This window comes from Chitinophaga sp. CB10, from assembly GCA_001870995.2.
GTDB lineage: Bacteria > Bacteroidota > Bacteroidia > Chitinophagales > Chitinophagaceae > Chitinophaga.
Genome location: MLAV02000002.1, coordinates 114,825 through 230,167, shown reverse-complemented (window position 1 = coordinate 230,167; position 115,343 = coordinate 114,825). Strand labels below are relative to the sequence as shown.

Sequence of the window (115,343 nt, the reverse complement as noted above, 5' to 3'; positions counted from 1 at the left end):
GATTCGTAACAGATGGTAGGAAAAACGTTTATGTTATGCGCTGGGTCTGTCAGCATTTCACTGGCAGGCGTGCGGCCGTAGCTGCCGGTGATGCCGCCCATGTCCAGCGCGAGTTTTTTCATGAAGTTGAGGTAACGCACGTAGGGCACCAGCTCTACGCCGGGCACCAGCTCGTATTTATGGTATATCTGGATGGCGTTGGAGGTATCTATTTGCAGGGCGCTGTTGAAGGCGTCCCAGTGGGTGCCGTCTTCCATGGCGCGGCTCCCTTCCGCCGCTTCATCCGGCTGCCGGTATTGCTTCAGCGTAACGGCGCCGCTGATGATCTTAGCCTGCGGATGCTTCCGGAGGAATTCGCGGATGGCGGTGATTTCCGGCGTATAGTTCAGTTGCTCTTCCCAGCCGCCCTGCGGAAACAGCGCAGTTTCCGGCCAGATGATATAACGGGTATTGCTATCCGTTTTTTCCCCGGAGAGGCGGAGCAGTTTTTCTACCTGCTGCATGGAATTGCCGCCGGCGAACTTCTCGTCGTACGGGTCGATATTGGGCTGGACGACCACCACGTTGATTTGTTTGGACGGGTCATCCGCCACGGGATGGATGAACAGGTTGGCCAGCAGCGGCAGCAATACCACCAGCGCCGGCTTCCAAATCTCATTTTTCCCTATTTCACTGACCGATAAATCGTGTATCCGTGCCCGTTTCCATGCCGCATAAATAAGGATATTGGTCAGCAGTACCCATACGGTACCGCCGCTGGCGCCGGTGATTTCATACCACTGCACCCAGCCGGGATGCATGGCAAACGCGTTGCCCAGTACCAGCCACGGCCAGCTCAGTTCCCAGGTTTGGTGGATGTATTCAAATGTGAGCCAGTACACGATGAGGGCAAAAAAGCTGGTGGTAGCGGAGAGCCTGCGCCGGCTGTTCTTGTACATCAGCCAGGGGATCGTCATCAGGAAGGCGTTGAAGCTGTTGGCAAATACGCCGCTGACAGGTACGGGGGTATTGCCCACCCACCAGGTGCTGCCTGCGTTCCAGATAAGGAAGGCGAGGAATATCAGCCCGAAGTAAGCGCCCCGGTGCTTTACTTTTTCTGTAATGTAAAACAGGGGGGTAAGGGCGATAAATATCAGCGGGGTAAACGGCATGGTGGGCCAGGAAAGCCAGAGCAGCAATCCGCTTACGATACTTAATATGACGATACGCAGGTTCATATGCGAGTTCAGGGAATAGACGGCAACGAAGATAAGTGGGGAATGGTACAAAACAAAAGGCAGGCGGCGATTATAACAGGATATTAATTAATTGCCCCGCTGGCCTGTCCTGAAAGCAAAACACCGCAGTTCCCCCTTGCGGTACGAACTGCGGCGCCTTATTATTTAACTGCTTTACGCTTATCTGCTGTAGTTAGGTGCTTCCTTGGTGATCACCACATCATGCGGGTGGTTTTCTTTAACAGTGGCAGCGGTGATTTTCACGAACTGCGCTCCCTGTAAAGCTTTCACATCTTTGGAACCGGTGAGGCCCATACCTGCACGAAGCCCGCCAACAAACTGCTGGATTACTTCGGAGAGGTAGCCTTTATACGGTACGCGACCTACGATACCTTCCGGTACCAGTTTCTTGATATCGTCTTCATCCTGGAAGTAACGGTCTTTACTGCCTTCCTGCATGGCTTCGATGGAACCCATACCACGGTAGGATTTGAACTTACGGCCTTCGTAGATGATGGTTTCCCCGGGGGATTCTTCCACACCGGCGAAGATAGAACCGGCCATGATGCAGGATGCGCCGGCAGCGAGGGCTTTCACCATATCGCCGGTATAGCGGATACCGCCATCGGCAATAACGGGGATGCCTTGTTTTTTGAGCGCATCAGCGGCGTCCATTACAGCGCTCAGCTGAGGGAAACCGGCTCCGGTTACGATACGGGTAGTGCAGATGGAACCGGGTCCAACGCCTACTTTGACCGCATCGGCGCCAGCGGCAGCGAGCGCGAGTGCGCCTTCCGCAGTGGCTACGTTACCGGCGATCACCTGTAATTTAGGGAATGCTTTTTTCAGTTTTTTCAGGGTGTTGATCACTGCGATGGAGTGGCCATGAGAGCTGTCGAGGCAAACCACGTCCACGCCTACATTGATCAGTGCCTGCGCGCGATCCAGCACATCAGGCGTAATGCCCAGCGCGGCGCCTACCAGTAAGCGGCCGAATTCGTCCTTCACTGCGTTGGGATAGCTGGTCAGCTGGAGGATATCACGATAGGTGATGAGGCCTACCAGTTTACCCTGCTTATTTACCACAGGCAGTTTTTCAATCTTGTATTGCTGGAGGATTTTTTCCGCCTTTTTCAGGTCGGTACCTTCAGGAGCGGTGATCAGCTTTTCGCTGGTCATCACTTCCTTCACGAGGCGTTTTTTATTTTTCTCGAAACGCAGGTCCCTGTTGGTCAGAATGCCAATCAGCTTGCTGGCGTCGTCAACGATTGGAATACCACCAATGCCGTTGTCTTTCATGAGCTTCAGCGCCTGGCCGATAGTGGCGTCCGGCTGTAAGGTAACGGGGTCCATAATCAGACCGCTTTCGCTACGCTTCACACGGCGTACCATTTCCGCCTGTCTTTCAATGCTCATGTTTTTGTGGAGAATACCTATTCCACCCTCTCTCGCCAGGGCGATAGCCAGGTTGGCTTCCGTAACAGTATCCATAGCGGCAGATACCATCGGTAAATTGAGCCGTATGTTCTTTGTTAATTGCGTAGAGATATTTACATCTTTCGGATGAACTTCAGAGTAGGCCGGAACGAGGAGTACATCATCAAATGTCAGTCCGTCAGCTACAAATTTGGGTTTAGATTTTCCCGCAGGCATGATGCAACTATTTGTCAGTTAAAAAATAATTGCACGCAAATGTACACCTATTTGCGCAATAAATAAAATTTCACTGTTAAGCGGTTGTGAATTCCCCATTCCTGACGCTCATATGACAGGTTCATAGATTTGCCCCGGCAAACACCTCACCAGGCATTGCATTTCCAGGTTAAATACGGCTACGGCTATCTGACTGCCGCTTAGGCGGCTAAGTACATATATATCTTCGAGATGCAACTGCTTATTCTGCTGAAAGAGCTGCATGATGGTCCGTTCTTCCGGGGATAACTCCACGAACAGTGATGGCTGCCGGCCCGCGACGGGGCTTACGGAGGTCCGTTCCCAGCCCATGGCGTTCATAACGTCCGCAGCGCAGGTGATAAGGACGGCCTTGTTTTTCCGGATCAGCTCATGGCAGCCGGCGGAATACCATTCGCCCGCCCGGCCGGGGAAGCAGAATACATCCCGGTTATAGGCGCCGGCCATGGCTGCCGTGATGAGGGAGCCGCCTTTCATCCCGCTCTCTATCACTATTGTGGCATCTGCCAGGCCAGCTACAATCCTGTTTCGCCGGGGGAAGTGCTGCTTATCCGGCGGGGTATGGCGGGGATATTCGGTCAGCAGTCCGCCGCATTGCTCCATGCTGGCGGCTATGTGGCTGTGCGCCGCAGGATACATGCGATCCAGCCCGTGGGCCAGCACCCCGATGGTAGGGGCTTTGGCCGCCACGGCGGTGGCATGCGCCAGGACGTCCACCCCGTAGGCGAGGCCGCTGACAATGGTAACGCCATTACTGCATAATTCTTTTACCAGCTGCTCGCAGATCCGGATGCCATAGGCGGATGGCTGCCTGGTGCCTACTATACTCACCATCCGGCCGGCATTGAGAGAGGCGTTGCCCCTGAAATACAGCAGGGCAGGGGCATCCAGACAGGTGCGCAGCCGCCCCGGGTACTTTTCATCTCCATAAAAAATTACCTGGATATTATTTTCCTCAATGAACCGGAGTTCCTGCTCTACCTCCCGGAAGTCCGTAAAGTCCTTGATGGCGGCGGCTCTTGCGCTGCCTACCTGCTCTATCCGTTCCAGTTCGTGGCGGCGGGCCTGAAAAATAGCGGTAGCGGTGGGGAAGTGATCCAGCAGCTTCCTGATGGTAACGTCTCCAATCATAGGAACCTGCGTTAATGCAATCTGGTACATTAATTCGGAGGGCATAACAAACAATTTTAGTCTTTTAAATTACAATTATTCCCCTTTAGTTTTTTCTTGCACAGGTGATTTATTTTTGCAGCAACCAATTTATATTTTATGAAGATGATAAGGCTTTTGGGAGTAGTATTGCTGGCGGCGCTGGCAGCCTGTAAAACGGGGCAGCCAGCCGTTGGCCACGCGCCTGCCAATACCGCGCTGGTTCCCCAGGGAGCCGCCTGGGCGGCATTGTGGCAGCAACAGTCAGGGGAGTACAAGGCATTATGCCTGCAAGCCTACCAGCTGGCAGCGCTGCGACTGGATCAGTACCTTGCCCAAAGCCACGGGAAGCCCCTGGCAGTGGTAACGGATATTGATGAAACCGTGCTGGACAACAGCCCTTATACCGTGCACCAGGCATTGAATAAAAAAGGATACGATGAAAAAAGCTGGGCGGAATGGACGGCCAAAGCCGCCGCAGATACGGTTCCCGGAGCGCCTGCCTTCTTTAAATACGCCGCCTCCAGGGGCGTGCAGGTATTTTATATCACCAACCGGCTGGAATCGGAGCGGGCAGCTACCCTCCTCAACCTGCAGCGCTTCGGCTTCCCTTATACGGACGATCAGCATCTGTTACTGAAAACGACTACTTCCGGCAAGGAGCCCCGCCGCCAGCAGGTATTGCAGCAGTATGATATCGTGATGTTGTTTGGGGATAACCTGAGCGACTTCTCCGCTATTTTTGACAAGCAGCCAACTACAGCCAGGAACGCCGCTGCGCTGCATGCCGCCGCTGATTTCGGCTCCAGGTTTATAGTATTGCCGAACCCAATGTATGGGGACTGGGAAGGAGCATTGTATGATTTTCAGTACAAATTAAGCGAGCGGCAGAAGGATTCTGTTATGCTGTCCAAATTGAGGAACTACTAATCAGCGCGCAGCTGTATCTTTCTCCCCCCCAAAAAAAAATATTATACCAGGGTCCGTGCTATAGCACGGACCCTGGCTTTTTACCCGGACTGCATACACGCTGAAAGTTTTTATATGCTTATCTGATTGATACGGGAGAAGTTATGGCGAAATCGCCGGGAATGTTGAAAAAAAATTGCCCGGCGGGGTGTCCACCGGGGCGGTCAAATCCGTCTTTATACCGGTGATGGACGATTGTGCGTGTAAAGCGTGACGAAACTACGGCTATTACTGGGTTTTTCGGGCTTTTGGTAGGATTTAAAAAAGCATTGTCTTATCTTGTTACCTAATTAGTGTTTGTACAGGTAAAATGAACAATTGAATTGTCAACCAAGATAGTACCGGAGGAAAAAGAGTTATTACAGCAAGCTGCTGAAGGAAACAGGGAGGCATATGGAAAATTGTATGCCCGGTATTACGATTCCCTATATCATTCCCTTTCCTTTCTGGTAAAATCAGAAACTGAGGCAGAAGAGTTAATACAGGATGCTTTTGTGAAAGCCTGGATCAGCCGTGAAACGCTGATGCTGGTCAGATCTTTTGGCGACTACATTTTTACGGTGGCCAAAAATCTCCGTATTGATAAATTACGGAGCAGGAATACCCGGGCCACTGCCGAACTTACCTGGCAGGAACACCGGCCGGAATCCGAACCCTTGTCAGACGATCTCTATCTGTATAAACAATATTATGAAACCGCCTGGGCTGCCGTGCAACAGCTCCATGGAAAAAAGAAATCCATCTTCCTGCTACGTACCCAGGAAGGCCTTACCTTACAGGAGATTGCCCAACGCGAGGGCATCAGCAGATCAGCTGTGAAGAAACACCTATATACTGCGCTGGAACAAATGAAATCCGCACTGGTCAAACACGGTGAATGGGTTTCGTTAGTGATGCTGTTCATCTGCCAATTCTGTCCGTGAAAATTTTTTTTTGAAAAAGGTGTCCACTTCCTTTTTTACTTACGTCTATCTATTAACAGCATATGAACAAACAAGAAGTAATTGAACTGCTCAGGAAATACGACGCAGGGACTATCTCTGAGCAGGAGCGGCATTCCATGGAACGGTGGTGTAACGGCGCCACGCTTGGCGCATTTGAAGAAATGCTCCGGGAGGCGTTTCCTGACCGCTCATTTCCGGAAGGACAGTTACTTCAACGCAGGCGGCTGGCATTGGAAGCAGGTTTAACAGTAGTTGAGGAGAGAGATAGCGTTCCTGTGGCGCCATTTTATCGCCGCCGGTGGGCCGCAGCCGCGGCAGCCATATGCCTGGTAGCCGGCGCCGCCTGGTGGTATCATGCCTCCAGACCTGTGGCCGTGACGGACGATTTCCAGGCAGCGGCAAAAATACAGCCCGGTCATCATGGGGCTTTGCTCACGCTCGCCAACGGCGAACAGTTGCAGCTTGATAGCCTGGGCAACGGCGTGATCACCACGCAGCAGGGTACCAACCTGCTCATAGATGCCGGAAAACTGAAATATGACGTGCAGCAACAAGGCAATGAAAAGATTGCCTGGAATACTATCACTACGCCGAGGTCCAGGCAGTTTACGCTGATCCTGCCGGATGGTTCCATGCTTTGGATGAATGCCGCCAGCGCGGTGAAGTTCCCCGTGAGCTTTGCCGGCAAAGAACGCAGGATCGAAGTAAGCGGAGAGGTGTACGTAGAAGTAGCGCAGCAACCGAATCAACCATTTTATGTTTCCCTCCCTAACAATACCACTGTAGAAGTGCTGGGCACCAGCTTTAATATAAGTGCTTATAACGACGATAATAATATAGCCGCCACTCTGATAACAGGGGCCATCAACGTAGCAACAACTGGTCACAAGATACAACTGAAACCCGGGCAACAGGCCCTGGTAAATGAAAATAGCAACCAAATATCAATCAACACAAATCCGGACCTTACGAAAGTAATGGCCTGGAAAAACCGACTATTCAATTTTGAGGGCGCCAATATCAAAGATGTAATGAAACAAATATCCAGGTGGTATGATATCGAAGTGGTGTACGAGGGCACGCCCCCGGAAATCGACTTCGGTGGAAAACTGAGCATGGATATGAGTCTGGATGGAATTTTACATGCGTTGAAAGACGCGGAAGTCCATTTTAAGATGAATGATCGCCAACTGACAATAATGCAATAGCAGGCTGAACGCTGTTGCGGCACTTATGAGATTAAGTAACTGAAACTAAAAGGAAAGGACAGTAAAACAGAAAGCTAAGAACTAACATAACTGGTGAACGCTGAGCAATGATCTACCGGAGTGGTCCGGTCTGGGGATGGCTTGCCTTTGCCCAAAAACCAACCAACCAATTTGGAACAAAAAAGCCGGAAGAGAATTCGACCCTCGCTTCCGGCATAGGTTCCAATTGGAAAATCGTCGTACACAACAAAATTTTAAAATCAAAACCCAACCAAAATTATGCAAAAATCTGCAAACCGTTTTACGGTTATGTGGCCGGGATCTACGCGCTGGCTACGCCAGAACGGCGCTCTTAAACATTACTTGTTGGTTATGAAGCTAACCGCTTTCTTAATGTGCTTTACGCTGATGCATGTATATGCCAGTACCTTTTCGCAATCAGTGACAATGTCAGCCAACGGAGCTGGGTTAAAGACCATCTTCTCTGAAATTGAAAGACAGACCGGATATGTGGTATTTTACAACAAAGCCTTGCTGGCCAATACCGGCAAGGTGACCGTACATGCTAATAATACCCCGCTCAAAGCGTTCCTGGACGAAATTTTTGCGAATCAACCATTGAAATATCGTATTGACGGGTCGAACATCGTGCTGACCCGCAAGCCGGCCGGCGCTGAAAACGCTGCCACTCCCGCCTGGGCTGTGCCCATTCCGGTAATTGTCCGTGGTAAGATCACCGACGCCTCCGGCAACGCGCTGCCGGGCGCTACGGTGTATGTCAAGGACCATAAGGACCGGTTTGCCGTGGCAGACGCCAAAGGAAACTATTCCCTCAAATGCTTTGAAGGGGATGTACTCGTGTTTTCCTACATCGGTTATAAGGCCACCGAAGTGAAAGTAGCCAACAACTATAACATCAATGTATCCCTGCAGGATGACCAGAAGAATATCAAGGACGTGGTGATCACCGGTATGATGGTACGTAAAAAGGAAAGTTTCACCGGGGCTACCTCTTCCTTCACCGGGGAGCAGCTGAAGACGGTGAATAACCAGAATATCGTTTCCAGCCTTAAACTGCTGGATCCTTCCTTTGTTCAGATTGAAAACAACCTGGCGGGCTCCAACCCGAACGTGCTGCCTACCATTGAATTGCGCGGTCAAACCAGTATCACCAGCTCCGGCCTCCGGGACCAGTTTTCCAACGATCCTAACCAGCCGCTGTTTATCCTCAATGGTTTTGAAACCACGCTGCAAACCATCGTGGACCTCGATATCAACCTGATTGCTTCCGTGACAATCCTGAAAGATGCCGCCTCCACGGCCATCTACGGTTCCAGGGCTTCCAACGGGGTGATTGTGGTGGAAACCAAAAAACCGGTTCCCGGCAAGCTGCGCGTGAGCTACACGGCCGACCTCCGGGCAGAGCTGCCGGATCTCTCTTCCTATAACATGATGAACGCCAGCGAAAAACTGCAGTTTGAAAAGCTCGCCGGCGCCTACGACGAAATGTCCAGCAACCCGCAATACCAGGTGTATTTGGATACGATTTACAATGCGCACCTGCGCAATGTGCTGCGCGGCGTAAATACCTATTGGCTCAATAAACCGCTGCAAACCGGTATTACCCAGCGTCATGCGGTGAATGCTTCCGGCGGGGATAATACTTTCCAATACGAAGTAGGATTTAACTACCGTGCGAACTCCGCTACCATGATAGGTTCCAAGCATAATGACTGGGGCGTAACGCTGAACCTGTTCTATAACAGCAAAAAGGTAAGGATAGGTAACATGGCGTATGTGAGCGGCAATAACACCGCCAACTCCCCGTATGGCAGCTTCTCTACCTGGGCAAATGCCAATCCTTATTACGAAATCCCGTCGGATCACTCACAGCCTTACCTGGAGCAGATCCGCACCGGTTACAGCCCGATGAACAGGAATATTATCAACCCTTATTATAACGCGGGAGTAGGCAGCTATGATAAAGGTAACGGCTATACGATCACAGATAACTTCCAGGTGAATATCGATGTGAATAAAAACTTCCGGATACAGGGTAACGGGCAGATACAAAAAGGGATGACTGAATCATCCGTATTTGTATCTGCGTTGAATACGCAGTACCTTACCCAGTCTGATCCGGCATTGAGAGGCTCCTATAACTTTTCCCGACTGTCGCCATTCTCTTATAATGCAAACGTGAGCGCTACGTACAGCAAGCTGTTTGCAGAACGTCATTCCCTGACCGCCTATGCACGCGCCGAAGCCGCTGAAAGCAGGAACAGCGCCAATGGCTACAAAGCGATAGGCTTCCCTAATATCAGCAATGGTAACCCGGCATTTGCCTATGGTTACGAACAAAGCGGTGTTCCTAACGTTGCCAACTCTGTTACGAGAAGAAATTCCTTTATCGGTTCTGTGAACTACTCCTACGATGGCCGGTACAACGTGGACCTGAATGCCAGCTTCGACGGTTCTACGGCGTTTGGTTCCAATAAACGTTATCAGCCTTACTATTCTGTAGGCGGTAGCTGGAACCTGCACCGGGAGCGCTTTATCAAAGCACTGGGAATATTCGATAACCTGCGCTTGCGCGGAAACATCGGTTTGACCGGTAACCAGAACTTCGGTAACGTAAGTGAGTCGGTGTACAAATACTATTCTTCCATTAATGGATTTGGGCAGGGCGTGTACCTCAGCGCGTTGGGCGCTCCTGACCTGAAATGGCAAAACACCCTGCAAACCAGCTTTGGTATTGATGCGGACTTGCTGAAGAGCCGCGTGAAATTACAGATCAACGGTTACCGCAAGCTCACTGATCCGCTGGTGGTGGCTATTACCCTGCCTTCTTCCACCGGTTTGAGCGACTATCCGTTTAACGCGGGTACCTCTGTGGTGAACGGTTGGGAATTCATGGCAACCGTTTATCCTATCTTCAAGAAGGATGTGGTATGGTCCGTTGGTATTACCGGCGCATTACTCAAACAGCATTATAAAAATTTCAACAATAAGCTGGCGGGTTTAAATAAGGAATTGCAAAACAGTAACTCCCTGACCAGGTATAAGGATGGTTACAGCTCTTACGACCTCTGGGCTGTTGTTTCGCAGGGCATTGATCCGGCTACCGGCAGAGAAGTCTTTTTGCGCAAAGACGGTCAGCAGACCTTCGTGTATGACGCTACCGACCAGGTGCGGGTAGGTACCACCAACCCCAAAGCCCAGGGCGCGTTCAACTCTGCCCTGAGTTACTACGGCATACGTGCCAGCGTGTACTTCAGCTATATCTACAGCAGGGATCAATTCAATACCGTATTATACAATAAAGTGGAAAACATCACTTATGCGCAATTATCCAACAACCAGGACAGACGCGCGCTGTACGACCGGTGGAAGCAACCGGGAGATGTGGTGCCTTTCAAGTCCATCGCTGACAGCAGGTCTACGCCAATGTCTTCCCGCTTTGTTCAGAATGAAAGTACCATCTCATTGTCTTCCCTTAACATAGGTTATGAGTTCAGGGACAAGAGGTGGTTAAACGCAGCTAATCTAGCCTCTTTGAATATCAGCGCATTTACCAATGACTTGTTCTATATCTCTACCGTAAAAAGAGAAAGAGGAATTGATTATCCATTTGCAAAGTCTGTATCGCTCTCTGTCAGAGCTACTTTCAAATAAGTTGTAAAAAATTGATAGCATGAAAATTTACATATATACGCTGGCGTTGGCAACACTGGGTTTTACCGGTTGCAAAAAGTGGATGGACGTAAAACCGGAAGATAAATTCCTGGAGGAACAATTGTACTCTTCCCGGCAGGGATTTGAAACCAGTATCAATGGTTTCTACCTTGGCAACAATGATGTAAACCTGTATGGCAGTACGCTTACCATGACTACCATGGACATCCTGGCGCAGTTGTACAGCGCCTCCTTTGATTCCAAGAACCCCAACTACCCGATGCAGTCGTACAAATACAGCGACGACCTGGCTAAAGGGTTGATCGACCGGATCTGGACGAAGATGTATGTGAACATCGCAGGGGTGAATAACTTCCTTGCTGCGGTAGACAAATACGGGAGCGTAATGGATTCTTCCGCCAGGAGCATGTACCGGGGCGAGGCGCTGGGGCTCCGCGCTTTTTATTACCTGGACCTGGTGCGTATGTTTACGCCTGCCTATACGCAGGATTCCACTGTGCAGCTGTTGCCTTATTACACCAAGGTAGGAAACGATATATCGCCGTTTTACCCGACCAACCAGGTGATGCAGTTTATCCTGGACGATTTGACCAAAGCAGAGCAATTGCTCCTTGCAGCGGACCCGGCTGCCAAACAGGCAAGGGTGAGCGCCTTATCTACCGCGAGGGAGCGTACTACCCGCAACTACCGCATGAATTACTACGCCGTAAAAGCGCTGAAGGCAAGGGCTTATATGTGGATGGGCAACAAGCCTGCCGCTTTGGCCGCTGCCAAAGCCGTGATGGCGGATCAGAGCAAGTTCCCGTGGACGAATACGGACGACCTGAAATCGCCTGAATACAGCAACAAGATTTTTGCTACGGAAATGATCATGGGGACGGAATACATCCGGCTGCTGGATATATTCAATAACAACTTCATCTCCACGCTGGATGGTACCGTCCTGCTGGCGCCGGAAAGCACTGGCGCATTTATTAACCAGACTGTTTTCGAAGGTATATCCGCTGACTACAGGTACCAGTATAACTGGAAGATCGTAGCAAAGGCGTACCCGACGTTTGTAAAATACCAGGATACGAATAACAGCGGTTATGCTTCCAACAGAACGGTGCCTTTGATCCGCATGAGCGAGATGTATCTCATTGCAGCGGAGTGCGAGCCGGACCTTGCCACCGCCAAATCCTACCTGAATGAGATACGCGTAAAACGGAACTTCGGGGCCCTGTCGGATAACGCGACCAGCGTGGAGCTGACGACCGCTATCCTGAAAGAATACAGAAGGGAATTCATCGGCGAAGGGCAGCTGTTCTATTTCTATAAGCGAACCAAAGCCACTTCCATCATCGCTGGTAATACCAACAAGGCGCTTACCATGAGCAGTGCGAACTACACCTTCCCGATTCCATTATCAGAAACCACTCCAAGATAATTACAGATAAAAACTGCTACTATGAAGAAAGTAATTTTATCTATACTGATATTAACAGGCTTCCTTGCCTGCAAGAAGGAAGAAATAGCTGTGTATAGTAATGAGGCAACAGGCGCCAGTATTTATTTTCCAAGGCAGGAAGTGGATTCCACGGGGGATATATACTTCTCCTTTGGTTATATCAAATCCACCATCACCGATACGGCGGTGAGCATCCTGATACGCACCCTGGGTGCGCCAACGCCATACGACAGGCCTTATAACCTGAAGATCATGGATAGCAGCACCGCTACGCCTGATATGTACACGATCGCCAATAAAACGCTGGCTATCCCGGCGGGTAAAACGGCGGATACGCTGATCATTAAGCTGCACCGTGTACCGGCTTTGCAGAAGAAAAGCTACATGCTCAACCTGGAACTGCACGCCAACGAGCATTTCAATGAAAACTATTACGAGAATATATTAACGCCCGGCAGCACCAAACCTAAACGCTACTATACCCGCATGCGGGTGAGTATCGATGATATTGCCGGCCCGCCGGACTGGTGGCGCCAGGGCAACGCCGCCTATTCCTTTGCCAACGGTTATTTCGGCGCGTTCAGTACGCTCAAGTTCCAGTTGCTGCTTACTTATTACAATGTGGATCCGCTGGAACTGACAGCGCCTAACTGGCCGATGCAGGAAGGTAATATCTATCGCATTATTGCCTGGGCAGGCGGCTTAAAAGCTTACCTCGCCGCTATGCAGGCGCAGGGCACTCCAATTTTGGAGGCGGATGGAACCCCCATGAAAATGGGAGTGAATGCCCAATAATTATTCACCATTTTTACACGGCTTAATATGTATCGTTCTATAAAAATAGTTGCTTTCTTAGCAGTGTCGGCCATCGCAATTTTATCCGGTTGCAGAAAGGACCTGGGAAATTATTCTTACAACGAAATCAATAACGGCAGCATCAGTGGTATTGACTCTGCTTATTCCGTCCGCCAGGGCGCACAGTTGAAAATTAATCCTGTGCTGGAATTCACCATGGAGAAGGATACCTCCAAATATACCTATGAGTGGTTTAGCCTGGATGGCCTGGCCAATCCTATTATCCGCAGAACGATGGCCAGGACGCTTAACCTGGACTGGACCGTTTCCCTGCCGGCGAAGGACAATGCCTACAAAGTATATTTCAAGGTAACGGAAAAGAGTACGGGCCAAAGCTGGAACACTTATACCATGCTGAAGGTATCCACCAACATTGCAGATGGCTGGGCTATCCTCAACGAAGTGAACGGTGCTGCGCGATTGGATTATTTGAACTACCTGCCTGCCACGGATTCTTTTGAGTACTATAAAGACATCCTGGCTACCCAGCAGTCCATAGTGCTGAAAGGGAAGCCGGTTAGTGTTTCCTTCTGGTACAGGAGAAATGCGTTTACGGCGGCGTACACAAAAACGCTGGCCGTAAGTACGGATAATACGACTACGCTGTTCAACACCACGAACAACAAGTTTTCTGATTATACGGACATCTCCAAGAACGTAGCTACCTATAACCCGCCACCTTATTACAGCCTGAGCTTTCAGACAGATGGCAAGGTGGATTACATCGCTTTCATGTACGATAACCTGGGTAACCTGAGTTTCGAAAATGCGACAAGCGGGTATCCGTTTGGCAACCGTATCAACCGCACATCAGACCTTGCGCCGTTCAATATTTCCAAATGGATTGCCACGGAAACACAACAGGTGCCTAACTATGAGCTGATGTATGATACGGATCACAAACGGTTTATGGAGCACAGGGGTACCAATTCCTACAGTACCATTGCCGCCAATACCAATGCCGGACAGGGTGGCACGCCACTGTTTGATCCGGCGAATATGGGAATGGAGCTGATGTACATGACTTATACGCAAGCGATAGACGGCCGTATCTATGCAGTGTTTAAAGATAATAGCGGCGCGGTTTACCTCGCCAGGATCAAGGCGGCCTACACCACCTTTATTCCTTTATCGTTCGATAAGATTTCTGATTATGCGCCGAACATTGCCAGTGCAACCAACTTTGCGGTGGATCCATCGGAAGGCTACCTGTTCTATACCATCGGTTCAAAAGTGTACCGCTATACGCCGGACAGGAAGACGAATGTAATGGTGGCTGATTACGGCGATAAGACTATTACGGTATTCAAATTCCAGCGTGTGGTGTACGGCCTTTCCAACGCCCGTTACAAAACCTATGGCTCCAAGTTAATGGTTTGCTCTTATGATGCAGCATCGCCTGCAGGTTCCGGTAAAATGGACCTTTATAACGTGCCTAACCTGGATGGAAATGTAACGCTGTATAAATCTTATACAGGCTTTGATAAAATAGTGAGCGTGACCTATCGAGAGTAATAAACTATCCCTACAACCCATCAAAACCGGAACCGCATTTATTGGGTTCCGGTTTTTTATTTTGATTATAAACTGAGTACGGTAAATACGGTTCTCCTGTTGGCCGCTCTGCCGGCTTCCGTATCATTGCTTTCCACCGGTTGCGTTTCGCCGAAGCCTTTGCTGCTGAGCCTTTCCGCTGCTACGCCGTGTTGTACGAGGTATTTTACGACGGACTTCGCCCTGTTTTCGGAGAGCAACTGGTTGTCCTTATCGCTACCTACATTATCCGTATGTCCGGCAATGAGGATCTTCATGCCGGGGTTATCGTTCATGAGTCGCACCAGCTTGTCCAGTTCCAGTTGTGAAGCGGGCTTCAGCTCATGCTGCTTGCTGTCGAAAAAGATGTTATGCAACACTATACTGGCATTGACGGCAATAGGTTGCAGGGGGATATTCTTTTCAAAGGGTTGACCGGGGTTATGTTCTTTTAAGGAGAAATTATCCGAATAAAAGAGGTAACCTTTTTTATTCACGTGGAAGGCGTAATCCCGCCCTACCGGCAGCGGGGCCAGGAAGTTGCCGGCAGCGTCCGTAGTGAGGCGCGCCACGGGGGTGGATCCTTGCAGGTCGATCACGTCTACCGCGGCCTGCAGGCGTTCGTGGCTGGTACTGTCGTACACAAAGCCTTTTACATACAGCGTTTGCAGCGGTCTTGCTTCGGGGTATAACTCAAAGCTGTAGATATCGAGCGTGCCTTTCCCATCTGCACGGTCGGAGGCGTAATACGCGGTGGCGCCGTTGGCGTCTACGATCAGGGAACCCTCTTCATCGATGGTGTTGATGGGGTAGCCGAGGTTCACGGGTGTACTCCAGGAGCCGTCCGGTTGTTTGCGGGAATAGTAGATATCCAGGCCGCCGTAGCCGGGATGGCCGTTGGAGGCGAAGTACAGCGTTTGCCCGTCCGCGTGAATGAAGGGCGTGGTTTCTTTTCCTTTGGTGTTGATGACGGGGCCGAGGTTTTCCGGCTCGCTCCAGCGGCCGTTTGCCTGCAGGTGAGATACGAAGATGTCGGCGCCGTTGCCGGGCGTTTCCCGTGCGAAATACAACGTTTGATTGTCCGCCGTGAGGGATGGCTGGGACTCCCAGTCCCGCGTGTTTACAGGGGCGCCGAGGTTTTTAGGCGTCGTCCATCCGTTGGGCGTTTTATAAGAGATATAGAGGTCGCAGCTGCCTTTACCTTCCGGGAAATCGCAACCGGTGTACAGTAAAATATTTCCGTCCTGGGAGATGTGCTGTGCGCCTTCATTGAAGGAGGTATTCACGGGCGCGCCCATATCCACGGATTGCCCCCAGCCGTTGCCTTCTTTTTTGCTGATGTAGAAGTCCTCATTGCGGCCATTTACGCGGCGGGTGTACACGAGCGTTTGCCCGTCGATGGTGAGGCTGGGAAAGTACTCCATATCCCTGGAGTTGATATGGTCCCCGAGGTTTTGAGGTTGGAAGGGCACTTGCCTGGCGCTGTTGGCCACTGCGAATTCGTAATTCGCTTTCAGCTTTTCGGCGTTCCGGCTGCTTACTTTGCTGCCGGCCATATACTGGTTCACGAGTTGCAGCGCCCCCCGGAAGTCGCCCATGCCGGCGAGCGCCCGGGAATAGGGGAGCATGATCATACGCATGCTGCTGCTGTCGAGCTGTTTAAATTTTGCAAACGCTTCAGTGGCGGCTTTATAATCTTTTGTTTCGATGTAGCACATGCCCAGTTGGCCGTAAGCGTCCAGGAAGTTGGGGGAGATGCTGATGGCTTCTTTGAGCAGGGGGATGGCTGCGGCGGTATTGTACACTGCAATAGCAGCCTGGGCTTTGTCGAAACTGGCTTTCGCCTTTTTGGGTGCATTGTCGGCCGTTACAACCTGAGCCTGCAGCCTGTGGCTGAAGAGCAGCAGTGCGGCGCAGCAGATGAGCAAGGTTTGTTTCATAGTAGTAATACAACGTGTAAGATAGGAGTTTATTTTTAGTTGCGAGGGGGGAGCGGCATGTACGCGGCGGCGGACAGGCAGCGGGGGAGCGTTGGGTTTAAAGGCGGCCTGGTGGCGTAAGGGAGCCTGCCGGCGCCGGCAGGGGGCTATGACAGGAATATAAAAATAACGGGGAGATGCTGCAGCCGCTGGCTTAGACATCTCCCCTATATAAAAATATGCTGGTAAACAGTGAGCGCGGGGCCACTAGGGTACATTAATGTATTTATGCACCTGGAGGGACAGCTGCCACTGCGGATTATCCTTGATATAATCGATAATGAGCGGCGTCATTTCCGCGCTTTTCCCCCATTCCGGCTGCAGGTATAGTCTGCAGTTTTTATCTACCATGGCGGCATGTTTTTCCGCCCAGGCGAAATCGGTTTTGTTGAAGATGACCACTTTCAGTTCATTGGCAGCCTTGCAGACTTCCGGCAGGGGCGCTTTGAACTTTTTGGGGGAAAGGGTGATCCAGTCCCAGCTGCCGCTGAGTGGGGAGGAGCCGGACGTTTCCATATGCGTCCGAAAGCCTTTTTTGTGGAGGGCTTTCGTGAGGCCGTCCAGTTGGTGCATGAGCGGTTCGCCGCCGGTGATCACGGCAATACGGCCGGGATGGGCGGCAGCTTCCTGCACGATATTATCGATGGTGAGCTGGGGATGTTTGGAGGCATCCCAGCTTTCTTTTACATCGCACCAGTGGCAGCCTACATCGCAGCCGCCGAGGCGGATGAAATAAGCTGCTTTACCCTGGTAGAGCCCTTCTCCCTGGATGGTGTAGAATTGCTCCATCACCGGTAAAGTGCTGGCGCTATTTGAAATAAGTACTGACATGTGCTAACCCTGCAAAGGTCCGATTTTTTACGGAACCTGTTAATTCTGACTACCTTTCTGTCCGATGCATGCCTGGTAGGTATTTTTCAGGAGCGCCGCGATGGTCATAGGACCAACGCCACCTGGTACCGGCGTGATGTAGCTGGCTTTAGGCGCTACTTCATCGAATTTCACATCGCCTACGAGGCGGAAGCCGCTTTTCTTGCTGGCGTCTTCTATGCGGTTGATACCTACGTCCACGATCACGGCGCCTTCTTTGACCATATCCGCTGTAACGAAGTTGGGTTTACCGATGGCGGCCACGATGATATCGGCCTGGCGGCAGATGTCAGCGAGGTTGTGGGTATGGGAGTGGGTAAGGGTTACGGTGCAGTTGCCCGGGTTGGTATTGCGGCTGAGCAGGATGCTGACAGGCGTGCCAACGATATGGCTGCGGCCGATCACCACGGCATGTTTTCCTTTTGTAGGCACATTGTAATGTTCCAGCATGAGCATGATACCATAAGGTGTGGCAGGGATGAAGGTGGGCAAACCGCTCACCATTTTACCCACGTTCATGGGATGGAAGCCGTCCACATCTTTGCTGGGATCGATGGTGTTGATAACCAGTTCTTCGCTGATGTGCTTAGGTAAAGGCAATTGCACCAGGATACCGTCGATATCCGGATTTTCGTTGAGCAGGATGATCTGGTCCAGCAGGTGCTTTTCAGAAATTTGCTCGTCGAAACGCAGGAGGGTAGAGTTAAAACCGCAGGCTGCACATGACTTTACTTTGGAAGCGACATAAGTTTCGCTGGCGGGATTGTTACCAACCAATATGGCAGCGAGGTGAGGAACCTTCTTGCCGGCTGCCTTTAATTCAGCCACGGAAGCGGCTAATTGGGCTTTGATAGCCTCGGATACATGTTTACCGTCTAAAATTTGCATGCGCAAAGTTAGTACGTTTCCTGCAATTTCCTGCAATTTCTTGCAAAGGAGGGGGGAGGGCGGCGGATTTTTGCTTGTGGCGGATTTTTGCTCGCAGAGAGCGCGGAGGAGCAGAGGGGGCAAAGGGGCCTTCGGCCGGGGGAGGGGGGCTTGCGGTGGATTTTTGCTTGCGGCGGATTTTTGCTCGCAAAGAGCGCGGAGGAGCAGAGGGGGCAAAGGGGCCTTCGGCCGGGGGAGGGGGGCTCGTGGCGGATTTTTGCTTGCGGCGGATTTTTGCTCGCAGAGAGCGCGGAGGAGCAGAGGGGGCAAAGGGGCCTTCGGCCGGGGGAGGGGGGCTTGCGGTGGATTTTTGCTTGTGGCGGATTTTTGCTCGCAGAGAGCGCAGAGGAGCAGAGGGGCAAAGGGGCCTTCGGCTGGGAGGAGATTTTCTCGCAAAGAGCCTCTTTGCGAGCAAAAATCCTCTGCGAGAAAAAAAAGCAAAAAAAAGACACGCCCCAGGCGTGTCCTTTATCTTAAATATCTCAGGTTCTGCAAAACAGGTTACAAGAGAAACCTGTTTTGCGGGAGACAATAAATTAGCCTCTTACGAACCGATTGGATTGTTGTGGAAATTATAAGGCAAACAAAGACGGTTATCAGTTAGCAAAAGTTCAGTGAAACTGAAAAATATGATAAATATTAAACTTTCGCTAAATTATTGATCACAATATATTTAAATTTTCGGAGCTGCGCCAAGAATTTCTTGATCAGCGGCATCCGCATATTTTTCGAAGTTGCGGATGAACTGGCTTGCCAGGTTCGCCGCTTTCTCATCATACGCGTTTTTATCGGCCCAGGTGTTGCGCGGGTCGAGGATGTCCGCCGGCACGCCAGGGCAGGTTTCCGGGATGGCGAGGCCGAACACCGGGGTGTTACGGTATTTCGCGTTATCCAGTTTACCGTCAATGGCGGCAGCAATCATCGCGCGGGTGTAGGCCAGCTTAATACGGCTGCCGGTGCCATAAGGGCCGCCGGTCCATCCGGTATTGATCAACCATACATTCACGTGATTTTTACGCATCTTTTCCCCCAGCATGCGGGCGTATTCCGCCGGGTGCAACGGCAGGAACGGCGCGCCAAAGCAGGCGGAGAAGGTGGATTTAGGCTCTGTTACCCCTGCTTCCGTACCGGCAACCTTCGCGGTGTAGCCGGAAATGAACTGGTACATCGCCTGGCCCGGCGTGAGGCGGCTGATGGGAGGCAATACGCCATACGCATCGGCGGTGAGGAAGAAGATGTTCTTCGGTACCGCGCCTACAGAGGGCTCCAGCGCATTGGGAATATATGACAGCGGGTAGGAAACACGGGTGTTTTCCGTGATGGATTTATCCGCATAGTTCACGGTATTGGTGCCGGGGAAGAAGGTAATGTTCTCCAGCAGGGCGCCCGGGCGTACCGCCCGGAAGATTTCCGGTTCTTTTTCCGCGCTCAGGTCAATACATTTTGCATAACAGCCGCCTTCAAAGTTGAAAACGCCGGTATCCGTCCAGCCGTGTTCATCGTCGCCAATGAGCTTACGGTTAGGATCTGCGCTCAGCGTGGTTTTGCCGGTGCCGCTCAGGCCAAAGAAGATAGCGGTATCGCCATCAGCGCCCTGGTTGGCGGAGCAGTGCATGCTCAGCACCTGCTTGTCGTGCGGCAGTATGTAATTGAGCACGGTGAAAATACCTTTCTTGATTTCGCCGGTATAGGCGGTACCACCAATCAGGATGACCTTCCTGGTGAAACTAACCACGGCAAAGTTGGACTGGCGGGTGCCGTCCACAGCGGGGTCGGCGAGGAAGCCAGGGGCCTGGATTACCGTCCATTCGCACTGCATTTCCTCCAGCTCTTCCTCCGTAGGGCGAAGGAACATGTTGTAGGCAAAAAGGCTGGACCACGGCAGTTCGGTAATCACTTTTACGCCCATGCGATAGTTATTATCGGCACAGGCAAAGCAATCACGTACCCATACTTCCTTCCCGGAAAAGTAAGCAGTTACTTTCCTGTAGAGGCGATCAAAATTTTCGGTGGTAAATGGCAGGTTAAAGTCGTTCCAGTTTACAGTGTCCGTTGTGATGTCGTCCTTTACGATGAATTTGTCTTTCGGAGAGCGGCCGGTGAATTCGCCGGTGTTTACTGCGAGTGCGCCCGTATCGGATAAAACGCCCTGGTTTCTTTCTACAGTTTGTTTAACCAACTTCTCAGGTGAAAGCTGGTAGTGTACGTTCGAAGCGTTCTCTATGCCCAGTTCCCGTAAGTCAGCTAAATGATTACTTACGCTACTCATTTGCATAAAAGCAAGATTGTTTTGGTGTAAAAGCAAAGCTAGGTAATTTTTGAAATCATCAAATTTTATAAGTGTTGTACCGCTAAAATTTAGAAATCAGCAGGCTATCTTGAGTTTTTGTTGCGATATCTCTAAAATGTCCAGAAAACATTGGAGGTTGTCAAAGGTATATTGTGTGAAAAAAACATTAAGTAGGGAGAAGATTAATTCATACCATTTTACGGGGTTTTAGCCCCTGGTTATGACCCGTTTATATATATGCCAGTGCCGGCGCCCCACTGAACGGAGCAGCCTTCAATATCTCCCCAAAAAATACCTCTTATACATTTCAATAATTTCAAACTGGTAAATTTTCCATAGGTTTGAAGCCTCATTTGAAAATTAGAGATATGAAGAATTTGCCTTTGGATCCGCAGCTGTTCATAAAGAACCGCCAGCGGTTTGTGGCCAAAATGAAGCCTCACTCAATTGCTATTGTCAATTCCAACGATGAACTTCCAACCAATGGCGACGCTCTGTACAAATTTAAACAGAACTCCGACCTGTACTGGCTTACAGGCATAGACCAGGAAGATACCATGGTAATTCTCTACCCTGATAATCCTGATCCCAAATACCGCGAAGTATTGGTGCTGGTGCGCCCTAACGAGTTGAAAGAAAAGTGGGACGGCAAACGCCTGAGAAAAGAAGAAGCCACCGCCATCTCCGGCATGACCACCATCGTGTGGCTCGACGCGCTGGACGCACTCCTGCAACAATGGGTGCATGAAGCGGAAAACGTGTACCTGAATTCCAACGAAAATAACCGTAAATCCAACTACGTTCCCGTACGCGACTACCGCTATGCGGCCGAAATGAAAGAACGTTACCCGCTGCACAACTTCCTCCGCGCCGCCGTTATCTTCAAGGAACTGCGCGCCGTGAAATCCCCGGAAGAAATTAAAGTTATGCAGGTAGCGATGGATATTACGGAAAAAGCATTCCGCCGCGTCTGCAAATTCATCAAACCCGGCGTGTATGAACACGAAATCCAGGCGGAAATCGTACACGAATTCCTCCGCAACCGCTCTGCCGGCGAAGCATATGGCTCCATCATCGCCTCCGGCGACCGCGCCCGTACCCTCCACTACGTTTTCAACAACGCAGAGTGTAAGGACGGAGAGCTGATCCTGATGGACTTCGGCGCGGAATACGGTGGTTACAATGCAGACCTCACCCGCACCGTGCCGGTTAACGGTAAGTTTACCCCGCGCCAGCGCCAGGTGTACGACGCCTGCCTGCACCTGCACCGCTACGCCGCCTCCATTCTCCGCCCCGGCATCACCCTGGCTAAATACCACGAAATGATGGGCGAAGAAGCAACGAAAGAATTCATCAAACTGGGCCTCCTCACGGAAGCCGATGTGAAAAACCAGGACCCTGAAGTGCCTGCCTACCGCAAGTACCTCTACCATGGCATCTCCCACCACCTCGGCGTGGACGTGCACGACCTGGCGCCTTCCTTCCTGCAGCCTATCCCTGAAGGTGCGGTACTCACCATCGAGCCCGGCATCTATATCGAAGAAGAAAAAATGGGTATCCGTATAGAAAACAACTATTGGATCACCGCCAACGGCAACGTGGACCTGATGAAAAACATCCCGATCACTGCCGACGAAATCGAAGCTTTAATGAAATAATAAAACACAGCCCCTCACCCGGTGGGGGGCTTTTTTCGCTAACTACAATTGCAGCATGCGACAAATTCCCAATATTATTACCCTATGTAACCTTTTTTGCGGAGCCCTGGCTATTATCTGCGTGTTACATGCGCCCGAATTCAGGGCCGACTTTAACGGTACCGACTATACGGTGATTACGCCGGAACCCGTTTACTGGGCGTCCGCACTGGTGGTACTGGCTGCGGTATTCGATTTCTTTGACGGCATGGTGGCCCGCCTCCTGAAGGTGCAGTCGCCCATGGGTAAGGAGCTGGACTCCCTCGCCGATGTAGTCACCTTTGGCGTAGTACCCGGTATGATGCTGTACCGCCTGCTGCGCAGCGCTTACTTCCAGGAGCCGGATGTATTTGACGTATCCATGGCCAACCTGGCGCCGGCCCTGCTGGTACCCTGCTTCGCGGCTTACCGCCTGGCTAAATTCAACCTGGACACCCGGCAATCCGAAAACTTCATCGGCGTGCCCACGCCGGCTGTCGGCTTGCTGGTGGCCTCTTTCCCGCTCATCGTATTGTATAACCCCTATAACCTGGGCCATTGGTTCCAGAATATCTGGGTGCTGTATATCATTATCATTGCGCTCTGCTACCTCATGGTGGCGGAAATACCGATGCTAAGCCTTAAAGTGAAGGAGAAATCACTTAAAGCCAACTGGACCCGCATATTGCTGGTATTGCTGGCCGTGGTGAGCATCCCGGTGCTGAAATTTGCGGCAGTGCCGTTTATTTTCGTGTGCTACGTGGCGCTGTCTGTTATTTTCCCGCCCATGAAGGCGAAGGAAGGATAAAGGAATCCTGTTTACGGACGGCCCGATTATTACTGATTTTTGACGTAGGTTTGTGACAATTCCGCCGGCAGCCACCAGCAAAAAGCTGCCGGCCATCCGCCACGCTGCCGCCAGCGCCGGTTCAAACAGCCTGCGGGCCTTTGCTGTATTACAACCTGCAAATCGGTCCGCCAAAAATTATAAGTATTAATGAAGTTAGTAATAGTACCATCCCCTATCGGCAACCTCGCTGATATCACCTACAGAGCAGTAAAAGTACTGGAAGAAGCCGACCTGATCCTGGCGGAAGATACCCGTACCTCAAGCGTGCTGCTCCGCCACTATAATATCAACAAACCCGTCACGCCATACCACCAGCATAACGAACATAAAGTAGCCCAGCACCTGGTGGAGCAACTGCAGCAAGGCAAATCCATGGCTTTGCTCACAGATGCCGGCACCCCCGGCGTTTCCGATCCAGGCTTCCTGCTGGTAAGGGAATGCATCCGCAACGGCGTTCCGGTGGAATGCCTGCCCGGCGCTACGGCATTTGTGCCCGCGCTCGTCAACAGCGGCATCCCCATGAACCGGTTTATCTTCGAAGGCTTCCTGCCGCTGAAAAAAGGCCGGCATACCCTGTTTACCCAACTGGCTACGGAAGAACGCGCGATAGTGTTCTATGAATCCCCGATGCGACTAGTACGCACCCTGGAGGACCTCATCCAGTACTTCGGGCCGGACCGCCAATGCTGCGTCAGCCGGGAGCTCACGAAGATGTTTGAAGAAAATAAACGGGGCGCCCTGCGCGAAGTAGCCGATTACTTCAAGGAAAAAGGAGTGAAAGGGGAAATTGTAGTGGTCGTCCAGGGAGCGGAATAATTTTTTATCCTGCTGACATAACGCTGTCAATCCCTGTTCGTTATTTTGAGATATAAACTACACCCAATGCTTATATCCGATATCGCACGTTTACGCTTACACGCTCAGCAGATCACCCATCACAGCTGCAAAACGCCGCAGGCCCTGGTATCGTACATGGGCCCTATGCAGGCGCAGGATTACAATGGCGGCAAATACGCCATCGGCGTACGTTTACCCAATGCTACCCTGCCCGTTGTGGAAAAGGCTGTCAACCAGGCTAAAATCATCCGTACCTGGGTATTCCGGGGCACCCTGCACCTGGTAACGCCGGAGGATATACGCTGGATGACCGCGCTCGTGAAGGACCGCCTGCAACAGCGGCTCAGGAGCGTGGAAAAAACGCTGGCCATAAAGGAATCGGATTATCCTAAAATCTACCAGCTGCTGCTCCGGGAAATGAAAGGCGGGCGGCAATTGCTCAAAAGCGAAATCGAAGACCTCATCACCCGCCATAAATTCCACAGCGATTACATGCGCTACCTCCTGCTGCGGGCATCGCTGGAAGGCGTCATCTGCCATGGCCCGCTCAGGGGCAAGCAATTTACGTTTACCCTCCTGGACGAATGGAGCCCCGGCGAAAATAACGTGACTACCGAAGAAGCATTGGGCATGCTGGCCGCGCGCTATTTTACCAGCCACGGACCCGCCACGGTAGCGGACTTTATGACCTATGCCGGCATTACCCTGCGGGAAGCAAACACCGGCCTTGAAATCGCCCGGCCTGCCCTGGAAAGTTTCACGATCGATAAGTCCGTATGGTGGTGCGGCAAAGGTTTGCTGAAATCCGCCAAACCCGTGCCCAGGGCCATACTCCTGCCCCCGTTCGACGAAATTCTCGTGGCCTACAAGGATCGCTCCGCCATGACGCCGGACCAGCACAAGGGGAAAGCAATGACCTCCAACGGTATTTTCCACCCTATCCTCCTGCTGGACGGTCAGCTCTGCGGCCTATGGAAACGAACCATCGTGAAAGGCGGCGTGGATATTGAATTACAGCCTTTCCGCCCCCTCAAAAAAACAGACAGGCAGGTATTCGAAGCCGCCTGCGAACATTATGCGAATTTCATGCAGCTACCCCTGCGCAACGTGAGCTGCGCCTGACCGTTCATAGAACTTATCTGCATCTTATCTTATATTGTTTATTTTCGCAGCCTGAACAAAATCTAACAGCATGAAGCACCCGGTTATCGGAGGCTGCCTGGCCCTGGCCCTCGCCACAGGCAGTTGGTTACAGCTGCAAGCGCAATCTGACCGCTGGCAGCAACGAGTGAAATACACGATGGATATTAAGGTTGACGCGCCTGCAAATAAGTTCACCGGAACGCAACACCTGGAATACTTCAACAACTCTCCCGATACGCTGAAAAAAGTTTTCTACCACCTGTACTGGAACGCATTTCAGCCTAATAGTATGATGGATGTACGCAGCCGCGAGCTGGGTAAAGTAGTGCTGGGTAAGAGTAAAGCCGGTGCTGATGTGCTGGACTGGGACGGCCGCGTGCGCGACCGCATCGCCCAACTGAAGCCGGATGAAATCGGCTATCAGAAAATTATTTCCCTGAAACGCGATGGTAAACCACAGGCGTTCAAAGTGGTGGAAACCATCCTGGAAGTGCCGCTGGATAAGCCTATCCTGCCAAATTCAAAAGCGGAATTTGACATGGAGTTTGAAGCCCAGGTACCCGTGCAGATCCGCCGCAGCGGCCGTAACAACGCGGAAGGGGTGGACTTCTCCATGGCGCAGTGGTATCCTAAAATGGCGGAATACGATTATGAAGGCTGGCATCCTACCCCCTACATCGCGCGTGAGTTCTACGGCGTCTGGGGGGATTATGACGTTACCATCCACATGGATCGCAACTACACCATTGCCGCTACCGGTTACCTGCAAAACCCGAATGTAATGGGCCATGGCTACGAAGCGCCCGGCGTGAAAGTAAAACGCCCTGCGGGCGATATCCAGACCTGGCATTTCATTGCCCCCAACGTACATGATTTTGTGTGGGCTGCCGATACGGAATACAAGCATATCACCCAGGAAGTGGACGGCTTCACCGCGCACTTCTTCTATATCGAAAACGAGAAAACAAAAGATACCTGGCCTGCGCTGGCAAAAGCTATTCCTAAAGCCTACGCCTATATTAAAAAACATTTCGGCGCTTACCCTTATAAACAATACTCCTTTATCCAGGGGGGCGACGGTGGCATGGAATACCCGATGGCTACCCTCATCCTCGGCAACGGCACCGCTGCCGGCTTATACGGCGTGGCCATGCACGAATGGATGCACAGCTGGTACCAGGGTATGCTGGCTACCAACGAAAGCCTGTACCCCTGGATGGACGAAGGTTTCACCACCTTTGCGGAAGAATATACCATCCACAATACGGTGGACAGCCTGAAAGGCAAATGGCCGATGGAAGATACCTATAACGGCTACTTCCGCCTGGCAAAAAGCGCTTTCGAAGAACCGGCTACCACCCATTCCGATCACTACAGCTCCAACTACGGCTACAGCAACAATGCTTACCGCAAAGGCGCGGTGTTCCTGGAACAGCTGGGTTATGTGATCGGCGCTAAGGTGCGCGACAGTGGCCTGATCCGCTATTATAACGAATGGCGTTTCAAACATCCGAATGCCAACGATTTCGTACGCGTGATGGAAAAGGAAAGCGGTATTCAGCTGGATTGGTACAAACAGTATTTTATCAACACCACCAAGCATATCGACTATGGCATTGATTCCGTGGCGGCCAACGGGAATAAAACCACTATCCGCCTGCGCCGCATCGGCGAGTTCCCGATGCCAATCGACCTGCTGGTGACGGATAAAAGCGGTAACAAAACCATGTATTACATTCCGCTCTCCATCATGTTCGGGGAAAAACCCAATGAAGATCCGGCGGTGAAACGCGTGGTAAAACCAGGCTGGTTCTGGACGCATCCTACTTACGAAGTGGAGGTGGACCTGCCTTTCAACCAGCTGAAGTCCATCGAAATTGATCCGAGTCAGCGCCTGGCGGACCTGGACAGGAGTAATAACAAAGCGGTAGCCAACTAAGCTGCTGTAACAGTATATAAAAAGGCCGTTTCCTGTCAGGGAACGGCCTTTAATAATTTTAGGGCCCGCCGTAGCGGCGCCGTTATTGGGTTAGAAGATCAGTTGCTGTAACTGATTTTCCCAGGCATGGGCATGCTGTTCCTGGTATTTTAATTTTTCCAGGTGATGTTCGTTATGGTGGGCCATCAGGTACAGCGTTTCGCGTACAGTGAGTTTGCCCAGCATAGGGTGGGGCAGGCGGTATTTATCCAGGTCGCTTTCCGTCCAGCTGCGGAGTTTCTCCTTCAGGCGGTACTTCTGGCCGATGAAGCTATGGATGAGCGCTTGCCGCTGTCCGCTGTAAATAACGGCAGGCTGGTAAGGTACAGTCGTCGTAGCGCCCGCTGCGAGCTGCTCCTGGTACTGCTGCACCAGTTCGTCGTAAGAGCGGGAAGGGCGCTGACTTACACCGAAACAACGAAGGGTGAATTTAGGATATCCCAATGCGCTGCATACCGGCCTTACCGATTTGATAAGGTGATCCAGTTGCTGGCCGGCGGACCATTTGCCATAAGGAGATGCAGTAAACCGATGATCCGGCAGCGTGTTCACATAGTCGACAAAATTGTCGAAGCTTTTGTCAAGTTTTGCTTGTATCTCTTGCTGGTTCAGGTACATAGGAAATTCGATTTAAAGGGTTCAAAAATTACACTTTACCTGGGCGCCTTTAGTGAATATACTAGTGAATATACCTGGGCCTGTTGCATTCTTCCTGAAGTTACGCCAGTTTTTGCAAGCGGCCAATATATTGTTTAAATAAATATAACTTTTTGACCATAATGGTTGAGTTAGGATGTACTTATGTGGTTAAATTGTGTATATGTAATTTTATTTAATATGATTGTTGGCCGGGTTTCCGCTCTTTCCCTGAATCTTGATATATTTGCCACTCAATTTTAAACAAATAACCCAAGTCCATTGGAACCATACGAGGAAATTCTGCAAACCATCTATACTTTCGTACCCGCCGGTATTGACCCGAAAACAGATTATGACGCTTACCTGAATTCGCCGCAAATAAAGCGTTTGGCGGAAAAATGGGCCCAGGAATACGATGATACCACGCGCTGGGATGATTTTTATGACCTCATTGCCGCATTGTTCGGCCCCTCCATGGTGGCGGAAGTAACGAGTCCGACGGGGATGGACCGTTGCCGGCAGGTGGTGGTGAATATCAGCCATAACCCTTACCGGGTGGACAGGCTCGTGATCAACTGGAGCATCATCGGGCCTTTTTATGAGATTTACCGCTCAAAAGCCGAGCTGGCAATGGATGGCGGAAAATCGCGCCTGATCAACCAACGGAGCAGTTATGATACCAATCCTTACTGGGGCCCTCACCTGGCGGATGAAATCCAGGAACTGTACGGCTACAATCAGCTGTCGCCCTTTGCCAGCTCCATGATCATCCCTGATATCGCGCTGCCCTACACGGGCTTTGGGGAAGTCACGCTTGCAAAGGCCCTGTTCACGGATATTGTAATGTAGTTTTTTTATTTTTTGGGGGAGAGATTTAAGGCATCTGCTCCTTATGCTCCGCGTCGGGGGCATCAGGCGTCCAGCGGTTCCAGCCACGGCAACGGTCCCGCATTTTTTCACGTAGCTCCTGTTGTTCCGCTGGGGTCATGTTTTGCCATTTATCGCGGATACGCTCCTTCCACTCCGCCCGCCGGCGGAACCTGCCCCCGCCATTGTTATGCCAGCCAAACAATAGTTTGCCCAGCAGCAGCAGCCCAAAAGCTTGCCAGTAGGTCACTGACGGACCATTGAAAAGTGTTGGTATCAACCAGTTCCAAAGGGTCATGGTGAGGAAGATCACGGCGGCCACAAATGCGATCCCGCAGAGTACCATCAGTAATTTTGATTTCACATCAAACCCGCGTCTGAAACGTCCCATATAATAAAGTAAGTTTAATCAGTTATTGACAATTTCCCGGTACAGTTCTCCCAGTCTTTCTCTCAAAAACAATACTGCATAGCGCTTCCGGGAGAGCAGCGTATTGACGCTCACGCCGGTTTCCGCACTCATTTCCTTGAACGATTTGCCCAGTATTTCATGGCCGATGAACACCTCTTTCTGCTCGGCAGGGAGGTCCTCGATGGCAGCTGTAATCGCCTCGGAAATGATTTTCTGCATCAGGGGCGTATCGGCTTCCATGGCAGTATCAGCAATGATCTCCGGCAGGAAGAGGACTTCTTCGCCTTCTATCTCATGCGTATATTCAGCAAACGGCGTTTCCCGCTTCTTCCTGAACCAGTCGGTGATCCGGTTGCGCGCAACGGAAAACAACCAGCCGGTAATGGAATCCACCTGGCTACCCAGGCGGAGATATTCCGTGAACTGGTATAATACGTCCTGCAGAATATCTTCAGCATCTGATACATTGCTCACCCGTTGACGGATAAAGTTGAGCAAGCGCTTGCTCTCCTGTTTTACCGCCGCCTCTATGCGCTCATTTTGCTCTTGGGCCATAATTGTATTTGATAGGAGCAACTGTTTCATCTTGTATTTGAAGACGATCCAGTATGCCGGATATTTTAGCGGATGCAGAAATTATCGGAGCAGCTCCCCCAAACCACCAGCTAGTGCTTGGCCATCACAATGTATTTCGTTTTGAAGCTCTCTTCGGGGAAGATGTCGTAAATGTCTATTAACCTGGGTTTCAGTCCACTTTCGGAGATTTCCTGGGCAAGGTCGCCTCCTTTCAGGCAAATGAGGCCTTTCTCGAACTGCTTGCCGGGAACAGTGGATTTTTTCATTAAATGTTTGCTCCAGCGCCAGAGATCCCCTAAGGGAGCCACTGCCCGGGAAACTACAATATCAAATTTGCGGTTCTTTATCTCTTCAACGCGTGTATGCGCGGTCGTTACATTTTTAAGGCCCAGCTCCGCGGCCACGCCTTCTACTACCTTGATCTTTTTTCCAATGGAGTCTACCAGGTGGAACTGTACTTCCGGGAAGAATATCGCCAGCGGAATACCGGGAAATCCACCTCCGGTGCCCAAATCCAGGATCTGGGTGCCCGGCGCGAAATCGGCAATGGCGGCAATGCTCAGTGAGTGTAATACATGCTTTTCGTACAGGGAGTCGATATCTTTCCTGGAAATGACGTTAATCTTCTCGTTCCATTCGCTGTACAGTCCCTTTAGCGCTTCAAACTGCGCCAGCTGCGCCGGGGTGAAGTCGCTGAAATACTTTAAAATAATCTCCATTTTGCAAAAATAAACTTATTCCACATTGAATAAGCTTACCAGCGGTTTTTGGATGTAAATGGGCGCGGCTATAGCAGTCTTTAACAACACCCTACCAGCGGTTTTTCGATTTAAACAGCAACGCCGGCGTAAAGATGACATAATACAGCAGCATGAAAATATCCATAAACCAGCTGTATTTAAACAGATCCATCTCGTCCAGCTTGCGCATAGCAAAGAAATTGATAACCGCCTGTATCAGTATCTTCCCGCCAAAAATGCCCAGGGCGTACCACAGCAGCGGCGCAGGGAAGAACAGGGTAAAAATAAAGGCAGGATAAAAGAGGAAATGCGTCAGCGAAAACAAGCCCAGCACCATTTTGTGGATAAACCGGTAATGCTTGCCGGTGGTCATATGCCGGGTCTTCTGCCGGAACCAGCTGCTCCAGGAAGTCTTAGGCTCTGAGTACGTGAATGCTTTCTTGTGAATTACCACGCCCACATTCTTGCGGTTGGCGGCAGTGTTCACAAACAGGTCGTCGTCCCCGCCGGCCAGGTGCTGGTGGCTGGTAAACCCTTTGTGGCGGTAAAACAGCTCCCGCTTGTACGCCAGGTTGCGGCCCACGCCCATATACGGCATGCCGCTCATCGCGAACGATAAATGCTGCAAAGCGCTGAAAAACGTCTCGTAACGGATCACCTTATTGAGGAAGCCAGGCTTCTTATGGTAAGCGCCATAGCCCAGCACAATCTCTTTATTCTCTGTAAACCCCTGGCTCATTAACGACAGCCAGTAGGTGCTGGCCGGTTTGCAGTCCGCATCCGTCAGCAGCACGTTTTCATGAGCCGCCCCACGCAGGCCCATAGACAACGGGAACTTCTTGCCCGGGATGAACTTGGCCGGCTGCTTGATTTCAATGGTCCGGTAATGCGGGTAACCCGGCTCTATGGATTGGAGGTAGTAGCGACTATCATCCTCGGAGTTATCATTGACCACAATCACCTCGTATTCAGGGGTCAGGTGGTTGTGATAGCGCTGCTGCAACACCCCCGGGAGGTTGCGCTGCAGGTTCAGCTCCTCATCCTTGGCACAGATGATCACTGAAAATTTCTCAGCCGGCGGCTGGTCCTGATCAAATTTCCGGGAGTAAAAAGCTACCCTGGAAAAGATGAAGAGATAATAGCATATCTGAATTCCTGCAATTACGGCAAAGGAATATAAGGCAATTTCACCCAGGTGGTCAAACATAATGGTGGCAAAAATATAATATTTTTAATATCTGTAAAAAGATAAATTATTTAACGTTTAAACTCTGCCGGCAGAATGCGTAATTCGACATGCAAATCGGTATCTTTGCACGCTGAAATGGAAATCTCGTGAATTTTGAACTGATAACCACAGATAATGGCAGTAAGGCCAGGGCAGGGAAGATCACCACTGCCCACGGAGAAATAGAAACGCCTATATTCATGCCCGTTGGTACCGTGGGCAGCGTAAAGGCGGTGACCCAGGAACAACTGCGCGACGCCGTGCAGGCCCAGATCATCCTGGGCAATACCTACCATTTATACCTGCGCCCCGGCCTGGAAGTACTCTCCAAAGCCGGCGGACTCCATAAATTCAACGGCTGGAACCGGCCCATTTTAACGGATAGCGGCGGCTACCAGGTGTTCTCCCTGGCCAATAACCGCAAAATCAAAGAGGAAGGCGTAGTGTTCCAGTCGCATATCGACGGCTCCCGCCACCTCTTCACCCCGGAAAATGTGATGGACATCCAGCGCACCATCGGCGCCGATATTATCATGGCGTTCGATGAATGCCCGCCTTACCCTTCCGAATACCGCTACGCCCGCAAGTCGATGGACCTCACCCACCGCTGGCTGGACCGCTGCATCAAACGCCTCGGCGAAACCATGCCGGCCTACGGGCACGAACAAACGCTGTTCCCTATCGTGCAGGGCAGCACCTATAAAGACCTGCGCAAGGCTTCGGCGGAATATATCGCCAGTCGCGGCGCCGCAGGCAACGCCATCGGCGGCCTTAGCGTCGGCGAGCCGGAAGAGGATATGTACGAAATGTGCGAACTGGTATGCGACATCCTCCCCGTGGAAAAACCCCGTTACCTTATGGGCGTTGGCACACCGTGGAATATCCTGGAAAACATCTCCCTCGGCGTGGATATGTTCGATTGCGTCATGCCCACCCGCAACGGGCGCAATGGCATGCTCTTCACCTGGAACGGCGTCATCAACATCAAGAATAAAAAATGGGCGGACGATTTTACACCGCTGGATGCCAACAGCGAATGCTTCGCCACGCGCGACTATAGCAAAGCCTATCTCCGTCACCTCTTTGCTGCCGGCGAAATTTTAGGCATGACGCTTGCCAGTATTCACAACCTCGCCTTCTACCTGGAACTGGTGAAAGAAGCCCGCAAACAAATACTTGCCGGCACCTTCAGCACCTGGAAACCAAAAATGGTGGCACAGTTGAAAACGCGTTTATAATACCAGCAATTCAAATAATCCAATAAACTAATATCTTTGGGTTCATGCCGAAATTAATTACGAAAATAGACTGGTATATATTACGTAAGCTGATAGGTACCTTCATTTATTCGCTGGCGATCTTCCTCCTGATCTCCGTGGTGATCGACATTACGGAGAAGGTGGACGACTTCATGACGAACCACCTTTCCCTGCGGGAGATCGTGGTGGATTATTATTTCGGCTTTATCCCGCACATCCTGGCGTTATTATTTCCCCTGTTTATCTTCCTGTCGGTTATCTTCTTTACCTCCAAGATGGCCTACCGGTCGGAGATTATCGCCATTTTGAGCGCCGGCGTGAGCTTCAGGCGCTTCCTCCGCGCCTACTGGATCGGGGCCTTCCTGTTCGGAGGCATCCTCTGGCTGGCCAACTTCTGGGTAGTACCCAACGCCAACCGCATTCGTACCACGTTTGAAAATAAGTACCTGCACAGTCATGATAACCAGAACACCCAGTTTGACCGCAGCACCCGTATCGACAGCTTTACCTACGTGACCTTCGGCACCTATGACCCCAACTACGGCAACGGGTCCTCTTTTGTGATGCAGAAGGTGAAAGGGCAGGAGGTCGTGTTCCGGATGCGGGCCGACAGGGCCGCATGGGACAGCGCCGCTAAAAAGTGGCGGCTGGATTACGTGACCATCCGCACCATGGATGGACTCAAGGAAACCTGGCAGTCCAGGCAGGATACCATGATCAAAATAGCGCTCACGCCCAAGGACCTCGTGGAGGAAAAGAACATGCAGGAGGCCATGACCACCCCTGACCTCCGCCGCTATATCCAGCGGGAGGCCATCCGCGGGGCGGAAGGGCTCAACACCTACTGGGTGGAATATTACCGCAGAACCGCCGCCGCCGCCGCTGTAGTGGTGCTGACGCTGATCGGCGGTATCATCGCCGCCAAGAAGGTACGTGGCGGTAGCGGCTTGCACCTCGCCGTGGGGATCGTGATCAGCGCGTCCTACATTATCGCGTTGCAATTCGCCACCGTGTTTTCCGTTAAGGCGGACCTAAACCCGCTGCTGGCCGTGTGGATACCGAATTTCATCTTCGGCGGGCTGGCGTTTTATTTGTACAGAAAAGCGCCCAAGTGACGGGCGTAAGGATAAATTTCTTTGAAACGGCCTGCAGTTGCGGGCCGTTTTAGTTTTTGGGGGTGGGGAGAAATTTAAAACCGCTACGCATGCAGGCCCCGTCCATTCCACAACACCCCCGCTGCCACCTGCCAATGCAAACATTCCTGCGGTCCGGCCAAAACTGCCCATTTAGGCCCGCCGAAAAATTTTCCCGCCCCCGGTCATTCTCCCCGGTGAAAATTTTCCCCTCAATGCTGCGCTTCATCAAAAAAATCGTCCTTCTTCTTTCAATATTTTCAATTCATTCTGAAAAAATTTACAATTTCTTTATCTCTTATAATGGGTAAATTTTATATAATTATAATTAATTGATTATTAAATAATAAAATCCGGTTTTTGGCCCTCCGGATGTGGCCGGAATGCGCATCTTTTTGTTGTTAATTTGCCATTAAAAATCGCTTAAGGGTGGTAACTTCGTTAACAAATCATTACTTTTGACAATTGATCGATTTTGTTTTCATTATATAAACAATAGCAGTAAAATGGGGTACATAAAAGAAAAATTCAAGGTTAAAGCGGATGAATTGAACGCTGAAGTAAAAGACCTGCTGAAGAATCACGGCGCCACTAAAATTGAGGATGTCACACTTGCACAGGTTTACCAGGGTATGCGCGGTATTACCGGACTGGTTACTGAAACTTCCTTGCTGGATGCTAATGAGGGTATTCGTTTCCGCGGATATTCCATTCCCGAACTGAGAGAGGCATTACCGAAAGCGCCGGGTGGCGCGGAGCCACTGCCGGAGGGTTTATTTTACCTGATGCTCATTGGTGAACTGCCAGGTGAAGCAGATGTACAATATATTTCCAGCTTGCTGGGCCGCCGCTCGCATGTACCTAACCATGTGTTCGATGCCATCGAAGCTTTACCTATTTCTACACACCCTATGACCATGTTTACCGTAGGTATCATGGCGCTGCAAACCGAATCTGTATTTGCCAAAGCTTATGCGGAAGGTACCAACAAAAAAGATTACTGGAGTTATGTATATGAGGATACCTTAAACCTCATCGCACGTCTGCCTCGTATTGCTGCTTATATCTACCGTCGTAAATATAAAAATGGCGACCACATTCAGCCAAACGGTATGCTGGACTGGGCGGGTAACTTTGCGCACATGCTGGGTTATTCCGACGAAGCCTTCCGCGAACTGATGCGCCTGTACATGGTGATCCACGCCGACCACGAAGGTGGTAACGTGAGCGCACACACGACGCACCTCGTTGGTTCCGCGCTCAGCGATCCTTACCTGGCTTTCGCAGCCGGTATGAACGGCCTCGCGGGCCCGCTCCACGGCCTCGCCAACCAGGAAGTGATCAAATGGATCCTCCAGATGCGCGAAGAACTCGGTGGCGGTATGCCTACCAAAGATGAAATTGCCGCCTACGTGCGCAAAACCCTCTCCGAAGGTAAAGTGGTACCAGGTTACGGCCACGCCGTACTGCGTAAAACGGATCCCCGTTTCACCGCGCAGATGGAGTTTGCAAAAGCTCACCTGCCAAACGATGAACTGGTAAGGATCGTATGGATGGTGTATGAAACCGTTCCGCCAATCCTGCAGGAACTGGGTAAAGTGAAAAATCCATGGCCAAACGTGGATGCACACTCCGGCGCGCTGCTCGTACATTACGGCCTGGTAGAATACGAATTCTACACCGTACTGTTCGGCGTTTCCCGCGCTCTCGGCGTACTCGCTTCCCTCTGCTGGGATCGCGCCCTCGGCCTGTCACTGGAAAGACCTAAATCCGTGACTACCGAATGGATGAAGCTCTTTGTAAACGGCAAAGTAGAAGCATCCGCCGAATAAACAGGTGTTATAATTGTTTTTTATAGAAAAAGGCAGGTGGTGAATTTTTACCACTTGCCTTTTTTATTTTTGTATTCTGAACAAATTTGTAACCTATTTCCACATTTACAGCCATATTATCCAATCCGATCGAATACCTGAAAGGGGTAGGGCCGCAACGGGGAGAACTGCTGCGAAAGGAACTTAACATCCATACCTTCGGGGACCTGCTGCAATACTTTCCCTTCAGATACGTAGATAAAACGAAGTTCGACCTGATCCGCGACGTCAGCGGGTTTGACGACTACGTGCAACTGCGCGGCCGCATTGTGCATATGGAAGTGATAGGGGAAAACCGGGGCAAACGGCTCGTGGCCACCCTCAAGGACGAAACGGGCACGATCGACCTTGTGTGGTTCCAGGGCTGGCAATGGATGCAGAAATCCGTTCAGCTCAACTCCGGCTATACGGTGTATGGCAAAGTGTCCACCTTCAATGGCGCCATCCAGATAGCCCACCCGGAAATGGACCTCATCACAGAGGTGACCGCCACCGGCAAACAGTTCCTCGAACCGGTGTATTACACCACTGAAAAACTGAAAGCCCGCGGACTAACGGCAAAGGCTATAGGAAAACTTACAAAGAACCTGCTGGAACAATTGTCCCCCCTGGAAATAAAGGAAAATATCCCGGCGGACATCCTGCAGCAATACCGCCTCATGCCCCGCGCCCTGGCCCATTACAAGATACACTGGCCCCTTAGCGAAGAAGAGGCCCGCCAGGCACAGCGCCGGCTGAAATTCGAAGAACTTTTTATCGCACAGATACGCATCTGCCGGCTGAAGATCCGCCGGCAAAAACTTTCCCACGGCTACATTTTCGGCGCGGTGGGAGAGCATTTCAACAACTTCTACAACAACCACCTGCCGTTTGACCTCACCGGCGCGCAGAAACGCGTGCTGAAAGAAATCCGCCAGGATACCATGCATGGCCGGCAAATGAACCGGCTCCTGCAGGGCGACGTTGGGAGCGGCAAAACCATGGTGGCCCTGCTCACCGCGCTGCTCGCCATAGACAACGGCTTCCAGGCCTGCCTCATGGCGCCCACGGAAATCCTTTCCCAGCAACACTTTAAAGGTATCTCCGAACTGCTGGCCGATATGCCCGTCAACGTGGCCTTACTCACCGGCAGCGTAAAAGGAAAAGCCCGCAAACAGGTACTGCAGGGCGTGAAGGAAGGGGGCATCCAGCTGCTCGTAGGCACGCATGCCCTCCTGGAAAAAGAAGTGGAATTCCAGAACCTTGGCATGGCCATCATCGACGAACAACACCGCTTTGGCGTAGCGCAACGGGCCCGCCTCTGGGAAAAAAATAATATCCCGCCCCATGTGCTTGTTATGACGGCAACGCCTATCCCGCGTACGCTGGCCATGACCATCTATGGCGACCTCGACGTGTCCGTTATCGACGAAATGCCGCCGGGCCGCAAACCCATTACCACCGTACACCGCACGGAGTTCCAGCGCCCCCAGGTGATGGACTTCATCAAGGAAGAAATAAAAAAAGGCCGTCAGGCGTATATCGTGTACCCGCTCATCGAAGACTCCGAAAAGCTGGATTACGAAAACCTGATGAAAGGCTACGAAGAGGTAAAAGCCTTCTTCCCTGAGCCTCAATACTATATCAGCATGGTACACGGCCGCCAGCCGGCAGAACAGCGGGAAACCAACATGAAACGCTTCGTTTCCGGAGATACCCAGATCATGGTGGCTACCACCGTGATCGAAGTAGGCGTAAACGTACCCAACGCCTCCGTAATGGTGATCGAAAGCACCGAGCGCTTCGGCCTCTCCCAGCTGCACCAGCTGCGGGGCCGCGTAGGCCGCGGCGCAGAACAATCCTTCTGTATCCTCATGACCGGTAATAAGGTAAGTAAAGACTCAAAAGAACGCATTAACGTAATGGTACAAACGAACAACGGTTTTATCATTTCGGAAAAAGACATGGAACTGCGCGGACCAGGCGATATTGAAGGCACCCGCCAAAGCGGCGTACTCGACTTTAAACTGGCGGATATCCTGGCCGATAAACCCATCCTGGACGCCGCCCGCAACAGCGCTGAAAAACTGTTGCAGCAGGACGTAGACCTTATACTGCCTGAAAATCAGGGACTCCGCGATTTTCTGGCCGCACAGCGAAGTAAAACCGTTTGGAGCAAAATTTCCTGACCGCTTTTAACGTTTATTATTTATCAGCGTCTAACTTTTACGTATATATTTTACGGCAAAACCCTTATGAGTGCGTAAGTTATTGTGTATGATGCCGTAACAAATGGACAGGCTTGTGCGTTTATAGTAGTATATTAGTTTTTTCAGATAATTAAAAATCTTATCCCGTTGAAATTTACCCTCCCGATCGGATTTGTTGGAACGATTATCCTCTTGTTGCTCTCCGCCTCCACCAGGGCGCAGCAGACAACTGGTCTGACTAATTATGCCCCGCTGAATTTCGCGGAGAACAAAGGCCAATGGGACCCGCAGGTACGCTATAAGTCCGACCTGGAAGCTGCGGCCGTATTCCTCCTCAAAGATGGCTTCCGCTTCGTACTCCAGCATCCGGACGACCTGGACAAGGTAGAGGAATTCATTCACGGGCATGTGCATAAGAACGATACACTTTATGTTAACGACCGTAAATACGTGGGCGATAAAGTAGTGGGCACGGTCGACCGCAAGGAGCCTTTCCCCACGGCGATGCCTGCCGTCCGCAACCACGCATACACCGTGTCTTTCGTGAATGCGAACCCCAACGTTTTACTGGAACCTGAAAAAAAACAGGAATTCTATAACAATTACCTCATTGGCGACCGCTCCAGGTGGGCCTCTCACGTAGCCTCTTACCAGGGAGTGAATTATATCTCCCTCTACAAAAATATTGACGCACATGTGTACTCCGAAGCATCAAAGCTGAAGTACGACATGATTGTGCACCCCGGCGGCAACCCGGATGAAATCCTGCTCAACTACGAAGGCGCCACCGGCATGGAAATCAAAAAAGGACAACTGATCATCCACACCAGCGTAGGCGATGTGACAGAACAGTTGCCCTACGCTTATCAATACGTAAACGGCGAGCGTGTATCCGTAAAGGTTAGCTATAAACTCAGCGGTAACAAAGTAGGTTTCAAAATCAATGGTTCCTACAATAAGGATTACGACCTCATCATCGACCCGGTGTACGTGTTTTCCACTGTTTCCGGCTCCCGCTCTGATAACTGGGGCTTTACCGCTACCTACGATGATGACGGCTTCTTTTACGGGGGCGGTATAGTATTCGGGCGCGATTTCCCCGTTACCAACGGCGCGTATCAAACCTCCTACGGCGGCGGCGAAATCGACATCGCCATCCAGAAGTTCACACCCAATGGCACAGGCCTCGTGTATTGTACTTTCGTAGGCGGCAGCGGCGCAGAGCAACCCCATTCCCTCTTTGTAAATAAGAATAAACAGTTGGTGATCTCGGGGAGAACCAAATCCTCCAATTACCCCATGGATAAGTTAATCGGCAAACGCGGCGGATGGGACATAGCGGTTTCCATGTTGTCCGCAGATGGGGGCAGCATGGTAGGCTCCCTCGTAATCGGCGGCTCTGCGGATGACGGCGTGAACATGCGCGATCAGCGCGCAGGCGGCGCCACCGGGCTGCTGCGCAACTATGGGGACGATGCCCGCAGCGAAGTAGTAGTGGACGCAGCCGGTTACATCTACGTGGCCAGCTGTACCCGCTCCAGCGATTTTCCCGCTACCGGCGGGGTCTTCCAGACCTCCCACGGCGGCAGCCAGGATGGCGTTGTGCTCAAGATCAACCCCATGTGCCAGGATGTGGTATGGGCTTCCTACCTCGGTGGCAGGGGCGACGATGCTGCCTTCGTGATTGCGTTGAACGACCTGCAATCCCTCTACGTGGCAGGCGGCACCAACAGCGATGATTTTAAAGTAACCAGCTCTGTTCCGGGCGCTACCTTCTCCGGCGGCGCCTGCGATGGATTTATCGCGCATATTGCCAGCGATGGCTCTTCTATTTTACAGGCTACCTACGTGGGTTCTACGGACGGACAGGCCGATCAGATCTACGGCATCCAGATGGACAATAACGGTTACGTATATGTGACCGGCACCACGGAAGGCGTATGGCCGATCAAACAACCTGCCGGCACTACCAGGTTCTTTAACCAGAACTCCGCGCAGTTCATCATGAAGTACCAACCCAACTTATCCGATATCGTATATTCAACCACGTTTGGTAAGCCAAGAACGGCTTCCAGGCTGCCTTCCATCAGTCCTACCGCCTTCCTGGTAGACCGTTGCGAAAACGTGTACGTATCCGGATGGGGCGGCGGTATCAACCCGGCGGAAGGTTATCCCAACTCCGGTACCGGCGGATTGCCGTTGAAAAATCCCCTGCAGAACATTACCGATGGTATGGATTTCTATTTCATCGTGTTGCAGAAAGATGTAACGGATATCCTCTTTGGCAGCTACTTCGGCGGCGCCGGTTTGTTTGAGCATGTGGATGGCGGTACCAGCCGGTTCGACAGGAACGGGATCATTTACCAGGGTATTTGCGCCTGGTGCCAGACCGGTAGCGACTCCCGCCCCCGATACCCCACTACGCCGGGAGCATACAGCAGCACGCCGCCACGCTCCTGCAACTACGGCGCGCTCAAAATCGCTTTCAACCTCGATGGCGTAAAGGCCGGCATCAAAACGCTGGAAAGAAAAACGAATTACTGCGTACCGGAAACCATTACCTTCATTGATACCACACAGGTATATGTCAATACTTCCCTGTACCGCTGGGATTTTGGCGACGGCAGCCCGGAAGTTACCGGCAATGCAAGGGATACGGTCACGCATACTTATACCAATGTAGGCACCTACCTGGTGCGGCTCATCAAGGCGGACGCCAGCACGTGTAACGGCGCAGACACGGCTTATATCACCGTTAAACTGGGTACCAACAGGGCCACGCTGGACCTGGTGGCCAACCGCCTGAAACCCTGCGAAGCGCTGGCATACGAGTTCCTGAACAACTCCAACCCCGGCTCCGGCGCATTCCGGGATAGTTCCTTCATCTTCAATTATGGGGATGGGCCTGCGGTATATGTACTACAGAATCCGCCTACCTTCCCGTTCAAGCATACCTACCCCGGACCAGGCTTATACAACGTATCGCTCATGCTCCGGGATACGAATTTCTGTAACGCGCCGGAAGTGCTGAACCTGCCGCTGCGTGTAGCCGTAAACGTTAAAGCGCAGTTTGAAATGCCGGATACGGTTTGCGTCGGCGAAACCATCAAGCTGGATAATACCACCCTCGGTGGTCAAACCTTCCTCTGGACGTTTGGGGACGATCATTCCCAATCCACCGATCCTTATCCGCTGCATACGTTTAAAACGCCGGGTATTTACGATATCAAACTGGTAGCAACGGACCTCACTACCTGTAACGAAAAGGACAGTATTGTGCAGCAGGTGCTGGTAGCGCCGTTGCCGGTGGCGGACTTTGAGTTTACGCCTACCAAAGCCATCGAAAATACGCCCGTAACCTTTACGAATATGAGTACAGGCGCGCAGTCTTACCTCTGGAATTTTGGAGACGGGGATACTACTTCCGTGCCCAACCCGGTACATCAGTTCAATGCCACCGGTACCTTTACCGTCTGCTTAACTGCCTCCAATCCGGAAGGTTGCGCCCATACCACCTGTAAGGATGTGAATGCGATAGTCATGCCGTTGTTCGATGTGCCGAATGCATTTTCACCCAACAACGATGGCGTGAACGATGTGTTTTACGTTAAGGCATTTGCTGTGGCTAAGTTCAACCTGAAGATATTCAGTCGCTGGGGACAACTGATATTTGAAACCAACGATTTCAGGCAGGGATGGGATGGTAAGTTTAAAGGAGAAATAATGCCTATGGATGCTTATGCATACGTAGTGAGTATAGAATTTAACGATGGTACCAAAGGTAACCGTCAGGGAAGTGTAACCTTGTTAAGATGATGACCCATGAAGCAGCTAGTTAAAATCGCAGCAGGCATGTTCCTGTTGTTAACCGCCGGATTGAATGGATATGCGCAGGACCTGCATTTTTCGCAGTTCTTCAACTCTCCATTGACCACCAACCCTGCCAATACAGGGTTTATCCCGGATGGCAACTACCGCATCGGGGTAAATTATCGCGATCAGTGGACTTCCATCCCGGTGCCTTATAAAACCATGTCCGTCTTTGGGGACTGGCAATTGTTCCGGGACCGGCTGGAATACGGCTGGGTAGGACTCGGCGGCGTGATCCTCCGGGATGTGGCCGGCGCCGGCAACCTATCCTCCACCAAAGCATACGGCTCCATCGCCTATCACCAGCTGTTGGGCAACAGCAGCTTATTGTCCCTGGGTTTCAATGCCGGTACGGCGAATAAGCGGGTAGATATCACCAAGCTCGTATTCGGCGACCAGTGGAATGGTAAGTTCTTCGATGCGCGGGTGCCAACCGCGGAACCCATCAACGCATCCAGTACCAACTATTTTGATTTGCAGGTAGGTATGAACTATGCCTACTTCCCTACGGATAATATTTACCTCAACGCGGGCTTCTCCGTGCATCATGTGAATAAACCCCGGGAAACGTTTTATGATACGGATAACACCGTGCCGCGCCGCTACATCGGCTTCCTGAATGGCAGCATCAAGGTGAGCGACATGGTGATCATCAACCCCGGCGCGTACTTCAGCAAGCAGGCGAACACACAGGAGTATGCAGTGGGGATGAATGCGGCGTACAACGTTTCCGGCGACGGTTCCCAGCAGGCCTACGGCGGTATCTACTACCGTGGTAACGATGCGGCCATTTTCATGGTGGGCTACCAGTTAAGTACGGTCAAACTCATGTTCAGCTACGATGTAACCACCTCCCAGCTATCCGCTGCCAACAGTCGCAGAGGGGCTTATGAAATCGGCATCATCTACACCGGCTTATACCGCAACCGCGCCTTTACCGATGCGGTACGGTCTACCTTCTGCCCTTCGTTCTAAATTTTCTGCTTATTGATTACTTTTGTTACATGACCACATTGAATAAGGTAACTGCCGCGCATATAGCGGCATTACGGGAAATAGCAGGAGATAAGAACGTGCTGGTGGATGAGGAGAGCCTGAACCGCTATGCACAGGACGAAACCGAAGATTTACACTTCCTCCCGGAAGTAGTGGTGAAGCCGGAAACCACCGAACAGGTAAGCAAAATTATGCAGCTCTGTCAACGGGAACTGCTGCCCGTTACTCCCCGTGGCGGCGGTACCGGCCTGAGTGGCGGCGCACTGCCCCAGCTGGGCGGCGTACTCCTCTCCATGGAAAGATTTAACAGGATTATAGAAATAGATGAAAGAAACCTGCAGGTCACCACGGAACCGGGCGTGATCACGGAAGTGCTGCAGAATGCCGTGAAGGAAAAAGGGCTCTTTTATCCGCCTGACCCCAGCAGCAGGGGTACCTGCTTCATCGGGGGAAATATTGCCGAAAACTCCGGTGGCCCAAAAGCCGTGAAGTACGGCGTGGTAAAGGATTACGTGCTGAACCTGGAACTGGTGCTGCCCTCCGGGGAAGTGATCTGGACGGGGGCGAATGTGCTGAAGAATTCCACCGGTTATAACCTCACCCAGCTGGTGGTTGGCAGCGAAGGCACCCTCGGCATTGTGACCAAAATTGTATTGCGCCTCATTCCGCTCCCTAAATACGACCTGCTGATGCTGGTGCCGTTCCGCTCTGCGGAAAGCGCCTGCGCCGCCGTGAGCGCGATTTTCAGAGCGGGCTATACTCCCAGCGCCATGGAGTTCATGGAGCGCGATGCGCTGCTGTGGGTAACGCGCTTTGTAGATGCGTCTACCGTGAAAATTGAGGACGATATCCAGGCGCATCTGCTGATTGAAGTGGATGGAAACTACCCGGAAGTACTGATGCAGGAAATGGAAGGCATTGCCGGCATCGTGGAAGGGTACGATATCGGCGAGATATTGTTCGCAGAGGATTCCACGCAGAAGGAAGAACTCTGGAAACTCCGCCGCCGCGTAGCGGAGGCCGTAAAGGCGAATTCTGTTTATAAGGAGGAAGATACAGTGGTGCCAAGGGCCGAGCTGCCCGTATTGCTGAAAGGCGTCAAGGAAATAGGCCGTAAGTATGGATTTCATTCCGTATGCTACGGTCATGCCGGAGACGGAAATCTGCATGTGAACATCATCCGCGGCAACCTCACAGAGGAACAGTGGAATGGTACGCTTACGGAAGGCATCCGCGAAATATTCCGGCTGGTGAAGGATTTGAAGGGAACCATTTCCGGCGAACACGGTATTGGCCTCGTACAGAAGAATTATTTGGACATCGTGTTTGATAATACCTCCCTGCATATTATGCGGCAAATAAAACAGATATTTGATCCCAATAATATCCTCAACAGAGGAAAAATATTTGACTGTTAAATACCGATATATGAAGAAACTGCTTTTGGGTTTGCTTTTAGTGGCCGGCATACAGTCGGTAAATGCCCAATACTATCAAACTGACCCTACCCGCCGCCAGCCCCCTGCACAGTCGCCCGCACCCGCGCAAAAAGGCTTTGACCCCAATCGCCTGATCCTGGGAGGCTCCATCGGCGCCGTTTTCGGCGATTATACCAATGTGAATATCAGTCCCCTGGTAGGCTACCGGTTCAATGACTATATCGCTGCCGGTATCAACGTGAATGCGCAGTACGGCCAGATCCGCTACCGCGATCTTTACGACGTGACCACTGAGCGCAATACCTACGGCATCTTCGGCGGTGGCGTATGGGGCCGCGTATATCCGATCCCCCAGCTGTTTGTGCATGTGCAGCCGGAATACAACGGCATCTCTGAAAAAAGTACCCTCTACGATGTGCCCAACCTCGGGGATAAATCTGTTTATAAATCCACCTACGGCGTTCCCAGCCTGCTCCTCGGCGCCGGCTATACGCAAGGCGTTGGCGGCAGGGTAGGCATCAGCTTCGCCGTTATGTACGACGTCCTGCAGGACAATCGCTCTCCTTACAATAATCAACTGATTTACAGGGCCGGCGTTGGCTTAGGCTTCTAGTCGCCGGTATATTTCCATCCGGAAAAGGGTTAAATTAACCCTGTGTTAAATGTTTATAAAGGCTAAACTTTATTTTAGTATCTATACTACCTTTGCGTGGTAATTATAAACAAAGCCAGATGGGAATACAGTTAGCTGTTTTTGATATTGCAGGCACCACCCTGCACGATGAATCCAACGTAGCGCAGGTATTGCAACAGGCGGTAAGGACCGCCGGCGTGGAAGTAACCATAGGAGAAGTCAACGAAGTAATGGGTTACGCCAAGCCTTTTGCGATCCGTTACCTGTTGCAGGCGAAGCAGCACCCCCGTTATAACGACGACGCCTATATCGGCGGGCTGCACGAGATATTTGTGAACAATATGAAAGCGCATTATGCCGGCAGTCCGGCCGTTCGTGAAAAAGAAGGCGTAACCGCCGTATTCGCGGCGCTGCGGCAAAGGGGTATCAAAGTGGCGCTGGATACGGGCTTTGACCGCGACATCACCAACGTGATCCTGCAGCGCACCGGCTGGCAGGCAAACGGCCTCGTAGACGCCGTGGCCACCAGCGATGAAGTGCCGCACGGCCGCCCTTACCCTTACATGATTTACCGTCTCATGGAGCAGCTGGAAATCCCCAGCATTGCGCAGGTAGCCAAAGTGGGGGATACTATTTCCGACCTGGAAGAAGGCAGCAATGCCGGATGCGCGGTAGTGGCGGGCGTTACCACCGGCGCCTACACCCGCGAGGAGCTGGCCAAAGGCCCGCATACCCACCTGATCGCACAACTCGACGAATTACTCCACATCATCTAATAATATTTTTACCACCATGCAACAGCAACAGGCGGAAGTAGCCGTAATAGGCGCCGGGATAGTAGGTTTGGCCATGGCTTACCAGCTGGCCAGGCAAGGCAGGAAGGTTGTCCTGTTTGAACGGAACAGTAAGGCCATCAGCGCGTCCATACGCAACTTCGGGCTGGTATGGCCCATAGGCCAGACGGCCGGTAAAATGTACAACCGCGCCATGAGCAGCCGCAAAACCTGGCTGGAACTGGCCGCGGCTACCGGGTTACAATGTCAGCAAACGGGATCACTGCACCTGGTCTACAACCAGGATGAACTGGCAGTTTTAGAAGAGTTCACGGCCGCGGCTACGGGCAATGGCTATGCCTGTACGCTCCTGTCTCCCCAAAAAATAACCCAATACTCCCATGCCGTAAAGCAGGAAGGGCTGCTGGGGGCCATGTGGAGCGATACGGAAATGACCGTAAACCCCCGCCAGGCCAGCGCCGCCATCGCCAAATACCTGGAAGAGGCCATGCAGGTAACGGTACGTTTCGGAACGGCCGTGAATGGCATCAGTATGCCTTATATCGAAACAAGGGACGAACGCTGGAAGGTGGACCAGGTGTACGTATGCAGCGGGGCGGATTTTGAAACCCTGTACCCGGCGGAATTTTCCAAATCCTTTCTCACCAAATGCAAGCTCCAGATGATGCGCACCGTGCCGCAGCCGGGCAACTGGCAGCTGGGCCCCGCGCTCTGCGCTGGCCTTACCCTGCTCCATTACGCTTCGTTTAACAGCTGTACCACGCTGGAGGCTGTACGAAAACGCGTGGAAGCGGAAATGCCGGAGTATGTGCAATGGGGTATTCACCTGCTGGTGTCGCAAAACGGCGCCGGGGAGCTGACCATCGGGGATTCCCATGAGTACGGCCCTGACTTTGAACCGTTTGACAAGGCCTTTATCAATGACCTCATTCTCAAATACATGCATACATTCCTGCAGGCCCCTGATTATACCATACAGGAGCAATGGCATGGCATTTATCCCAAACTGAAAAACGGGCAAACGGAGCTGGTGTACTCCCCTGAAAAGGATGTGACCATCGTCAATGGTCTCGGCGGGGCCGGTATGACGCTCTCCTTTGGCCTGGCGGAAGAGATTGTAACAGGCCGCTACCGGTAGAGCGGTGAACAATTGTAACAAGTGAATGCTCCTGCGGCGTGTGCTGATCGCCCGCCCGGGGGCATTCCCCTTTCTATACTTAGTGTATATACGTAAAACTAAAATTAGGTTATTGCCTAAATATGCAATAATTTAAGCCCCTATTAACCGTTATGAAAAAATAGCCAGCTTTGCAACGTTTCTGCAGCATAGTATGAAGAGCTTTGCTGCACGTTCATAACGTGTTAAATGGAAAGCAGGTTTCTTTTGAGTTACCTGCTTTTTTTGTGGGGGTAGGCGGCAAAGCGCACCGGGGATGCCTGGCTTTTGCACCCGCGGCGCGCTTTGCAGGACAAGATAGTCAATTGCACCGCCCACCAAAAATCTCACACCTTTCCCCAAAAATCCCTAAATTGAGCCTGGCATAAATGATTACGCATGAATGATAGATTAAAGAATTTAAAGGAAAGGGATTGGACAGAAACACGAGCGCATTCAAGTTGGCAAATCTTTAAGATCATGGCGGAATTCGTCGATGGTTTTGAATCTCTCGCGAAAATTGGCCCCTGCATCTCCATATTCGGTTCCGCGCGTACCAAGCCGGGTAACCGCTACTATGAGCTCTCCGAGGAAATCGCCTTCCGCCTCGCGGAAGAAGGCTTCGGTATCATTACCGGCGGAGGCCCCGGCGTAATGGAAGCGGCCAACAAAGGCGCCCAGCGCGCCGGCGGGAAGTCGGTAGGCGCCAATATCACGCTGCCACATGAGCAATATCCTAATCCATACATTGATAACGACAAGCGGCTCAATTTCGATTACTTCTTCGTCCGCAAAGTGATGTTCACCAAGTATTCCCAGGGCTTCGTAATGATGCCCGGCGGCTTCGGTACCATGGACGAATTTTTTGAAGTAGCCACCCTGATCCAGACCAAAAAAATGGAAGAAACGCCGATGGTACTGGTAGGGCGCGAGTATTGGAGCGGGCTGCTGGAATGGATCCGCACCACGATGATGGAAAAGGAAAGCAATATCAACCCGGCTGACCTCGACCTGTTGCAGCTGTTTGATACTGCCGATGAAGTGGTGGAGTACTTCAGGGTATTCTACACCACCAACAAACTCCGGCCAAATTTCTGATAAAACAAGCCATAATTGCCCATTTAAACGCCCCGGATACGCATAAACTGCTATACCGGGGCGTTTAGTATTTATCGCCTGGTGTTCAAAGCTTAGGGGTTTTCTTTAGCTTTGCAGAAATTTTATATATGGAGCTGATACCGGTAGCAGTGGAGCAATTTTCAGAAAAATACACCACCCCTGAAAGTGAGTTGTTATACAAATTACACAGGGAAACCTATCTGAAAGTGGAGCAGCCGCATATGTTAAGCGGCCATGTACAGGGGCAGTTGCTGAGTATGATCAGTCACATGATACGCCCCATGCGTGTACTCGAACTGGGTACCTACACCGGTTATTCCGCCATCTGCCTGGCGCAGGGGCTGCAGCCGGGCGGTATTTTACATACGGTAGATGTGAATGAAGAGCTGGAAACACTCTGTCGTAAATACTGGGAGGCTACGGGGAATGCGGACAGGATCCGCCTGCATATCGGTAAGGCAGCTGCCGTCATCGACTCGCTGGACGAGGTGTTTGACCTGGTATTCATCGACGCCGATAAAGCAGGATACGAACATTATTACGACCAGGTTTGGGATAAACTCCGGCCCGGCGGTTTTATCCTGGCAGACAATGTGTTGTACCACGGCCAGGTACTGTTGCCCGAAAATGAAAGAGGCAGCCAGGCCAAAGCAATGGTGCGCTTCTGCGAAAAAGTACTCGCAGACGACCGCGCAGAACAGGTACTATTGACTATCCGTGATGGCGTGCTGTTGATCAGGAAGAAGTAGGCATCACAATGAATTACGCCCATTAAATTCTAACATACATGCAAGTAAGAAAATTCTTGTTGGTGGTCTGTTTTCTACTTGGCTCCGCATTGCTGGTGAAGGCGCAGAGAATTACCACCCAGCAATACATAGCCACCTACTACCAGCTGGCTATCGATGAGCAACGCCGCTCCGGCGTGCCTGCTGCCATAACGCTGGCCCAGGGCGTGGTGGAAACCCAGTCCGGCAACGGTACCCTTTGCCAGCAGTCCAACAACCACTTCGGTATTAAATGTAAAAATACCTGGACGGGCAAAACCATAAAATACGATGACGACGAGGCGCAGGAATGCTTTCGTGTGTACGATTCCGCGGAAGAGTCCTACCGGGACCATTCCGACTTCCTGCGTAACAATCCCCGCTACGGCTTCCTCTTCCAGTTTGACGGGGAGGACTATAAATCCTGGGCCTATGGCCTCAAACAGGCCGGTTACGCGACCAATAAATCCTATCCGCAGCAGCTCATCAAGGTGATTGAAGACAATAACCTGCAACGCTACTCGCTGATTGCCCTGGGTAAATTATCCCCGGAAGCGGTAGCCGCTGAAAATGCCGCTATCGCCGGCACGGTGGTGAATCCGAAGCCCCGCCCGGTGAATAACAACAATTCCTCTTCAGCGCCTTCCTATAACAACAGCACCGCTTCCCGCCCTGCGAAGCCTTCCAGGCCGGCAGGCAGCTATCCGAAAGGAGTATTTGAGATCAACGGCCGCAAAGTGATTTACGCAAAAGCCGGAACATCGCTGATTGCATTAGCGAGCCAGCGCGATATACGGCTGAGCAAACTCGTACGCTTTAACGATCTTCCGAACGACGCGCCGCTGAAGAAAGATATGCTCATCTTCCTGCAAAAAAAATCCAAACGGGGTAGTAAGGATTACCACGTAGTAGCCGGTGGTGAAACCACCCACGACGTGGCGCAGGCGGAAGGCATCCAGCTAAAATGGCTGCGCCGCAGGAATAAACTGCACGATGGCGAAGAAGCGGCCGCCGGCCAGCAGCTGGCGCTTAACGGCTACGCATCCAAAACGCCTGTACTGGCAAAAGCTACCCGCATTTTGAAAGAGGAAGAAGAAGAGCCGGAAGATTTTTCGCCGGGTAAAATGGTGAAAGAAATTAAAGAGGAAATGTCCAAACCCGCTACCGGCGGCGTGGCTTCCATTCCGCCTTCCAAACCAGGCGGCGTGCCGGTGCCCGTTGTAGCGGAGCCGGAAAATAATGAAGCAACCAGCGTACCGGCGAAGGCCGCCATGCCTAAGCCCGCGCCGGCAGGGCCAGCGCCGGCGCCTGTGCGGACCGCGCCCGCTCCCGTAAAGTCCGGCGGACAACTGTACCACGAAGTACAGCCAAAGGAAACACTGTACGGCATCGCTAAATTGTACAACAAAACTGTAACCCAGTTACAGGAATGGAATAATTTGCAGGGCTACGATATTAAGATCGGACAGCGCCTGCTTGTGGGAAAGTAAAGCACCCATCTTTTCGTGCTTTTATTTGTTAAATTGGAAATGAGTATTTATGTCGGTAATCACAGTGCATGACAAACAGTTTCAACCTTATATCAATGCTGCGGATCTGCAGCAGCGTATCAAGGAAATGGCCACCCAGATCAATCATGATCTGAAAGGGGAGCGCCCTTTGTTTATTGCTATCCTGAATGGTTCTTTTATGTTCGCTGCGGATATGTTTAAACATATCAACATCGATGCAGAGATATCCTTTATCAAACTGGCCTCCTATAAAGGCACCAAATCCACCGGCAACGTAGTGCAGGCCATCGGTTTGGATGAAGACCTCTATAACCGTACCGTTGTGATCCTGGAGGATATTGTGGATACCGGTAAAACTTTAAGCCAGTTTTTACCACAGCTGGAACACCAGCAACCCAAACAACTGCTGGTAGCTTCCCTGCTCACCAAGCCGGATGCTATGGTGCATCCGATCAAGATCGATTACCTCGGATTTTCCGTACCCAATAAATTCCTCCTGGGTTATGGGCTCGACTATGATGGCCTGGGCCGTAACCTGCCGGAAATCTACCAGCTGGTAGAGTAGTACGCCAAAAATGCCTGAAAAGCCTGGTTTTTACCCGAAAACCAGGCTTTTTTTATGCGCCGGACCATAGACCCCCATGGATTTGTCAGCAGAAATTTTTAATTTAATCCATGCGAAAGTTGCTTTTGCTGCTGGTCTGCTGCTGTAACCTCGCCAGCGCGCAAACCGCATGGATTTCCGGGGCAGTGGAAGACAGTACCGCCCATAAACCCCTGAGCGGTGTAGCCGTCAGCGTTATGAATGATACCGCCATGGCGGTAACGAACAGCTATGGCCTGTTTCGCATCGCGGCCTCCAAACCGCTGATCCGGCTTAAATTTGAACTGGAAGGCTACGATACCCGGATCATTTACGCCAGGCCCGGCGAGTATCTCCTGATACGGCTTATGCCCCGGCGCAATGCGACTGATGCCATCGCGCTGGCCAAAGCAAGGGCTAATATCTCCCGTAACAGTAACCCCAATTATACCAATGCCGGTATCGGCTTGTACACCTTTTTCAATGAAACCTACGGCGCTACCTATGAAAATAAGTTCCAGCGCACCAGCGTGGCGCCTGCCTCCAACTTTGCCGTGGATGTGGACAGGGCTTCCTACAGCAACATCCGCCGCTTCCTGCGCCAAAAGGCCAAAGTGCCCAAAGATGCCGTCCGCATCGAGGAGATGATCAACTACTTCCATTACAGTTATCCCCTGCCGGGCAACGGTGAAACCATGAAACTCTCCGCCTGCTATACCAGCTGCCCCTGGGAGCCTATGCACCGCCTGTTGCAGATCGTCATCCGGGGCAAAGCCGTACAATTGGATAGCCTGCCCCTGAGTAACCTCGTATTCCTCATCGATGCTTCCGGCTCCATGGGAGCCTCCAACAAGCTGCCCCTGTTACAGGCGGCCTTCCGGGTGCTGGTGAATAACCTGCGGGCGAAGGACAGAGTCGCCATCGTGGCGTATGCCAGCGAACCCAGTGTGATATTGCCTTCCACCACCGGCGACCAGAAAGAGAAAATCCTCAATGCCATCGATAACCTCAACGCCAACGGGGCTACCGCCGGCGAGGCAGCCATCAAAATGGCCTACAAGGTAGCAAACCAAAACTTCATCCCCGGTGGAAACAACCGCGTGATACTAGCTACCGACGGGGATTTCAACGTGGGGCGTTCCAGCGACGAGGAGATGGAAGAACTGATTACCAACGCCCGGGAAAGCGGTGTACTGCTGACCTGCCTGGGAGTAGGAATGAAGAATTATAAGGATTCCAAACTCAAGGTGATGGCGGGGAAAGGCAATGGGAACTTCGCCTATGTGGACGACCTAGATGAAGCCAACAAGATTTTTGCCCAGGAATTCGGCAGCACGCTATTCACCATCGCCAAGGACGTGAAAGCGCAGGTGACTTTCAATCCGCGCACGGTAAAATCGTACAGGCTTATCGGTTATGAAAACAAGGTGCTGGCGGATGCCGGCGCCGGCAGGGATTCTATCGGCGGCGGCATCATCGGCAGCGGGCATTGCGCCGTAGCCCTGTATGAAATATTGCCGGCGGATAGCATGGCCGCAGGAGATACCTTGCTGGCGGATATTAAGGTTACGTACCGCGCGCCATACAGTGAGGCGCCGGAGGAGAAGGAATTGCCGGTGGGCAACGGTTGCGCGGCTTTTAACGAGGCGGCGCCGGACCACCGGTTCGCAGCGGCCGTGGCCTTATTCGGTATGCTGCTCCGGAATTCCGCTTACCGGGGCTGCGGTGATTGGGATATGGTGGAGCATATGGCGAAAAACGCCGTGGGAAAGGATAAGAGCGGGTACCGGCAGGAGTTTTTGAAGCTGGTAAAGCTGGCCAGGAAGCAACAGTAAAAGCCGCTGCCCATCCATGGTAGCGGATGGGGAGAGAAACAATTATTTAATGATCCTGTAGCACTGGCGGATCATCTTCTGCTGAAAATCAAACGGTAAGGTTTGTGCCGTAATATCCTTGATGGAGCTGGCTTCTATCTGATCGCTTTCCATGATGAAGCGGCGATAGTTGTTGCTGAAGTAGATCACCCCGCCTTTTTTCGTGGCCAGCAATACTTTGTTGAGCAGTACCACGTGATCCCGCTGGATATCGAGGAATTCCTTCATGCGCTTACTGTTGCTGAAGGTAGGCGGGTCCATGATCACCAGGTCGTAGGTGTTTAGTTTGAGCGTATCCAGGTACTGGAGTACGTCCGCATGTACGAACTGGTGTTTGGAAGGGTCGATATCGTTGAGGCGGAAATTCTCTTCCGCCCAGGCCAGGTAGGTTTTTGAAAGGTCCACGGAGGTTACTTCCGCGGCGCCGCCGGCGGCTGCGTAAACGGAGAAGGAACCGGTGTAGCAAAAGAGGTTGAGTACTTTTTTGTCTTTCGCTTCGTCCCGCACCATGGAGCGGGTGATGCGGTGATCCAGGAAGAGGCCTGTATCAAGGTAGTCGGACAGGTTGACTTTAAATTTGAGCCCGGCCTCATGGGCTACCATTTCATGGCTTTCCGTGCTGAGCTTTTCATACTGACTTTGCCGGTTCTCCTTGCGCTGGCGCTGTTTTACCCATATTTTGGCTGGTTCAACGCCCAGTACTTTGCTGATCAGCTCCAGGCAGGCGTCCAGCCAGGCTTCATGCGTTTCCTCGTCCATACCGTGTTTGCGGTGGTACTCCGCGATGTACACGTAGTCCTCATACATTTCAATACTGAACGGGAATTCAGGGATATCGTCGTCGTATATACGGTAGCAGGTGATATGCTGGCGGCGGGCCAGTTTGGAAATATGCCGGTGTACTTTGGTCAACCGGTTTTCGAACATCTGCATTTTATCAGTCATGGTGCTATGGATTTGGGCCGGGGCCGGAGGCCGGGAAAAAAACAAGGAGAGAAAGGGCTGTTGGGCCGTTTCTCTCCTTGCAGAAAAGTGTATTGATTACTCCGCTCAGCTGAAAATATCTCTCACCTTTTCGAAAAAACCTTTTTCAGATTTTTCCGGGTTCGGTTTAAAGTTTTCGGAAGCGTTGAGTTTATCGATCATATCTTTTTCTTCGCTGGTCAGGTTTTGAGGCGTCCATACGTTTACCTGGATGAGCTGATCGCCGCGGTCGTAGGAGTTAACGGATGGGAAGCCTTTTCCTTTCAGGCGGAAGATTTTACCGCTTTGTGTGCCGGCAGGGATCTTGATTTTAGCCTTACCGTCGATGGTGGGCACTTCTACGGAGGTGCCGAATACTGCGTCCGGGAAGGAGATGTGCAGGTCGTAGGCTACGTTGAGGCCATCGCGCTGCAGTTCCGGATGCGGTTCCTCTTCGATGAGGATGAGGAGATCGCCGGGGGCGCCGCCTCTTTCGCCGGCGTTGCCTTTGCCGCTCATGCTGAGCTGCATGCCTTCCGCCACGCCTGCAGGGATGTCGATGCTGACGGTTTCTTCGCCATACATGCGGCCTTCGCCTTTACAGTGGTTACATTTGCTGGTAATGATCTGACCTTCGCCGTGGCAGTTAGGGCAGGTGGTCACGGTCTGCATCTGGCCGAGGAAGGTGGAAGTTACTTTTCTTACCTGACCGGAGCCACCGCAGGTGTTACAGGTCTGGAAAGAGTTTTTGTCTTTCGCACCGAGGCCGCCGCAATGCTGGCAGGACACGTATTTTTTGACCTTGATCTTTTTATTGGCGCCTTTAGCGATTTCTTCGTAGGTGAGTTTGATTTTCACGCGCAGGTTGGAACCGCGGGTACCTCTGCCACGGCGTCCCGGGCCGCCGCCTTGCCTGCCTCCTCCGAAGAAGGAGCCGAAGATATCATCACCGAAAATGTCACCGAAGTTGGAGAATATGTCGTCCATATTCATACCGCCGCCACCAAATCCACCGCGGTTACCGTTCATGCCGGCGTGCCCGAAGCGGTCGTACTGCGCGCGCTTGTCCGGGTCGCTCAGCACCTCGTATGCTTCAGCGGCTTCCTTGAATTTCTCTTCTGCCTCTTTATTGTTGGGATTACGGTCCGGGTGATATTGCATGGCTACTTTGCGGTAAGCCTTTTTAATCTCATCCTGCGAAGCCGTTTTCGACACAACAAGGACTTCGTAATAATCTCTTTTGGTAGACATTATATAAAAAACTTATAACTCCATTGGTATGGAGTTTTTGGTGCTGTTAAAAAATATAATAAATCCGTCAGTTGTCAGCATAGTAATAGACCTGGCTTATGCCACATCGTCATTTATTTACCTACTACCACTTTCGCGTGACGTATCAATTTGTCATTCATATAGTAGCCTTTCTGCAGCACGTCCAGCACTTTACCTGCGAGGTCCGGTGCAGGGGCAGGGATTTCAGTGATGGCGTCGTGCAGGTCCGGATCGAAAGGTTGGTGTAAGGCCTCCATTTCTTTCAGACCTTTTGAGAACAGGGAGTTTTTCAGTTTATTGAAAACCAGCTGGGAACCGTCTTTCACGGCCTGTAGCTCGGTGGCTGTTTCCATTTGTTTGGAAGCGCGTTCGCTATCGTCCAGTACATCCAGCAAAGATATGATAACATCCTTGCCGGCAGTTTGCATCAGTTCTAATTTTTCTTTGGCAGTACGTTTGCGGAAATTGTCGAATTCAGCCTGCAAACGGAGATATTTATCGCGCAGCTCTTTGATTTCCTGGTCTTTTTTCTCCAGGTCACCAACTTCTTCCAACTCATTATTCATATGCGAAGTTCCACTCATATTCTCATCAGCGTTAATATCTGGCATGCTGTTCTCATTGTCGGTATTGTTAATTTCCTCTTGATGCATGTCTTTTTCTTTTTCTGTCATAATTGTAATGATTGTCTGCAAAGATACGTTGTCAATTATTTTGCCAAGGGGTGATTTGGCGACAAATTGACATTGAACGGGTAATGCATGATAATGGCTGCTGCCTATTTCTTACCTTTGCACCTCGAATTGCGATAAATGACTAAAGTTTTTTTAAAGAAAAAGATACAAAACAGGGTTTTGCAGGGCCATCCCTGGGTTTTCGGGAACGAAGTGGGAGAGATCGACGGGCCGGTAAACGCCGGCGACATCGTGGATGTTTTCACGCACCAGGGCCATTTTGTGGGCCGCGGTTACATCAACCCCCAGTCCCAGATACTGGTACGCCTGCTCACCCGTGATAAATCCGAAGAGATCAACGATGAGTTTTTCTACCGCAGGCTCCTGAAATGCTGGGAATACCGCAAAAAGATCGGCTATGTGGAAAACTGCCGCCTTGTATTTGGGGAGGCGGATGAAATGCCGGCCCTCATCATCGATAAATTCAACGATTACCTGGTGATCCAGACGCTGGCACTGGGGATGGATAAATGGAAAGGGGCTATCGTGGATGCGCTGAACCGCATCTTCTCACCTAAAGGTATTTACGAGCGGAACGATGTGCCGGTGCGGGAACTGGAAGGGTTGGAGCAGCAGAAAGGCTTCCTCAGCGCGCCGTTTGACACCAACGTGATCATCAACGAAAACGGGCTCAAATTCCATGTGGATATCGTCAATGGGCAGAAAACCGGCTACTTCCTGGACCAGCAGGACAACCGCCGCGCTATCCAGCATATCGTAAAAGGCGCCGATGTACTGGAAGCATTCTGCTATACCGGTACCTTCTCCTGCCATGCCGGATACTATGGCGCTAAAAGCGTAATGGGACTGGATATTTCAGAACATGCCGTGAACACCGCCCGCCGCAATGCGGAGCTGAACAACCTGCAGGATATCTGTAAGTTCCAGGCAGTAAACGCGTTCGACCAGCTGAAGCAATGGACCCGCGAGGAGAAGAAATTCGACGTAGTTATCCTCGATCCGCCGGCCTTTACCAAAAGCAGGGAAAACATCCAGAAAGCCATCACCGGCTATAAGGAGATCAACCTCCGCGGGATGAAGCTCCTGAAGCCAGGCGGTTTCCTCGTAACGGCTTCCTGCACCAACCTGGTGCCGCCCAGCCTCTTCCTGGAAATTATCGATATGGCCGCCAAGGACGCTAAAAAGAAACTGCGCCAGGTTACCTTCCAGACGCAGGCCCAGGATCACCCGATCCTCTGGAATATCGAGAATACGACTTACCTGAAATTCCTGATTGTAGAAGTACAATAAGCATATTGCCACTGCCGGCTGATGGCGCCATCGGTTAGTACCTTACAGGAGGTTAGCAAACCGAACTATCTTATGGCCCACGTCGGACATGTATGTAAAAGGGTAAAGAAAAAGCCGGTCCATGTAGGACCGGCTTTTTAATATCGTTAAGGTTTATCGCTATTTCACTACATTGAACTTCCCGGATTCTACCAGGTTCCCCCTTCTGTCCCTCAGCTGGTAAATATACAGCCCGCTGTAATAATTATCCAGGTTCACCGTTGTACGCTGACCAATGGATTTCAACTGGTCAATTTTCTTTCCCAGGAAATTATATACAATAAGATCGTATAAACGCTCGTTATTATGTTGTTGCTGAATTTCGAAGTTGATAGCGGAGGTAGCGGGGTTCGGATACAGTCTGACAATTTTACTACCCCCGTCCGTTGCCGGCTGGGATTTGTCGGTCTGAGCGCTGCTCACCAACGAGAACAGGCAAAAAACCATAGATAAAATGAGGGTAGAGGATTTTAACATAGTGCTATAAAGATAAAATTATTTTCAAATATATTAACTTTTTTTGATTGATAAATCACACGATCTCTAGTGCACACCTCTATGTAAATTTAACAAATCCAGCGCCATTTTGTTAGCTTTTTTCTCGTTTTTATGTAAATTTTAACGGAAATTTTCGGCTGCCTGCACAATCTTTTGACGCTCAATTCGTTCCCGCGTTTAAAATCTTGGGCAATTCACACTCTCCAGCGTACTGTTGCGGCTGTTAAGGAAGCCTTTAAACACCAGTGAAATTTCAAAGCCCCCGAAACTCTGGCTCGCCGTCCTCAATTTGGAGATATTGGCGTCGTAACTCATCCCCAATTCATACTTATCCATATCGAGCTTTACCGTAGGGATCAACGCATCGTTCCAGCGGAGGAAGAGGCCGCCGAAAATGCCCCGGGTCGATTCCAGCCCCTGGTCCATCAGCGCATACCGCAGCATGGCCCCGCCGATGTACTCGGAGTAGCTGCCCTGGTGCAGCTGGTTGTATTCCGCCACCAGTTTCACCCGCTCTTCCAGCGGGATGGAAATGCCCGCGTTGAAGGTGAGCTTGGTGTTCAGCATGATGGACTTGTCGTTATAAAAAGAAACCTTCGGGCTGTTGAAATGGAAATACCCTACCCCGAGATAATAATTCACCTCTTCCCCGATCACACTGTTATAGCTCAGGCCCACGCCGGCATCCAGGTAGCTGTAGCCGCGCAGCGCCAGTTTACCCTCTTCCCCGGTAGGCATGGACGGATTAAAGCGGCCGCCGGTGTACTGGTTATCGAACGTCATATGCGCCGGGTCAAACTGCCGCTGCACAAAGCCGCCCATAAAGCCCAGGGAAAGGAAGCTGGCCTTGTCCGCATTGAGGGATTTATGGTAGTTGATGGCAGGCATGATCTGGGTAGATTGCAGCCGGCTGGTACCTGCCCGGTCGTAGGTCAGCTGCAGCCCGGTCGTCAGATAGTCGTTGGCGTTACCCACCGGGAATTTGATCTCCCCGCTCAAAGTACCCGTCTGGTAAGGAATGGTCACCTGGTTCCACTGGTTGCGGTACACCGCCTGGACCCGCACATCTCCATTGAAAATCCCTATCAGCGCCGGATTACGAAGGATGGGCGTTTCGTAGAATTGCGATAAATGGATGTCCTGCGCCATGGCGCCCGATCCATAGAGGGCCATGCAGGAAAGCAGGAGTAGTCGGTACAGGTGTTTCATGTATCCAGGTTATGATGTTATCTCAGTAATGTTAAATTGCCTTTCAGCTGCAACAGCTCGTTCGTGTCGCAATAAGCTTCCAGAAAATAAATGTACACGTCGGCGGACTGCGGCTGGCCTTTGAAGTAGCCATCCCAGCCCTTGCTGATATCGTCTGTATTAAATTTTTCGCGGTGGTACACTTCCTGCCCCCAGCGGTTGAATACGCGCAGCGACTTCACGAAACTGATGCCTTTCCCGCGGGGATAGAACACATCGTTTACGCCGTCTCCATTGGGACTGAAGCTGTTTGGAATAAAGATGGCATCGCTGCCGCAGACCAGGTTCACTTCCATGACATCAGTTTTCGTACAGCCGTATCGGTTAGTGCCGGTAATGCTGTAGGTCATTGGTTTGCGCACGGTGGCTATCGTAACCGGACTGTTAGGATGGCTGAGGTAGTCCGCCGGGGACCATTCCCATTTCACCACATCCAGGGAGCCGGTAGCCATCAGCGTGGTGGCGGTTCCTACGGAAATTGTCTGGTCCTTGCCGGCATTTACTTCCGGTGTGGGCTTCACGCTTACCTTCACTGTTACCGGCGTGCTGGCAGGGCACATCGGGTCGTTGGCGCCGGTTACCTGGTACGTGATATCCGCTGTGGGCGTGCTGATAGGGTCCGCAATTTTATTATTGGTGAGCCCATCCACCGGCGTCCAGTTATAATACGCGGCGCCGGAAGCCTGTAACTTGGTGCTGCTGCCATAGCAGACGATGATATCGCTGGCAGCCACCGTGAGGTTAGGCTTGGGCACTACGGTTACGTCCAGGGAATCCCGCATCGTACAGCCGTAGGCGTTAGTAGCTTCCGCCAGGTATTTTTTAGAGGCCGGGGGAGATACCACCGGCGTGGTGCAATAGATGCAGCTGATATTGTCCGTCGTAAGCCATTGCACATTCCCGTCTGTAATAGCGGTCAGCGTAGTGCCTGCGCCCTCGCAGATTTTCGGATTGGTAGCCGTTACCTTCAGGAACGGCGCCGGGTTGATCGTTACGGCTTTCGTGATACTATCCATACAATTACGGGCGTCCGTGATTACCAGCTTCACGTTATAGCTGCCGCTGGCGCTGTATTTGGTGGCCGGCGGCGTTTGCGAGGCGGACGCCAGTCCGTTCCCCAGGTCCCATTGCCAGTTGGTAAGGGGGATATTGGGAGATGTCACGGACGTGTTGCGGAAACTCACCGGCTGTCCGGCGCAAGCGCCTCCGGAAAGGTCGAAGTTGGCCGCCGGCGCCAATATGCTTATGTTCCCGGTTTTCCTCACCACATCGTCGCAATAGGCGGGGTGGTTGTAATGAATGGTCAGCTGGTCATCGTAAGTGCCGGCAGCCGGCCAGTTTTTCGTATAGCTTTGCGCGTTAGTCTGCTGCGTAGTGCCGTCTCCGAAGTTCCAGGTGTAGCCGGCCACCAGTTCCAGGGGCACGTTCAGCACCTCGTAGGTGGCATTGCTGCCCCGGCAAATAGCGCTTACTCCTGTGGTGAAATCCGCGTTGAAATAATACACCGTCTGGAAGCTGCTGTGCGTGCAGGCGCCGCCGTTGTCCTGTACGGTGAGGCGTACGGTGTATTTGCCGGGAGTAGTATAGGTATGTACCGCATCCCGGCCTGTTTCAACAGGGCTGTTGTCCCCGAAGTCCCACTGGTAAGTACTGCTGGCCGTGGTATTGGTACTGGTATTGGTGAAACTGAATTCGCTTTTTTTATTGCAGTTACGCACAAAACTAAAAGAAGATACCGGCCCGTTGATGGTAACCGCCACCGGCGTTGCCGCAGTGTAACAGCCGTTGCTGCCGGCTTTCATTTGTATGCTCAGGTTGCCGTTGGCGTTGAAGCTATGGCGGATATCATTGGAAGTGGTTTCCTGGGTGGCGCCATCGCCAAAGTCCCAGCTATAGGTATCCGCATACTGCGCGTTGGCGATCAGCCGCACCGGCTCCCCGGTGCAGGCCACCAGCGGCGCGGCCGTGAAGCTCACGTTGCCAGGCGGATTACCTGTGCGTACCTGCCTGTCGAACGTTTTTTTGATGACGCAGCCGCTGCTGGTATTCACCGTAAGCGTGACCGGGTAAGTACCGGTTTGCGTATAAGTATGTGTAACGGAAGCATTGCCGTTTTGCGTTACGCCATCTCCAAACTCCCAGGTATAACCGGTTACCGGGTCGTTAATGGTGTTGGTGGAAGTGGCGGTAAGCGCTGCCTGGTAAGGCACGCAGCCGGATACCGGGGCGCTGAGCGTTACTTCCGGCAGGGAAATATTGATGTAGGAGGCTTTGGTAACCTGCTGCGTACAGCCGTTGGCGTTAGCGACTTTCAACGTCACGTCAAACTTGCCTGCTTTGGAATAGGTATGCGCTACCGTGGCGCTGGTAGTGGTCACGGGTGCGCTGCCATCTCCGAAAGTCCAGGTGCGTACGGCGCCATCCGGCGTGAGGTCCGTGAAGTTAGCCGTGTACACTTTACAGCTTTGGGTAACGTCTGCCCGGAAATCAGGAACAGGCGTAGCCGCTACTGTAAATTCCTTATAGTAGCTGCTTTCCGTGTTATAATATTTTGCCGTAAGGGTAATACGTTTCACGCCGCCGGTGGTATAGGTAATTTGCGGATTTAAGTCATGCGAAGTACGGCCGTCCCCAAAATCCCAGGTGTACATTACCGGCGAGCCGGTGGTCGTGTTCTGTAATGTAACTGTAACAGGTGCGCACAATGATGCCGGGGAAGTAGTGTAAGTGAAGTTAGCCTGCTGGGCATAGAGCTTTCCTCCAACTAATAACACTATCAGTAACAACAATGTCCTGAAACATTTTGCCTGAGGATATTTCATAGGTTCGGGCGGTTTTTCATAAATCAGTCCACAAATTAATGAAAAAAATCATTATTGTCCGACAAAAATCGGGTTAAAAATGGCTGTAATCCCTTTCTGATAAGGATTACAGCCTAAAATTTGATTGTTTCAAAATGGGGGGAAGCTCCCCTCCTTTATTACGGTGAAAAGGCAAGCGATGATGCATTGTGTTTTTTTCTCCATGCTTTATATGTGTCTTTAATAAATTCCATCAGTCCAACATAGCTTGTCAGGTGTAATCTTATAACGGTGATCATATTAGCAAAAGATTTTTTCGTGGCAGCTTTCTTTCTGATGACCACCATCAGTAATTGAGCGATCAGCACGCAATAGACCTGCATTTTGACTGCATTGGGGCTTTCTCCCCAGAAATAGCGCAAAGGAAAATTCTGCTTGATCTGTTTAAAAAGCAATTCTATCATCCAGCGGTTCTTGTAAATGGTAGCTATCTGGGGTGCCGGTAAGGTAAAATTATTGGTGATGAACACATAAACCTTTCCTTCCGCTGTTTTAAAAGTGATGCGCCTAAGCTTTAGACGCCCCACCTCTTTTCCGTTCTGTTTTACCCCTACGGTGATGTATTGCTCTTTGAGCACACCTTTGACATTCTTCTTTTTGGTTTTATCCACCAATACTTTAGTAATGTGAAAATCTGCATTATCCTTCATCCGGGTTACAAACCAAACCTTTTGGGTTGTCCATTTGGCAAACTGATGATATACATTGTATGCCTTGTCGAACACCAGCCAGCTATTAGCCGCTAATTTCAGGTGGTACAGGAATTTCCGGTCATGTTCCCGGGCTTCTGTCATGCGAACAAACTCCGTTACCCCACTAAAAGCGTCCAGCATGGCGTGAACCTTTATACCGCCTTTCTTCCTGCCTCCGTCCAGCCGGTTACGACCAACACCCCGAAGTAACTCACAGAAAAGTTGAATAGTCGTACTGTCTATGATCTTCAGGTTCCGTATACTTAAACCCTTTAACCGGCTGTCCGAGATAAAACTATGATACTGCCGGAGCAATCCGTAATAAATCGTTTCAAAGACCTGGTAGCTGCGTTTATTATTCGCATCCGAGAGCGTACTGCGGGCTGGCGCTTTATCCAAACCCAGGTGGGACAACTTGCCCTCACAGGCCAACAGCCCCTCGCATAGCTCCCGCAGCCCGTTACAGTAACTGAACACCCCATACAGAAGGCTTACCAAATGAACCCGCAAGGGTAAGCGCTTATAATAACGGTTTGATTGATGCTTTCTGTTTGCCGCATGGATTATAGCACTGGGTATTACATCTAATATTTGAGATAATACCGGCTGTCCGGAAAAACTTTTATTTTCGCCCATGGTAATTTTAAGTGTGGTAACTCAAACTTACCAAATTGGGCGGTTCTTCGGAACTGCCTTTTTTCATCCTAAAACATTATTTTAGTCGGACAATAGTGGAAAAAAATAATAAAATGACCTGTCCTATCTATTTGCTATTGATTATGAATAATTTATCTCAATAATGTAATGTTTCCTTTCAGCAACTGGGTCCCCCCTTTATCACAGACCACTTCCGTCATGTACACATATACGTCCGGGTTAGCCGGCTGCCCTTTGAAGGTGCCGTCCCATCCCTTGCTGCTATCATCCGTAGTAAAGCTATAACGCTCGAAGATCAGCTGCCCCCAGCGGTTGAAGATCCGGAAGGATTTCACTTCCTGCGCGCCTCTTCCCCGGATGTAGAATATATCATTCACGCCATCGCGGTTAGGGCTAAAGGAATTGGGTATAAAGATGTTGGCATTATCGCAAACGATCTTCAGGCGCAGTTCATCCTGCGCCGTACAGCCGTAACGGTTAGCCACCTCAATGTAATAGGTGGCGTCGTTTTTGGGCGTGATGGTGGTGCTGGCGCAAACGCTGCAACTGAGGCCTTCCTGCGGCGTCCACCTGACGGTGGTCACATCTTCGCTTACCTGCAGCTGCAGCGGAATGATGCTGCCGTTGGAGGTTGTGATATCCGGCCCTGCGTTCACCGTTGGCGCGGGGTTCACTATCACATGCGCCACCGCCGTGGAAGTGAAGCAGTTAAACTTATCCCGGCCGGTAACGGTATAGTCCGTACTCACAGCGGGTTGCGCTACCGGGTTCGGAATATTCGCGTCGCTAAGGCTGGCCGCGGGCGTCCACTGGTAGCCGTCCGCACCGGTGGCCAGCAGCCTGGCTGAGGTACCCTTGCAGATGGCGGCATCCGTGGTGCGTACCACGAAAGGCTGGGTAACCGTCAGGCTGATTTTCTTCGTCGTCGTACAGCCGTAAGGGTTAGTAGCCACCACGGTGTAGGTGGTATCGATATCCGGCGTCACCAGCGGGGAGGCGCTGGTTGCGTCGTTGATGTTATAGTTCGTCCACAGTACGGTGGCATTGGCATCCGTGTTGGCCATCAGCTGCAGCGGCGTGCCCCTGCATACATTCACTTTATCCGGCGCGGGCGCCAGCGTGGGGGATACGCGCACGGTAAACTGCGTGTTGGCGGTATTGGGGCAGCTGCCGTCCGCATTGGTAACGGTGAGCTGGACGGACTTGATGCCCGCAGCATCGCCACTATAGGCGATGGGCGTTTGCTGCGTGGTGCTGATGCCGGGGTTGATGGTCCATTGCCACCTGGCGTCCGCCTGGCCGGTGGTTTCATGGCCGGTGATCGTGGTGGAATAGCCCTGGCAGATGTCTGCAACCGGGTCTATGGCGGCCCGTGGCTGGGTAGGCACCGTCAGCTCTTTGGCGGCAGAAGCCTTACAGCCGTAGGCGGTAACCACTTGCAGGTTGATCGTATGTTTCCCGGGATTCGGATAGTTAAACGAAGGGTGGCGGATGGTGCTGGTATTGCCGGGATCGCCGGGCGCCCCGAAATCCCAGGTACTGCTCAAAGGCATTCCCAGTTGTTCCTCGGTCAGCGTTTTGGAGAGGTTGGTAAATTTCACCAGGCCTCCTCCGCAGGCGGCGGAGTTGTCGATACTGAAGTCGGCCACTGGTTTATCCACAATTATTTTATCGTTGATGATGGCCGGCACTTCGCAGCCCTGCGCATCGATGAGTATCACGCGCGGGGTAAAGATGCCGCCGTTCGCATAGGTATGCGGGGGCGACTGCGGCGTGGTCGTTGTTTCCACCACACCGTCGTCAAAATCCCAGGTGTATTTAACGGTTTTGGTAGCGGTGGCCGTCATGCTCATATCCAGCGGGGCGCAGCCATGGTCCGGGCCAGCAGTGGCCGTACCATTCGGCCCGTCGATGGTGATGGATTTTTTCACCTGGTTACTGCAGCCCTCCCGTGTGTACACCGTCAGCGCAATTTCGTAGGTCCCTGGCCGTGAGTAAATATGTCCGTCCGGGTTATTGTTCCCGGTATTGGTACCATCTCCAAAATCCCAGCGGGAACGGATGAAGTCCACCGAAGTATTCGTCAGCGTTACATTCGCCGGCGGGCACGGCACCAGCGTTTCCGGCAGGAGGAAGTCCGCCTTTGGATCAGGTACGCGGATTTTTTGTGAAGTTTCATCCACGCAGCCGGCGCCGGAAGTGATCTTCAGTTTGATCTCGTAGGTGCCGGGCGCGGTAAAGTTCTTTTGCGGGTATATCTCCGTGCTGGTGGTGCCATCGCCGAAATCCCACGCTACGCTGGCATAGCCGGTAGAGGTGTTGTAATACATCCGGGATTCGTTGAGGCAGGGCTCCGTGCTGGTAACCGTGAAGGCGGCTTTATGGTTATCCAGCGTGACGGGCCTCATCAGGCTCACGGAGCAATTGTACTTATCCGTTACCGTTAGTGTAACCGGGTAGGTACCATCCTTTGCATATTGATGCGGCACATCTGTGGGTAGGGTAGTGGAGCTGACTTCCGCGGTATTATCGCCAAAGTTCCATTTCCAGCTGCTGAGGGCATTGCCTGCATTTGTGCCGGATTGATCGGTAAAGAGGATATCGCTGTTGCGGCAAAGCTTACCGGTGAAGCTGAAGTTCGGGATCGGCCCGTTTACCGTAACGTCGATGATATTGGATTCCGTTACGCAGGAATTCAGGTCAGTTGTTCGCACCTGGATCTTATATTCTCCCGGGGTGTTGTACTGATGCTCCGCGGGCCGGTTCCAGGCCGTTGCATAGTCCTGCGTACCATCGCCCCAGAAGATGAAATAGCCCTGCTGCAGCGTATCCGCCGGGATGGTAGCCGTAAGGGTCAGGGTTTTGCCTACGCATACGGCGGCGAGGTTGGCGCTGATGGTGGGCTTTTGATCGACTATGATCACTTCGTTCCGGTATTCATTATCACAAGAGCCATTATTTACTTTTAGGGAAACGATAAACCTGCCTTGTTTGGCATACGTACGTTCCGGCTCCGGATCCGTGCTGGTTGTGCCATCGCCAAAATCCCACAGATAATTCTTCGGTGCTCCTGGATTATTCCCCCAATCAGTCCTGTCGGTAAATTTACGGTAGGCAGGCTGGTTACAATCAACGGTGGTAGCCCATTCCGCGATGGGTGGGTTCACATTGATGTAATCCACTTTAACGAGCGTATCGCGGCAGCCATAGTTATTCACAATCAGCCGTACATCGTGCAGGCCCACGGAGCGGAAATAATGTTCCGGGTTTTCGAGGAGGCTGATGCGATCGTCCTGGGGGGTACGCGGGTCGTCTATATCTTCCAGGAAAGTCCACTGCCATTCCTGGCCCCGTGGCTGGGAGAGGTTGGTGAACTGCACCGGGTCCTTGGCGCATACCGTAAGCGGCGTGGCGGAAAAGTCCACCACCGGTTTGCGGCCTGCCCGCAGCTCAATTGTAGCTTGGCCCTGGCAGCCGTTAACTGTAGTGTACCTCAGTATGACGTTGAAGATACCTTCCGAGGTATAGGTATGTAAAGGGGCAGGTCCCGTGCCGGTAGTACCGTCCCCGAAATCCCACTGGTAGTCAACGATGGGCTCATACGGCCGGGTGTTTACCCTGGTGGATAGCCTGGCGTTGAAAGGGATACAGCTATCCAGCCTGGCGGCCTGCACTTCCACGGAGGGTAAGGAGTAATCCACCATCAGCGGTTTACTGACGGTACAGCCCTGTGCGGTGGTGGCGGTCATTACAACATTGTACGCGCGGTTTTGTGTGAAACTATGCGCCGGGTTTTGTTCTGTGGATGCGGGCGCGCCATCGTCAAACGTCCATGACCAGGAAGCGGCATTGCTGTTCGTAACGGTGAACTGCGTGGTGGCCGGCAGCTGGCAGGTGTTGTTGGGCGTAACGGTTGGCTGGTCGGTGGGGTTGTCGAACAGGGTGATGGGCATCATCACGACATCGGAGCAACCGTCCAGCGTTACGGACAGCACCACCATCTGCCCGCTGGCTGCGATGCCATGGGTGGCATGCTGCGTGGTAGCGGTGGTCATGTCCGGGAACGTCCAGATGGAAGAAGAGGGCGCGGGCGTGGAGGTATTGGTAAACTGCACCGGCTGGCCCATACAGGCATTGGAATAGGTGAAAGATGCTTTCAGGTTGCCGATGCTGATGTAATCCGTCAGCGTGGTGCTGCTCTGGCAATCCCCGTTGGTAGCCGTGAGCGTTACCGTATATTTTCCCGGTTGCTGGTATTGGTGATTGGGGCTGGTACCGCTGGTACCATCGCCATAATCGTATGTAAACGTAAATTCCTTATTGGGGTCAGGCGTTTTGTTGATGAAGGTAACATCGAAAGGAGCGGTACAGCTGCTGGCTTTAACTGCCTGGAAGTCCGGCTTCTCCGGCGCAGTGCGTATCCTGACTGGCAGCGGCGCGCTGCTGCTGCGGCATCCCCAGTTGTTGATGGCGATGCTGCTCACATTGTAAGTGCCGGATGCATTAAACTGGTGGCTCACGGTTTTACCCTGGACATCGCTGAGGAGGGTGCCATCGCCCATATCCCATTCAATGGAGGTGATGTTGCCATCTGCGGTGGAGGAGTTGTCCGTAAACGAAAGGGTGCTGTACTGGCAGGCATCTGTTACAGGGCCGGTGAATACGGCTTTGGGCGCATCGTGCACTACCACGTCCAGCGTTTTGGAAACAGGGCCGGAGGGGTAATTGGCGGTAAAGGTGACTTTATATGTTTTCGGAACATCGAAAGTTTTCTTTGGAGCCAGCAGGTTGTTGATACCGGAGCCCTGGTCGAAGGTCCATTCGTAGCTGGTATAACCCGGGTCGGGCGTGGCGGTAAAGCTGACCAGCAATGGCACGCAACCGCTGGTTTTATCCGCGCTGATGGTCACGTTTTGCGCCTGGCTGCTGGCAAAGGACAATAACAGTAATAAACTCACTGTTAAGGATATACGGCAAAAAAAGTTTTTCATGGCATAGGCGCCTTTACAGGCAAGTCATAGGTATGTGATGGGTTAAAAATAATACAATAATTTGTACTGCTGTATTATATCTTCATGATTGGGGGAATACCCGTAAATTGAGCGTCTTTAACTTCTCAAGATGATGGATAGTCAATATTGGAACGACCGTTACCTGAACAATGAAACCGGCTGGGATATGGGGCAGGTATCGCCTCCGCTGAAGGCCTACATTGACCAGCTGGGCAACAAGCAATTGCGTGTACTCATTCCCGGTGGCGGCAATAGTTATGAGGCGGACTACCTGCATCAGCAGGGCTTCACCGATGTGACGGTGCTGGATATTGCGCCGGTGGTGGCGGAGCGGCTGCGGCAGCGGTTTGCAGGCAGCGGCGTTAAGGTGGTGGAGGGTGATTTTTTTGCCCATACCGGCCAGTATGATGTGGTGTTGGAGCAAACCTTTTTTTGCGCGCTGGACCCGGCGCTGCGCAGGCAGTATGTAGCGCATATGCATGCGTTGATTGCGCCCGGCGGGCGCCTGGCAGGAGTGTTGTTTAACCGGCAGTTTCCGCAGGAGGGGCCGCCATTTGGGGGAGATGTGGAGGAATACCGGGAAATATTTTCACCTTATTTCGACCTGCATACCCTCGCCACCTGCTATAATTCGCATCCTGCGCGGCAGGGCAAGGAAGTATTTATTAATTTTATCCCGAAATAAGCTTTTTGTTTATGAGAAAATTGTTGACCATTACCGCCTTGCTGCTGGCAGGTTTGGGCGTATTTGCCCAGGACGGGCAGCGGGAGGATGCAGCCGCCTTTGCCAAAGATATTGCCCGGCCGGGCGTGCAGGTGTTTGACGTGCGCACTGCCAATGAATTCAAAACCGGTTATCTGCCACATGCTTTGCAGGCCGACTATACGAAAAAAGAAGAGTTCTTCGAAAGGGTGAAATACCTGCATAAGGACCAACCGGTGTACATTTACTGTTTGAGCGGAGGCAGGAGTACCGCTGCCGCCAAATGGATGCGGGAGAATGGTTTCAGCAAGGTGGTAGAGCTGGAAGGGGGCATCAATGCCTGGAAGCAGGCTGGTATGGCGCTGGAGGGCGTAAAGGACAAACAGCCGCAAATGGCCGTGGATGCGTATCAGCGCCAGGTGCAAACGAAAGGTTGGGTGCTGACGGATGTAGGCGCAGCCTGGTGCCCGCCCTGCAGGCAGATGGAGCCGGTGTTACAGGCGTTGCTGAAAGAGCGCAGGGATGTGAAACTGGTAAAAGTGGACGGGGGAAATGATACGGAAGTGATGCAATCCATCAGGGCGACGACGTTGCCCACTTTCATTATTTACAAAGATGGCGTGGAGCAGCGGAGGTTTACAGGGATTACCAGCAAGGAGGCGCTGGATGCGTTATTGAAATAACGTTAACGGATATAGGAAAGGGCAATGTGCTGACAAAGCGCATTGCCCTTTCTCTTTTTATCCCCGGAGGAACTTGCCTGCCGCGTAATCCAGGAAGTAGCTGAATTGCAGCGGGTTCCCGGTGATCTTCTGACAGAGTTCATTGGAAGTATAGAACCTGCCGAACGGATGGATGTTGTTGCGCAGCCATTCCAGCAGGGGCTGGTAATTGCCGCTGGCGATGCTGACATCCAGGTCGGGCACCTGCTTTTGTGCAGTGGTGAAAAACTGCGCCGCGTAGAAGCTGCCCAAGGAGTAGGTAGGGAAGTAGCCGAAGCTGCCGTGGGACCAGTGGATGTCCTGCAGCACGCCCTGCGTATCGTTCGGTACTTCTACGTGCAGGTATTGACGGTAGTAGTCGTTCCAGGTTTTATTCAGGTCTTTGGTGCTGATGGAGCCATCGATCAATCCTTTCTCAATTTCGTACCGGATCATGATATGAAAGTGATAGGTGATTTCGTCCGCTTCCGTGCGGATGAGGGATGGCTGTACGTGATTGATGGCTTTATAGAATTCCTGCAGGGAAACGTTGCCCAGTTGTTCCGGGAACAGGGCCTGTATGCGCGGGTATTGGAATTTCCAGAAGTTGAGGCTGCGGCCCACATTGTTTTCCCAGAGGCGGGATTGCGATTCGTGGATGCCGAGGCTGGCCGCTTCGCCGCAGGGCAGGCCGTATTGCTCTGTGGGGAGGCCTTGTTCGTAGAGGGCGTGCCCGCCTTCGTGGATGCAGCTCCAGGTCATGTTGCTGAAGTCGTTCTCATCGATGCGGGTGGTTACGCGTACATCCAGTGGGTTGAAGCTGGTGGTGAACGGGTGTTCGGAAATATCCTGGCGGCCGGCGCTCATATCGTAGCCCATTTGCCTGAGGAGATCGATGCCGAGTTGCCATTGCTTGTCGCGATCGAAGTGCAGGTGCAGGAAATCGCGGCGGGCGGGCGTTTGTTTGGCAATATCGTCCAGCAGGGGCGACAGTGCCGTCTTCACTTCCGTGAAGATGGTATCGAGCATATCCACGTTTGCTCCTTTTTCGTATTCGTTGAGGAGGGCGTTGTAGGGATGATCTTCGTAGCCGAGAACGGTGGTTTCTTTTCTTTTGAGTTCCACCATGCGGGCGAGGGCCGGTTCAAAGACCTGGTAGTCGTTGGCTTTGCGGGCTTTGATCCATGCGTGGTAGGCCTGGTTGGTAGCTTCCGATATTTCGGCTACGAGGGAAGCCGGGTATTTTTTATTTTTATCGTAATCTTCCAGAGAGAGGGCGATATTTTTCTGTTGAACGGCATCCAGTTCCGGGTGGTGGTGGAGTTCGTGCAGGAGGCTGCCCAGTTCAGGCGCGGTAAACAGTTCATGCGCGATGGTGCTGAGGGTGGTGATCTGCTGGCCCCGGAATCCGGCGCCTTTTTCAGGCAGGTAGGTTTCCTGGTCCCAACCCAGCACGGCGATGGCATTTCTTACGTCTGCAATTTTTTGCATCTTTTGTTTATACGCCGCATATTGTTCTGCTGTAGATTTGCTTCCTGGCATAACTTATATTTTTTTACAAATGTAGGGGATGACCCGAATGAACCATTAATTTTTACCCATTATGCAAATAAAAGAGATTATCCGGGCGATCGAAAGTTTTGCGCCTTTACAATACCAGGAGAGTTATGACAATGCCGGGCTGCTGTTTGGCGATGCGTCCAGGGAGGTGACCAATGTGTTGCTGACGCTGGATGCGACGGAGGAGGTGATTGACGAGGCGATTGCCCGGGGCTGCAACCTGGTGGTGGCGCATCATCCGATTGTGTTTGGCGGGTTGAAGAAGATTACCGGGAGCAATTACGTGGAGCGGGTAGCGATCAAGGCGATCCGCCATGATGTGGCGGTGTATGCGGCGCATACGAACCTGGACAATGTGCGCAACGGGGTGTGCGCGGAGATGGCTGGCCGGCTGGGGTTGGAAAAATGCCGGGTTTTGCAGCCGAAGAAGGGCTTGCTGAAGAAGTTATACACCTTTGTGCCGGAGGCGGATGCGGAGAAGGTGCGCGCAGCGCTGTTTGAGGCCGGGGCCGGGCATATAGGGGAGTACAGCGAATGCAGCTATAACGGGGTCGGCGAGGGTACGTTTAAGGCCGGCGCGGGTACGGATCCGTATGTGGGTAAAGTGGGGGAGCGACATTTTGAAAAGGAAACGAAGTTGGAAGTGATTTTTCCGTTATATTTGGAAGGTCGTGTGATGGCCGCATTATTGTCGAGCCACCCTTACGAGGAAGTGGCGTATGACATTGTAAACCTGGACAATACGTATAATGAAGTGGGTTCCGGCCTGGTGGGCGAATTACCGGCAGCGATGGAGGAACTGGAGTTTTTGCGGCTGGTAAAGGAGCGATTTGGGGCGGGATGTGTAAAATACACGAACCTGCGGGGTAAGCAGGTGAAGCGGGTGGCCTTATGCGGCGGCGCGGGCAGTTTCCTGCTGAAGCGGGCGATTGGGGCAGGGGCGGATGTGTACATTTCCTCGGATTTCAAGTACCACGAATTTTTTGATGCTGATAATCAAATAGTTATTGCAGATATTGGACATTTTGAGAGCGAGCAGTTTACAGTGGAATTATTTTATCATATATTGACTGAAAAATTCCGTAATTTTGCGCCTCTTAAATCTACGATTAAAACAAACCCGGTAAATTATTTATAATACATGGCTACCGTAAAAGAATACTCCGTTGAAGAAAAATTAGCGTCTGTACTCAGATTGCAGAAGATTGATTCCAAGCTGGATGAGATCCAGGTGCTGAAAGGGGAGTTGCCGATTGAGGTAAAAGACCTGGAGGATGAGATCGAAGGATTGAACACCCGTCAGTCACACATTGAGAATGAGATCAAGGGTATCCAGGATTTTGTCTCCAACAAGAAAGCGGCTATTAAAGATGCGGAAGCGCTGATCAAGAAATATGAGAAGCAGCAGGACAATGTGAAGAACAACCGCGAGTTTGAGGCAATTACCAAAGAGATCGAAATGCAGAACCTTGAGATCAAGCTGGCAGAAAAGCACATCAAAGATGCCAACGAGGAGATCAAGGATAAGAGCCGTGTGCTGGAAAGCGCTAAGAAAGCGATCAGTGAGAAGGAAGCTAACCTGAAGCACAAGAAGGGCGAGCTGGAAAAGATCATCGCAGAAACTGAGAAAGAAGAGACTGCATACGAAAAGCAGAGTGAAGAAGCACGCGGTAAAGTTGATCCGCGTTTACTCGCTGCTTACGAAAAGATCCGTAAAAATTACCGTAACGGTCTGGCCGTGGTAACTATCGTGCGTGATTCCTGCGGTGGTTGCTTTAACGCCATTCCTCCTCAGCGTCAGGCTGAAATCCGCCAGCACAAGAAAATCATCGTGTGCGAGCATTGCGGCCGCATCCTGGTAGACAACGACCTGGAAGCTTCCGTGACTATCTAAGCGCTGACTGAAAGAATTTTGAATAAGGACCTTCGCATTACGCGGAGGTCTTTTTTATGCCCTATGGATAAGGATGGTAAGGAGAAGGCGCAGCATAAGGAAACGATGTACTGATACGGCATAAGGCGGCGTTGATTTTTTGACTGAACGGAACGGTAGGGCGCTGCCACATTATATTCTCTTTAGATAAAAAAAAATAAACTAATATAATTAGCGTCATATTACTAAAAATATTAGTTTTGCCATAATTTATTGCTCCGCGCAGATACCATGCGTACAAGTTCTTTTTATTTGTGGCAGGAAATTCGCTGGAATAAGGCAACTTTGAGAATTGTGAATTGTTTGATCATTTAAGACCTTAATTTCAGGAATTTTGTCGGTATGCGAATCGTAGTTTCATTAATCTTGGTACTGAGTGTAGCGTTGAACGTTAGTGCGGGACAGAAGGTATATGACTTTAACACCCGGTGTGAGCAGGCGTATGACGCCATCATGCAGTTGCGCATTAACGCGGGAAGGGCTTTGCTGGAAGCGGAAAAAAAAGAGCATCCTGATAACCTGATGCCTTATTTCCTGGAGGACTATGCGGATTTTTTCCCGCTGTTCTTCAATGAGGACCCTTCGGAATATTCCCGCAAAAGAGGGCTGCGCGGGTTCCGCCTTGATAAGATGGCGGAAGGCTCGCCGGACTCGCCTTATTACCTGTACACCCAGGCGGCTATTAAGTTTCACTGGGCCATGGTAAAAGTGAAGTTCAACGAAAAGTGGGATGCAGCCTGGGAGATCCGCAAAGCTTACATCACGCTGAAGGAGAACCAGCGGCGGTTTCCGGACTTTGTACCGAATAAAATGCTGCTGGGCGCCATGCAAACCGTGTTCGGGACGATTCCCGACGGGTACAAGTGGATCACGAACATCCTGGGGATGAAGGGCAGTATCAAGGAAGGGATGGACAATGTGAACGCGTTCATAGAAAGCAATGCGCCGGAGGCCCGGTACTTCAGGGAGGAATCCTATTACTACTATTGCTACCTGACGCTGTTTGTGGTGAACAAGCCGGAAGATACCTGGGCGTTCCTCCAACGCAAGCAGCTGGATACGAAAAATAATTATCTCTTTGCATTGATGGTGGCTAACCTTGCCATGAATAACCAAAAGGCGGCCGTTGGCATCCGGGTGTTACAGGAGAGGAATGATTCCGGTGAATATGCAGACATCCAGTATTACAATTATGTGTACGGATTGCTGAAGCTCACCCGCCTGGACGACGATGCGCATGTGTACCTGGAAAGGTTTATCAACAATTTCAAAGGGAAGTTTTACCTGAAGGAATGTTTGCAGCGACTCAGCTGGTATTATTACCTGGAAGGCAACCAGGCGGCCGCCAACAAGTACAGGGCTATGATCCTGACCAGGGGCGGCACTGAAACGGATGCGGACAAGCAGGCGTTGAAGGAAGCGCAGAGCGGTAAATGGCCCAATGCTTTTCTGCTGAAAGTGCGTTTGCTCAGTGACGGAGGGTATTTCAACGAAGCGTTGAAATTATTGCTGACGAAGAAGGCGGCGGACTTTGACGCCATGGATGAAAAGCTCGAGTATGCGTACCGGTTAGGCCGCATTTATGATGAAACCGGGCAGGATGACAAAGCCATACAGATGTATGATGTGACCGTGAAAGTGGGCGCCAACCGGCCGGAATATTACGCCGCCCGCGCCAGCCTGCAAATGGGAATGATTTACGAAAAACGAAACGATAAAGCCAAAGCTGTCCAGTGCTACCAGAAATGCATGGATATGAAAGGCCACGATTATAAAAATTCCCTCGACGCCCGCGCCAAAGCCGGAATTCAGCGGTTAAGCGGCAGCTGAGGAAATAAAGCACTTGCATAGATTTTTTATTATCCTGACTTATGTTACAGCGCTTAATTATTAAAAATTACGCCATCATCGATCACCTGGAAGTCGACTTCTCAGGAAACCTGAACGTTATCACCGGTGAAACCGGTGCAGGTAAATCTATCCTGCTCGGCGCCCTCTCTCTTATCCTTGGGGAAAGAGCAGATCCCGGCGTGCTGTTTAATAAAGCGGATAAATGTATCGTGGAAGGCATCTTCCTGCTGAAAAATAAACAGGTATCCGAATTCCTGCATGCGCATGAACTGGATGTGGAAGATCAGCTGATCATCCGCCGGGAAATCAGCGCTGCGGGGAAGTCCAGGGCTTTCGTGAACGATACGCCTGTGAACATCTCCCAGCTGGCGGCCCTCAGCCAGTTCCTGGTGGACCTGCACCAGCAGTTTGATACGCTGGAACTGGGCAACGCGGAATTCCAGCGGGAAGTGATAGACGCCCTCGCCAAACCCGCGGCCTTGCAGCAATACCAGCAGCTGTATCATCAATACATACAAGTCCAAAAGAAATATAAAGAACTGTTTGACAGCAGGGATGTAGCCAACAAGGAGCTGGACTACAACAAATTCCTGCTGGATGAATTGACGGAAGCGGATTTCAAGGAAAATGAAATCGAAGACCTGGACAATGAGTTACAGGTACTCAGCCACGCGGAGGAAATAAAAAATACCCTCAGCCGTGTGTACTTCCAGCTGAAGGAAGACGAGCAGCCGCTGTTGCAGCAGTTGAAACAAATGCAGTCGTCCCTGCAGACGATTTCCAACTACCACAAGGATGTACCGGCGGTGGCGGAGCGGATGCAGTCCCTGTACATCGAACTGCAGGACATTGCCGGGGATATAGACCGCATCAGCGACCAGGTACATTTTGACGGGGCCCGCATTGAGCAGGTGAACGAGCGTATGGCCATGGGTTACCGCTTCTTCAAAAAGCATGGGGTGCAGACCACTGCCGAGCTGCTGGAAATCAAAGCCAACCTGGAACAGAAAGTATCCAGCGTGCTTAACCTCGACGATCAGCTGGCGGAGTTGGAGCAGCAACAGGCGGAACTGAAAGCGCGCCTGCTGGAACTGGCTGCCGGCATTACTGCCGCCAGGGTTGGCGCGGCGCAGCCGTTTGAGAAGAAAGTAAATGAATTGCTGGCGCAGGTGGGTATGCCTAATGCCCGCATGAAAGTGGATATCGTTAACGGGGAGCTGAACGAATACGGGCAGGATACGATCGACCTGCTGTTTGACGCCAACAAGAGCAATATGTTTGCCCCGGTGGGCAAAGTTGCTTCCGGCGGTGAGCTGAGCCGGATTATGCTTTGCGTGAAATCGCTCGTGGCTAAATCTGTAGACCTGCCTACGCTGATCTTCGATGAGATAGACACCGGTATTTCCGGGGAAGCGGCCAAGCAGGTGGGCATCATCCTGAAGGACCTTGCCAGAGAGCACCAGATCATCTGCATCACGCACCAGCCGCAGATAGCGGGTAAGGCGGACGCGCATTATTTTGTGTACAAGGATGCGGCGGCGGACAAGGTACGTACGAGCGTACGCCTGCTGTCCCTGGAAGAACGCATCAGCAAGATCGCCCAAATGTTAAGCGGAGAGAAGCCTACAGCCGCCGCGCTGGAAAATGCGCGGGAAATGGTCCGGTAAATAAATCAAATAGCTTTTTTCAACTATAACGACTATTTTTGCCGAAATTAATTTTTGACCAAATGGCTCATAACTTATTAAAAGGGAAAAAAGGTATCATCTTTGGCGCTTTGGATGATAAGTCTATCGCGTGGAGAACTGCACTGCGTTGTGTAGAAGAAGGCGCTGAAATCGTGCTTACCAATGCTCCTATTGCCCTCCGTATGGGTGAAATCAAGAAGCTGGCTGAAACCTGTAATGCACCGGTAATTCCTGCTGACGTAACCAACATGGATGATCTGAATAACCTGTTTACTAAATCCATGGAGCATTTTGGCGGTAAGATTGACTTCGTGCTGCACTCCGTGGCGATGGGTATGAACATTCGCAAGGGCAGAAGCTATACCGACCTGGATTATGACTTTAACCACAAAACATTTGATATCTCCGCTATTTCCTTACACCGTGTGCTGCAAACCGCTTACAAGCTGGATGCGCTGAACGAGTGGGCTTCCGTGATTGCGCTGTCTTACATCGCTGCGGAACGCGTATTCCCTGACTACGGTGAAATGGCTGATGCCAAAGCGCTGTTGCAGTCTATTGCACGCAGCTTCGGTTATCACTACGGCGTACACAAGAAAGTGCGTATCAATACCATTAGCCAGTCGCCGGTTAAAACAACTGCAGGCGGTGGCGTAAAAGGTTTTGATGGCTTTATGTCTTATGCGGAAGAAATGAGCCCGCTGGGCAATGCTTCTGCTGACCAGTGCGCGGATTATGCCGTTACCCTGTTCTCCGACCTGACGAGAATGGTAACCATGCAGAACCTGTTCCATGATGGCGGTTTCTCCTACACCGGCGTTTCTGAAGGCGTGGTGAAACAGATGGAAAAACAATAAGCACACAATAGTATCATTATACCTGAAAAGGCCGCTGCGATTGCAGCGGCCTTTTTGCTGGGGGAAGTTTTGGCGGGTGGCGCGCCGGGGCGCTGCCTTCACATAGGCACAAAAATAGCCGCTCCACCTAGGTGAAACGGCTGCAATTCTTTCGGCATAGGACTCTCAGGAGCCTATAGGTAACAACGGATCATCTGATTAATACTCGTCTTCGTTGAAGAAGAAGTCATCCTGGGATGGATAATCGGACCAGATATCCTCAATACCTTCGTAAATTTCTCCCTCATCTTCCAGCTCCTGCAGGTTCTCAATCACTTCAATCGGTGCACCGGAGCGGATTGCGTAGTCAATGAGTTCGTCTTTAGTAGCTGGCCATGGAGCATCCTCCAGGTATGAAGCTAATTCTAATGTCCAGTACATCTTATTAAAATTTTTACTTTTTTAATTTTTCGCAAAAGTATTATTTAATTTGAAATAAACAACTTTTACTATTTTATTGGTTATTTACTTTTCTTTGGGTTATGCTAACCGCTCGCAATGTCACCAAAAATTATTCCAACTTACCGATTTTGAAGGGAGTGGATATAACTGTCAGTAAAGGAGAAATAGTGACCATTGTCGGTTCCTCGGGAGCCGGCAAGAGTACGCTGTTGCATATCCTTGGAACGCTGGACCAGCCCAGCTCCGGCGAAATTATGCTCAACGATGTGAACCTGACCAGCCTGAAAGGCAACCGCCTGGCAGACTTCCGGAACCGCCATATTGGCTTTATTTTCCAGTTCCATCACCTGCTGCCGGAGTTTACCGCGATCGAAAACGTTTGTATTCCGGGGTTTATCGCCGGCACGAATAAAAACGCGGTCCGGGAAAAGGCGGCGTTCCTGCTGGAAACCCTGGGTTTGAAGGACCGGCTGGATCATAAACCAGGGGCGCTTTCCGGCGGGGAGCAGCAGCGGGTGGCCGTTGCCAGGGCGCTGATCAACGCGCCGGACGTGGTGATGGCCGATGAGCCCACGGGCAACCTGGATTCCCGAAATGCCAGGGAGCTGCACAACCTCTTTTTTGAACTCCGGGAGAAGCTGAACCAGACCTTCATCATCGTTACGCACAACGAGGAACTGGCCCCGCTTAGCGACCGCCAGCTTGTGATGAGGGACGGCAGGATTATCCAGGAGCAGGCGTAATGCGGGCTGACGGCGTTTAAGTACGCCCGGAGCCCTGGCATGGCCCGCGAACCGGCGTTATGGGGCCGGGAGGCTTAAGCGCTGCGCAGGTAAATCTCTCCCCCAAAAAAATCAATAGCCGTAAATATCAATACCCGCGCTGAAAGTACGGCAGTGAGCGTCCACCACGTCCTTTACGCGGGGGGAATAGCCGCCGCCCATGACTACGGCCACGGGTATATGATGGCGTTGCAGTATGTCAAAAACCAGCCTGTCCCTTTCCAGACAGCCGGCCGGGGTAATTTTCAGCTTTCCCAGCTTATCCGTTTCCAGGATATCCACCCCGGATAGATAATATACAATATCGGGCCGCACCTTGTTTATCAAAACGGGCAATGCTTCTTTGAGGGCCTGAAGATAGGGCCCGTCGGTGACGCCATCCGGCAGGGGAACGTCCCAATCGGACTGCTCCTTATGGAACGGGTAGTTATGCGCGCCGTGCATGCTGAACGTGTAGACGCTGGCGTTATTGCCGAACAGCGCGGCCGTACCGTTGCCCTGGTGTACGTCCAGGTCGATCACCAGTACCTGCTTCACTTTCCGCTGATCCAGCAGGTAGTTAGCCGCCAAACCAATATCGTTCAACAGGCAGAAACCTTCGCCGCGGGCGGCAAAGGCGTGGTGGGTGCCGCCAGCCACGTTAAAGCCGATCCCATGACCGAGGGCATGGAGGGAGATATCAATGGTGCCCTGGCCGATGGTGATTTCACGGAGGGTGAGTTGCGGGCTTTGCTCAAAGCCGATGACCCGTTGCTCCCGGTAGGTCAGCTGCTGATCCCGGAGTTTGCGCCAGTATTCCTTTTCGTGGGTGAGCAGGATGATGGCCTCGTCCAGCGGATCAGGGGCAAACAGGTGGCCGGGCTGGATGATGCCTTCGCGGAGCAGCTGTTGGGGGATCAGTTCATACTTGACCATCGGGAAGCGATGGTTAGGCGGCAGCGGGTGAACGTAAACGTCGTGGAAAGCTATTTTCATAAAACCTTATTGGGCCCTGACCACTGATTGGCCGGCAATGACGAAAACCGCCTCTCCCGGTTCGGCATCAACGGTGGCCATGCCGGTGAAATCCCCGAAGGCAGGCAGGATGCCGCAGTGGCGGCCGAAATAAAAGCAGGGCAGCCGCAACCGCTGCTTAGCCGGGCCAGCCATCACGTAGCCGGGATGCAGGTGGCCTGAAAACGTGTAGGCGTAACCGTTATCATCGCCACAGGGTTCATGAATAAAGTGAATATCGCGGATGGTGAGGTCGGGGGAAGTCGTGATCTGCAGGTTGGCATAGATTTCCGCCGGCATAATATCATGATTGCCCACTACGAGGTGGAAAACGATCTGCGGGAATTGCCGGCGCCAGATGCTGAAATATTGTACCTCATTGTTTTCCCGGCTATGGAACATATCGCCCACGATAATGATCTGTTTGGGTTGGAGGCGGATGATGAGCCGCTGCAGGCGCAGCAGGTCCTCCTCTGCAATACCTGTGGGCACGGCAATCCCGGCTTTGCGGAAATGTGTAGCCTTACCCAGATGTAGATCCGATATGATGAGCGCCTGTTCTTCTTCCCAGTAAATTGCGCGTTCCGGCAACAGGTGCCAGTGTTGCGATTGGTAAACGAATATTTCCCCTGTCACGCTTTCCTCTTTTTAATCCGGCTGCAAATTATCAATTATTACCCGTTTGAAGCGATCAATTTTTTGATGCGGTCTTCCAGCTTTTCGCTGGTCATGGTATCGCGCAGGCTGTCCACCTTGATCGGGAAGCAGAAGGGGGTGAGGCGTTCCGGCCGCGTGATCACGATCTTGCTGACGGCGATGCGTTCCAGCGTTTCCCGGAGCCTGGCTTCTTCCATCTGGTAGAAGAAGGCCTCGTTAAACGCCTGTTGCAGCAGGAGGTTATGCGGATCGTAATCCCTGAAGACGTTGAATATAAGCGAGGAGGATGCCTGCAGGTGCCTGTTGGCTTTGCTTTTGCCGGGATAGCCCTGGAAAATGAGGCCGGCGATGACGGCGATATCCCTGAATTTGCGGCGGGCCATCTCCGTGGAGTTGACGCTGGCCTGCAGTTCTGTGTTCAGGTTATCGAGGGAGAGGAGCGTTTTCGCATTCTCGGCCGTTACGGGAATGGGTTGATCGGACAGGAGTTCAAAGCCGTAATCATTCATAGCTATGGAGAAGGTGATGGGCTGGATCCTGCTGATCCGGTAGGCCAGCAGCGCGGCCATCACTTCGTGTACGAGGCGGCCTTCGAACGGGAAGCAGAAGAGGTGGTAGCCGTCTTTGGTGTCGATATGTTCGATGAGCAGCTCATCGTCCTTGGGCACATGCGAGAGGTCTTCCTGCAGCCGGAAGAGGGGCTGCAGGGCGATCAGCTCCGGGTCTTTTGTTCGGCGGCTAAGCGCTTCGTTGAACTTCTGCCGCAGCATTTTGCCGAGGTTGGAGGAGAGGGGGATGCGGCCGCCCTGCCAGCTGGGCACGATGGTTTTTTTGGAAGTGGATTTGCGGACGAGGGCGGTCATGTCCTTCGTCATCACGAACTCGAGGTTGCGGCCGGCGAGTGTGAAGGAGTCGCCCGGTTGGAGCCGGGAGATGAAACCTTCTTCGATCACGCCTACGTAGCCGCCGGAGAGGAATTTCACTTTCATCATCACATCGCTGACGATGGCGCCGATATGCAGGCGGTGCCGCATGGCGAGCATGCGGCTGGTGCAGCGGTAGAAGTTGCCGCTTCTTTCGACTTTTTTAAACTCGTCGTACCCGGAAAGGGCTTCGCCACCGGTGGTGAGGAAGGCTAACAGCCATTGCCAGTCGTCCGGCGTCATGTGCTGGTAGCAGTAGGTTTTGCGGACTTCTTCCCAGATATCGGTGGCGTGGAAGCCATCGGAAACGGCGAGGGTCATGAGGTATTGCAGGAGTACGTCCCAGGCGAGGAGAACGGGCATGCGGCTTTCTATCAGTTCCTCCTGCATGGCGGCTTTCAGTGCGGCTGCTTCCACGAGTTCCAGCGCGTGGGTAGGCAGGAAGTAGATTTTACTCACTGCATCCGGCTGGTGGCCGCTGCGGCCGGCCCTTTGGAGGAACCTGGCCACGCCTTTGGGGCTACCTACCTGGATAACGGTATCGACGGGGCGGAAGTCCACCCCGAGGTCCAGGCTGGCGGTGCATACCACAACCTTGAGGATGCCGTTATGCAGGGCTTCCTCCACCCATATACGCAGTTCCATGTCCATAGAGCCGTGGTGCAGGGCGATGGCGCCTGCCAGCTCGGGGCAGTGGGTCAGCAGGGCCTGGTACCAGATTTCGCTTTGGGAGCGGGTGTTGGTAAACAGGAGGGTCGTTTGGCTGGCCATGATGATAGGAATGGCCTGCGGCAGCATTTTAAGGCCCAAATGGCCGGCCCAGGGGTAATTCTCCATCTCCATTGGGATCACGCTCGTAAGGGCGATTTTCTTCCTTAAAAGGGCCCTTATGATGATGCCGTCGTTATGGTAAGGACCGAGGAGGACCTGCATGGCTTCGTCGAGGTTACCGATGGTAGCGGAGATGCCCCATACTTTGAGGGGCGGGCGGTTTTCTTCGATTGCCAGTCCGCGCAGGCGGCTGAGGGCGAGTTCCACCATAACGCCGCGTTTGGTGCCAATGAGTTCATGCCATTCATCGGCGACGATGGTGTGGAGGCGCTGGAAATGCGCGGGGTAGTCGCGCTGGGCCAGGAGGATATGCAGGCTTTCCGGCGTGATGAGCAGGACTTCCGGCATTTGTTTTTTTTGCGCTGCGCGTGTAGCCGTGGAGGTATCCCCGCTGCGGATGCCTACCTGCCAGGGGATGCCCAGTTCGTCCAGCACTTCGGACATGGCGCGGGCGATGTCTTTGGCGAGCGCCCGCAGGGGAGTGATCCAGATAAGCTGGAGGCCGTTCTTCTTTTTTTTGCGGTAGTCGCTGGGGTGAGCGTCTATCCATGCGATTACCGCTCCCAGGAAGAGGGAGAAGGTTTTACCGAAGCCGGTGGGCGCGTTTACGAGGCCCGATTTGCCCTGCAGATATGCTTCCCATGCTTCTTCCTGGAATTGAAAAGGTTGCAGCTCTTTGGCGGCGAGCCATTCCGTGATTACCTGATGTCCTTTCATGCACAATTTCCTTACCGGGTTATAGGATAAAATTAAGACACTATTTTTGCAACATGCTCTCTAAATTTTTCAGGCTCGAAGAAAACGGTACCACTTTTAGGAAGGAGGTACTGGCAGGCCTCACTACTTTCTCTACCATGGCGTATATACTGGCGGTGAACCCCAGTATTTTATCCCAGACCGGGATGGATTTCAACGCCCTTATTACCGCCACTGCGCTGGCGGCTGCGATAGGCACGCTGGTGATGGCGTTTTATGCGAACCTGCCTGTGGGCGTAGCGCCGGGCATGGGGCTGAATGCCTTCTTTGCGTACACGATTGTGTCGGCCATGGGCTACAGCTGGCAGTTTGCGCTGACGGCGGTATTCCTGGAAGGGGTTATTTTTATTTTCCTTTCACTTTTTAAGATACGGGAGGCGATTATCAACAGCATCCCGTCGAACCTGAAGCATGCCATATCAGTGGGGATAGGCTTGCTGATAGCGCTGATAGGCATGGCGAATGCGGGGATTATACAAACGGGTATGCACCATGTAGGCGATGGCAGGCTGGAAGGGGTGATCCTGAAAATGGGGGACCTGACTTCAGCGGGGCCGCTGCTAGCGCTGATAGGGGTGATTGTGAGCGCGGTACTAATGTACAAAGGTGTGAATGCGGCGTTGCTGATCGGCATCCTGGCGGCCACGCTGGCGGGCATACCGCTGGGTATTACGCACATGCCTGAAAACGGCCACCTGGTGGGCTGGCCGCCGTCCGTAGCGCCGGTGGCTTTTAAGCTGCAATTTGACAAGCTTTTTTCGATGGATATGGTGAAGATACTATTCACCTTGCTGATGGTGAACCTTTTTGATACGGTGGGCACGCTGATAGGGCTTTGCAACAAGGCTGGCCTGCTGGATGCCAACGGGCGTATGCCACGGGCCAAGCAGGCGCTGATGGCGGATGCGGTGGGCACTACTGCTGCGGGATTGCTGGGCACAAGCGTGGTGACGGCATATGTGGAAAGCGCCAGTGGCATTGCTGCCGGCGGGAAGACGGGGCTGACGGCTTTTACGGTGGCGGTTATGTTTTTGCTGGCGTTGTTTTTTGCGCCGGTGTTTGCGATGATACCGACGGCTGCAACAGCGCCGGCGTTGATTATTGTGGGGATGTTGATGATGGGGGCGGTCAGTAAGATTGATTTCAATGATGTAACGGAGGCGCTGCCTGCGTTCCTGGCGATTGTGATGATGCCGTATTCGTATAGTATTGCGGAGGGGATTGTGTTTGGGATGTTGTCGTATGTGTTGCTGAAGGTGTGTACGGGGCGGTATAGGGAGATTAGCCCGGTGATGTATGTGTTGGGGGGATTGTTTATTGTGACGTTTTTTGTGAGGTAGGGTGTTGGGGCTTGGGGTATTATGTTTTTTGAATAGTTTTAATTAGCAGGTGAGTTGTGATTTGCGGCAGTGTTCCGCCGTGTTATCATGTTTCTTAATACAACAGTTCTTAAATCCTTTTTTCCACCAGCGTGGTACCTGTGTTGCTGACCTGTAAGGTATGTACAGCATTGCATTTCAGCGCATAGTTATTACGCTGGTGGCCAACCGGGAAGTTGAAACACACCGGGTAACTGTATTTCCCTACCCGTTCAAAAATCATGTCGTAGAGCGTTCTGCCGAATTCCTCTCCGGGATCATCCGGCTTGATGCGGTTAAACCCACCGAGTACGAGGCCATTTAACTCACTGAGTTTACCCGATCTTTCCAGTGTTCCCAACATCCTGTCTAGGCTGTACAGGTATTCCCCTACTTCTTCCAGGAAGAGGATCTTTCCTTTGGTATCAATTTCGGATGGCGTGCCGGACATGCTTTGGAGTACGCTGAGGTTACCGCCTACTACCGGCGCGGTGGCTGTGCCCGGGCGGTTGTGCGGATCGGCTACGGCGGTGTATTGCATAGCCGTGCCCGTGAGCGCTTTGTAAATAGAGGAAATGGTATCCTGCATCATGGCGTCGGAAGTACGAAAATCGTCCGGGAAGCTGTTGCACATTTTGCTGTGGATACTGGAGATGTTGAACCTGCTGTTGATATGGCTGTGAATAGCGGTGATGTCGCTAAACCCTATGATCCATTTGGGATGCTTCCGGAACTGGTCAAAGTTGAGTCGGTCTATCATCCTGGCGCAGCCGTAGCCGCCCCGGGCGCACATGATGGCGCGGATCTCCGGGTTGTCGAGCATCTGCTGGAAGTCGGCCGCACGTTGCGCATCCGTGCCGCCGAATGAACCATCTTTCAAACCAACGGTGCTGCCTATACGAATCACGAAGCCCCAGCTTTCCATAATGCGTACGGCGGCGGTGATTTCCTCCCGGGTGATAAAGCCTGCGGGGCAGGTGATGCCTATCACATCTCCTTTTTTGAGGTAGGGCGGGAGTACCGGCACAGATTCATATGCCGGCAGTATGGAAGCGGCTGCGTTAATTACAGGGAAGGCAGCACCGGTGGATAATATGGCAGATAAAAAATGCTTACGGTTCATTGGATTAAAGTAAGCATAATTTGGGAATTATGCCTGGGTGGATTTAGGGATGTGTGGCTGGTGAAACCCCTGCTTTACTTCCCTAATCGACCAATGCGCCATATACTGCCCGTTCTGCAGCTGCACGATGTCAATAATCCGCATACTAAAAGGCTTGCCAATCTCCGTCTGCCCCATGAAAGGCGCTTTCAGCGTACCGGTGAATGTTTTGTGGGTGATGACGGTATCTCCTTCGGCATACATGGCGTGGATATCCAGTTTGAGCCCGTCGATATTACTAAGCCCGGTGTTGATAAATGTTTTGAGGGAGTTTTTGTCGTTGGCGAAACCTGCGGGAGCAGTATGGTTAATGAAATCAGGATGTACAATTTCATCCAGCGCAGTCATATCCGCGCGGAGGAGGCAGGCTTCATTGAATCGTCTTACCACGGCTTTGTTCTGTTCGAGGATGTTTTGCATAGTAAAAATTATTTACTGCAAAATTAGCACGGAGGCAGCGGGCGGTGGTAACGGGATCGGCTCAAATCATAACAGTTTTGGTGCGCAGTGCCTGCGGCGTAGTGCCGTATTGTTTGCGGAACAGGGAGATGAAATGGGGCGTATGTTCAAAACCGCATTCCTGGCTGATCTCCGTTATGTGCAATGGAGAATTGAGTAAGAGGGTATGGGCATATTTGAGCCGCTCTGCCGTGATCCATTGCCGCGGGCTGGCATGGAAATGCTGCTGGAAGTCGCGCTTAAAGGCAGCCAGACTTCTATTAGCCAGTTTAGCCAGCTCCGGTAAGGTCAGTGGTTCAAAGAGATGGCGTTTCACCACCCATTCAATATTGGGCGCGCTGCCGCTGGCGATGTCGTGCAGCAGGGCCGCGACCTGGTTTTTTTGCGGGGTAGCCAGCAGGAGCAGCAGCAGTTCGAATACTTTGAGTGGCAGCAGTTCCGCCATGGTGGCCGGAGCGGTGGAAAAGTATTGCAGGTATTGTTCCCGGAAGCCGTCCAGTGCAGGGTTGATCGGAATAACGAGGTGGGAGGCAGGGGCGCCGGCGGCAGGGAAGCGCGCGCCGTATTTGTGGATAAACCTGCTTACCTGTTCGTCTGTAAAATAGATCAGCAGACTTTTGAAATCCGTACCGTCTTCCACGATGTCGGACAGGATGTGGAAACCTTTGCGGAGTATAAACACGGAGCCTGCTTCTACCTTAATGGCGGTATCGTTGGCATGCAGCAGTTTATAACCGTTGATAACGAAGATGAGGATGTTTTCCTTCAGGAATACGCGGCGCTTTTCGGCCATGCGGCGCTGTTTGAGCATAGCGTAGTGCGTGTTGCCCACTTTCAGCAGCTGCTGACCTGGAAAGTCCTGTGGAAATTTGAGCAGCATATCAATATACTACCTGGTGTGTGGCTTTGATCACCGAAATTACGAAAATACTTTGCGTATGGCTAAGGTTATCCAGTTCGCCCAGCTTGTTCACATAGAAGTCGCGGTATTCATCCATATCCCTTACCTGGACCTTAATCATGAAATCGAATTCCCCGGAGATATTCAGGCATTCGGTGATTTCAGGGAAGTTGAGGATTTCCTGGATGAATTTTTTTCCGTATTTTTTGTTGTGTTCTTTTAAAGTAATGTACACGAGTACGGTTAATCCTTTACCAATTTTACCGGGGTCCACGATGGCGGCATATTGCTTGATGATGCCTGCCTGTTCCATTTTCCGGATGCGTTCATACACGGGGGTGGTGCTCATGTTCAGCTGAGCAGCGATGTCGCGCATGGTCATCTTGGCATCCTGTTGCAGGAGGCGGAGAATGTTCATGTCCTTTTCATCCAGTACCAGTTGTGTTGTTTCCAAGTTTTTCCTGATTTAGTAAAAGAATACTGACTTTTATGGAATAAAAATCTCCATAAAGATAGATATAACGTATTTTATTCCAAAATTTTAATTTTATATAGTTTTCTATTCGGTAAATTATAAGTTTGCCTCACCAAGACCATCTTATGCAGCGACGAATTATTTTAACGATATCCTGCCTGGCGGTATTCTTCGAAACGCTGGATGCATCTGTACTTAACATGGCTATACCTTCCATGGAGCAATACTTTGATTTTGGTCCGGAGGCGATACAATGGGTGCAGGCGCTGTACCTGTTGTTTTACGGCGGGTTTGTATTACTGGGCGGGCGGTTGACGGACATCAAGGGCCGCAGGAACGTGTATATCACCGGTGCGGCGATATTCGGCGCAGCCTCGTTTGCTGCCGGCTGCGCCGGGAGCTTTGGCTGGCTGCTGGCCTGCAGGGCGGTGCAGGGGATAGGCGTGGCGTTTGCCATACCGGCGGCCATAGCCATCATCATTCATACGTTTAATGAACCGGAAGAGCGCAACAGGGCCATGGGGATTTTCGGCGCGATGGCCGGTACCGGCTTTGCCACCGGGCTTGCCATAGGCGGCTTGATCAGCGCTTACTGGGGATGGCAGTGGGTGTTCTTCATCAACGTACCGGTGATTGTACTGGCCATCCTTTTAGCATTGACCTATATACCGGCGGACCGGAAAAATGAACACCAGTTACCCAGTGATTATAAAAGCGGGTTGATGATCACCACGCTGATGCTGGCAGCCGCGTGGATGGTGCATTCCCTGGCGGAAATTGCTACGCATCCCTGGATGTTTGCCGCAACGTTGCCGGGCTTCCTGTTGCTGGGAAGTTATTTCATAAAGCGGGAGCGTTCCCTGGCTATGCCGCTGGTGGATTTTTCGGTGTTCCGGTTAGATGGCGCCATTGCCGGCAACCTGGCTGCGTTACTGACGGGCGCGGCGTTTGTAAGCTACCTGTTTTTACTGACCCTCTATCTGCAGCAACACCTGTTGTTTAGCCCTGCGAGCGCGGGCTTGCTGTTGCTGCCGTTCAGCATTATGTCCGGCTTGTTTTCCAAATTTGTTTTGCCGCATTGTTTTAAGCGGCTGGGCGTAACGGGAGTAGGTTTACTGGGGAATGCCTTTATGGTCACCGGCTTCCTTTGTTTCATATTGAGTTACAGCGGCGTGTGGCCGTTACCGTTAATCGTGTTCGGGATTTTCTGTACGAATACGGTAGGCATTTCCATGATCTTCCCGAGTGTAACGATACTCAGCGTACAGTCCGCCCCACCGCCACAGCAGGGGCTTGCCTCCGGTATTAACGGTACTTCGAATTCCTTCGGAGGCGGGTTTGGGCTGTCTGTTACCGGGCTGGTGATGCAGGTAGCGCCGGCGATGCGGATGGATATGCATTTGGCGTCGCTGGCGGTGTTGTTGGTGTTTGAGGCGCTGGCGATTGTGACGCTGGTGGTATATCAGCGGAGGCGTGTAAAATTGGCGCAGGGGATGTGATGGTTTTGTATTCGTTTATCATTAATTCACACTCTTTATAAGCGTTTTTTCACCCCCTGTGCATCTCCAATAACCGCTTCAAATCATCCAGCGTATTAATCTCCGATACCGGCTTATCCTTCCTCCAGCGCGCAATCCGCGGAAAACGCAGCGCTATCCCTGACTTATGCCTGTTGGACGCCGCAATGCCTTCAAATGCAATCTCAAACACCTGTACCGGTTCCACCGTTCTAACCGGTCCGAATTTTTCCAGGGAATGCCTTTTAATCCAACTGTCCACCTCCGCAATTTCTTTATCCGTAAGGCCGGAATAAGCTTTGGCAAATGGTACCAGGTTGTCCCCGTCCCGCACGGCAAAGGTGTAATCCGTATAGAGGTTGGACCTGCGGCCATGGCCTTTTTGCGCATACAGCATTACGGCATCCACGGTAAAAGGATCAATTTTCCACTTCCACCAATCGCCCCGTTTGCGGCCTACCTGGTACGGGGCGGATAGCTTCTTTAGCATAACGCCTTCGCTTACATGCGCCCTTGCCTCTTCCCGGAGCGCGGCCAGCTGCGGCCATTCCGTGAAACTGATCACGGGCGATAGCTGTAACATGGGCTGGCGCACCTGCTGCACGAGGGCTTCCAGCAAGGCCCTGCGCTGTGACAGCGGGTAGTCCCGTATATCCGCGGCTTCCCATTCCAGCAGGTCGTATGCCAGGAAGGCAACAGGGGCCTCCTGTAATTGTTTCCTGGTAATGGTTTTGCGCCCGATGCGCGTTTGCAATGTCTGAAAAGGCAGCGGGGTATTATTGGAATAAGTTAATATCTCCCCATCCAACACTACTCCATCCGGTAAGGCGGTAGCCAGTGGTTGGTACTCCGGGAACTTCTCCGTGATCAGCTCTTCCCCGCGGGACCATACAAACAGCTGGCCTTCCCGCTTGATGATTTGCCCGCGGATGCCATCCCATTTCCATTCCGCCTGCCATTCTTCCGGCGGGCCCAGCTCCTCCGGCGGCGTTTCCAGCGGGTAGGCGAGGTAGAAGGGATACGGCCTGGAAGCATCCGCGCCGGTGGTATGCAGGTGCAGCAAGTCTTCTATGGTGGCTTCCCGCGGGTCCCAGTTGCCGATGATCATATGCGAGAGGGTAGCCGGTGGAATATCCCAGGTTTTAGCCAGCGCGTTCACCATCATTTTCTGGGACACGCCTATACGAAAACCGCCGGTGATCAGCTTGTTAAAAACGAAGCGTTCGCTTTCATCCAGTGAACTCCAGGCGCTTTTGATGAACTTTTCCTTGGTGGTCTCGTCGGCTTTATCCAATTGGAGGAGTTGTTCCATCCAATAATGCAGTGGAGCTGCTTTCCGGTCCGTTGGCGGTGGCAGCAGCAGCGCTATCGTCTCCCCCAAATCCCCTACTGTATGATAACTTTCATCAAACAACCACTCCGGCAGGCCGGTTTCCTGTATGCACCAGTTTTTCAGCTGGGTGGTGTTGACAGTACGCTTGGGCCGCCTGCCGGTAAACAGCGCCAGCACCCACGTTTTATCCCTTGCCGGCGCAGTGGCAAAGTATTCACTGAGCGCCGAGAGCTTTTCGTTGGTTTTGGTACTGTTACTGATGACCTGCACTAATTTCGCGAACTGTTGCACCTGTTTGAGCTTTTAGTTATTGACAATATTTCCGTTTTCTTCTTCTCCGTAAGCAGTTACCACTTCCTCCGCAGGGATGCCCTGCTCGTTGAGATAACGGGCAAACACACTGCTGAAGCCATGGGTAACGTACACCTTTTGCGCGCCGGTGGCTTTCACGGCGGATAATAATCCCGGCCAGTCCGCATGATCGGATAAGGCAAACCCGGCGTCCGCATTTTGCCGGCGCATATTTCCCCGCACCGTCATCCATCCGCTGCATATCCCCAACGCATATGGACTGAATTTTTTCATCCAGCTCACATCTGCGGAAGGAGGAGCGATAATGATGCTATTGGGAAATGCACTCTTAGGCGTTTCAGGGGTGATATGCTCTATGGGCGGGAGCTTCCAGCCGCTTTGTACCAGCGCTTCCTGGGTATTGGCGATGGCGCCGTGTACGAGGAATTTCTCCGTTTTGTGTTGTAAATGCTGCATCACCCGTTGGGCTTTCCCCAGGCTGTAGGCGAGCAATACGCTGGCTTTTGCCAATTGCCGGTTGTCGTCTATCCATTGGCCGATGCCGGCGAATAGCTGGTCCTGCGGGGCCCAGCGGTAAATCGGCAGGCCAAAGGTGGATTCGGTAATAAACGTATGGCATTTCACCGGTTCAAACGGGGCAGAGAGGCCATCGTTTTCCAGCTTATAATCTCCGCTGACTACCCACACTTCCCCGTCCTTTTCTATCCGGATCTGCGCAGAGCCAATGATATGACCGGCGGGATGCAATGATACCTTTACGCCGTTGAAATAAATGGATTCATAATAGCTGATACCCTGTACGTTGATATCCTGCCCCAACCGGATTTTGAGTAAAGGCACGGTAGCATGTTCGCATAAATAATAGCGGGAACCAAACCGCGCATGATCGGAATGCGCATGGGTAATAACCGCACGGGTAACGGGCTTCCACGGGTCTATATAAAAATCACCCGCAGCGCAGTAGAGGCCGCTGTTGGTAAATGTGATCATACCTGAATTTACTTAAAAAGATGCAGTTGCCAGAAAAGTTGTTTGTGTATTACCTTTGCGTCGTTACAAACAAAAGATATGAGTCAATTTCCGCATATAAACCTGCCATTAAAGGCCAAGCTGACCTTTACTGCCAACCCGGTAAACGTAGTACCGCTGCCGGGAGGAGAGATACTGATGAACTTCGCGAGTCAGCCGCTCATTACAAAGCTGAACGCCAACCTGGAGATTGTTTGGGAAAAAATCATGCAGGGGCAGAACGCCAATTATGTAAGCAGTAAGCTCTCCGCCTCCCCCGATGGCTGCCTGATTGCCATTGCCGGCATGACGGATATGCGCATCCTGAATGCGGACGGCACTGAACTGCTGCATACCGTGCAACATGGCTCCTGGGGCTATTTCCTGGGTGCGGCCTGTTATTTTTCGAGAGATAATAAAACCATCTGGTACGTACTCCCGGGGGATGAAAATGAAACCGATGAATTACAGGTGATGGACGCCCATACCTTCGGGATCATTGCTTCTTACCCGCTGTTGGAAAGTCAGCAGCATGCGTACACCTTCCACGCCACGCCGGACGACAACCTCCTGCTGCTGGAAGCTTCCGCAGGGCAGGAACAATCCATCCTCATGCAGCTGCAGCTCAACGATGGCGCCATTACCATGACGGAGCTGAGCCAGTGCGATGATGTGATCATGGGTAACTTTGCGCCTAACGGAAAAGAGTTTGTTATGGCTCCTCACTATGAAGGGCCGGTGGAGATTTTTTCCTTCCCTGACATCGCCAAGGTAGCAGAGCAGGATCAGGAGTCCATCTTTGCAGGCAGCCTGGACTTCCCGGCTGCTGAACCGGATAATATCAACTTTACCGTGTATTTCCTGGATGACAATAACCTGCTCGTAGTATCGCAGTTTGGCCGCCTCCTGCTGCTGGACAGAGCAACCTTGCTGGTGAAAGGGGAAGTGATGCCGGAAGGAATTGTGTTTACCGCGTATGATATGGAAGGGAACCCTACCACCAACCGGGATGAGATTTATGACTACAGCAGTAATGTTATCAGTGTGATGAAGGTGCATGATCAGCTGTTGCTGACGACTGCGGAAGGGGAACTGAGAAGTTATGAGCTGCCGCTGTAATAACAAATTAAATGCATTAGGAAAGGGCGCCACATTGTACAGTGGCGCCCTTTTTCTTTGGGGTTACAAACCTTTATGCTACTATTAAAATCCTTACTGCTTCACCATTTTAAACTTCTGCGAATTGTAAGTATGCGCTGAATAGATTTGTATCGGCGTATCATTCGCGGAACTGCCTCCGTTCACATCCAGGTTTTTACCCGGCGCACAGGCCGGCGTAAAATTGTAATAACCGCCGCCTGCGTCAACGATCTGCCAGCGCTGCGCATTTGAATTGCTGAATGTACCTACCTGTACCGGCGTGCTATTGGCGGATGCCCCGCCTGCCACTTCCAGTACCTTCGTTGTATCTGCCAGGCTCTTAAACGCATAATACCCGCCGCCAAGGCTGCGCAGCTTCCACACCTGGTTGTTGGTAGTTGGATAGTTATTTGCCCAGAGGGTTACTTCCGTACCGTTCACCGGTGTCTGGCTGTTTACATCTACCACGCCGAGGCCGTTCACTGCGCTTACCAGTTTGTAATTGGCGCCGTCGGTAATGGTAGCGGGGTTGTTGTTGAGGAAAGAGATCAACAGTACAGAAAGGTGGCCGTATGCCGCCAGTTTCGCATCCAGCCCGGCTTCCCCGTAGTAGCGGCCAACGTGCCAGCTATACATTTTTACATTGGAGCCGCCAACCGTTTTACTGCTGAAGAAATTTTTCATCGAAGTATCGATCGCCGCATCGTAGCTGATACCATCGATGCCGTAGGTAGTCAGCTGCGTGTACATCTGGTTCATGACCGATTGCTGGGTGGCATAGGGCTTTCCATAAACGTCTTCCCAGTTGCAGTAATAGCTCACCGGCCAGTTTTGTTGCTTGAAGCTGACGAGGTAAGGAATGTAGCGGCTCTCCACCAATACCCGGTTTTTAATGGCGTACAAGCTGTCCATTTTTTTCAGGGTGTTCATGAACAGGGTTTCGTTGGCAGCGCTGTTCAGGTCTTTACAGTCGAGCCAGAGGAATTGAAAGTCCGGCATTTTCTGGTGGAGATTTGCAAAATACTGTTCCAGCGTTTGCCCGGTGGCGGTAGCGGCTTCGTGGCCTATCAGGCAGGTAGGCGCGCCATTTTTGAGGCCAACGAAAATGTCCACTTCCATGCTTTTAATGCCGGCATTGATAATTTCATCCACCTTCAGCAGTTCATTGGCGCGATGCGCAGCAATGATAGGGCCGGTGGTGAGGGTGCTGACAGCCGATTTGCTGCCGGAAATAGTTTGCAGGGCTTCGTCAGGATGAAGGCTGGAATGTTTGGAGCAGCCTGTCAGGGCGATGGTCGCCATTGTAACGGCGGACCAGAAAAATGAATGGTTTGTTTTTTTCATGTTCGGGTTTTATTTAAAAGTGATAGTCCTTGAGGTCATGCGGCCGCTGCCGGTCAATACTAGTTTGTCGGGATAGAGTTCCACCACGCCATAGGAATTTTTATCGGAGGTTTCCACCATGCCTTCCGCTACAATGCAGGGCAGGTTGCCCAGCATGCAGAATGCGCCGGCATGGTGATGGCCGGCTATCAGCGCTTTTACACAGCTATATTTGGATACCATTGCTACAATGTCTTTATCGTTGAGGGCGGTAAGTCCTTCTGCGCAGCCGAGGGGGTGGTGGGAGAGGATTAATACATGTTCGTTTTTTTGTGTGGCATCGTCCAATTCCACCTGAAGCCATGCCATCTGCCGGCTGCTGATACCGCCGTTATATTCTTCGCCGTTCCGGCCATGCGCTGCTTTAATGTTTTCCATCATTTGCGTGAGCTCCTGTTCTTTAAATGTGCCGGCTACGTTGGCGTAAGCCGCCACCTCATTGGTGTTGAGCAGCACAAAACGCCAGTTGCCTTTTTTGAAGGAGTAATATTCCGCAGGCATGCCGAGCGCTTTGTACAGCGAATCATTTTTGCGGATGCCTTTGTAATCATGGTTGCCGGTGGTGTTGTACACCCTATGCCGGAATTTCCCGAGTTGTTGTAACACCGGTGCGAGGTCTTCCGGATTGCGATCGGTGATATCCCCCAGGTTGATCAGGAACGGCAGTTTCTGCCGGTTCAGGTCGGCAACGGCCGCTTCCAGCTTTTGCAGGGAGCTGCGGTAAAACCTTGATCCGCGCGTATCCGCGTTGGCGTATTGGATGTCCGCAATGAGTCCGAACCGGATTACCTGCGCCCGGGATTGCCAGGCGCATAATATCAGCAGGAAGCAGCAGGAAAATTTTACGATTGATCTCATACAAATAATTTTTATGGTTTACCAGCCCGGGTTAGGTTTGAGTTTCGGGTTGAGCGTGATTTCGTTTAACGGGATACATTCCAGGTAGTCGCGGCCTTCGTTGAATCCATAGCCATTCGGGAGAGCGGTGGCATAAGGGTCCAGGAAGCCATCGGCATCGGTCTTATAATTGATCTTTTTACCCGTCCATTCATTCGGGTCAAATGGATAACCTTTGGGTCTTTTTCCTTTGAGGAGACGGTGAGCCGCCCACCGGCGTATGTCATTGTAACGGAAACCTTCTGCCCCGAGTTCCACCGTCCGTTCGCGGCGGATCTCCTGTAATTCGTCGGACAACTGGTAACCGTAGTCGGCATAGCGTGCGCGATTCGGGTCGGACTGCACTTTAAACGGCGGCATGCCTGCCCGCGCCCGCAACAGGTTAATGGACTTCCCATAATCCACCGCTTCGTTCAGTTCTGCCTTAGCTTCGGCATAATTGAGCAATGCTTCCGCATAACGGAAAACGATAGCGCCGGTTTCGCAACTGGAATTCCAGGAAACGCCGCTGCCGGCCTGCGGATCTTTAGGATCGTTCCCCTTCCTGATCTGGAACCCGGTGTTATTCAGGCTTTCGCCGGATTGATCCAGGAAAGGCGCTTTGAAAACGCCCTTTCCAAAACTATTGTCCCACATTACGCCGCCCGGTACCCAGATGGTTTGCGCAAACCTTGGATCGCATTCCTGCCCTACTTTTGTCAGGAAGGCATTGCCCTTTACCGTTTTGCCAACAGTGAAATAATCATAGGCGTTGCCGCTCTTATCCAGGTAGTGGTACACCTGCTGCATGGTCATGGAAATGCCCGCCGTACGGTCGGAAACATATATCTGGAAAGAGTGGGATAACTGCAGGTTTACGGAGTAGGCTTTCCAGAGTATCACTTCCTTATTTGAAGATTGATTCGTCAGGGAAAAGAGTACCCGGTAATCATTCGCAGGATCATTGGTGGAATAGAGTGATAGATTATATGTTGGCTTCATCAGCTCTTCCGCTGCATCAGCCGCAGCGCGCAGGTACTTTTGAGGGGTGGCGCCGGGCGTGCCAAACGGCGTACCCTTGTGATACTTCTGCCAGGTGCCTTCAAACAGCGCTACCCTTGATTTGAACAACAGGGCTGCTTCCCTGCTGAGGCGGTTGTTGCCGCCTTCCACTGATTTTAATGGCTTCAGGTATTCTGCCGCTTTATCCAGGTGCCAGAGGATGGAGTCAATTACCACCGTGCGGGGATCGCGCTCCTTATACAGGTCTTTATCATCCATTTCCAGCGGATTGGTGTACCAGGGCACATCTCCGTAGGCGCTCACTTTTTCGAAATAATACCATGCCTTAAAAAAATGCGCTTCACCGAGGAACTGCTGGTACTTCTGAATGGGGTCTTTGCATTTGGTATAGTTTTGAAAAAAGACGTTAACGCTCCTGATCTTCGACCAGGTCCAGTTGCCGGTGGCTGTTACCGGTTGGTTAGTCCCGTTCCACAAAGTCGCCGGGGAGGCGGAAATCTGTACGTCCGAGCCCCTGGTGCCATCCCACCCGATAAGCCCCAGATAGCTGCCCACCGTACCGAAGGCCGGGAAGTCGGGATAGAATTGTAAGGTATATTTTTCCAGGTCGCTGGCGGTTTGCCAGTAAGCGTCGTTTTCAATCTGCGTCAGGGGCGGCCTGTCCAGGAAATCTTTGGAACAGGATGCTGCCGTAAGCAGCAGGCTGAAAGCGGTGATATGAACGAGGTGTTTTTTCATGGCTAAGAAATTGAATGGTCAGTAAATGATCAGAAGGAAACGTTTAATCCAAAAGCCCAGATAGCTTGTGTAAACATGCTCTTACCCGCGCCAAGCTCCCCAAGGGTGGCCGTTTCAGGGTCAAAGCCCACCGGCAGCTTCGTCAGCGTCCAGATGTTTTCACCGGAAAAATACAGGCGTACCCGTTTGAGGCGCAGCGCATGCAATACAGTGGCAGGCAGGTTGTATCCTACCTGGGCATTCTTCAACCTGGCATATGCGCCGTTCTGCAGGTAGCGTGTTTGTACCTGCTGGTTCTTTGCATATTGGGTAGCATTGCTGTAAGGCCGTGGAAAATATGCGTCCGTATTCACCCCGAGGCCGGAATAGGTAGTAGCCTCCGCATCGCGGTAGTAGTCGAGGTGATGGGGGAACAGGGAGGATTGGTTCCATTGGTTGAAGCCCCAGAAAATATTACCGCTCAGCCAAAGGTCACGTTTGCCCGTACCCTGGAAGAAAACGGCGATATCAAAGTTCTTATAGTTAGCGCTGAGATTGAGCCCAAACTGGTACCTGCTGGTGCTGTTGCCGATTACCCGTAAATCGCCATGATCCGATACGGTATTTTTCCCGTTGTTAATCACTTTATCCCCGTTCAGGTCCCGGTATTCCACATCGCCGGTGCGCCATAGCTGCCCGTTGATGAAATTTTGCGATTTAGCGGCGTTTATAGCGTCCGCACGCTCCTGGGTTTGTATGAGTCCGACCGTTTCATATCCCCAGATTTCGCCTGCTCTTTTGCCCGCGTAATCGGTGGTGAGGATGCCGGTTGGGTTAGGATATTTGGTAACCACGTTGAAGTAGTCGAATACATTGGCGGCAATGGAATAGGAGAAGTCATTGCCTGCTTTTCCCCGGTAGGTAATACCGAGGTCCCACCCGCGTGTTTTTAATTCAGAATTGTTTTCCTGGGGGATGGCCGCGCCCAGCACCAGTGGTTGCGCTTTGGCAGGGCCGAGCCGGTCGAAGGTAAGGCGCTGGTAGTATTCAAATTCCACCTGCAGTTTGTTTTGGAAGAAGCCCAGGTCGATACCTATGTTCGTGGTTTTGGACGATTCCCAGGTCAGGTAGCGGTTGATCAGGTTGGGAGCGCCGGTATAAGCGGGCCGTTTGCCGTTAATGATCCATCCTAGGTTGGTATTGACGCCAATCAGCGCCAGGTCCTGGTAGGCGGAAACGTTTTGGTTGCCCAGCATACCCCAGGAGGCTTTGAGCTTCAGGTAAGGTACATAGGGTGTAACAGCGCGCCAGAAGTTTTCCTGGGAAACATTCCACCCGCCGGATACGGATGGAAAGAAGCCCCAGCGCTTACCATCTGCAAATTTGGAAGTACCATCGTAACGGACGTTGGACTCCAGGAGGTACTTATTTTTGTAGTTGTAATTCAATCTTGCAAAGTAGCCCATGGTCGACCAGTGGGAAAGGTCGTCGAATGCCTGCATATCCCCGGTGGCGGTAGTGATGGAAGGCACTTCGCTGGTGATCAGTTCTCTTTTAAGTCCGCTCAGGTAATCGTAGTTATTGGATTCCTGCTGGAAGCCTGCCATGATCTCCAGCTGGTGATCCTTGCCTATACCGGGTTTGTAGGTGGAGAAAATATTGAGCGCTTTATAAGTCTTGTTGGCTTTGTCCTTGGAAATATAGGAAGGTACGGTGAGGGAAATAGGGACCAGTGTGCCGTCTACCTGGTCTTCATACGCTACGAGGTTCACCCCGTCGTGGTTACTCACCGTATAGTCAATAGAGTAATCCGCATTGATGGTCCAGTTTTTAAGGGGTTTTATTTCAGTGGCAATGCGTTGCAGCAAATTATTGTCCGTAAACTTTTCGTATCCTGCCCGCATTTGCGGTACCCTGGAAAGCTGGGAGTAATACCCGTTGGGCGATTTCAGGAATACTTCCGGGTGCGTTCTGAATATCTGGTGAATGATCATCCCATAGCCGCCTTCCCCGTTATAAATGGGCCTGTCCCTCACTTCGTTGGCTATACGCGTATTGGAGCTGATCTTCCACCAGCTGTTAATATTGGCGTCCAGCTTGGCGTTGAGGTTATAGCGGTGGTACTTGTCATCCACCATTCTCAGTGGCCCTTTTTCCGAAGCGTGGCCGGCAGAGAGGAAGTATGCGATTTCTTTGGAGCCGCCCCGCAGGGAGATGTTTTCCTGCGTGCGGAAACCATTGCCAAAATGAATGTCTATCCAATCATTGTTGCCATTGGAAAGCTGGTAGGCGGACCACTTAGCGGGATTGCCCGCATCCGGTACGGTTTCCGGCAGGCTGGGATCTTTTATGTAGGCCATGATGCGATCGATGGTGGATTCCGCGAAGAGCCTTGCTACGCCCTGGTTATCGTGCATTTCATTAATAGCCCTTGCAAAGGTATAGGAGTCCACCATGCGGGGCTTGCGGATGATGGTAGTAGGCCCGCCGTTGGCGGAAAAATCCACCTGGGGCTTCTGGTTATGCTTTCCTGATTTGGTGGTAATCAGCAGCACGCCGTAAGGGGCCCTGGCGCCGTAGATGGCGGCAGCGGCGGCATCTTTCAATACGGAAATACTTTCGATGGTATTGGGATCAAGGGTATTGATATCCCCGGCTGTACCGTCTATGAGTACGTAAGGACTTCCCTGGCCGCGTATCTGTACGGATGGCGCTGCGCCGGGTTCAAAGCCCCTGTTGCCGTAGGAGATGGTAACGCCGGGCACTGTGCCGTAGAGGGCCTGGGATACATTGCTCACGGGGCGGTTCTGCAGTTTTACGCCATCTACCACTGCAACAGATCCCGTAAGATTTACCTTTTTTTGCGTACCATATCCCACCACTATCACTTCATTGAGGTTCGCGTTCCGGGAAGGGGAGAGCTTCACCATGATGGAGTTGTTTTCTCCCTCCTTTAATAACAAACTTTTTAATGACTGGGACTCAAAGCCGATATGCGAAAAGCTAAAGGTGTACCTGTTGTTGGCCTGCAGCCTGGTGAAGACGAATATACCGTTGGTATCCGTAACGGCTACATACCTTTGAGTGGAATCCACATCGCTGCGCACGATCACATTAACGCCGGGGATAGGGCCGGACTGCTCATCCAGTACAGCTCCCGTGACCCTGGGATGTTGCTGCGCATGAATATAGGCCGGGATGAAAAAAAGCAATAGCATCCACCCTCCGCAAAAGCAGAGAAATTTCTGATTGATTTTCATTAGATCGAGTTTAAGGTTGATTAGTTGGTTTGCCTGGTTTTTATGATTTGATAGTCCTCATTGTTCCTGATTAATTCCAGTTGATTCATCCTGCAGATGACAGACAGCATAGCGTTTACATCATCCTCTGCAGCGATAGCTCCCGTGAAATATTTATTGGCGATATCCTGTTTATTATAACGGATACGGATGTGGAAGGTGCTTTCCATTTCCCTGAATACCTGTTCCAATGCGGAATTGGTGAAGTTTGCCACCTTCCCGGCCGGCTGGCTGGCTGGTTTAATAATGTGAATGCGATGATTGCTTTTATCAATGATTAAATCATTCACGGAAGTAAATATCTCCAGGATGTGCGACAGGGAATCGTTCCCGGCAAATTCGCCCGTGAAATACATTTTGTCGACCTCATGAAGGTTGTACGAAATAGGCTGGTCAAATAACCCGCTCAGCACATCAAAAGCCTCGTTCAATGGCACATTGCTGAAGCGTAGTTTGCCCGTCTTCTCAGCCATTTCCTTAGGCGCAGTTAGTATCTCCCCCCTGCTATTACCTGATTTAACAGGTACAATAGAAATGCCATCCAGCTTGCCGTTTATAAAACACTGTTGCCCCGGATTGAGGATGGTGGGATATACCCTGGCATCCTGCCCGATGTATTTTACCACCACTTTGCCTTCATAGAGCTGCACGTTGGTTTTTTGCCCGGAATGATCCACCATAAACCTGGTCCCCAGCGCGGTAGTGGCGGTATGGCCGGCATATACCGTAAACGCATGCACGGGGTCTGCGGCTACTTCAAAAGCAGCTTTCCCGGCCAGCAGGCGAATGGTCCTGTTGCTTTGGAAATCGCGACTGTATTGAATAGCAGCCTGCGGGTACAGTGTTACAACAGAGCCATCCCCCATTGCCAGGGTTTGATTAACTGCGGTCAGGTTACGCGCTACCTGCACAGCGGCGGCGGGCTGCTGTACGATGTTGGCGGAAGGAGTGCCGGTGTGGCGTTGATGGCCGTAATATCCCGCAGTGAATAAAATTAACAGGCCGGCCGCAATAGCCATTGCCCGGTATAATTTGCGGACGACCGGCTTTTTGCGGGTTGCGGCTGCCACCTGCTGCCATATCTCCTGCTGCAAACCGGTATCCGTGCTGTGCTTTTCGTAAAGGTCCCATTCCTCCAGGGGCAACAGGCCGTCGAGCAGGGCAGGGTCTTCCGCCAGGAGGTCTTCCACCGTGGCGGCTTCCGCATCATTGCACTGGTTCGCCAGAAATTTTTTCAGCAGTTCGTGTTTTTCCATAACTCAGCAAAAGCGATACTTATATGTACGCCGGTTTTCCAGGAATTCCCTATCCAATAAAAAAAATTAATTCACGTGGTGTAGTATTTCGTTGATTACAGCTGTATAAATGGCGGTTTGCAGTAGCTTACGCAATTGTACATTGGCTTTCAGGAGCTGGTTATCCACCGTTTTGGTGGAAATACCCAATAGTTCAGCAATTTCCTTGTAGGAATAGCCGTAGATATGCCGTAGCTCAAAGATTTCTTTTCGTTTAGGCGGCAGCGTTTGGATGGCATTTACCACATCCTTGCTGATAGCAATACCTTCATGGGCGGTACCGGCAAGGGTGAGGTCGGTAATCGAAACATCCCCCGCGAGGAACTGCCGGCGGCGTGTTTCCTGCCGCAGCCAGTCAATAAATACCTGTTTAGTCTTTCTGAAAAGTTGTTCATTTAACGTGTAATCGGACGATAAGCTGCTCCTGTATCTCCATAGCTTAATAAATACCATTTGGGTCAGATCCTTTGCTGCTTCAGGGCTATGGGTCTTTTTCACCAGGTACAGGTACACCTTATCCCAGAAGCATTCAAATACTTCCGCGAACACCTGGTAATCTCCTGATTTTAAAGCCGCTATCCTTTGCGTGTCCATAGAGCATGCTGTTACAGTAGAATGAGGATGAATTGTGCCACCGTTACGGGCAAGTTAGCATTAATAGCATGCGGGTTATTTTCATAACGGTATTATTAATACTAACTTAACAGCGTATAGGCCGGTTAAGGGGAATGCCAGTCGAAAAAACACATTGTTCACATTAATATCAGCAAAGCCGCAGGGCAGTTTTTGGTTGCAAATTGCGCCCCTCTCTTGTACGAACTTCGTTAAAAAAATTGTATTTGCAAAGATGGGGTTCAGATAGCGGGCATAAAAAAAGCGCCTCCGAAACCGGAAGCGCCCTTTAGCATTGTTTACCGTTTACTTTTTAACAATCTTCCTGATGCGGTGGTTACCCAGGTCCGCCACGTAAATGTTGCCGGCTGCATCCATGCAAACATCCGTAGGCTGGTTAAACTGCGCCGCAGAACCCGGGCCATCGGCAAAACCGCTGCTGGTGCCGGCAATGGTGGAAACCTGTCCACCAGCCACCATCCTTATTTTGTTATTACTTAAATCTGCGATGATGAGGTTACCATCCTTATCCAGTGTGATCCCGTAGGGGTCCGCAAACCTGGCGGCATTGTTTACGCCGTCGATATAGCCGGAAGTGCCGTCCCCTGCAACAGTAGTCACCACGCCTGCCGGGGTAATCTTACGGATACGCTGGTTGAGGCGGTCCGCTATCCAGAGGTTGCCCTCCTTGTCGAGTTCCAGGCCGCTGGGGTTTTTGAACTTTGCGGCAGTACCGGTACCGTCTGCATAGGCAGCGGTACCGTCGCCGGCGATTGTACTTACAGTTCCATCTATCGAAATTTTTCTGATGCGGTGGTTGAGGTTGTCCGCCACGTAGAGGTTACCTGCAGGGTCCACCACTACGTCCAGCGGCTGGTTGAATTTCGCGGTAGCCGCGGGGCCATCTGCAAACCCGGCAACGCCGCTACCGGCCACGGTGCTTACGGTACCATCCGCAGCAATTTTGCGGATGCGGTGGTTGTCCCGGTCCGCCACGTAGATGTTGCCCGCTGCATCGGCTACGGAGCGCCAGGGCAGCTTGAACAGTGCTGTAGCTGCCGCGCCGTCCTTAAACCCGCCGGCATCCACGCCGGCAATGGCGGATACGGTGCTGCCGCTGATCTTACGGATGCGGTTATTGCCGCGGTCTACCACAATGATTTTACCCTGCGCATCTACGGCCACGCCTTCTGGATTTCTGAACCTGGCTGCTGTGCCGCTGCCTTCCACACTGCCGGCAGTACCGTCGCCCGCCAGGGTAGACACTATGTATTCCACCGGCGGCAGGGTGTAGTTGAATACCGGCCCTGTAGCCTGTTGCTGATGTACGGCGATGGTAATAGCGCCGGTGCTGCCGCCTTCAGGCGTTACCACCTGCAGCTGGGCAGGATTGGCTTCGATCACTACGGCGGCCACGCCATTGAACTTCACTTCGTTCTCTTCCCTTATGCCGCTGAAGTTTTTACCGTTGATGATGACAATGCTGCCTGCCGGCGCGCTGCCCGGCCAAACGGAAGTAATGCTCAATGTTTTAACAGCGGAGGTTTCATTGTCTTTTCCGCATGAAACGCCCAATACGGCCATTAATAACAGTAACGTATATACGATGTTTTTCATGGTAGTTGCATGATTGATTAAGGGATATCCCTGATGATCATCCAGCTGTTGCCCACAGCGCGATTGTTGCCATCAGAAGGTTTGTTGCGTACCTGCCATACCGGCGCCAGCGGATGGCGGATCATGAAGGTGGAAGACCCGCCGCCGTCCAGGTTTACTACGGTGCTTGCGCCGCAGGCCTTCAGCAAGATGCCGAGGTCGGTAATGGTAATGCCGTTGCTGTAGTAGAAATTGCGGCCGTCTACCACGGCAAAGTACAGGATGTTATCCGGACTGATACCGGCCGCTGTGCGGGGTTCTATGGTTACATCCGTTTGCAGTTGCACCACATTGTCTTTCACCAGCAGCTGCCCGGCGCCGAGCGCATCCCTGATTTGTGGCTGCATCACGGGGAAGTCCGCCCGGGTGCCGAAGAAAGGCTTGCCGTCTTTCAGCACCGCGATGAAAGTAGCGCTACGGTCATTGGCCCAGGTGGTTTTATAAATCTTCCCATCCTTCATCATGATACCTCTCGGCTCGCCTACGGTGCTGAAGAAGTCCGCATTAACGGCAGCGAATACACGATTATGCGCGGAGTCGATATACTTTGCCATATCCGGCACGGTTTGCAGCGCCCAGGGCGTCAGGCCATAAGGCGTGCCTGCCTGCAGGCGGATGTCCGGCTTATTCATGTCTACCTTCAGCAAAAAAATACGCATGGTGTAGCCGGTCTGGCTCAGGTAGTGGATATCCGTTTCTTCAATCCCGGGTGCAATGGTGAAGCTGGTGTCGGAAAAAACTTCCGCCATGATGCTGGTGCTGTCGGTGATTCTTTTTGCGAGCTCCGTCACCGGCTTGCGGTGCGCGGGAGCGGTGGTGTCTTTGTTGCAGGCTACCGCTGTGATGCTCAACAGCAGGAAGCAGGCCAGTCTAATAACTTGCATGGTCTTAATATTTTGGATTTTGCTGTAGTAAGTTGTTTAACGCGAGCTCGTTCATCGGTATCGGGAATTTCGACTCCCTTTCCGCCAGGCCCAGGTCGCTGGTCCTGTTCAGCCGTACGAGGTCAAACCAGCGGAAGCCTTCTCCCACGAATTCTTTCCTTCTCTCCAATAAAACCGTATTGAGGTAATCCTCCTCTGTTGCAGGCGTTACAGCCGCCAGGCCACGGGCAGCGCGCAGCTCGTTCAGCCGGGATAAGCCGGCCAGGCCCTGGCCTTCCGCGCTGATCAGGTACATTTCTGCGATGCGTACCACGATCAGCGGATCGGTACCGGATTGCCCGCTGGGGTATTTGTTGATTACGTTCAGGCCCTGGTAGGTATCTACCGTCATCGCCCTGCGTGTATCCGTTGCCGTGAAGAGGTTCATTACCTCGTTGGTAGGGCGGTACACATAGCTGCCTTTCACAGGATGGGCGTAGGTATAAAACAGGGTGCTGATATTGGTGTTGGACTCAATCGTAGCATTTTTAAAGGAGAAGATAACTTCCGTATTGGCGAGCGCGCGGAAGATCTTTTCAAAAGCGTCCAGCTGGAAAAAGCCGGATTTTATCACCTCTTCTGCATAGGTGGCCGCTTCGGAATTTTTGTGCTGCGCCAGCTTTACGCGAGCCATGAGGGCTTTTGCCGCCATGTTGGACACATAGTTGTAAGCGCCGTTGGAGTAGGCAGGGGCCGTAGCGATGGCCGCTTCCAGCTCCTTTTCAATAAATGCCCATACTTCCGCCTCGGTGTTCCGGGGCACTTTGTTCGCCGTATTTTTTTCCAGTACGGGTACGCCGCCCCAGCGGGTAACGAGGTTGTAATACTCATAAGCGCGGAAGAAGTGCACGATCCCCAGCACTTCATTTTTGCGGGTGGATTCAGGCAGCTGGGAAGCGGATGCCAGCAGGTTGTTGATCTGGTACAACGCGCTGTAATAGCCGTTCCAGGCGGTACTCATCAGGCCCTGCTCCGGCCGCATGATATTGCTGATAAAAGTATTTAAGCCCCCGTCAGTGGTGGAACCGGAGTTGATCAGGTTGCCGCCCGTGATGTCGAACATGATGTAGGATTCCGCGCCTGGCGCATTTTGCACACGGTTGTAGATGCCGCTCAGGAAGGACTCCACATCGTCCGGGGAAAGCGTATTGGTGGCAACGGCGGAGTGGGACTTCACGTCCAGCAGGCCGCTGCAGGAACTGAAAGCCATGGCGCCGGCTAATATGATGGGTAAGATGGTCTTTTTCATGATCAGTAAAGCGATTGGTTAGAAGCCCAGGTTAAGTCCGATGATAAAGGAACGCGGTTGCGGTAATATCAGGTTATCTTCCCCGAGGAAGCGTGGGTCCGTATTGGAATTTACTTCCGGATCCAGGCCGTTGTATTTGGTCCATAACCAGAGGTTATCCGCTTGTGCGTATATGCGTAAGCGTGAGATGTGCGCTTTCTGCAACAGGGAAGCAGGGAGGTTGTAACCCAGCGAAACGCTTCTCAGGCGCAGGAAGGAGCCGTCTTCCAGCCAGCGGGAGCTGTTATAGATGTTATACCCGAGGTTGTAAATCGCTCTTGGCGTGGTATTGCTGGTGCCGGGGCCGGTCCACCTGGTTTCCACAGAACGCAGCGTGCTGTTAAACCCGCTGAGGCCCAGCTTTTCTGCGTTAATCCGCCAGGAGGCATATACATCCGCACCAACGGAATAATTCACAAATACGCCAAGGTCGAAGTTGCGGTAACGGAAGGTATTGTTCCAGCCGCCGTAGAAGTCAGGATTGGAGCTGCCTACGATCTTGCGGTCGTTGATGTCGATATTTCCATCGTTGTTGAGGTCCTCGTACTTCACGTCGCCGGCGCGTACGCCAATATCGTACAGCGGTTTCGGCACTTCCTTGTCGTCCTGGTAGATGCCTGTCATCTTGTACACCCAGAAGCTACCGATATCTTCGCCCACTTTCAGGCCGCGGTTGCTGCCGATGCTCAGCACATCGTTGTTGCCGATCAGGGAAGTGATGCGGTTCTTTACATAGGCGATGTTGAAGTTGGAATTCCATACCACAGGGCCCAGGTTTACATTGGTATTCACGCCGAGTTCCACCCCGGTGTTCAGCATGGAGCCGATGTTGCTGGTGATGCTGGTAAAGCCGGAAGTACCCTGGATAGGCATGTTGTACAGGAGGTTGGTGGTCTTCTTATTGAAGTAATCCAGGGTTACTTCTATAGCGCCTTTCAGCAGGGAGAGGTCGATGCCGGCATCCAGCTGGTTGGCCTTTTCCCAGGTAAGGTCATTGTTGCCGGTGGTAGTAACGGAGATGCCGCTTTTACCATCGTAGTTGAAACCGCCGGTAGTAAGGGATTGGTAAGCATAGTTGCTCACGCCTTCCTGGTTACCGGTAGCGCCGTAGCTCACGCGTACTTTCAGGTCCGTAGCGGGCGAATGCCAGAAAGGCTCTTTGGATACCTGCCATCCTGCGGATACGGAAGGGAAATAGCCATACCTGTTCTGCGGGGAAAAGCGGGAGGAGCCGTCCGTACGCATGGAAACGCCGAGCAGGTATTTATCGGACCACGCGAAGTTGGCCCTGGCGAAGTAGGATTCCATGGCGTTGCCATAGAGGTTGGTACCTGCCTCGTTGATCACTGCGGCAGCATCCAGCACGTCAAACGATGGGGCAGGGAAGCCGTTACCGTCGATGCTGGAAGAGCTGACGCTGTTACGCTGGAAGGATTGCCCCGCGAGGAAGTCGGCCTTCAGCTTACCGAAGTTGGTGCTGTAGCTGAGGGTGTTTTCCAGCAGGATGTTGCTCAGCAGGCGGCGCTCATCAATATTTCTGCCATTACCGGTGCCATAAGGGTGTTTCTGGTTATAGTAGATGTAATCGTGCGTATAGATCAGGTCCGTACCCAGGGATGTTTTGAAGGTTAGCCCTTTGGCCAGTTTCAGTTCCGCGAAGAGGTTGCCCAGGAGGCGGTAGTTTTCCAGGTAGGCGGTTTCTTCGTTGAGTATCTGCACGGGATTGTGATAAACGAGGTCGCTGGTGCCACCAACGTAATAATCGCCATTAGGCTTGTAAGGCCTGTCAAACGGGCGTTGCGGCAGGCTGCGGCCCATGATGGTACTACCGAGGTTGGAACCCGGCACGCGGTTATTTTTGGAATAGGTGAGGCTCATGTTGGCGCCTATGCGCGCCCAGCTTACGGGCTCGCTCGTTACGTTGATGCGGGCCATGTATTTTTCCAGCCCGTTGGTTTTAATGGTGCCTTGCTGGTTCAGGTAACCGCCGCTGATGTAGTAGGTACTTTTGTCCGTACCGCCGGATGCCGCTACATCCAGGCTTTTGGTGTAGGCTTTGCGCAGCACCTCATCCATCCAGTCTGTTTCCGGCAGCCCCGGGTAGGGATTGTAGATGTAGGGGATGAATTTGCTGTTGCCCGGCGTATAGCCGTACTGGTTATTGTAGTTATCGATGGCCTCGTTGGCGACTTCCACATATTGCGCGCTGTTGGCCATTTTTACCTTGCTGAGCCGCGCTACTTCCTGCATGCTGGCGAAAGTATTCACGGTCAGCTGGCCTTTGCCTTTCCGGCCGCTTTTGGTGGTGATGAGCACCACGCCGTTGGTAGCGCGGGAGCCGTAGATGGAGGCGGAGGCGGCGTCTTTGAGGACGTCGATGGACTCGATGTCGTTCGGATTCAGTTCTGCCAATGGGTTCATGCTTTCCCCGAAGTTGGTGATGGCGGCGTTATGCGGCATTACCGGCACCCCGTCGATCACGTACAGCGGTTCGTTGCTGGCGCTGATGGAGCCGATACCGCGGATGCTCACGCGTACGGCGCCGCCTGGCGTACCGGAGGCGGAGCTGACGTTTACGCCGGCAATGCGGCCCTGCATCATCTGGTCTGGGCCCAGTACCGGGCGGGCATTGAGCTCGGTAGGTTTGAAACTACCCACTGCGCCGGTGAGGTCTACTTTCTTCTGCGTACCGTAGCCGATTACCACCACCTGCTGCATGTCCTTGCTTTCGCGTTTCAGGAGAACGTTGATATGTTGTGCTTTGGTGATGACGAGTTGTTGGGCGGTAAAGCCTACGAAGGTGAAATTCAGTGTAGCCGGCAGCGTTATATTCTTCAATTCAAATTTACCATTTGCATTGGTGATGGTACCGTTGGAAGTGCCTTTCACGCCAACGGTTACGCCGGGCAGCACTTCGCCGGTAGTAGCGTCCTGCACGGTGCCCGTGATAGATTCCGGCGCTACCTGCCGGGAGCTTTGTTCCTCTTGCCTGGGAATGAGGATCACCGTTTTATCCACAATGCGGTAGCTGAGGGAGGTGCCTTCCAGGCATTTATTCATCACCTGGTCTATCGTTGCTTTCTCAAGTGAGAGCGTCACTTTATTGGCAACTTTAGAGAGGTTTTCATCGCGGAAGATGAAGAGGTAGTCGCTTTGCTTCCGGATGATGCTGAAGATGGTTTCCAGGCTGGCATCCTTGGCTTTAACCGTCAGTGGCTGATCCTGTGCCAGTGCGCCCGCCGATGTCTGCATCGAGATGGCGAGCAGGAGCAGCAGGCCGAAGCGGAAAAGAGCTGGTCTGCATTTGCCGGGCCATCGTTGGATGGGTACATTTGTTTTCATTGCTGGTAAGTTTGTGGAATACAATAGTGTGTTGTATCAGCGCGCGCGCAGACGCTGATGCAAACAAAGTATCTGTGAATTTTTATTGAATTACCTGGTTACGCTTATGGTCCGTCCCTGAACTTTGAAATGTACGCCAGCGGTGAGCTCCAGTATTTCCAGCGTGCTGGAAAGATTGGCCTGCCGGCGCATAAATCCTGTTACATGAATAGCTGATATATCTAAAGTTTCGTCGTATTGAACATCTGTATCGTACCACCTGCTGATGGTTTGCATGACGTCTTTCAGGTCGTCGTTCTTAAATGCGAACTGCCCGTTTTTCCAGGCGATGGCCCGGGCAGGGTCGCCGCCGGAAGCCTGTAAACGCCCGCTGGCTTTGGTGTACACCGTTTGCTCGCCCGGTTGCAGGATCACCGCTTTCTCCGCCCTGGCTACCTTCACGGAGCCCGTTATGAGGGTGGTGGTATGGCGTTTCTCCTCCGTATAGGCTTTCACGTTAAAGCTGGTGCCCAGTACCTGCACCTGTTCTCCTGCGGTGTTAACGAAGAAGGGCAGGTTAGGATTGGCGGCTACTTCAAAGTAGGCTTCGCCGCTGAGGGTCACGGTACGGCTGTTGCCCCCGAAGGCGGCCGGGTAAGTCAGGGTACTGGCGGCATTGAGCCAGACCTTCGTGCCATCGGAAAGCACTACCTGGTATTGACCGCCTTTGGGCGTTTGCAGGGTGTTCATGGCAGTGGACTGGCCGTCGTGGTTGTACACCAGTTCATCCTTCGTTTTATGGATCTTTTCATCGCCGGCGGCAATGGCGCCGTCCTTCGCTTCTTCCAGGACTACGGTTTTGCCGTTGCCGAGTGTGAGGGTGGCTTTATTGGAGCCGGGGGCTACATCTTCCCCAAACCTGCTCGCCATAAGCGTGGCAGGGGTAGTAGTTTTTTTATTTTTTAGGGAGAGATGTGGAGCCGTCATCACCACCACTGCCAGTAATGCAGCGGCCGCTGCTGTGGACGCTATGATGAGTTTACGGTATCTGAAACGCGGTGAGGCCGGGGTAACCGGTTGCAAACGGCTATGGATCTGCTGTAACAGCGCCTTAGCATTTTCGCCGGGCTGTTGCTGGCCGGCAGTTTCCCGGAAGCGGCGCAGCAGGTGCTGTTGCAGCTCGCTCCTGTCGGAAGTGGCCAGGTAATGCATTACCCGCTGGCGGTCTTCTTCCGTCCAGTGTTCTTTTTCGAGCAGTGCGATGATGTAGTGGTCCATATCCACGGTTAGCGTTTATATTAATACACCGTGGCAGGGGGAGAGGGGGGCTGTGTAAAAAAATATTTTTTAGGTGGTAGCTGCCAGGTAAGCCAGCAGGGGGAGGCCGAGCTGGAACGCCTTGTCAGGATGCATACGGGCGTATTCCCGGATAAAATCGTTCGCTTTGGCGATATGTTCCTTTACGGTATAGCGGGAGATGTTCAGGGCTTCGGCGGCCTCTGAATAGGTTTTGCCCTGCAGCTTGCAGAGGGTGAACACGCGTTTGCGTTGTGGCGGCAGCTGGCCGATCGCTTCTTCTATCAGTTGCAGCTGCGCTTCGGTGATCTGCCATTCATTGTCGGCCGTGGTGAAGGAAGTAGCCAGTTGTTCCGGGGCCAGTTTTTCCCGCTGCCTGTCGCGCAGGTAATTCATACTCCGGTTATAGCTGACAACAAACAACCAGTTGCCGATGGGCCTGGACGCATCGAGCGTATCTTTCTTCTCCCATAACCTGATAAAAACTTCCTGGATAATATCATCGGTGGCGGCCGCATCGTGGGTGAGCCGCAGGATGTTTCCGTGTACCGCCTGAAAATAGAGATGGTAGATGGCGTCGAAGGCCGCCATGTCACCGCTTTGCATTTGTGCTATCAGTTCCGTTTCTGTTAACCCTGTATTCGTTGACATGAATTTAGTACGCTTATTAGGTTAGCAATCAGCAGGTTCTTACACCGGATGAATAGACAAAGATTAGAATTTTGGTTGTTTAGATGTTGGTTCCTTCGCTAAGTTAATATTTATTTAATCCGAAAATGGAGAAAAAAATTTGGATAACGGACTATTTCACCCGGGCTATTAAAAAGGAAGAGGGGACGGCGCTCAGCGCTGTCCCCTCCGTCTGCCGACAGGCAAAAACCCCCTGTAAACGGCAAATCAGTTACCTGTATTCATTTTGATATCTTCTGATTCTCCTTTCTGGTAGATGTAGATATTCTTGTTTTCAAAGTAGGATGGAGCGCTCTCCCCTTCTCTGACATACACCGGCTGGAAGTTATACCGGCTGATGATTTTAGGCTCATCGTTGGCATATGCATTGAAGTACACGCCTTTGTCGCGCAGCAGCTTCACAAAATAGTAAGTCATGTCGAATCCTTTGATCGCCATGTCGGACGGGCGCGCGCGGTAGGTGCGGCGGAAGTAGTCCGTTACATACCTCGTGTAGTAATCGTTCTTATCGTTATAGTAAGGCGAAGAGTAGTAGATGTTCATGCCTTTGAATTCCGGCTCTTTAAAGCGGAAGATGTCCCAGGTAGGCATGCCATAGACCTGCATCGGGTAAGTGGCGGTAATACCGCTGAGCTTACGCAGCAAGGTTTTGGCGCCGTTTTCATCCAGCGCGGTTACTACGAGGATATTGGTGCGGTCCGTGAGCAGCACTTTGGAAAGTTCGTCCGCGGTGGTGGCATCGTTCCATACAAATTCCCGGATCCTGGATTTTTTGGCGTAATCCATTTTGTCGTACGCGGCTTTGAAATCAGCATACATGCGGGCTTCAAAGGCGGTGTTCCTGCGCAGGAGTACGATGTTCTTATTAGCGAAGGTTTCCTGCACATACTGCTGCAGGGCTTCGGTATGCGTTTTCAGGGTGCTGTTGCTGATAAACAGGAATGGGTTGTCCGTAACGCCGCCATCATTTGGATAGGTAGCGGAAACGAAATTGATCTGTTTATCGCGGGAGAAATCGCTCAGTTCCTTCAGGTCCGGATTGGTCACCGAGCCGATGATCAGGTCGGTCGCATCCAGTACTTTGGAGCGGATCAGGCTGGAAATGCTTTGTTTACCCTTGCTGTCGTACACGGTTACACGGAGATTGTAGCCCTGTGTTTGCAGCGTATCGAGGGCCAGCTGTGCGCCTTCGTAAAATTCAAGCCCTGGCAGTACATAGCGCGGCATGGTACGGCCGGGAATATCGTTGGAGGTGGCAAATACGGAATCGAGATACAGCGGCGCAAAGATGGCCACGTTGTAGGTGCTTCTTTTCACTTCTTTGGCAAAAGCGGGTACGTTGAAAGGCGCTTGCTTTTCTGCCTTTTTGGGTTCCGGCTTTTTTTCAGGAGTGGGTTGGGCAGCAGTTGCATTTGGTGCGGGAGCAGGTTTAGATACGGTTTTGCGGGAGGAAGAGCAGGCGCTGATGGCGAGCGCGATGGCCACTCCGGCAAACAGGTGTTTTATAGAAAAAGACAGGCTCATAACATTTGGCAGTTTGTGTGCTTGATATAAATTTAACAACCGACCGGCAACTACTGCATAAGTTGTGCCGATCGGTTATTGAGGCTCATCAGATGCCCGTTATTCCCACTCGATGGTGGCAGGCGGCTTGGAGCTGATATCGTAAACAACGCGGTTAATACCTTTAACCCTGTTGATTATATCATTGGACATTTTTGCCAGGAACTCATATGGCAGGTGCGCCCAGTCGGCGGTCATACCGTCAACGGAGGTTACGGCGCGGAGGGCTACGGTAAACTCGTAGGTACGCTCGTCGCCCATTACGCCTACGCTCTGTACCGGCAGCAGGATGGTACCCGCCTGCCATACTTTGTCGTACAGGCCTGCTTCACGGAGTCCTTCAATGTAGATGGCGTCTGCTTCCTGCAGCATGTTCACTTTTTCCGGGGTGATGGCGCCGAGGATACGGATGGCCAGACCAGGACCCGGGAACGGATGGCGGCCCAGGAAGATATCGCTGATACCGATTTCGCGGCCTACGCGGCGTACTTCATCCTTGAAGAGGAAGCGCAGCGGCTCTACCAGCTGCATGTTCATCTTTTCAGGGAGGCCGCCCACGTTGTGGTGGGATTTGATGGTAACGGAAGGTCCGTTTACGGAAACGGATTCAATTACATCGGGGTAGATGGTACCCTGGCCGAGGAAGGAGATGTCCTTCAGTTCGGCGGATTCCTGCTGGAATACTTCGATGAAGAGGCGGCCGATGATCTTACGTTTTTGTTCAGGATCGGAAACGCCGTCCAGCTGGCTGTAGAAGAGGTCTTTCGCGTTCACCCCTTTTACGTTCAGCCCCATGTGTTTATAGGATTCCAGTACGGTTTCGTATTCGTTTTTGCGGAGCAGGCCATTGTCTACGAAGATGCAGAAAAGGTTGCTGCCGATGGCTTTGTGGATGAGTTCAGCCGCAACGGTGCTGTCTACCCCGCCGCTGAGGGCCATTACCACTCTTTTATCGCCTACCTGTTCCTTGATGCGGGCCACTGTTTCCTGCACGAAGTGGGCAGGAGTCCAGTCCTGGCTGCAACCGCAGATGTGGATGAGGAAGTTGCGGATGATCTGTTTACCTTCCAGGGAGTGCGTTACTTCCGGGTGGAATTGCAGACCGAACACCGGGTTTTTAGCCACTGTCAGGCTTTTGAAAGCGGCCACCGGGATATTTTCTGTAGTAGCGATGATCTCGAAGGTATCAGGTATTTTTTTGATGGTGTCGGAGTGACTCATCCAAACCTGGCTTTTACCGGAGATATCATATAATAATTTTTCCTCTTTATCGCTGTGTTCCATGAAAGCGCGACCGTACTCACGGATATTACTTTTGGCTACTTCGCCGCCGAAGTTTTTAGCCATCAGCTGCGCGCCGTAGCAGATACCGAGTACCGGCACTTTTTCGGCCATAGCTGCAATGTCAACGGAAGGTGCGTTTGGATCATTTACGGAAAACGGACTACCGGATAAAATGATGCCTTTGATGGATTCATCCCATGCAATTGGCTGAAGGCATGGTTTAATTTCGCAATAAACATTCAGTTCGCGGATGCTGCGTGCAATGAGCTGCGTGTACTGTGAACCGAAATCGAGGATAAGTATCTTTTCTGTCATGGTGGTGCAAAGATAAAGTCATTATGGGAAATTCGGCTTATCTGATTCCAAATTCCGAAATTGGGTTGTATCTTTCTGGCATAATCCAGCATTTATGAGAATCAACACAAGCCTTTGCCATGGGCTCCTGACCCTAACCACCCTCGTATTATTAACTTCCTGTAACTTCCGCCGTATAAAAGGAAATGGTAATGTAATCAAGGAAGAACGCCAGATTACCGCTTTCCGCACCCTGAAGGTAAGAGATGGCATGAACGTCCATATTCAGCAGGGGGAGATCAAACCCGCCGTGATTGAGGCGGAGAGCAACATTGTTCCGCTGATTGAACTGGTGCGGGATGGCGAGGAACTGATTGTAAGACTCCGTGATGACGTCAACAACGTCAGCACGCATGGAAAGTTTGACGTGTACCTCAGCTCACCCGAGCTGGACGCTATCAGGGTAGAAGGCAGCGGGGACATTGACGTGGAGGGTACGCTGACCAACCGGGAATCCATCCGCCTGCGCGTTACCGGCAGCGGACAGCTGTCAGGCAAGGTGGATGCGCCTGTTGTGGATGCAGCCATTGCCGGCGCTGGCGATATGAAAGTATCCGGACAGACCCGCGATCTGAAAGTTTCCATTTCCGGGGTAGGCAATTTTAACGGCCTGGACCTGCTGACTGAAAATACGAAAGTGAACATCTCAGGAACGGGCAGCGCCCAGGTACACGCGAGCGTGACGCTGAAAGCCAATATCACCGGCACGGGAGACATCTCCTATAAAGGTTCCCCACAGGTTACACAGTCCATCACCGGGGCTGGCGGAATCAAGCAGATCAAATAATATTTACAAAATTTTAACAAATTTTGTATCATAAAAAGACTGATTCTTAGTTATTTAGAAGAAAATATTCAAAGTCCTTTAGACCAGGTGCAGCAACAACTACAGTAAGCCGATTGGTGTTGCACCTGGCTGGGGCACAATCCCTGAGCAGCCACCTTTTATACCCCAATGTCCCCCTGATTGCAGACCCCGCTTTACATCAAATTATCATTAAATCATATAAATGATAGTATCTTTTTTGTATGTTTACAGCTTAATTAATGTTGAACTCCTGTTCCTTTTATGAATGTAAAACCTAAGGTCCTGGTAGTATATTATACGCAAACCGGGCAACTGAAAAGGATTGTAGATCATGTGCTGGCGCCGCTGGAAGGCAAAGTGGATGTAACTTTCGAGCAACTGGTTCCCACAGAGCCTTTTGCATTTCCCTGGAAAAAGCAGACTTTTTACGATACAATGCCGGAAACGGTACTGCAAACGCCACGTGG

Annotated in this window: 88 protein-coding genes (2 of these 88 cut by a window edge); 43 read left to right on the top strand and 45 right to left on the bottom strand. The window is 51.9% G+C overall.

Annotated elements, in window-relative coordinates; genetic code table 11:
* The 3 genes from lnt to dprA all read right to left on the bottom strand — a co-directional run.
* On the bottom strand, positions 1-1,217 hold the 5' portion of the coding sequence (gene lnt, locus BOC67_RS04225) for an apolipoprotein N-acyltransferase (protein ID WP_291907705.1). 397 nt of this gene lie to the left of the window's left edge; 1,217 of the gene's 1,614 nt are visible here — the first part of the coding sequence; its start codon is at positions 1,215-1,217; its stop codon lies off the left edge, out of view.
* A 180-nt stretch (positions 1,218-1,397) separates the two neighbouring features.
* A complete protein-coding gene (gene guaB, locus BOC67_RS04220; protein WP_291907702.1) occupies positions 1,398-2,870 on the bottom strand; it encodes an IMP dehydrogenase in 1,473 nt (490 codons plus the stop codon).
* 108 nt (positions 2,871-2,978) lie between these two features.
* Positions 2,979-4,085: a DNA-processing protein DprA gene (gene dprA / locus BOC67_RS04215; RefSeq protein WP_291907700.1), complete on the bottom strand. Its 1,107-nt coding sequence runs from the start codon at positions 4,083-4,085 to the stop codon at positions 2,979-2,981.
* A gap of 93 nt (positions 4,086-4,178) precedes the next feature.
* On the opposite strand from dprA, the gene BOC67_RS04210 reads away from it, so the two are divergent.
* From BOC67_RS04210 to BOC67_RS04175, 8 genes are all read left to right on the top strand, one after another.
* On the top strand, positions 4,179-4,988 hold the full coding sequence (locus BOC67_RS04210; RefSeq protein ID WP_291907698.1) for a 5'-nucleotidase, lipoprotein e(P4) family: 810 nt from the start codon (positions 4,179-4,181) through the stop codon (positions 4,986-4,988).
* A 362-nt stretch (positions 4,989-5,350) separates the two neighbouring features.
* Positions 5,351-5,950, top strand: a complete 600-nt coding sequence (locus tag BOC67_RS04205; RefSeq protein ID WP_291907696.1) for an RNA polymerase sigma factor — start codon at positions 5,351-5,353, stop codon at positions 5,948-5,950.
* Between the two features lie 62 nt (positions 5,951-6,012).
* Entirely contained in the window at positions 6,013-7,179 is a 1,167-nt protein-coding gene (locus tag BOC67_RS04200) for a FecR family protein (RefSeq protein WP_291907694.1), read from the top strand.
* 107 nt (positions 7,180-7,286) lie between these two features.
* Entirely contained in the window at positions 7,287-7,535 is a 249-nt protein-coding gene (locus BOC67_RS04195) for a hypothetical protein (protein ID WP_291907693.1), read from the top strand.
* A 91-nt stretch (positions 7,536-7,626) separates the two neighbouring features.
* Complete coding sequence (locus BOC67_RS04190) at positions 7,627-10,854, top strand: SusC/RagA family TonB-linked outer membrane protein (protein WP_291907690.1); 3,228 nt, start codon at positions 7,627-7,629, stop codon at positions 10,852-10,854.
* A 19-nt stretch (positions 10,855-10,873) separates the two neighbouring features.
* A complete protein-coding gene (locus BOC67_RS04185; protein ID WP_291907688.1) occupies positions 10,874-12,304 on the top strand; it encodes a RagB/SusD family nutrient uptake outer membrane protein in 1,431 nt (476 codons plus the stop codon).
* Positions 12,305-12,325: 21 nt separating this feature from the next.
* The gene (locus BOC67_RS04180; RefSeq protein WP_291907686.1) at positions 12,326-13,120 is read left to right on the top strand and encodes a DUF4843 domain-containing protein; all 795 of its coding nucleotides are present in this window, start codon (positions 12,326-12,328) and stop codon (positions 13,118-13,120) included.
* A gap of 27 nt (positions 13,121-13,147) precedes the next feature.
* Complete coding sequence (locus tag BOC67_RS04175) at positions 13,148-14,695, top strand: PKD-like family lipoprotein (protein WP_291907683.1); 1,548 nt, start codon at positions 13,148-13,150, stop codon at positions 14,693-14,695.
* 65 nt (positions 14,696-14,760) lie between these two features.
* Here the strand turns inward: BOC67_RS04175 and BOC67_RS04170 are convergent, their stop codons facing one another.
* The 4 genes from BOC67_RS04170 to pckA all read right to left on the bottom strand — a co-directional run bounded on the left by BOC67_RS04170 (position 14,761) and on the right by pckA (position 20,758).
* Positions 14,761-16,653, bottom strand: a complete 1,893-nt coding sequence (locus BOC67_RS04170) for an OmpA family protein (RefSeq protein ID WP_291907680.1) — start codon at positions 16,651-16,653, stop codon at positions 14,761-14,763.
* A 246-nt stretch (positions 16,654-16,899) separates the two neighbouring features.
* Positions 16,900-17,523 carry a 7-carboxy-7-deazaguanine synthase QueE gene (locus BOC67_RS04165; protein ID WP_291907676.1) on the bottom strand — a complete coding sequence of 208 codons (624 nt, stop codon included), beginning with the start codon at positions 17,521-17,523 and terminating at the stop codon, positions 16,900-16,902.
* Between the two features lie 39 nt (positions 17,524-17,562).
* Positions 17,563-18,450 carry a bifunctional methylenetetrahydrofolate dehydrogenase/methenyltetrahydrofolate cyclohydrolase FolD gene (gene folD / locus BOC67_RS04160; protein WP_291907673.1) on the bottom strand — a complete coding sequence of 296 codons (888 nt, stop codon included), beginning with the start codon at positions 18,448-18,450 and terminating at the stop codon, positions 17,563-17,565.
* A gap of 712 nt (positions 18,451-19,162) precedes the next feature.
* A complete protein-coding gene (pckA, locus tag BOC67_RS04155) occupies positions 19,163-20,758 on the bottom strand; it encodes a phosphoenolpyruvate carboxykinase (ATP) (RefSeq protein ID WP_291907671.1) in 1,596 nt (531 codons plus the stop codon).
* Positions 20,759-21,147: 389 nt separating this feature from the next.
* Here pckA and BOC67_RS04150 point away from each other — a divergent pair, with 389 nt between their 5' ends.
* From BOC67_RS04150 to BOC67_RS04130, 5 genes are all read left to right on the top strand, one after another.
* On the top strand, positions 21,148-22,437 hold the full coding sequence (locus BOC67_RS04150) for an aminopeptidase P N-terminal domain-containing protein (RefSeq protein ID WP_291907668.1): 1,290 nt from the start codon (positions 21,148-21,150) through the stop codon (positions 22,435-22,437).
* A 55-nt stretch (positions 22,438-22,492) separates the two neighbouring features.
* Complete coding sequence (gene pssA / locus BOC67_RS04145) at positions 22,493-23,263, top strand: CDP-diacylglycerol--serine O-phosphatidyltransferase (RefSeq protein WP_291907664.1); 771 nt, start codon at positions 22,493-22,495, stop codon at positions 23,261-23,263.
* A 189-nt stretch (positions 23,264-23,452) separates the two neighbouring features.
* Positions 23,453-24,121, top strand: coding sequence for a 16S rRNA (cytidine(1402)-2'-O)-methyltransferase (gene rsmI, locus BOC67_RS04140; RefSeq protein WP_291907662.1), 669 nt, complete (start codon positions 23,453-23,455; stop codon positions 24,119-24,121).
* A 66-nt stretch (positions 24,122-24,187) separates the two neighbouring features.
* Complete coding sequence (locus BOC67_RS04135; RefSeq protein ID WP_291907659.1) at positions 24,188-25,264, top strand: winged helix DNA-binding domain-containing protein; 1,077 nt, start codon at positions 24,188-24,190, stop codon at positions 25,262-25,264.
* A gap of 70 nt (positions 25,265-25,334) precedes the next feature.
* Positions 25,335-27,224 (top strand): M1 family metallopeptidase, encoded by a 1,890-nt coding sequence (locus tag BOC67_RS04130; protein ID WP_291907656.1) that lies wholly within the window; start codon positions 25,335-25,337, stop codon positions 27,222-27,224.
* A 90-nt stretch (positions 27,225-27,314) separates the two neighbouring features.
* Here the strand turns inward: BOC67_RS04130 and BOC67_RS04125 are convergent, their stop codons facing one another.
* Complete coding sequence (locus BOC67_RS04125) at positions 27,315-27,881, bottom strand: DinB family protein (protein ID WP_291907653.1); 567 nt, start codon at positions 27,879-27,881, stop codon at positions 27,315-27,317.
* A gap of 300 nt (positions 27,882-28,181) precedes the next feature.
* Here BOC67_RS04125 and BOC67_RS04120 point away from each other — a divergent pair, with 300 nt between their 5' ends.
* Entirely contained in the window at positions 28,182-28,751 is a 570-nt protein-coding gene (locus BOC67_RS04120) for a hypothetical protein (protein ID WP_291907650.1), read from the top strand.
* A 25-nt stretch (positions 28,752-28,776) separates the two neighbouring features.
* Here the strand turns inward: BOC67_RS04120 and BOC67_RS04115 are convergent, their stop codons facing one another.
* From BOC67_RS04115 to BOC67_RS04100, 4 genes are all read right to left on the bottom strand, one after another.
* Positions 28,777-29,160 (bottom strand): hypothetical protein, encoded by a 384-nt coding sequence (locus BOC67_RS04115; RefSeq protein WP_291907647.1) that lies wholly within the window; start codon positions 29,158-29,160, stop codon positions 28,777-28,779.
* An 18-nt stretch (positions 29,161-29,178) separates the two neighbouring features.
* Positions 29,179-29,736, bottom strand: coding sequence for an RNA polymerase sigma factor (locus BOC67_RS04110; protein WP_291907644.1), 558 nt, complete (start codon positions 29,734-29,736; stop codon positions 29,179-29,181).
* A 110-nt stretch (positions 29,737-29,846) separates the two neighbouring features.
* Positions 29,847-30,476: a 16S rRNA (guanine(527)-N(7))-methyltransferase RsmG gene (gene rsmG / locus BOC67_RS04105; protein WP_291907640.1), complete on the bottom strand. Its 630-nt coding sequence runs from the start codon at positions 30,474-30,476 to the stop codon at positions 29,847-29,849.
* Positions 30,477-30,567: 91 nt separating this feature from the next.
* Positions 30,568-31,704 carry a glycosyltransferase gene (locus BOC67_RS04100; protein ID WP_291907637.1) on the bottom strand — a complete coding sequence of 379 codons (1,137 nt, stop codon included), beginning with the start codon at positions 31,702-31,704 and terminating at the stop codon, positions 30,568-30,570.
* A 128-nt stretch (positions 31,705-31,832) separates the two neighbouring features.
* On the opposite strand from BOC67_RS04100, the gene tgt reads away from it, so the two are divergent.
* The 15 genes from tgt (at position 31,833) to BOC67_RS04025 (ending at position 52,881) form a co-directional block, all read left to right on the top strand.
* Entirely contained in the window at positions 31,833-32,963 is a 1,131-nt protein-coding gene (gene tgt / locus BOC67_RS04095) for a tRNA guanosine(34) transglycosylase Tgt (RefSeq protein WP_291907634.1), read from the top strand.
* A gap of 44 nt (positions 32,964-33,007) precedes the next feature.
* Positions 33,008-34,099, top strand: a complete 1,092-nt coding sequence (locus tag BOC67_RS04090; RefSeq protein ID WP_291907631.1) for an LptF/LptG family permease — start codon at positions 33,008-33,010, stop codon at positions 34,097-34,099.
* Positions 34,100-34,623: 524 nt separating this feature from the next.
* Positions 34,624-35,949 carry a citrate (Si)-synthase, eukaryotic gene (locus tag BOC67_RS04085; RefSeq protein WP_291907629.1) on the top strand — a complete coding sequence of 442 codons (1,326 nt, stop codon included), beginning with the start codon at positions 34,624-34,626 and terminating at the stop codon, positions 35,947-35,949.
* Positions 35,950-36,044: 95 nt separating this feature from the next.
* Positions 36,045-38,156 (top strand): ATP-dependent DNA helicase RecG, encoded by a 2,112-nt coding sequence (gene recG, locus BOC67_RS04080; protein ID WP_291908081.1) that lies wholly within the window; start codon positions 36,045-36,047, stop codon positions 38,154-38,156.
* Between the two features lie 168 nt (positions 38,157-38,324).
* The gene (locus BOC67_RS04075) at positions 38,325-41,993 is read left to right on the top strand and encodes a PKD domain-containing protein (RefSeq protein ID WP_291907627.1); all 3,669 of its coding nucleotides are present in this window, start codon (positions 38,325-38,327) and stop codon (positions 41,991-41,993) included.
* Positions 41,994-41,999: 6 nt separating this feature from the next.
* The gene (locus BOC67_RS04070) at positions 42,000-43,022 is read left to right on the top strand and encodes a PorP/SprF family type IX secretion system membrane protein (RefSeq protein WP_291907624.1); all 1,023 of its coding nucleotides are present in this window, start codon (positions 42,000-42,002) and stop codon (positions 43,020-43,022) included.
* Between the two features lie 29 nt (positions 43,023-43,051).
* Positions 43,052-44,461, top strand: a complete 1,410-nt coding sequence (locus BOC67_RS04065) for an FAD-linked oxidase C-terminal domain-containing protein (protein WP_291907621.1) — start codon at positions 43,052-43,054, stop codon at positions 44,459-44,461.
* 10 nt (positions 44,462-44,471) lie between these two features.
* Positions 44,472-45,095: a hypothetical protein gene (locus BOC67_RS04060; protein ID WP_291907618.1), complete on the top strand. Its 624-nt coding sequence runs from the start codon at positions 44,472-44,474 to the stop codon at positions 45,093-45,095.
* Positions 45,096-45,214: 119 nt separating this feature from the next.
* On the top strand, positions 45,215-45,892 hold the full coding sequence (locus BOC67_RS04055; protein WP_291907615.1) for an HAD family hydrolase: 678 nt from the start codon (positions 45,215-45,217) through the stop codon (positions 45,890-45,892).
* Positions 45,893-45,908: 16 nt separating this feature from the next.
* Positions 45,909-47,048, top strand: a complete 1,140-nt coding sequence (locus BOC67_RS04050) for a TIGR03364 family FAD-dependent oxidoreductase (RefSeq protein WP_291907612.1) — start codon at positions 45,909-45,911, stop codon at positions 47,046-47,048.
* Between the two features lie 498 nt (positions 47,049-47,546).
* Positions 47,547-48,164, top strand: a complete 618-nt coding sequence (locus BOC67_RS04045; protein WP_291907610.1) for a TIGR00730 family Rossman fold protein — start codon at positions 47,547-47,549, stop codon at positions 48,162-48,164.
* Between the two features lie 128 nt (positions 48,165-48,292).
* Positions 48,293-48,934, top strand: a complete 642-nt coding sequence (locus BOC67_RS04040) for an O-methyltransferase (RefSeq protein WP_291907607.1) — start codon at positions 48,293-48,295, stop codon at positions 48,932-48,934.
* Positions 48,935-48,972: 38 nt separating this feature from the next.
* Positions 48,973-50,442, top strand: coding sequence for a glucosaminidase domain-containing protein (locus BOC67_RS04035; protein ID WP_291907604.1), 1,470 nt, complete (start codon positions 48,973-48,975; stop codon positions 50,440-50,442).
* Between the two features lie 49 nt (positions 50,443-50,491).
* Positions 50,492-51,028 carry a hypoxanthine phosphoribosyltransferase gene (hpt, locus tag BOC67_RS04030; RefSeq protein WP_291907599.1) on the top strand — a complete coding sequence of 179 codons (537 nt, stop codon included), beginning with the start codon at positions 50,492-50,494 and terminating at the stop codon, positions 51,026-51,028.
* A gap of 110 nt (positions 51,029-51,138) precedes the next feature.
* Complete coding sequence (locus BOC67_RS04025) at positions 51,139-52,881, top strand: von Willebrand factor type A domain-containing protein (RefSeq protein ID WP_291907596.1); 1,743 nt, start codon at positions 51,139-51,141, stop codon at positions 52,879-52,881.
* Between the two features lie 42 nt (positions 52,882-52,923).
* Here BOC67_RS04025 and BOC67_RS04020 read toward each other — a convergent pair whose 3' ends face one another.
* From BOC67_RS04020 to BOC67_RS04010, 3 genes are all read right to left on the bottom strand, one after another.
* On the bottom strand, positions 52,924-53,865 hold the full coding sequence (locus BOC67_RS04020; RefSeq protein ID WP_291907593.1) for a class I SAM-dependent methyltransferase: 942 nt from the start codon (positions 53,863-53,865) through the stop codon (positions 52,924-52,926).
* A gap of 105 nt (positions 53,866-53,970) precedes the next feature.
* Complete coding sequence (gene dnaJ / locus BOC67_RS04015) at positions 53,971-55,134, bottom strand: molecular chaperone DnaJ (RefSeq protein ID WP_291907590.1); 1,164 nt, start codon at positions 55,132-55,134, stop codon at positions 53,971-53,973.
* 113 nt (positions 55,135-55,247) lie between these two features.
* Positions 55,248-55,808 (bottom strand): nucleotide exchange factor GrpE, encoded by a 561-nt coding sequence (locus BOC67_RS04010; protein ID WP_291907588.1) that lies wholly within the window; start codon positions 55,806-55,808, stop codon positions 55,248-55,250.
* 159 nt (positions 55,809-55,967) lie between these two features.
* Between BOC67_RS04010 and BOC67_RS04005 the strand changes: the two genes are divergently transcribed.
* Positions 55,968-57,140 (top strand): class I SAM-dependent rRNA methyltransferase, encoded by a 1,173-nt coding sequence (locus BOC67_RS04005; RefSeq protein WP_291907585.1) that lies wholly within the window; start codon positions 55,968-55,970, stop codon positions 57,138-57,140.
* Between the two features lie 159 nt (positions 57,141-57,299).
* Here the strand turns inward: BOC67_RS04005 and BOC67_RS04000 are convergent, their stop codons facing one another.
* The 5 genes from BOC67_RS04000 to BOC67_RS03980 all read right to left on the bottom strand — a co-directional run bounded on the left by BOC67_RS04000 (position 57,300) and on the right by BOC67_RS03980 (position 68,093).
* Positions 57,300-57,656, bottom strand: a complete 357-nt coding sequence (locus BOC67_RS04000; RefSeq protein ID WP_291907582.1) for a T9SS type A sorting domain-containing protein — start codon at positions 57,654-57,656, stop codon at positions 57,300-57,302.
* A 198-nt stretch (positions 57,657-57,854) separates the two neighbouring features.
* A complete protein-coding gene (locus BOC67_RS03995; protein WP_291907580.1) occupies positions 57,855-58,886 on the bottom strand; it encodes a PorP/SprF family type IX secretion system membrane protein in 1,032 nt (343 codons plus the stop codon).
* A 17-nt stretch (positions 58,887-58,903) separates the two neighbouring features.
* Positions 58,904-61,747, bottom strand: a complete 2,844-nt coding sequence (locus BOC67_RS03990) for a PKD domain-containing protein (RefSeq protein ID WP_291907577.1) — start codon at positions 61,745-61,747, stop codon at positions 58,904-58,906.
* A 158-nt stretch (positions 61,748-61,905) separates the two neighbouring features.
* Complete coding sequence (locus BOC67_RS03985) at positions 61,906-63,114, bottom strand: IS4 family transposase (RefSeq protein ID WP_291907574.1); 1,209 nt, start codon at positions 63,112-63,114, stop codon at positions 61,906-61,908.
* Between the two features lie 152 nt (positions 63,115-63,266).
* The gene (locus BOC67_RS03980; protein WP_291907571.1) at positions 63,267-68,093 is read right to left on the bottom strand and encodes a PKD domain-containing protein; all 4,827 of its coding nucleotides are present in this window, start codon (positions 68,091-68,093) and stop codon (positions 63,267-63,269) included.
* 163 nt (positions 68,094-68,256) lie between these two features.
* Between BOC67_RS03980 and BOC67_RS03975 the strand changes: the two genes are divergently transcribed.
* Both BOC67_RS03975 and BOC67_RS03970 read left to right on the top strand, forming a co-directional pair.
* Positions 68,257-68,832, top strand: coding sequence for a methyltransferase domain-containing protein (locus tag BOC67_RS03975; RefSeq protein ID WP_291907569.1), 576 nt, complete (start codon positions 68,257-68,259; stop codon positions 68,830-68,832).
* A gap of 11 nt (positions 68,833-68,843) precedes the next feature.
* Entirely contained in the window at positions 68,844-69,533 is a 690-nt protein-coding gene (locus tag BOC67_RS03970; RefSeq protein ID WP_291907567.1) for a rhodanese-like domain-containing protein, read from the top strand.
* A gap of 57 nt (positions 69,534-69,590) precedes the next feature.
* Here BOC67_RS03970 and BOC67_RS03965 read toward each other — a convergent pair whose 3' ends face one another.
* On the bottom strand, positions 69,591-71,042 hold the full coding sequence (locus tag BOC67_RS03965; protein WP_291907565.1) for a carboxypeptidase M32: 1,452 nt from the start codon (positions 71,040-71,042) through the stop codon (positions 69,591-69,593).
* A gap of 112 nt (positions 71,043-71,154) precedes the next feature.
* Here BOC67_RS03965 and BOC67_RS03960 point away from each other — a divergent pair, with 112 nt between their 5' ends.
* The 5 genes from BOC67_RS03960 (at position 71,155) to BOC67_RS03940 (ending at position 77,440) form a co-directional block, all read left to right on the top strand.
* Positions 71,155-72,249 (top strand): Nif3-like dinuclear metal center hexameric protein, encoded by a 1,095-nt coding sequence (locus BOC67_RS03960; RefSeq protein WP_291907562.1) that lies wholly within the window; start codon positions 71,155-71,157, stop codon positions 72,247-72,249.
* 3 nt (positions 72,250-72,252) lie between these two features.
* Positions 72,253-73,005, top strand: a complete 753-nt coding sequence (locus BOC67_RS03955) for a C4-type zinc ribbon domain-containing protein (RefSeq protein ID WP_291907559.1) — start codon at positions 72,253-72,255, stop codon at positions 73,003-73,005.
* 381 nt (positions 73,006-73,386) lie between these two features.
* Entirely contained in the window at positions 73,387-74,874 is a 1,488-nt protein-coding gene (locus tag BOC67_RS03950; protein WP_291907557.1) for a tetratricopeptide repeat protein, read from the top strand.
* A 41-nt stretch (positions 74,875-74,915) separates the two neighbouring features.
* Positions 74,916-76,562 carry a DNA repair protein RecN gene (gene recN / locus BOC67_RS03945; protein WP_291907555.1) on the top strand — a complete coding sequence of 549 codons (1,647 nt, stop codon included), beginning with the start codon at positions 74,916-74,918 and terminating at the stop codon, positions 76,560-76,562.
* Between the two features lie 62 nt (positions 76,563-76,624).
* Positions 76,625-77,440, top strand: a complete 816-nt coding sequence (locus BOC67_RS03940) for an SDR family oxidoreductase (RefSeq protein ID WP_291907553.1) — start codon at positions 76,625-76,627, stop codon at positions 77,438-77,440.
* Positions 77,441-77,638: 198 nt separating this feature from the next.
* Here the strand turns inward: BOC67_RS03940 and BOC67_RS03935 are convergent, their stop codons facing one another.
* Entirely contained in the window at positions 77,639-77,860 is a 222-nt protein-coding gene (locus tag BOC67_RS03935) for a DUF2795 domain-containing protein (protein WP_012794455.1), read from the bottom strand.
* Positions 77,861-78,018: 158 nt separating this feature from the next.
* Here BOC67_RS03935 and BOC67_RS03930 point away from each other — a divergent pair, with 158 nt between their 5' ends.
* Positions 78,019-78,624 carry an ABC transporter ATP-binding protein gene (locus BOC67_RS03930; RefSeq protein ID WP_291908080.1) on the top strand — a complete coding sequence of 202 codons (606 nt, stop codon included), beginning with the start codon at positions 78,019-78,021 and terminating at the stop codon, positions 78,622-78,624.
* Positions 78,625-78,735: 111 nt separating this feature from the next.
* Here the strand turns inward: BOC67_RS03930 and BOC67_RS03925 are convergent, their stop codons facing one another.
* Genes BOC67_RS03925 through BOC67_RS03915 form a run of 3 tightly spaced genes read right to left on the bottom strand, consistent with a single transcriptional unit; the run spans position 78,736 to position 82,784 of the window.
* Positions 78,736-79,638, bottom strand: coding sequence for a histone deacetylase (locus tag BOC67_RS03925; RefSeq protein WP_291907494.1), 903 nt, complete (start codon positions 79,636-79,638; stop codon positions 78,736-78,738).
* A gap of 6 nt (positions 79,639-79,644) precedes the next feature.
* Positions 79,645-80,292 (bottom strand): ligase-associated DNA damage response endonuclease PdeM, encoded by a 648-nt coding sequence (pdeM, locus tag BOC67_RS03920; protein ID WP_291907492.1) that lies wholly within the window; start codon positions 80,290-80,292, stop codon positions 79,645-79,647.
* A gap of 38 nt (positions 80,293-80,330) precedes the next feature.
* Positions 80,331-82,784: a ligase-associated DNA damage response DEXH box helicase gene (locus tag BOC67_RS03915; RefSeq protein WP_291907490.1), complete on the bottom strand. Its 2,454-nt coding sequence runs from the start codon at positions 82,782-82,784 to the stop codon at positions 80,331-80,333.
* A 53-nt stretch (positions 82,785-82,837) separates the two neighbouring features.
* On the opposite strand from BOC67_RS03915, the gene BOC67_RS03910 reads away from it, so the two are divergent.
* The gene (locus BOC67_RS03910) at positions 82,838-84,163 is read left to right on the top strand and encodes an NCS2 family permease (RefSeq protein WP_291907488.1); all 1,326 of its coding nucleotides are present in this window, start codon (positions 82,838-82,840) and stop codon (positions 84,161-84,163) included.
* A 109-nt stretch (positions 84,164-84,272) separates the two neighbouring features.
* Here the strand turns inward: BOC67_RS03910 and BOC67_RS03905 are convergent, their stop codons facing one another.
* From BOC67_RS03905 to BOC67_RS03890, 4 genes are all read right to left on the bottom strand, one after another.
* Complete coding sequence (locus BOC67_RS03905) at positions 84,273-85,304, bottom strand: LD-carboxypeptidase (protein ID WP_291907487.1); 1,032 nt, start codon at positions 85,302-85,304, stop codon at positions 84,273-84,275.
* 27 nt (positions 85,305-85,331) lie between these two features.
* On the bottom strand, positions 85,332-85,763 hold the full coding sequence (locus BOC67_RS03900; protein ID WP_291907485.1) for an ester cyclase: 432 nt from the start codon (positions 85,761-85,763) through the stop codon (positions 85,332-85,334).
* A 61-nt stretch (positions 85,764-85,824) separates the two neighbouring features.
* A complete protein-coding gene (locus BOC67_RS03895) occupies positions 85,825-86,682 on the bottom strand; it encodes a helix-turn-helix transcriptional regulator (protein ID WP_291907483.1) in 858 nt (285 codons plus the stop codon).
* A 1-nt stretch (position 86,683) separates the two neighbouring features.
* Positions 86,684-87,157: an Lrp/AsnC family transcriptional regulator gene (locus tag BOC67_RS03890; protein ID WP_291907481.1), complete on the bottom strand. Its 474-nt coding sequence runs from the start codon at positions 87,155-87,157 to the stop codon at positions 86,684-86,686.
* Positions 87,158-87,303: 146 nt separating this feature from the next.
* Here BOC67_RS03890 and BOC67_RS03885 point away from each other — a divergent pair, with 146 nt between their 5' ends.
* Positions 87,304-88,677, top strand: coding sequence for an MFS transporter (locus BOC67_RS03885; RefSeq protein WP_291907478.1), 1,374 nt, complete (start codon positions 87,304-87,306; stop codon positions 88,675-88,677).
* Positions 88,678-88,726: 49 nt separating this feature from the next.
* Here the strand turns inward: BOC67_RS03885 and BOC67_RS03880 are convergent, their stop codons facing one another.
* Together BOC67_RS03880 and BOC67_RS03875 are read right to left on the bottom strand one after the other, a co-directional pair.
* A complete protein-coding gene (locus BOC67_RS03880) occupies positions 88,727-90,319 on the bottom strand; it encodes an ATP-dependent DNA ligase (RefSeq protein WP_291907475.1) in 1,593 nt (530 codons plus the stop codon).
* Positions 90,320-90,331: 12 nt separating this feature from the next.
* Entirely contained in the window at positions 90,332-91,330 is a 999-nt protein-coding gene (locus BOC67_RS03875) for a ligase-associated DNA damage response exonuclease (protein ID WP_291907473.1), read from the bottom strand.
* Positions 91,331-91,408: 78 nt separating this feature from the next.
* On the opposite strand from BOC67_RS03875, the gene BOC67_RS03870 reads away from it, so the two are divergent.
* A complete protein-coding gene (locus BOC67_RS03870; RefSeq protein WP_291907472.1) occupies positions 91,409-92,467 on the top strand; it encodes a hypothetical protein in 1,059 nt (352 codons plus the stop codon).
* Between the two features lie 93 nt (positions 92,468-92,560).
* Here BOC67_RS03870 and BOC67_RS03865 read toward each other — a convergent pair whose 3' ends face one another.
* The 14 genes from BOC67_RS03865 to guaA all read right to left on the bottom strand — a co-directional run bounded on the left by BOC67_RS03865 (position 92,561) and on the right by guaA (position 114,029).
* Positions 92,561-93,832 (bottom strand): RICIN domain-containing protein, encoded by a 1,272-nt coding sequence (locus tag BOC67_RS03865; RefSeq protein ID WP_291907470.1) that lies wholly within the window; start codon positions 93,830-93,832, stop codon positions 92,561-92,563.
* A gap of 9 nt (positions 93,833-93,841) precedes the next feature.
* The gene (locus BOC67_RS03860) at positions 93,842-94,729 is read right to left on the bottom strand and encodes a metallophosphoesterase (RefSeq protein ID WP_291907467.1); all 888 of its coding nucleotides are present in this window, start codon (positions 94,727-94,729) and stop codon (positions 93,842-93,844) included.
* Between the two features lie 18 nt (positions 94,730-94,747).
* Entirely contained in the window at positions 94,748-96,508 is a 1,761-nt protein-coding gene (locus BOC67_RS03855) for a RagB/SusD family nutrient uptake outer membrane protein (RefSeq protein ID WP_291907464.1), read from the bottom strand.
* A 29-nt stretch (positions 96,509-96,537) separates the two neighbouring features.
* Positions 96,538-99,747, bottom strand: a complete 3,210-nt coding sequence (locus BOC67_RS03850) for a SusC/RagA family TonB-linked outer membrane protein (RefSeq protein WP_291907461.1) — start codon at positions 99,745-99,747, stop codon at positions 96,538-96,540.
* Between the two features lie 20 nt (positions 99,748-99,767).
* Entirely contained in the window at positions 99,768-101,042 is a 1,275-nt protein-coding gene (locus BOC67_RS03845; RefSeq protein ID WP_291907460.1) for a FecR family protein, read from the bottom strand.
* A 66-nt stretch (positions 101,043-101,108) separates the two neighbouring features.
* Positions 101,109-101,675, bottom strand: a complete 567-nt coding sequence (locus BOC67_RS03840; RefSeq protein WP_291907458.1) for an RNA polymerase sigma factor — start codon at positions 101,673-101,675, stop codon at positions 101,109-101,111.
* A 324-nt stretch (positions 101,676-101,999) separates the two neighbouring features.
* Complete coding sequence (locus BOC67_RS03835; protein ID WP_291907456.1) at positions 102,000-103,310, bottom strand: IPT/TIG domain-containing protein; 1,311 nt, start codon at positions 103,308-103,310, stop codon at positions 102,000-102,002.
* Between the two features lie 17 nt (positions 103,311-103,327).
* A complete protein-coding gene (locus tag BOC67_RS03830) occupies positions 103,328-104,233 on the bottom strand; it encodes a phosphodiester glycosidase family protein (protein ID WP_291907454.1) in 906 nt (301 codons plus the stop codon).
* Between the two features lie 4 nt (positions 104,234-104,237).
* Entirely contained in the window at positions 104,238-105,521 is a 1,284-nt protein-coding gene (locus tag BOC67_RS03825; protein ID WP_291907451.1) for a RagB/SusD family nutrient uptake outer membrane protein, read from the bottom strand.
* A gap of 18 nt (positions 105,522-105,539) precedes the next feature.
* Complete coding sequence (locus tag BOC67_RS03820; RefSeq protein WP_291907449.1) at positions 105,540-108,902, bottom strand: TonB-dependent receptor; 3,363 nt, start codon at positions 108,900-108,902, stop codon at positions 105,540-105,542.
* Between the two features lie 90 nt (positions 108,903-108,992).
* Entirely contained in the window at positions 108,993-110,159 is a 1,167-nt protein-coding gene (locus BOC67_RS03815) for a FecR family protein (RefSeq protein ID WP_291907447.1), read from the bottom strand.
* 69 nt (positions 110,160-110,228) lie between these two features.
* A complete protein-coding gene (locus BOC67_RS03810) occupies positions 110,229-110,828 on the bottom strand; it encodes a sigma-70 family RNA polymerase sigma factor (protein ID WP_291907444.1) in 600 nt (199 codons plus the stop codon).
* Positions 110,829-111,074: 246 nt separating this feature from the next.
* Positions 111,075-112,391 (bottom strand): ABC transporter substrate-binding protein, encoded by a 1,317-nt coding sequence (locus BOC67_RS03805; RefSeq protein ID WP_291907442.1) that lies wholly within the window; start codon positions 112,389-112,391, stop codon positions 111,075-111,077.
* A gap of 99 nt (positions 112,392-112,490) precedes the next feature.
* Positions 112,491-114,029, bottom strand: a complete 1,539-nt coding sequence (guaA, locus tag BOC67_RS03800) for a glutamine-hydrolyzing GMP synthase (protein ID WP_291907440.1) — start codon at positions 114,027-114,029, stop codon at positions 112,491-112,493.
* A gap of 94 nt (positions 114,030-114,123) precedes the next feature.
* Here guaA and BOC67_RS03795 point away from each other — a divergent pair, with 94 nt between their 5' ends.
* Complete coding sequence (locus BOC67_RS03795) at positions 114,124-114,855, top strand: head GIN domain-containing protein (RefSeq protein WP_291907438.1); 732 nt, start codon at positions 114,124-114,126, stop codon at positions 114,853-114,855.
* A 282-nt stretch (positions 114,856-115,137) separates the two neighbouring features.
* Positions 115,138-115,343, top strand: partial view of a hypothetical protein gene (locus BOC67_RS03790; protein ID WP_291907435.1) — the 5' portion only. Its footprint extends 715 nt past the window's final position; only the first 206 of its 921 coding nucleotides appear in the window; its start codon is at positions 115,138-115,140; its stop codon lies beyond the right edge, outside the window.

What these genes read in the sequence shown, in the direction of transcription:
- guaB (WP_291907702.1), bottom strand. Translation starts at nt 2,870, where the DNA reads ATGCCTGCGGGAAAATCTAAACCCAAATTTGTAGCTGACGGACTGACA.
- dprA (WP_291907700.1), bottom strand. Translation starts at nt 4,085, where the DNA reads ATGCCCTCCGAATTAATGTACCAGATTGCATTAACGCAGGTTCCTATG.
- BOC67_RS04210 (WP_291907698.1), top strand. Translation starts at nt 4,179, where the DNA reads ATGAAGATGATAAGGCTTTTGGGAGTAGTATTGCTGGCGGCGCTGGCA.
- BOC67_RS04200 (WP_291907694.1), top strand. Translation starts at nt 6,013, where the DNA reads ATGAACAAACAAGAAGTAATTGAACTGCTCAGGAAATACGACGCAGGG.
- BOC67_RS04195 (WP_291907693.1), top strand. Translation starts at nt 7,287, where the DNA reads ATGATCTACCGGAGTGGTCCGGTCTGGGGATGGCTTGCCTTTGCCCAA.
- BOC67_RS04190 (WP_291907690.1), top strand. Translation starts at nt 7,627, where the DNA reads ATGTCAGCCAACGGAGCTGGGTTAAAGACCATCTTCTCTGAAATTGAA.
- BOC67_RS04185 (WP_291907688.1), top strand. Translation starts at nt 10,874, where the DNA reads ATGAAAATTTACATATATACGCTGGCGTTGGCAACACTGGGTTTTACC.
- BOC67_RS04180 (WP_291907686.1), top strand. Translation starts at nt 12,326, where the DNA reads ATGAAGAAAGTAATTTTATCTATACTGATATTAACAGGCTTCCTTGCC.
- BOC67_RS04175 (WP_291907683.1), top strand. Translation starts at nt 13,148, where the DNA reads ATGTATCGTTCTATAAAAATAGTTGCTTTCTTAGCAGTGTCGGCCATC.
- BOC67_RS04170 (WP_291907680.1), bottom strand. Translation starts at nt 16,653, where the DNA reads ATGAAACAAACCTTGCTCATCTGCTGCGCCGCACTGCTGCTCTTCAGC.
- BOC67_RS04165 (WP_291907676.1), bottom strand. Translation starts at nt 17,523, where the DNA reads ATGTCAGTACTTATTTCAAATAGCGCCAGCACTTTACCGGTGATGGAG.
- folD (WP_291907673.1), bottom strand. Translation starts at nt 18,450, where the DNA reads ATGCAAATTTTAGACGGTAAACATGTATCCGAGGCTATCAAAGCCCAA.
- pckA (WP_291907671.1), bottom strand. Translation starts at nt 20,758, where the DNA reads ATGAGTAGCGTAAGTAATCATTTAGCTGACTTACGGGAACTGGGCATA.
- BOC67_RS04150 (WP_291907668.1), top strand. Translation starts at nt 21,148, where the DNA reads ATGAAGAATTTGCCTTTGGATCCGCAGCTGTTCATAAAGAACCGCCAG.
- pssA (WP_291907664.1), top strand. Translation starts at nt 22,493, where the DNA reads ATGCGACAAATTCCCAATATTATTACCCTATGTAACCTTTTTTGCGGA.
- rsmI (WP_291907662.1), top strand. Translation starts at nt 23,453, where the DNA reads ATGAAGTTAGTAATAGTACCATCCCCTATCGGCAACCTCGCTGATATC.
- BOC67_RS04135 (WP_291907659.1), top strand. Translation starts at nt 24,188, where the DNA reads ATGCTTATATCCGATATCGCACGTTTACGCTTACACGCTCAGCAGATC.
- BOC67_RS04130 (WP_291907656.1), top strand. Translation starts at nt 25,335, where the DNA reads ATGAAGCACCCGGTTATCGGAGGCTGCCTGGCCCTGGCCCTCGCCACA.
- BOC67_RS04125 (WP_291907653.1), bottom strand. Translation starts at nt 27,881, where the DNA reads ATGTACCTGAACCAGCAAGAGATACAAGCAAAACTTGACAAAAGCTTC.
- BOC67_RS04115 (WP_291907647.1), bottom strand. Translation starts at nt 29,160, where the DNA reads ATGGGACGTTTCAGACGCGGGTTTGATGTGAAATCAAAATTACTGATG.
- BOC67_RS04110 (WP_291907644.1), bottom strand. Translation starts at nt 29,736, where the DNA reads ATGGCCCAAGAGCAAAATGAGCGCATAGAGGCGGCGGTAAAACAGGAG.
- rsmG (WP_291907640.1), bottom strand. Translation starts at nt 30,476, where the DNA reads ATGGAGATTATTTTAAAGTATTTCAGCGACTTCACCCCGGCGCAGCTG.
- BOC67_RS04100 (WP_291907637.1), bottom strand. Translation starts at nt 31,704, where the DNA reads ATGTTTGACCACCTGGGTGAAATTGCCTTATATTCCTTTGCCGTAATT.
- BOC67_RS04090 (WP_291907631.1), top strand. Translation starts at nt 33,008, where the DNA reads ATGCCGAAATTAATTACGAAAATAGACTGGTATATATTACGTAAGCTG.
- BOC67_RS04085 (WP_291907629.1), top strand. Translation starts at nt 34,624, where the DNA reads ATGGGGTACATAAAAGAAAAATTCAAGGTTAAAGCGGATGAATTGAAC.
- BOC67_RS04070 (WP_291907624.1), top strand. Translation starts at nt 42,000, where the DNA reads ATGAAGCAGCTAGTTAAAATCGCAGCAGGCATGTTCCTGTTGTTAACC.
- BOC67_RS04065 (WP_291907621.1), top strand. Translation starts at nt 43,052, where the DNA reads ATGACCACATTGAATAAGGTAACTGCCGCGCATATAGCGGCATTACGG.
- BOC67_RS04060 (WP_291907618.1), top strand. Translation starts at nt 44,472, where the DNA reads ATGAAGAAACTGCTTTTGGGTTTGCTTTTAGTGGCCGGCATACAGTCG.
- BOC67_RS04055 (WP_291907615.1), top strand. Translation starts at nt 45,215, where the DNA reads ATGGGAATACAGTTAGCTGTTTTTGATATTGCAGGCACCACCCTGCAC.
- BOC67_RS04050 (WP_291907612.1), top strand. Translation starts at nt 45,909, where the DNA reads ATGCAACAGCAACAGGCGGAAGTAGCCGTAATAGGCGCCGGGATAGTA.
- BOC67_RS04045 (WP_291907610.1), top strand. Translation starts at nt 47,547, where the DNA reads ATGGCGGAATTCGTCGATGGTTTTGAATCTCTCGCGAAAATTGGCCCC.
- BOC67_RS04040 (WP_291907607.1), top strand. Translation starts at nt 48,293, where the DNA reads ATGGAGCTGATACCGGTAGCAGTGGAGCAATTTTCAGAAAAATACACC.
- BOC67_RS04035 (WP_291907604.1), top strand. Translation starts at nt 48,973, where the DNA reads ATGCAAGTAAGAAAATTCTTGTTGGTGGTCTGTTTTCTACTTGGCTCC.
- hpt (WP_291907599.1), top strand. Translation starts at nt 50,492, where the DNA reads ATGTCGGTAATCACAGTGCATGACAAACAGTTTCAACCTTATATCAAT.
- BOC67_RS04025 (WP_291907596.1), top strand. Translation starts at nt 51,139, where the DNA reads ATGCGAAAGTTGCTTTTGCTGCTGGTCTGCTGCTGTAACCTCGCCAGC.
- BOC67_RS04020 (WP_291907593.1), bottom strand. Translation starts at nt 53,865, where the DNA reads ATGACTGATAAAATGCAGATGTTCGAAAACCGGTTGACCAAAGTACAC.
- dnaJ (WP_291907590.1), bottom strand. Translation starts at nt 55,134, where the DNA reads ATGTCTACCAAAAGAGATTATTACGAAGTCCTTGTTGTGTCGAAAACG.
- BOC67_RS04010 (WP_291907588.1), bottom strand. Translation starts at nt 55,808, where the DNA reads ATGCATCAAGAGGAAATTAACAATACCGACAATGAGAACAGCATGCCA.
- BOC67_RS04005 (WP_291907585.1), top strand. Translation starts at nt 55,968, where the DNA reads ATGACTAAAGTTTTTTTAAAGAAAAAGATACAAAACAGGGTTTTGCAG.
- BOC67_RS04000 (WP_291907582.1), bottom strand. Translation starts at nt 57,656, where the DNA reads ATGTTAAAATCCTCTACCCTCATTTTATCTATGGTTTTTTGCCTGTTC.
- BOC67_RS03995 (WP_291907580.1), bottom strand. Translation starts at nt 58,886, where the DNA reads ATGAAACACCTGTACCGACTACTCCTGCTTTCCTGCATGGCCCTCTAT.
- BOC67_RS03990 (WP_291907577.1), bottom strand. Translation starts at nt 61,747, where the DNA reads ATGAAATATCCTCAGGCAAAATGTTTCAGGACATTGTTGTTACTGATA.
- BOC67_RS03985 (WP_291907574.1), bottom strand. Translation starts at nt 63,114, where the DNA reads ATGGGCGAAAATAAAAGTTTTTCCGGACAGCCGGTATTATCTCAAATA.
- BOC67_RS03975 (WP_291907569.1), top strand. Translation starts at nt 68,257, where the DNA reads ATGATGGATAGTCAATATTGGAACGACCGTTACCTGAACAATGAAACC.
- BOC67_RS03970 (WP_291907567.1), top strand. Translation starts at nt 68,844, where the DNA reads ATGAGAAAATTGTTGACCATTACCGCCTTGCTGCTGGCAGGTTTGGGC.
- BOC67_RS03965 (WP_291907565.1), bottom strand. Translation starts at nt 71,042, where the DNA reads ATGCAAAAAATTGCAGACGTAAGAAATGCCATCGCCGTGCTGGGTTGG.
- BOC67_RS03960 (WP_291907562.1), top strand. Translation starts at nt 71,155, where the DNA reads ATGCAAATAAAAGAGATTATCCGGGCGATCGAAAGTTTTGCGCCTTTA.
- BOC67_RS03955 (WP_291907559.1), top strand. Translation starts at nt 72,253, where the DNA reads ATGGCTACCGTAAAAGAATACTCCGTTGAAGAAAAATTAGCGTCTGTA.
- BOC67_RS03950 (WP_291907557.1), top strand. Translation starts at nt 73,387, where the DNA reads ATGCGAATCGTAGTTTCATTAATCTTGGTACTGAGTGTAGCGTTGAAC.
- recN (WP_291907555.1), top strand. Translation starts at nt 74,916, where the DNA reads ATGTTACAGCGCTTAATTATTAAAAATTACGCCATCATCGATCACCTG.
- BOC67_RS03940 (WP_291907553.1), top strand. Translation starts at nt 76,625, where the DNA reads ATGGCTCATAACTTATTAAAAGGGAAAAAAGGTATCATCTTTGGCGCT.
- BOC67_RS03935 (WP_012794455.1), bottom strand. Translation starts at nt 77,860, where the DNA reads ATGTACTGGACATTAGAATTAGCTTCATACCTGGAGGATGCTCCATGG.
- BOC67_RS03925 (WP_291907494.1), bottom strand. Translation starts at nt 79,638, where the DNA reads ATGAAAATAGCTTTCCACGACGTTTACGTTCACCCGCTGCCGCCTAAC.
- BOC67_RS03915 (WP_291907490.1), bottom strand. Translation starts at nt 82,784, where the DNA reads ATGAAAGGACATCAGGTAATCACGGAATGGCTCGCCGCCAAAGAGCTG.
- BOC67_RS03910 (WP_291907488.1), top strand. Translation starts at nt 82,838, where the DNA reads ATGCTCTCTAAATTTTTCAGGCTCGAAGAAAACGGTACCACTTTTAGG.
- BOC67_RS03905 (WP_291907487.1), bottom strand. Translation starts at nt 85,304, where the DNA reads ATGAACCGTAAGCATTTTTTATCTGCCATATTATCCACCGGTGCTGCC.
- BOC67_RS03900 (WP_291907485.1), bottom strand. Translation starts at nt 85,763, where the DNA reads ATGCAAAACATCCTCGAACAGAACAAAGCCGTGGTAAGACGATTCAAT.
- BOC67_RS03895 (WP_291907483.1), bottom strand. Translation starts at nt 86,682, where the DNA reads ATGCTGCTCAAATTTCCACAGGACTTTCCAGGTCAGCAGCTGCTGAAA.
- BOC67_RS03885 (WP_291907478.1), top strand. Translation starts at nt 87,304, where the DNA reads ATGCAGCGACGAATTATTTTAACGATATCCTGCCTGGCGGTATTCTTC.
- BOC67_RS03875 (WP_291907473.1), bottom strand. Translation starts at nt 91,330, where the DNA reads ATGATCACATTTACCAACAGCGGCCTCTACTGCGCTGCGGGTGATTTT.
- BOC67_RS03870 (WP_291907472.1), top strand. Translation starts at nt 91,409, where the DNA reads ATGAGTCAATTTCCGCATATAAACCTGCCATTAAAGGCCAAGCTGACC.
- BOC67_RS03865 (WP_291907470.1), bottom strand. Translation starts at nt 93,832, where the DNA reads ATGAAAAAAACAAACCATTCATTTTTCTGGTCCGCCGTTACAATGGCG.
- BOC67_RS03860 (WP_291907467.1), bottom strand. Translation starts at nt 94,729, where the DNA reads ATGAGATCAATCGTAAAATTTTCCTGCTGCTTCCTGCTGATATTATGC.
- BOC67_RS03855 (WP_291907464.1), bottom strand. Translation starts at nt 96,508, where the DNA reads ATGAAAAAACACCTCGTTCATATCACCGCTTTCAGCCTGCTGCTTACG.
- BOC67_RS03850 (WP_291907461.1), bottom strand. Translation starts at nt 99,747, where the DNA reads ATGAAAATCAATCAGAAATTTCTCTGCTTTTGCGGAGGGTGGATGCTA.
- BOC67_RS03845 (WP_291907460.1), bottom strand. Translation starts at nt 101,042, where the DNA reads ATGGAAAAACACGAACTGCTGAAAAAATTTCTGGCGAACCAGTGCAAT.
- BOC67_RS03840 (WP_291907458.1), bottom strand. Translation starts at nt 101,675, where the DNA reads ATGGACACGCAAAGGATAGCGGCTTTAAAATCAGGAGATTACCAGGTG.
- BOC67_RS03835 (WP_291907456.1), bottom strand. Translation starts at nt 103,310, where the DNA reads ATGAAAAACATCGTATATACGTTACTGTTATTAATGGCCGTATTGGGC.
- BOC67_RS03830 (WP_291907454.1), bottom strand. Translation starts at nt 104,233, where the DNA reads ATGCAAGTTATTAGACTGGCCTGCTTCCTGCTGTTGAGCATCACAGCG.
- BOC67_RS03825 (WP_291907451.1), bottom strand. Translation starts at nt 105,521, where the DNA reads ATGAAAAAGACCATCTTACCCATCATATTAGCCGGCGCCATGGCTTTC.
- BOC67_RS03820 (WP_291907449.1), bottom strand. Translation starts at nt 108,902, where the DNA reads ATGAAAACAAATGTACCCATCCAACGATGGCCCGGCAAATGCAGACCA.
- BOC67_RS03815 (WP_291907447.1), bottom strand. Translation starts at nt 110,159, where the DNA reads ATGGACCACTACATCATCGCACTGCTCGAAAAAGAACACTGGACGGAA.
- BOC67_RS03810 (WP_291907444.1), bottom strand. Translation starts at nt 110,828, where the DNA reads ATGTCAACGAATACAGGGTTAACAGAAACGGAACTGATAGCACAAATG.
- BOC67_RS03805 (WP_291907442.1), bottom strand. Translation starts at nt 112,391, where the DNA reads ATGAGCCTGTCTTTTTCTATAAAACACCTGTTTGCCGGAGTGGCCATC.
- guaA (WP_291907440.1), bottom strand. Translation starts at nt 114,029, where the DNA reads ATGACAGAAAAGATACTTATCCTCGATTTCGGTTCACAGTACACGCAG.
- BOC67_RS03795 (WP_291907438.1), top strand. Translation starts at nt 114,124, where the DNA reads ATGAGAATCAACACAAGCCTTTGCCATGGGCTCCTGACCCTAACCACC.